The 84,821-nt window shown below is 69.6% G+C and carries 77 protein-coding genes; 45 read left to right on the forward strand and 32 right to left on the reverse strand.

Annotation, left to right across the window (positions count from 1 at the left end; translation table 11 throughout):
- From WBA97_RS03745 to WBA97_RS03790, 10 genes are all read left to right on the forward strand, one after another.
- Positions 1–1,249, forward strand: a 1,249-nt coding sequence (locus WBA97_RS03745; RefSeq protein WP_424229245.1) for a glutamine synthetase, incomplete at its 5' end; no start/stop codon positions are given.
- 48 nt (positions 1,250–1,297) lie between these two features.
- Positions 1,298–2,095, forward strand: a complete 798-nt coding sequence (locus WBA97_RS03750; RefSeq protein ID WP_424229246.1) for a TIGR03084 family metal-binding protein — start codon at positions 1,298–1,300, stop codon at positions 2,093–2,095.
- Positions 2,096–2,270: 175 nt separating this feature from the next.
- Positions 2,271–3,926, forward strand: coding sequence for an acyclic terpene utilization AtuA family protein (locus WBA97_RS03755; protein ID WP_424229247.1), 1,656 nt, complete (start codon positions 2,271–2,273; stop codon positions 3,924–3,926).
- A 127-nt stretch (positions 3,927–4,053) separates the two neighbouring features.
- Complete coding sequence (locus WBA97_RS03760) at positions 4,054–5,214, forward strand: acyl-CoA dehydrogenase family protein (RefSeq protein ID WP_424229248.1); 1,161 nt, start codon at positions 4,054–4,056, stop codon at positions 5,212–5,214.
- Complete coding sequence (locus WBA97_RS03765; RefSeq protein WP_424229249.1) at positions 5,211–6,809, forward strand: acyl-CoA carboxylase subunit beta; 1,599 nt, start codon at positions 5,211–5,213, stop codon at positions 6,807–6,809. Before WBA97_RS03760 ends, WBA97_RS03765 begins: the two co-directional genes overlap by 4 nt.
- Positions 6,810–6,814: 5 nt before the next feature.
- Entirely contained in the window at positions 6,815–8,779 is a 1,965-nt protein-coding gene (locus WBA97_RS03770) for an acetyl/propionyl/methylcrotonyl-CoA carboxylase subunit alpha (protein WP_424229250.1), read from the forward strand.
- The gene (locus WBA97_RS03775) at positions 8,776–9,936 is read left to right on the forward strand and encodes an acyl-CoA dehydrogenase family protein (protein WP_424229251.1); all 1,161 of its coding nucleotides are present in this window, start codon (positions 8,776–8,778) and stop codon (positions 9,934–9,936) included. Before WBA97_RS03770 ends, WBA97_RS03775 begins: the two co-directional genes overlap by 4 nt.
- Positions 9,937–10,105: 169 nt before the next feature.
- The gene (locus tag WBA97_RS03780) at positions 10,106–10,714 is read left to right on the forward strand and encodes a TetR/AcrR family transcriptional regulator (RefSeq protein WP_424229252.1); all 609 of its coding nucleotides are present in this window, start codon (positions 10,106–10,108) and stop codon (positions 10,712–10,714) included.
- Between the two features lie 136 nt (positions 10,715–10,850).
- Positions 10,851–13,007 carry a helicase gene (locus WBA97_RS03785; RefSeq protein ID WP_424229253.1) on the forward strand — a complete coding sequence of 719 codons (2,157 nt, stop codon included), beginning with the start codon at positions 10,851–10,853 and terminating at the stop codon, positions 13,005–13,007.
- Positions 13,004–13,567, forward strand: coding sequence for an SRPBCC family protein (locus WBA97_RS03790; RefSeq protein WP_424229254.1), 564 nt, complete (start codon positions 13,004–13,006; stop codon positions 13,565–13,567). Before WBA97_RS03785 ends, WBA97_RS03790 begins: the two co-directional genes overlap by 4 nt.
- Positions 13,568–13,659: 92 nt before the next feature.
- On the opposite strand, the gene WBA97_RS03795 is transcribed toward WBA97_RS03790, so the two are convergent.
- Together WBA97_RS03795 and WBA97_RS03800 are read right to left on the reverse strand one after the other, a co-directional pair.
- Entirely contained in the window at positions 13,660–15,069 is a 1,410-nt protein-coding gene (locus WBA97_RS03795; protein ID WP_424229255.1) for a cytochrome P450, read from the reverse strand.
- Between the two features lie 2 nt (positions 15,070–15,071).
- Entirely contained in the window at positions 15,072–16,256 is a 1,185-nt protein-coding gene (locus WBA97_RS03800) for a TetR/AcrR family transcriptional regulator (protein WP_424229256.1), read from the reverse strand.
- A gap of 221 nt (positions 16,257–16,477) precedes the next feature.
- Here WBA97_RS03800 and WBA97_RS03805 point away from each other — a divergent pair, with 221 nt between their 5' ends.
- The 3 genes from WBA97_RS03805 (at position 16,478) to WBA97_RS03815 (ending at position 21,278) form a co-directional block, all read left to right on the forward strand.
- Positions 16,478–17,692: an acetyl-CoA C-acetyltransferase gene (locus tag WBA97_RS03805; RefSeq protein WP_424229257.1), complete on the forward strand. Its 1,215-nt coding sequence runs from the start codon at positions 16,478–16,480 to the stop codon at positions 17,690–17,692.
- 15 nt (positions 17,693–17,707) lie between these two features.
- Positions 17,708–19,867 (forward strand): 3-hydroxyacyl-CoA dehydrogenase NAD-binding domain-containing protein, encoded by a 2,160-nt coding sequence (locus WBA97_RS03810; protein ID WP_424229258.1) that lies wholly within the window; start codon positions 17,708–17,710, stop codon positions 19,865–19,867.
- A 184-nt stretch (positions 19,868–20,051) separates the two neighbouring features.
- Positions 20,052–21,278: an alpha-lytic protease prodomain-containing protein gene (locus WBA97_RS03815; RefSeq protein ID WP_424229259.1), complete on the forward strand. Its 1,227-nt coding sequence runs from the start codon at positions 20,052–20,054 to the stop codon at positions 21,276–21,278.
- Position 21,279: 1 nt separating this feature from the next.
- On the opposite strand, the gene WBA97_RS03820 is transcribed toward WBA97_RS03815, so the two are convergent.
- The 7 genes from WBA97_RS03820 to WBA97_RS03850 form a co-directional block, all read right to left on the reverse strand.
- A complete protein-coding gene (locus WBA97_RS03820; RefSeq protein WP_424229260.1) occupies positions 21,280–21,519 on the reverse strand; it encodes a hypothetical protein in 240 nt (79 codons plus the stop codon).
- A 270-nt stretch (positions 21,520–21,789) separates the two neighbouring features.
- A complete protein-coding gene (locus tag WBA97_RS03825) occupies positions 21,790–22,122 on the reverse strand; it encodes a type II toxin-antitoxin system PemK/MazF family toxin (protein WP_424229261.1) in 333 nt (110 codons plus the stop codon).
- The gene (locus WBA97_RS03830; RefSeq protein ID WP_424229262.1) at positions 22,119–22,430 is read right to left on the reverse strand and encodes a hypothetical protein; all 312 of its coding nucleotides are present in this window, start codon (positions 22,428–22,430) and stop codon (positions 22,119–22,121) included. Before WBA97_RS03830 ends, WBA97_RS03825 begins: the two co-directional genes overlap by 4 nt.
- Positions 22,431–23,243: 813 nt before the next feature.
- A complete protein-coding gene (locus WBA97_RS03835) occupies positions 23,244–23,411 on the reverse strand; it encodes a DUF397 domain-containing protein (RefSeq protein WP_424229318.1) in 168 nt (55 codons plus the stop codon).
- Between the two features lie 78 nt (positions 23,412–23,489).
- The gene (locus WBA97_RS03840; protein WP_424229263.1) at positions 23,490–23,696 is read right to left on the reverse strand and encodes a DUF397 domain-containing protein; all 207 of its coding nucleotides are present in this window, start codon (positions 23,694–23,696) and stop codon (positions 23,490–23,492) included.
- A gap of 165 nt (positions 23,697–23,861) precedes the next feature.
- On the reverse strand, positions 23,862–24,527 hold the full coding sequence (locus WBA97_RS03845) for a YdcF family protein (protein WP_424229264.1): 666 nt from the start codon (positions 24,525–24,527) through the stop codon (positions 23,862–23,864).
- Between the two features lie 10 nt (positions 24,528–24,537).
- On the reverse strand, positions 24,538–25,302 hold the full coding sequence (locus WBA97_RS03850; RefSeq protein ID WP_424229265.1) for a GntR family transcriptional regulator: 765 nt from the start codon (positions 25,300–25,302) through the stop codon (positions 24,538–24,540).
- A gap of 158 nt (positions 25,303–25,460) precedes the next feature.
- On the opposite strand from WBA97_RS03850, the gene WBA97_RS03855 reads away from it, so the two are divergent.
- The 3 genes from WBA97_RS03855 to WBA97_RS03865 all read left to right on the forward strand — a co-directional run bounded on the left by WBA97_RS03855 (position 25,461) and on the right by WBA97_RS03865 (position 27,089).
- Positions 25,461–25,583, forward strand: coding sequence for a hypothetical protein (locus WBA97_RS03855; protein ID WP_424229266.1), 123 nt, complete (start codon positions 25,461–25,463; stop codon positions 25,581–25,583).
- A gap of 214 nt (positions 25,584–25,797) precedes the next feature.
- Positions 25,798–26,475: a tetratricopeptide repeat protein gene (locus WBA97_RS03860; protein WP_424229267.1), complete on the forward strand. Its 678-nt coding sequence runs from the start codon at positions 25,798–25,800 to the stop codon at positions 26,473–26,475.
- Positions 26,472–27,089, forward strand: coding sequence for an HAD family hydrolase (locus tag WBA97_RS03865; protein WP_424229268.1), 618 nt, complete (start codon positions 26,472–26,474; stop codon positions 27,087–27,089). Before WBA97_RS03860 ends, WBA97_RS03865 begins: the two co-directional genes overlap by 4 nt.
- A 228-nt stretch (positions 27,090–27,317) precedes the next feature.
- Here the strand turns inward: WBA97_RS03865 and WBA97_RS03870 are convergent, their stop codons facing one another.
- From WBA97_RS03870 to WBA97_RS03920, 11 genes are all read right to left on the reverse strand, one after another.
- Positions 27,318–27,662 carry a hypothetical protein gene (locus tag WBA97_RS03870; RefSeq protein WP_424229269.1) on the reverse strand — a complete coding sequence of 115 codons (345 nt, stop codon included), beginning with the start codon at positions 27,660–27,662 and terminating at the stop codon, positions 27,318–27,320.
- A gap of 215 nt (positions 27,663–27,877) precedes the next feature.
- Positions 27,878–29,260: a beta-N-acetylhexosaminidase gene (locus tag WBA97_RS03875; RefSeq protein ID WP_424229270.1), complete on the reverse strand. Its 1,383-nt coding sequence runs from the start codon at positions 29,258–29,260 to the stop codon at positions 27,878–27,880.
- Positions 29,257–30,096 (reverse strand): carbohydrate ABC transporter permease, encoded by an 840-nt coding sequence (locus tag WBA97_RS03880; protein WP_424229271.1) that lies wholly within the window; start codon positions 30,094–30,096, stop codon positions 29,257–29,259. Before WBA97_RS03880 ends, WBA97_RS03875 begins: the two co-directional genes overlap by 4 nt.
- Positions 30,093–30,992, reverse strand: a complete 900-nt coding sequence (locus tag WBA97_RS03885) for a carbohydrate ABC transporter permease (RefSeq protein ID WP_424229272.1) — start codon at positions 30,990–30,992, stop codon at positions 30,093–30,095. The genes WBA97_RS03880 and WBA97_RS03885 overlap by 4 nt, the downstream gene beginning before the upstream one ends.
- Positions 30,992–32,281 (reverse strand): extracellular solute-binding protein, encoded by a 1,290-nt coding sequence (locus WBA97_RS03890; RefSeq protein WP_424229273.1) that lies wholly within the window; start codon positions 32,279–32,281, stop codon positions 30,992–30,994. The genes WBA97_RS03885 and WBA97_RS03890 overlap by 1 nt, the downstream gene beginning before the upstream one ends.
- Positions 32,282–32,375: 94 nt before the next feature.
- Positions 32,376–32,774 carry a DUF1707 SHOCT-like domain-containing protein gene (locus WBA97_RS03895; protein WP_424229274.1) on the reverse strand — a complete coding sequence of 133 codons (399 nt, stop codon included), beginning with the start codon at positions 32,772–32,774 and terminating at the stop codon, positions 32,376–32,378.
- On the reverse strand, positions 32,771–33,811 hold the full coding sequence (locus WBA97_RS03900; protein ID WP_424229275.1) for a lactonase family protein: 1,041 nt from the start codon (positions 33,809–33,811) through the stop codon (positions 32,771–32,773). The genes WBA97_RS03895 and WBA97_RS03900 overlap by 4 nt, the downstream gene beginning before the upstream one ends.
- Positions 33,811–35,196 carry a GntP family permease gene (locus tag WBA97_RS03905; protein WP_424229319.1) on the reverse strand — a complete coding sequence of 462 codons (1,386 nt, stop codon included), beginning with the start codon at positions 35,194–35,196 and terminating at the stop codon, positions 33,811–33,813. The genes WBA97_RS03900 and WBA97_RS03905 overlap by 1 nt, the downstream gene beginning before the upstream one ends.
- Before the next feature lie 17 nt (positions 35,197–35,213).
- Positions 35,214–35,834: a bifunctional 4-hydroxy-2-oxoglutarate aldolase/2-dehydro-3-deoxy-phosphogluconate aldolase gene (locus WBA97_RS03910; protein WP_424229276.1), complete on the reverse strand. Its 621-nt coding sequence runs from the start codon at positions 35,832–35,834 to the stop codon at positions 35,214–35,216.
- Between the two features lies 1 nt (position 35,835).
- Complete coding sequence (locus tag WBA97_RS03915) at positions 35,836–37,413, reverse strand: N-acyl-D-amino-acid deacylase family protein (RefSeq protein ID WP_424229277.1); 1,578 nt, start codon at positions 37,411–37,413, stop codon at positions 35,836–35,838.
- Entirely contained in the window at positions 37,413–38,726 is a 1,314-nt protein-coding gene (locus WBA97_RS03920; RefSeq protein ID WP_424229278.1) for an amino acid deaminase, read from the reverse strand. Before WBA97_RS03920 ends, WBA97_RS03915 begins: the two co-directional genes overlap by 1 nt.
- Before the next feature lie 110 nt (positions 38,727–38,836).
- Between WBA97_RS03920 and WBA97_RS03925 the strand changes: the two genes are divergently transcribed.
- The 14 genes from WBA97_RS03925 (at position 38,837) to WBA97_RS03990 (ending at position 52,482) form a co-directional block, all read left to right on the forward strand.
- On the forward strand, positions 38,837–39,793 hold the full coding sequence (locus tag WBA97_RS03925; protein ID WP_424229279.1) for a sugar kinase: 957 nt from the start codon (positions 38,837–38,839) through the stop codon (positions 39,791–39,793).
- A complete protein-coding gene (locus WBA97_RS03930) occupies positions 39,790–40,548 on the forward strand; it encodes an IclR family transcriptional regulator (protein WP_424229280.1) in 759 nt (252 codons plus the stop codon). Before WBA97_RS03925 ends, WBA97_RS03930 begins: the two co-directional genes overlap by 4 nt.
- Positions 40,548–40,928, forward strand: a complete 381-nt coding sequence (locus WBA97_RS03935; protein WP_424229281.1) for a RidA family protein — start codon at positions 40,548–40,550, stop codon at positions 40,926–40,928. The genes WBA97_RS03930 and WBA97_RS03935 overlap by 1 nt, the downstream gene beginning before the upstream one ends.
- 185 nt (positions 40,929–41,113) lie before the next feature.
- On the forward strand, positions 41,114–41,596 hold the full coding sequence (locus tag WBA97_RS03940; protein WP_424229282.1) for a DUF2975 domain-containing protein: 483 nt from the start codon (positions 41,114–41,116) through the stop codon (positions 41,594–41,596).
- Positions 41,596–41,802, forward strand: coding sequence for a helix-turn-helix domain-containing protein (locus WBA97_RS03945; RefSeq protein WP_101365704.1), 207 nt, complete (start codon positions 41,596–41,598; stop codon positions 41,800–41,802). The genes WBA97_RS03940 and WBA97_RS03945 overlap by 1 nt, the downstream gene beginning before the upstream one ends.
- Positions 41,803–41,837: 35 nt before the next feature.
- Entirely contained in the window at positions 41,838–42,332 is a 495-nt protein-coding gene (gene uraD / locus WBA97_RS03950) for a 2-oxo-4-hydroxy-4-carboxy-5-ureidoimidazoline decarboxylase (RefSeq protein WP_424229283.1), read from the forward strand.
- Entirely contained in the window at positions 42,329–42,625 is a 297-nt protein-coding gene (uraH, locus tag WBA97_RS03955) for a hydroxyisourate hydrolase (protein ID WP_424229284.1), read from the forward strand. Before uraD ends, uraH begins: the two co-directional genes overlap by 4 nt.
- 6 nt (positions 42,626–42,631) lie before the next feature.
- Positions 42,632–43,501, forward strand: coding sequence for a factor-independent urate hydroxylase (pucL, locus tag WBA97_RS03960; RefSeq protein WP_424229285.1), 870 nt, complete (start codon positions 42,632–42,634; stop codon positions 43,499–43,501).
- Between the two features lie 2 nt (positions 43,502–43,503).
- On the forward strand, positions 43,504–44,364 hold the full coding sequence (locus WBA97_RS03965; protein WP_424229286.1) for an FAD binding domain-containing protein: 861 nt from the start codon (positions 43,504–43,506) through the stop codon (positions 44,362–44,364).
- A gap of 2 nt (positions 44,365–44,366) precedes the next feature.
- Positions 44,367–44,840, forward strand: coding sequence for a (2Fe-2S)-binding protein (locus tag WBA97_RS03970; protein ID WP_424229287.1), 474 nt, complete (start codon positions 44,367–44,369; stop codon positions 44,838–44,840).
- Positions 44,837–46,201 carry an 8-oxoguanine deaminase gene (locus WBA97_RS03975; protein ID WP_424229288.1) on the forward strand — a complete coding sequence of 455 codons (1,365 nt, stop codon included), beginning with the start codon at positions 44,837–44,839 and terminating at the stop codon, positions 46,199–46,201. The genes WBA97_RS03970 and WBA97_RS03975 overlap by 4 nt, the downstream gene beginning before the upstream one ends.
- Positions 46,198–48,489, forward strand: coding sequence for a xanthine dehydrogenase subunit D (pucD, locus tag WBA97_RS03980; RefSeq protein WP_424229289.1), 2,292 nt, complete (start codon positions 46,198–46,200; stop codon positions 48,487–48,489). The genes WBA97_RS03975 and pucD overlap by 4 nt, the downstream gene beginning before the upstream one ends.
- A gap of 287 nt (positions 48,490–48,776) precedes the next feature.
- Complete coding sequence (locus WBA97_RS03985) at positions 48,777–50,837, forward strand: putative bifunctional diguanylate cyclase/phosphodiesterase (protein WP_424229290.1); 2,061 nt, start codon at positions 48,777–48,779, stop codon at positions 50,835–50,837.
- 424 nt (positions 50,838–51,261) lie between these two features.
- Positions 51,262–52,482, forward strand: coding sequence for an IS110 family transposase (locus WBA97_RS03990; RefSeq protein WP_424229320.1), 1,221 nt, complete (start codon positions 51,262–51,264; stop codon positions 52,480–52,482).
- Between the two features lie 486 nt (positions 52,483–52,968).
- On the opposite strand, the gene WBA97_RS03995 is transcribed toward WBA97_RS03990, so the two are convergent.
- From WBA97_RS03995 to WBA97_RS04005, 3 genes are all read right to left on the reverse strand, one after another.
- Positions 52,969–53,190, reverse strand: coding sequence for a hypothetical protein (locus tag WBA97_RS03995; RefSeq protein ID WP_424229291.1), 222 nt, complete (start codon positions 53,188–53,190; stop codon positions 52,969–52,971).
- A gap of 312 nt (positions 53,191–53,502) precedes the next feature.
- Positions 53,503–54,360: an IclR family transcriptional regulator gene (locus WBA97_RS04000; protein ID WP_424229292.1), complete on the reverse strand. Its 858-nt coding sequence runs from the start codon at positions 54,358–54,360 to the stop codon at positions 53,503–53,505.
- Positions 54,361–54,410: 50 nt separating this feature from the next.
- Positions 54,411–55,268, reverse strand: coding sequence for a fumarylacetoacetate hydrolase family protein (locus tag WBA97_RS04005; protein ID WP_424229293.1), 858 nt, complete (start codon positions 55,266–55,268; stop codon positions 54,411–54,413).
- Between the two features lie 110 nt (positions 55,269–55,378).
- Here WBA97_RS04005 and WBA97_RS04010 point away from each other — a divergent pair, with 110 nt between their 5' ends.
- Positions 55,379–57,070, forward strand: coding sequence for a dihydroxy-acid dehydratase (locus WBA97_RS04010; RefSeq protein ID WP_424229294.1), 1,692 nt, complete (start codon positions 55,379–55,381; stop codon positions 57,068–57,070).
- Positions 57,071–57,104: 34 nt separating this feature from the next.
- Entirely contained in the window at positions 57,105–58,085 is a 981-nt protein-coding gene (locus WBA97_RS04015) for a hypothetical protein (protein ID WP_424229295.1), read from the forward strand.
- A gap of 5 nt (positions 58,086–58,090) precedes the next feature.
- Here the strand turns inward: WBA97_RS04015 and WBA97_RS04020 are convergent, their stop codons facing one another.
- Entirely contained in the window at positions 58,091–60,445 is a 2,355-nt protein-coding gene (locus tag WBA97_RS04020) for a beta-galactosidase (protein WP_424229296.1), read from the reverse strand.
- 230 nt (positions 60,446–60,675) lie between these two features.
- On the opposite strand from WBA97_RS04020, the gene WBA97_RS04025 reads away from it, so the two are divergent.
- From WBA97_RS04025 to WBA97_RS04040, 4 genes are read left to right on the forward strand one after another with little or no spacing between them, the layout of a single operon-like run.
- A complete protein-coding gene (locus tag WBA97_RS04025) occupies positions 60,676–62,295 on the forward strand; it encodes an ABC transporter substrate-binding protein (RefSeq protein ID WP_424229297.1) in 1,620 nt (539 codons plus the stop codon).
- A complete protein-coding gene (locus tag WBA97_RS04030) occupies positions 62,292–63,281 on the forward strand; it encodes an ABC transporter permease (protein WP_424229298.1) in 990 nt (329 codons plus the stop codon). The genes WBA97_RS04025 and WBA97_RS04030 overlap by 4 nt, the downstream gene beginning before the upstream one ends.
- On the forward strand, positions 63,278–64,174 hold the full coding sequence (locus tag WBA97_RS04035; RefSeq protein ID WP_424229299.1) for an ABC transporter permease: 897 nt from the start codon (positions 63,278–63,280) through the stop codon (positions 64,172–64,174). The genes WBA97_RS04030 and WBA97_RS04035 overlap by 4 nt, the downstream gene beginning before the upstream one ends.
- A gap of 2 nt (positions 64,175–64,176) precedes the next feature.
- Entirely contained in the window at positions 64,177–65,979 is a 1,803-nt protein-coding gene (locus WBA97_RS04040; protein ID WP_424229300.1) for an ABC transporter ATP-binding protein, read from the forward strand.
- A gap of 39 nt (positions 65,980–66,018) precedes the next feature.
- Here WBA97_RS04040 and WBA97_RS04045 read toward each other — a convergent pair whose 3' ends face one another.
- The 5 genes from WBA97_RS04045 to WBA97_RS04065 all read right to left on the reverse strand — a co-directional run bounded on the left by WBA97_RS04045 (position 66,019) and on the right by WBA97_RS04065 (position 74,095).
- Positions 66,019–67,554, reverse strand: a complete 1,536-nt coding sequence (locus tag WBA97_RS04045) for an alpha-amylase family glycosyl hydrolase (RefSeq protein WP_424229301.1) — start codon at positions 67,552–67,554, stop codon at positions 66,019–66,021.
- Between the two features lie 14 nt (positions 67,555–67,568).
- Positions 67,569–69,407: a GH39 family glycosyl hydrolase gene (locus WBA97_RS04050; RefSeq protein ID WP_424229302.1), complete on the reverse strand. Its 1,839-nt coding sequence runs from the start codon at positions 69,405–69,407 to the stop codon at positions 67,569–67,571.
- A gap of 85 nt (positions 69,408–69,492) precedes the next feature.
- The gene (locus tag WBA97_RS04055) at positions 69,493–70,536 is read right to left on the reverse strand and encodes a LacI family DNA-binding transcriptional regulator (protein WP_424229303.1); all 1,044 of its coding nucleotides are present in this window, start codon (positions 70,534–70,536) and stop codon (positions 69,493–69,495) included.
- 39 nt (positions 70,537–70,575) lie between these two features.
- Positions 70,576–72,324: an ABC transporter ATP-binding protein gene (locus WBA97_RS04060; protein WP_424229304.1), complete on the reverse strand. Its 1,749-nt coding sequence runs from the start codon at positions 72,322–72,324 to the stop codon at positions 70,576–70,578.
- A 97-nt stretch (positions 72,325–72,421) separates the two neighbouring features.
- Positions 72,422–74,095 (reverse strand): ABC transporter transmembrane domain-containing protein, encoded by a 1,674-nt coding sequence (locus WBA97_RS04065; RefSeq protein ID WP_424229305.1) that lies wholly within the window; start codon positions 74,093–74,095, stop codon positions 72,422–72,424.
- Between the two features lie 249 nt (positions 74,096–74,344).
- On the opposite strand from WBA97_RS04065, the gene WBA97_RS04070 reads away from it, so the two are divergent.
- A complete protein-coding gene (locus WBA97_RS04070) occupies positions 74,345–75,097 on the forward strand; it encodes an NUDIX hydrolase (RefSeq protein ID WP_424229306.1) in 753 nt (250 codons plus the stop codon).
- 150 nt (positions 75,098–75,247) lie between these two features.
- Complete coding sequence (locus tag WBA97_RS04075; protein WP_424229307.1) at positions 75,248–75,409, forward strand: hypothetical protein; 162 nt, start codon at positions 75,248–75,250, stop codon at positions 75,407–75,409.
- Positions 75,410–75,443: 34 nt separating this feature from the next.
- On the opposite strand, the gene WBA97_RS04080 is transcribed toward WBA97_RS04075, so the two are convergent.
- Entirely contained in the window at positions 75,444–76,280 is an 837-nt protein-coding gene (locus WBA97_RS04080) for a class II aldolase/adducin family protein (RefSeq protein ID WP_424229308.1), read from the reverse strand.
- A 144-nt stretch (positions 76,281–76,424) separates the two neighbouring features.
- Positions 76,425–77,510, reverse strand: a complete 1,086-nt coding sequence (locus WBA97_RS04085; RefSeq protein ID WP_424229309.1) for a glycosyltransferase family 4 protein — start codon at positions 77,508–77,510, stop codon at positions 76,425–76,427.
- Positions 77,511–77,708: 198 nt separating this feature from the next.
- Here WBA97_RS04085 and WBA97_RS04090 point away from each other — a divergent pair, with 198 nt between their 5' ends.
- From WBA97_RS04090 to WBA97_RS04100, 3 genes are all read left to right on the forward strand, one after another.
- Positions 77,709–78,935, forward strand: a complete 1,227-nt coding sequence (locus WBA97_RS04090) for a helix-turn-helix domain-containing protein (protein WP_424229310.1) — start codon at positions 77,709–77,711, stop codon at positions 78,933–78,935.
- Between the two features lie 406 nt (positions 78,936–79,341).
- On the forward strand, positions 79,342–80,424 hold the full coding sequence (locus WBA97_RS04095; RefSeq protein WP_424229311.1) for an LLM class flavin-dependent oxidoreductase: 1,083 nt from the start codon (positions 79,342–79,344) through the stop codon (positions 80,422–80,424).
- Between the two features lie 26 nt (positions 80,425–80,450).
- On the forward strand, positions 80,451–81,158 hold the full coding sequence (locus WBA97_RS04100; protein WP_424229312.1) for a Clp protease N-terminal domain-containing protein: 708 nt from the start codon (positions 80,451–80,453) through the stop codon (positions 81,156–81,158).
- Here WBA97_RS04100 and WBA97_RS04105 read toward each other — a convergent pair.
- A complete protein-coding gene (locus WBA97_RS04105) occupies positions 81,155–81,586 on the reverse strand; it encodes a hypothetical protein (RefSeq protein WP_424229313.1) in 432 nt (143 codons plus the stop codon). The genes WBA97_RS04100 and WBA97_RS04105 overlap by 4 nt on opposite strands.
- Before the next feature lie 91 nt (positions 81,587–81,677).
- Here WBA97_RS04105 and WBA97_RS04110 point away from each other — a divergent pair, with 91 nt between their 5' ends.
- The 4 genes from WBA97_RS04110 to WBA97_RS04125 all read left to right on the forward strand — a co-directional run bounded on the left by WBA97_RS04110 (position 81,678) and on the right by WBA97_RS04125 (position 84,795).
- On the forward strand, positions 81,678–82,361 hold the full coding sequence (locus tag WBA97_RS04110; protein ID WP_424229314.1) for a response regulator transcription factor: 684 nt from the start codon (positions 81,678–81,680) through the stop codon (positions 82,359–82,361).
- Position 82,362: 1 nt separating this feature from the next.
- The gene (locus tag WBA97_RS04115; RefSeq protein ID WP_424229315.1) at positions 82,363–83,628 is read left to right on the forward strand and encodes a HAMP domain-containing sensor histidine kinase; all 1,266 of its coding nucleotides are present in this window, start codon (positions 82,363–82,365) and stop codon (positions 83,626–83,628) included.
- A gap of 73 nt (positions 83,629–83,701) precedes the next feature.
- Positions 83,702–84,208: a PepSY domain-containing protein gene (locus tag WBA97_RS04120; protein ID WP_424229316.1), complete on the forward strand. Its 507-nt coding sequence runs from the start codon at positions 83,702–83,704 to the stop codon at positions 84,206–84,208.
- A gap of 20 nt (positions 84,209–84,228) precedes the next feature.
- Positions 84,229–84,795, forward strand: a complete 567-nt coding sequence (locus WBA97_RS04125; RefSeq protein ID WP_424229317.1) for a GNAT family N-acetyltransferase — start codon at positions 84,229–84,231, stop codon at positions 84,793–84,795.
- The last annotated feature ends 26 nt before the right edge of the window (positions 84,796–84,821 follow it).

The raw sequence follows: 84,821 nt of genomic DNA on the forward strand, positions 1-84,821 counted from the left end.
CCGCACCCTCGCGGCCCGCGCGGAGACCGCGGCGTCGGTCGCGGCGGCACTGCGGGAGCGGATCGACGGCGGCGCGGTGCGGCACGTGACGCTGCTGGTGCCCGACCCGCACGCCCGGTTCGCGGCCGTCGAGCTGGGCGCCCGGTTCTTCGCCGACACCGTGCTGGCCGACGGCTACGGGCTCTGCACGTACGCGTTCGCGTGGAACCCGGAACGGGCGGCGGTGGCGGCGCCGGTCTTCGAGCCGTACACGTCGACCTACGGTGACCTGCGGATACGGCCCGACCTGTGCTCGGTGCTGCCGGACGGCGCCGACGGGGTGCTGGTCGTGTGCGACGCGGAGGATGTCGAGTTCGCGCCCCGCACGGTGCTGCGGCGGCAGCTGGGGCTGGCCGAGTCGGCCGGGTTCGTGCCGTCGGCGGGCATCGAGCACGAGGTCACCTTCACCACCCCGGCTGGCGAGCCGCTCGTGCCTGGCGGTCTCGACTACGCGGCCGGTGGGCTGAACCCGTTGCGCCGCCTGCTGTCCGCGATCCGGTCGGCCGTCGACGACCTGGGGGTGGAGTCGCTGCGGGGCGAGTGCCACCCCGGGCAGTACGAGGTCGTGCTCGGTCACCGTGACGCGCTCGCCGCCTGCGACGACGCGATGCTGCAGCAGTTGCTGGTCCGCAGGGTGGCGGAGGAGCACGGTGTGCGGGCGGGTTACCTCGCGGCGGAGCGACCGGGTGCCGGCAGCTCGTGCCATGTGCACATCTCACTGTCCTCACCGGACGGCTTCCCCCTGGAGCACTTCGTCGCCGGGGTGCTGCGTGCCGCGCCGGACCTGACGCCGTTCTGGGCGCCGACGTGGAACTCCTACGTCCGGCTGCGGACCGCGGACTTCTCGCCTCGCGTGGTGCGGTGGGGGGTCGACGACCGGACGGCGTCGGTCCGCGTGGCCGGGTCGGGGTCCTCGACGCGGGCCGAGGTCCGGTTCGCGGGCGCCGACGCGCAGCCGCACCTGGTCGTGGCCGCGATCCTGGCGGCGGGGCTGTGGGGGATCCGCGAGGAGCTGACCCCGCCGGAGCAAGGTGAGCTGCCCGCGACACCGTGGCAGGCGCGTGCGGCGCTGGCGTCGTCGGAGCTGGCCAGGCGGCTGCTCGGCGAGCCGGTCGTCGACGCGCAGCTCGCGCACCTCGACGAGGAGATCGAGGCGGGGCTCACGGCCGTCACCGACTGGCAACGCCACCGGGGTGACCTGCGGCGGTAAAAACAAGCATGCTTGCTTGATTGCGGTGTGCGTGCCATCGTGGACCGCGTGGTGGACCTAAACTCCCTCGTGGCCGACCTGCGTGCCGAGGGTGACGAGATCGACGCGCTGGTGCGGGACCTGCCCTCGGCCGGGTGGGCACGCCCGACACCCGCCGAGGGGTGGACGGTCGCGCACCAGATCGCGCACCTGGCGTGGACCGACGAGCGGGCGCTCCTCGCCGCGACCGATCCGGCGGGGTTCCAGGCGGAGTTCGCCGAGTACGCGGCGCGGGCCGGTGCCGGGCTGGACCGGGTCGTCGACGCGGAGGCGGCGGAGGCGGCGGCGCGCCCGGACCTGCTGGAGTGGTGGCGCGCGGGCCGGGAGCGGCTCGCGAACACGCTGCTCAGCGCGCCCGCCGGGACGAAGCTGCCGTGGTACGGGCCACCGATGTCGGCGGCGTCGATGGCCACCGCCCGGCTGATGGAGACGTGGGCACACGGCCAGGACGTGGCCGACGGGCTCGGCGTGCGGCGCGAGCCGACCGCGCGGCTGCGGCACGTCGCGCACATCGGCGTGCGGACCAGGGACTTCGCGTACCTGGTGCGCGACCTGCCGGTGCCGGGGGAGCAGTTCCGGATCGAGCTGATGGGGCCGGGGAACGAGCTGTGGACGTGGGGGCCAGAGGACGCCGCGCAGCGGGTGACCGGTCCGGCGGTGGAGTTCTGCCTGCTGGTGACGCAGCGTGTGCACCGCGCGGACACGGCGCTGGTGGCCGTGGGGGACGACGCGGGCGGGTGGCTGGACATCGCGCAGGCGTTCGCGGGGCCGCCCGGCAAGGGTCGCGAGATCGGGAGCAGGGGATGAACGCGGGCGTGGCCTCCGGCCCCCGATTCCACGCTACCGGGCGCCACCGACAGTTCCGGCTGGGTGGCGGCGGGTTGTCCACCGGGCCGGAGTTGTCCACCGGCGTGGATCGCGCGGGAGCGGGTTTGTCGGTGCCGTGCCGTAACGTCGAACCGGGGGCCGGAGGCCAGCCCTCATGACCGCGGTGCGTATCGGCAACGCGTCCGGGTTCTACGGGGACCGGTTCGCCGCGATGCGGGAGATGCTCACCGGCGGCCCGCTCGACTACCTCACCGGCGACTACCTCGCCGAGCTGACCATGCTCATCCTCGGCCGGGACCGGATGAAGGACCCCGCCCTCGGGTACGCGCGGACCTTCCTCCGCCAGCTCGAGGACACCATCGACCTCGCGCTGGAGCGGGGCGTCAAGATCGTCACCAACGCGGGCGGGCTCAACCCCGAGGGGCTCGCCGCCGCCATCCGGGAGCTGAACCCGCGGGTCAGCGTCGCGCACGTCGAAGGGGACGACCTCCTGCACCGCGGGTTCGACGGTGCGCTCACCGCCAACGCCTACCTCGGCTGCTGGGGCATCGTCGAGTGTCTGAACGCCGGTGCCGACGTCGTGGTCACCGGGCGGGTCACCGACGCCTCGCTCGTCGTCGCGCCCGCCGCGCACCACTTCGGGTGGGGGCGCGACGACCTCGACCGGCTCGCCGGGGCCACCGTCGCCGGGCACGTCATCGAGTGCGGCACCCAGGCGACCGGCGGGAACTTCGCGTTCTTCACCGAAGTCGCCGACCTCACCCATCCCGGGTTCCCGATCGCCGAGATCGCCGAGGACGGGTCGGCGGTCATCACCAAGCACGACGGGACCGGCGGCACCGTCACCGTCGACACCGTCAAGGCGCAGCTCCTCTACGAGATCGGCGGCCCGCGTTACCTCGGCCCGGACGTCACGAGCCGCTTCGACACCGTCGCCCTCACCCAGGACGGGCCCGACCGGGTCGTGATCACCGGGGTCACCGGCGAAGCGCCGCCCGACACGCTCAAGGTGTGCGTCAACACCCTCGACGGGTTCCGCAACGGCATGACGTTCGTCCTTTGTGGACTCGACATCGACGCCAAGGCCGCGCTCGCCCGTGAACAGCTCGTGGACACGATCGGCGCGGACGGTCTCGAATGGACGCTCGCGCGCACCGACCACGCCGACGCCGACACCGAGGAGGCCGCGTCCGCGCTCCTCCACGTGACGATCCGCACGCCGGATCCCAAGCGTGCCAAGGCGTTCTCGCGAGCCGCGGTCGAGCTGGCGCTCGCGTCCTACCCGGGCTTCACCCTCACCTCACCGCCTGGCGACGGTTCGCCGGTCGGCGTGTACCGGCCGGAGTACGTGCCGCAGGACGCGGTCGAGCACGTAGCTGTGCTGCCGGACGGGACGCGTGCCGTGATCGCACCACCGAACGTGACGGCCGTGGCGCCAGGGGTCGTCCCGGTCGAGATCAACCCGGTCACCAGCGGTCCGACAAAACGGGTGCCGCTCGGCACGATCGTCGGCGCCCGGTCAGGGGACAAGGGCGGCGACGCCAACCTCGGTGTGTGGGTCCGCGACCCGGCCGCCTACCCGTGGTTCGCAGAGGAGCTGACCGTCGCCCGCCTCCGTGAGCTGCTGCCCGAGGCCAGGGACCTCGACATCGACCGGCACCCGCTGCCGAACCTCGACGCGATCAACTTCGTGCTGCACGGGCTGCTCGGCAAGGGCGTCGCGGCATCCTCCCGGTTCGACCCGCAGGCCAAGTCGCTCGGTGAGTGGCTGCGGTCCCGACACGTCGACATCCCGGAGGCGTTGCTGTGAGCGAGAGCGACGGAGCGGGCGCCGTCTGGACTGACGAGCAGCGCAGGGAGCTCGGCCACGAGCGACTGAGCAGCGCAGGAGGGAAGACGGCGTGTTAGCGGAGGAGCGAAGCGAACCTTTCAACACTGTGAACCTGTTCGACACACCGGAGCGGTTCGCGCTCCGGGAGACGACTCGGCGCTTTGTCGAGAAAGAGGTGCGGCCACATCTCGACCAGTGGGAGCGCGACGGCGAGCTGCCGCGTGACCTCCACCGCAAGGCCGGTGCGCTGGGCCTGCTCGGCGTCGCCTTCCCCGAGAGCGTCGGCGGCGGGGGCGGCGACGTCATCGACGCCACCGTCGTCACCGAGGAGGTGCACTACGCTGGCGGCTCAGGCGGGCTCGTCGCCTCCCTGTTCACCTCCGGCATCGCGCTGCCGCACATCGTCACCGCGGGCGACCCGGACCACGTCGAGCGCTGGGTGCGGCCGACGCTGGCCGGGACCATGATCGGCTCACTCGCGGTCACCGAACCCGACGGCGGCTCGGACGTCGCCAACGTGCGCACCACGGCGCTGCGTACATCTTCCGGGGGAGACGGCGACCACTACATCGTCAACGGTGCCAAGACTTTCATCACCTCCGGCGTCCGCGCCGACTTCGTCACCACCGTCGTCCGCACCGGCGACGCGGGCGCGCACGGGCTGTCGCTGCTGGTCGTGGAGAAGGACACCCCCGGCTTCACCGTCACCCGCAGGCTCGACAAGATGGGCTGGCACTGCTCCGACACGGCCGAACTGTCCTATGTGGACGTCCGGGTGCCGGCACGCAACCTGGTCGGGGCGGAGGGACAGGGCTTCGCGCAGGTCGCGACCCACTTTGTCACCGAGCGGCTCGCGCTCGCCGTGCAGGGCTACGCCACCGCGCAGCGGGCGCTCGACCTCACCGTCGAGTGGTGCCGCATGCGGGAGACCTTCGGGCGGCCGCTCATCTCGCGCCAGGTCGTGCAGCACAAGCTGGCCGAGATGGCACGCCGGATCGACGTCGCCCGCACCTACACCCGCACCGTCGCGCTCCGGCACACGGCGGGCGAGCAGGTGATCGCCGAGGCGTGCTTCGCGAAGAACACCGCCGTCGAGACCGGGGAGTGGGTCGTCAACGAGGCCGTGCAGCTGCACGGCGGGCTCGGCTACCTGCGTGAGTCCGAAGTGGAACGTCACTACCGCGACGTCCGCATCCTCGGCATCGGCGGCGGCACCAACGAGATCCTGACCGGACTGGCCGCGAAAGTGCTGGGTTACACCTCATGAGCAGGCTCAATTCCGTTGTGGACACCACCTCCACCGAACACAAGGCCAATCGCGATGCGATGCTGGAGAAGCTCGCCGAGATCGAGGCCGAGCACGCGAAGGCGGTCGCCGGTGGTGGCGACAAGTACGTCGAGCGGCACCGCAAGCGTGGCAAGCTGCTCGTCCGTGAGCGCCTCGAGCTGCTGCTCGACCCCGACTCGCCGTTCCTTGAGCTGTCGCCGCTCGCCGCGTGGGGTACCGACTACAAGGTCGGCGGCAGCGTGGTCACCGGCATCGGTGTCGTCGAGGGCGTCGAGTGCCTGATCAGCGGCAGCGACCCGACGGTCAAGGGCGGCGCGAGCAACCCGTGGACCACCAAGAAGTCGTTCCGCGCAGCGGACATCGCCGCGCAGAACCGGCTCCCCACGATCAACCTCGTCGAGTCCGGCGGCGCGGATCTCCCGACACAGAAGGAGATCTTCATCCCGGGTGGCCGGATCTTCCGCGACATCACCCGCGCGAGTGCCGCCGGCTGCCCGACTGTCGCGCTGGTGTTCGGCAACTCCACCGCGGGCGGTGCGTACCTGCCGGGCATGTCCGACTACGTGGTGATGGTCAGGGAACGCGCCAAGGTGTTCCTCGGCGGGCCACCGCTGGTCAAGATGGCGACCGGTGAGGAGTCCGACGACGAGTCGCTCGGCGGCGCGGAGATGCACGCCCGCACGTCCGGTCTCGCCGACTACCTCGCCGCCGACGAGGAGGACGCGATCCGGATCGGTCGCCGGATCATCGCGCGGCTCAACTGGCGCAAGCAGGGCCCGGAGCCCGCGAGTGTCTACAGTGAACCGGTCTGCGACGCCGAGGACCTGCTCGGCATCGTGCCGACCGACCTCAAGGTGCCGTTCGACCCGCGTGACGTGATCGCCCGCGTGGTCGACGGTTCGGACTTCGACGAGTTCAAACCGTTGTACGGCACCAGCCTCGTCACCGGATGGGCGCGGGTGCACGGCTACCCGGTCGGCGTTCTCGCCAACGCGCAGGGCGTGCTGTTCAGCGAGGAGTCGCAGAAGGCCGCGCAGTTCATCCAGCTGGCCAACCAGATCGACACGCCGCTGCTGTTCCTGCACAACACGACCGGCTACATGGTCGGCAAGGAGTACGAGCAGGGCGGCATCATCAAGCACGGCGCCATGATGATCAACGCGGTGTCGAACTCGAAGGTGCCGCACATCTCGATCCTCATGGGTGCCTCCTACGGCGCCGGGCACTACGGCATGTGCGGCCGCGCCTACGACCCGAGGTTCCTGTTCGCGTGGCCAAGCGCCAAGTCCGCGGTCATGGGGCCACAGCAGCTCGCCGGTGTGCTGTCCATTGTGGCAAGGCAGGCGGCGGCGGGCCGTGGTCAGGAGTACAACGAGGAGCACGACGCCGCGATGCGGACCATGGTGGAGAACCAGATCGAGGCGGAGTCACTGCCGATGTTCCTGTCCGGCATGCTCTACGACGACGGCATCATCGACCCGCGCGACACCCGCACGGTGCTCGGCATGAGCCTGTCGGCGATCCACAACGGCCCCGTCAGCGGCGCTGACGGCTTCGGCGTCTTCCGGATGTGAGCGGCATGATCACCACACTGCTCGTCGCGAACCGGGGTGAGATCGCCCGCCGGGTGTTCCGCACCTGCCGCGCACTGGGGATTGCCACCGTCGCGGTGTTCTCCGACGCCGACGCGGACGCACCGCACGTCCGAGAGGCCGACGCGGCGGTCCGGCTGCCAGGGGTGTCGCCCGCCGACACCTACCTGCGTGCCGACCTGATCATCGACGCCGCCCGCGAGTCCGGCGCGGACGCCGTGCACCCCGGATACGGCTTCCTGTCGGAGAACGCGGCGTTCGCCCGCGCCGTCATCGACGCCGGGCTCACGTGGGCCGGGCCGACGCCGGAGGCCATCGAGCAGATGGGCTCCAAGATCGAGTCCAAGCGGCTCATGGCCGACGCCGGGGTGCCGGTGCTGCCGGAACTGGATCCCGGCGAGATCACCGACGCCGACCTGCCCGTGCTGGTCAAGGCGTCCTCGGGTGGTGGCGGGCGCGGCATGCGCGTCGTGCGGTCCCTTGACGAGCTGACCGACCAGGTGGCGGGCGCGCGGTCCGAGGCGGCGTCGGCGTTCGGTGACGACACCGTGTTCGTCGAGCCGTACCTCGCGACCGGCAGGCACATCGAGGTACAGGTGATGTGCGACCGGCACGGCACGGTGTGGGCGGTGGGCGAGCGCGAGTGCTCGATCCAGCGCCGCCACCAGAAGATCGTGGAGGAGTCGCCATCACCGCTGGTCGAGCGCGTCGCCGGGATGCGCGACGAGCTGTTCGCCGCCGCCCGCGACGCCGCCAGGGCCATCGGGTACGTCGGCGCGGGCACGGTCGAGTTCCTCGCCGACGAGACCGGCCGGTTCTACTTCCTGGAGATGAACACGCGGCTGCAGGTCGAGCACCCGGTCACCGAGTGCGTGACGGGCCTCGACCTGGTCGGGCTCCAGCTCGGCGTCGCGGAGGGGCGGCCGCTGCCTGCCGGGCCGCCGGCGCCGCAGGGACACGCCATCGAGGTCCGGCTCTACGCCGAGGACCCCGCCGCCGACTGGCGCCCGCACAGCGGCACGCTGCACCGGTTCGAGGTGCCCGGGGTCGCCACGACCTTCACCGTGCCGCTCGGTGCTGGCATCCGGCTCGACTCCGGTGTTGAGGCCGGCACTGTCGTCAGCCCGCACTACGACCCGATGCTCGCCAAGGTGATCTCGGTGGCGCCGACCAGGGACGTAGCGGCACGCGCACTGGCCGCGGCGCTCACGAGGTCGAAGGTGCACGGGTTCACCACGAACCGGGACCTGCTCGTCAACGTCCTCACCCACCCGGCGTTCCTGGCCGGGGAGACCGACACCGCGTTCTTCGAACGCCACGGCCTCGACGCGTTGTCGACCCCGCTCGCCACCGAACCGGCCATCCGGCTCTCGGCGCTCGCGGCCGCGCTCGCCGACGCCGCCGCGAACCGCGCGGGCGCGAAGGTGCTCGGCGGGCTGCCCAGCGGGTGGCGCAATGTGGTCTCCGTGCCGCAGCGCAAACGTTTCACCAGCGGGGACACCGAGCACGAGATCACCTACCGGCTCGGCCGCGACGGCCTGGTCGGGCAGGACGGCGTCCGGCTCGTCGAGGCCACCCCGACCTCGGTGGTCCTCGACGTCCAGGGCCTGCGGCGCCGGTTCGCGGTCTCCGCCTACCCCGGACTGTCCTGTGTGGACTCTTCGCTCGGGCCGGTCGCGCTGGTGCCGGTCGAGCGGTTCACCGACCCGGCCGCACAGGTGGCGGCCGGATCCCTGCTCGCACCGATGCCCGGCACGGTCGTGCGGGTCGCGGTCGAGCAGGGCGAGAAGGTCACCGAGGGCCAGCCGCTGCTGTGGCTGGAGGCAATGAAGATGCAGCACCGGATCAACGCTCCCGCCGACGGGGTGGTCACCGAACTCGGTGTCATGGCAGGGGATCAAGTGGAAGTCGGCCGCGTACTGGCCGTCGTCAGCGCTGAGGAGGAAGCATGACAGGGTTTACCGAGTCCGAGGAGCGGCAGGCGTTGCGGGCGGCGGTGTCCGACCTCGGCGGGCGCTACGGCGGCGAGTGGTTCCTGAAGAAGGCCCGCGCAGGCGAGAAGTCGGCCGAGCTGTGGGACGAGGCGGGCAAGCTCGGCTACCTCGGCGTGAACGTGCCGGAGGAGTACGGCGGCGGTGGTGGCAACATCGGCGACCTGGCCGCGGTGGCAGAGGAACTGGCCGCGCAGGGCTGTGGCCTGCTGCTGATGGTGGTGTCCCCGGCCATCTGCGCGACGATCATCACCCGCTTCGGCACCGAGGAGCAGAAGCAGGCGTGGCTGCCGCGGTTCGCCGACGGCTCGCTGCGCATGGCGTTCGCGATCACAGAACCGGACGCGGGCTCCAACTCGCACAAGATCACCACCACCGCCCGCCGCGACGGTGACGACTGGATCCTGTCCGGACGCAAGGTGTTCATCTCCGGCGTGGACGAGGCCGAGGCGGTCATGGTCGTCGGCCGCACGGAGGACGCGAAGACCGGCAAGCTCAAGCCCGCGCTGTTCATCGTCCCGACCGACGCGCCAGGCTTCGAGTTCCACCCGATCGAGATGGACATCGTGTCCCCGGACAAGCAGTACTCGCTGTTCCTCGACGACGTGCGCCTGCCGGCGGACGCGCTGGTCGGCTCGCAGGACGCGGCGCTGCTGCAGCTGTTCGCCGGCCTGAACCCGGAACGGATCATGGCCGCGTCGTTCGCGATCGGCATGGGCCGCTACGCGCTGGACAAGGGCGTCGACTACGTGAAGACGCGGCAGGTGTGGAGCACCCCGATCGGCGCGCACCAGGGGGTGGCGCATCCCCTCGCCGAGGCGAAGATCCAGCTGGAGCTGGCGAAGGTCATGACCCAGAAGGCGGCGGCCCTCTACGACTCCGGCGACGACATGGGCGCGGGCGAGGCCGCGAACATGGCGAAGTACGCGGCCGCGGAGGCGTCGATCAAGGCGGTCGACACGGCGGTCCAGGTGCACGGCGGCAACGGCCTGACCGCGGAGTACGGCCTCGGTGCCCTGGTCACGGCCGCCAGGGTGAACCGGATCGCCCCGGTGAGCCGCGAGATGATCCTCAACTTCGTCGCTCAGAACACCCTGGGCCTCCCAAAGTCCTATTAGGGAACGGCGAGAAGTCTGCGGAGCGCGTGTCCTTTGGATCTTTGTGCAAAGTCTTGGCCTGGTCAGCAGTTACCTCAGGGGAACGTGACGGTGCTCAGCCACCAACCGCCTGCGGTCCGCAAGTGTTGCCGGGTCGGGACCGACACTTTGAAGCGCGGGGAGGCGGAAGGTGGCGGAGGTTCTGCGAGAGCCGCGTCAGGATCGCAGCCGGGTCACCCGGCAGCGGCTCCTGGAGGCGGCCATCGAATGCCTGGCCGAGGTCGGCTGGTCGGGCAGCACGGTGTCGGTGGTGGCGGAACGGGCTGGCGTCTCGCGGGGCGCCGCCCAGCACCACTTCCCGACGAGGGAGGACCTGTTCACCTCGGCGGTCGAGTACGTGGCGTCGGAGCGGCTGGCGGTGCTCCGGTCCAGGTCACTTGACCTGCCAGCGGGCCCGGACCGCACCCGTGCCGTGGTCGGGATGGTCGAGCTGATCTACACGGGCCCGCTGTTCCGCGCGGCCATCCACCTGTGGGTGGCCGCGTCGTCGGACGAGCGGCTCAGGGAACGCGTGGTCCTGCTGGAAGCGCAGGTCGGACGGGAGACGCACCGGACCGCGCTCGACCTGCTCGGCGTCGACGAGTCGCGGACCGGCGTGCGGGAGGCGGTGCAGTCGACGCTCGACATGGCGCGGGGCCTTGGCCTTGCCAACCTGCTCACGGACGACAGCTTGCGACGGCAGCGCGTGCTGGACCAGTGGTCGACGATGCTGGCGGACGCGTTGCACAAGGAGCCCTGACCGGCTGATTTGGCATTACCCTGTATTTGAGCCATAATCAATAGCTGGCTTTCCCGGTGAATACACAGGAATGTCCGAGTGGCTTGATTATAGCGGATGAGGGGTGCATTTGTCAAAGGGCGATTACGACGCGGAATTGTCTGCCGAGCGGGAACACATCGCGATTCTGTACGCGCGGCTGGACGCCGAGCGGTCGACCGCGGCAGGCAAACTCGACGGCGTGCTGCTCGACAGCACCGCCGAGACCACGGAGGCCCTGTGGGAGCGGGACGTGGCCGCGACCACGCTGTCCAGGCGAATCGGCCTGATGAGGGTCGCCGACAACGGGCTCTGCTTCGGCAGGCTCGACCACCGGGACGGCGAGACGACCTACATCGGCCGAATCGGGCTTTTCGACGAGGAAGACGACTACGAACCGCTGCTCATCGACTGGCGGGCGCCGATCGCGCGGCCATTTTACGTGGCCACCGCCGCGAATTCGGAAGGCGTCGTCAGAAGGCGTCATTTCCGCACCCGGGGGCGCCGGGTCCTCGCATTTCACGACGACGTTCTGGAACACGGTGTCGCCGACAGTGACGAGGTGCTGCTCGCCGCACTGAACGCGCCCCGGTCGGACACGATGGGTGACATCGTCGCGACGATCCAGGCCGAGCAGGACGAGATCATCCGCCTCGGCCGCACCGGCGTGGTCGTCATCGACGGCGGGCCGGGCACCGGCAAGACGGTCGTCGCGCTGCACCGGGTCGCCTACCTGCTGTACACGCACCGTGAACGGATGTCCCGCCGCGGTGTGCTGTTCATCGGCCCGAACATGGGTTTCCTCCGCTACATCGGCGGCGTGCTGCCCTCGCTCGGCGAGACGGACGTGGTGTTCGCGACGCCCGGCGAGCTGCTGCCGGACGTGAAGACCCGCGTCGTGGACCCGGACCGCGAGGTCAAGGGCGGTCTCGCGATGGTCGAGCTGGTGCGCAAGGCCGTCGCGGACCGCCAGGAGCTGCCGGAGACCCCGATCGAGCTCGAGCTGGACGACGTCACCGTGGAGATCGACGCCGACCTGGCCGGCCGGGCCCGCGCACGCGCCCGGTCGACCGGGCGCCTCCACAACCGGGCACAGGAGATCTTCCGCGACGCGCTGATCCTCGAGCTGGCCGAGCAGGCCGTCGACCGCATCGGCGCGGGCTGGCTGAACGCGCGCGAGACCCCGGATCTGGCCGGTGACCTGGCCGCGGACGTCCGCCGCGAGCTGATCTCCAGCACTGCGCTCGACAAGGCGGTCGAGCGGCTGTGGCCCCGGCTGTCGCCGCAGCGGCTGCTGGCCGAGCTGTACACGTCGCCGGCGCGGCTGGCGGTGATCGGCGCGCCGGAGTCGTTTCACCGCCACCGCGGCGACGCGTGGACCGTGTCGGACGTGCCGTTGCTGGACGAGGCGTCCGAGCTGCTCGGTGCGTTCGAGTCCGAGGACGAGGCCGAGCGGGCCCAGCACGAGCGGGAGGCGTACGCGCGGGGCGTGCTCGACATCCTCGACACCGAGGAGGACCCGGACGGCGAGCTGCTGCGCGCGGTCGACCTGATCGACCCGACGCGGCTGGCCGAGCGGCAGGAGGAGCGCGACCACCGGTCGCTGGCCGAGCGGGCGGCGGAGGACCGCGAGTGGACCTACGGGCACGTGGTGGTCGACGAGGCGCAGGAGCTGTCCGAGATGGACTGGCGGGTGCTGATGCGACGGTGCCCGAGCCGGTCGATGACCATCGTCGGTGACCTCGCACAGCGCGAGTCGCCCGCGGGCGCGCGGTCGTGGGCGGACATGCTCGACGAGTACGTGCCGAAGCGGTGGACCTACCGGCAGCTGACCATCAACTACCGCATGTCCGCCGAGATCATGGACGTGGCGGCGTCGCTGCTGTCCACGATGGACACCTCGGCGCAGCCGCCGAAGTCCGTGCGGTCGACCGGGGTGCCGCCGTGGTCGCGCCGGGCCACCAGGGACACGCTGGCCTCGGTGGTGACGGAGATGGTGGCGCGCATGGAGGAGGAGATCGGCGAGGGCACGGTCGCGGTGATCGCACCCGACGGCTCGACGCTCAACGTGGACGCGCTGGTGCTGCCGCCCAGGGCGATCAAGGGCCTCGAGTTCGACGGCGTGATCGTGGTCGACCCGACGGCGATCATGTCCGGCCCCGCTGGCGCCGCGGAGCTGTACGTGGCGCTGACCAGGCCGACGCGGCGGCTGGGCGTCGTGCACACGGCGCCGTTGCCGGAGTGCCTGACGTTGCTCGAAGATGTCACCCCGTGAGGATCATCGCTCGTACGATCGCACCGGCGGCCGACGCCCGTGCCCAGCTGCCGTGGACCACGGTCACCGACGACGGCCTGATCTCGGCCGAGGTGCGGGACCGCGAGTTCACGCAGCGCTGCCTGGAGATCGCGAACGCCGTCGACGCGCTGGAAGGCCGCCCGGTGCTGGCGTTCGACGAGAGCAGCACCACCGTGGACATCGCAGCGCCGAACGACGAGGTGTTCGAGTCGCTCACCGACCGTGAGCAGTTCCGGCGCTGGTTCGGTCTGCCGCTGGCGATCGAGCTGTTCCCGGGCGGCCGTTGGGAGATCGAGGGCGGCGGTCCGGTCGGGACGGTCGTCGAGCTGGTCGCGGACCACCGCCTCGTGCTGTCCGAGGACACGGGTGTCAGTACCTGGGAGCTGTCCGAAGTGGCCACGGGGACGCGACTGTCGGTCACCATGCGGCTGGGGGACGGCCCGCCGCCGCCCAGGAGCTGGTGCGGGTGGCTCAGCGGGATCAACCAGCTGCGCAGGCTGCACGAGGTGCCCGACCGCTGCCCGATCTGGGTAACCTGACCGGGTGATGCTGATCATCGACCTGTCGGAGGGTGACGCATGCGCGTGTTGTGGTTGTACGCACATCCTGACCCGCGGTCGCTGAACGGGGCTCAGCGGCGCCTGATCGAGATGGGCAGGCCGTCCTTCGGCAGTGGGAGGGCGGTCGGGTCCCAGCGCACGTCGTAGTCGGCGGGGACCGTCCACTCGAAACGGCGGACCATCTCGTGCGCGATCGTCTTCACCTCCTGGGTGCCGAAGTGCATGCCGATGCACTTGTGCACCCCGCCACCGAACGGCATGTACGCGAACCGGTGCGACTTGTCCTCGCGGCGCTCCTCGGAGAAGCGCAGGGGATCGAAGCGGTGGGGATCGGTCCAGTACTCCGGCAGCATGTGGTTGATCCACGCGAGCGTCGTCACGAACGTGCCCGCCGGCAGGTGGTGGCCGAGCAGGTCGGTGTCCTTCACGGTCTTGCGCACCATCCACGGCACCGGCGGGACGAGTCGCATCGACTCCTTCAGCGCCAGGTCCAGCGCGGGCAGACGGTCCAGTGTGGACACCGTCAGCGGCTCGTCACCCAGTGCGAGGGACTCCTCGCGCACGAGGGACTGCCACTCCGGGTTCTTGCCAAGGTAGTACACCAGCGACGACGTGGCGATGGTCGACGTGTCGTGTGCCGCCATCATCAGGAAGATCATGTGGTTGACGACGTCGTCGTCGGAGAAGGTCTCGCCCTCGTCGGTGCGGGCGTGGCACAGCGCGGCGAACAGGTCGTCCGAGTCCGATGCGCGTTTCGCGGGCAGGCCGCGGCGGAAGTAGTCCTCCAGCACCTTGCGACCCGACAGCCCTGCCTGCCACCGGCCACCCGGCACCGGCAGCCGGAGCAGCGCGGTTCCCGCGCGGACGGTGTCCACGAAGGCCTTCGTCATGCGGGACGAGTCGCCGCCGAGCGACGACGCCATGAAGATCTTCGTCGCCACGTCGAGGGTGAGCTGCTTGAGCGCCGGGTACACCTGGAACCCGTCCCGTGGCGACCACGCCGACACGCTGTCGGCCACCACGTCGCCGACCTGCACCATGTACGCCGACAGCCGGTCCGAGGTGAACGCCAGCTGCATGAGGCGCCGGTGGTAGAGGTGCTCGTCGAAGTCCAGCAGCATCAGGCCGCGGTTGAAGAACGGGCCGATGAAGTACTCCCAGCCCTGCTGCGAGTACGCCTTGTCCTTGTTGGCCAGCACGACCTGCGTCCCCTCTGGCCCGGACGCCGACACCACGTTCACGCCGAACGCACGCACCCACGACACCGGTCCGTACCGCTCGTAGCGCTTCATCGCGTAGTCGAGGCCCAGTCGCAGCATCTCCAGGCTGTGTCCCAGCACGGGCAGGCCGGGGTCGCCGGGGACGGACTTGAGTCCGGCGGGTGGGGTGGCGAGGTCCTTCGTTGGCCAGTCGCGGTCCATCAGCCATCGGTCGAACGCGTTCTTGTCGACCTCGTAGGGTGCACGCGGCGCAGTGGACATGGCTACCTCCCAGCGTCGAGAACCGTCACCGCCAGCTCGGTCAGTTCGGCCGCGATCCTCGGCCGCCGCAGCAGCCGGGGGGTGCGGGCCAGGTCGTTCACGATGGTGAGCGCGGTGTGCACCACGACCTTCGCGTCGGGCTCCGCCAGCTCGGGCGCGACCGTGCGCAGCAGCCGGTACCAGTGGCCGACGTAGTGCCGCTGCAGCCGCACCAGGTCCTTGCGGTCGCGCTCCGGCAGGTTGCGCAGCTCGTTCGCGAACGTGGCCATGATGTTGTCCGACCGCAGCACGGTGTCCACATACGACGTCGCGAGGTGGCGCAGCGCCTCGCCGGCGGGCAGCGTCATCGCGTGCGCGGCCGTGCTTGCCAGCTGGTCGGCCATCCGGTAGCCGCCCGCCACCAGGATCGCCGCCTTGCCGGGGAAGTACCGGTAGATGCTCGGCCCCGCCATGCCCGCGCGGGCGCCGATGTCCTCCATGCTGACCGCCGCGTACCCGCGCTCGCGGAACAGCGAGATGGCGGCCGTCAGCAGCTCCTCGCGGCGCGACCCCGGCGTGCCGGGCACCGGCCGCGGCGCCGGTACCGGCTCGCCCGTCGGCACCTCGAAGGACGTGACCGCGCTCGCCAGCGTGACCAGCAGGTCCTCGAACCGGCGGCGCGGCGGGCTCACGTGGTGGTCGGAGAGGCTCCCGTACACCGACAGGGCGGCCCAGCAGAGCAGCTCGGCGTCGGCCTTGGCCAGCTCGGGCCGCACGTCACGCAGCGCGATGGCCCACTGCGCGATCAGCTCGGCGCCCCGGTGCCGGATCTTGGTGCGGTCGGCCTCGGCGAGGTGGCGTCCCTCCCAGCGCCACAGCGCGGTGATCTCCCGCCGGTCCACGGCGAGCTCGGCCACCGCGCGCAGCAGGGCCGACAGCTGGTCGGCGGCGGTGCCGGGGGTGGCGAGAGCACCCTCGGCGGCCAGGCCGAACGTGTCCATGCCGGACAGGAGGACGTGGGCCAGAATGTCCTGTTTGCCCCGGAAGTGCCGGTAGACGGCCGGGCCGGTGACGCCGGCGGCCTGGGCGATGTCGTTGACGCTGACCTGGTGGTATCCGTGCTTGCGGAACAGTTCGGCCGCCGCGTCGGCGAGCTGCGCCTTGCGGTTGCGTGGCCGCCTGACCGGCGGCCGGGAAGTCTCCGCCACGGTTCCTCCACGGTCCTACCTGGCGACGCTAACTGACGGGTGAGTTGTTGGCAATCCGCCAACGAGCTACGAAGTGAATCCAGATTAGCTCGATGACGAGGATCTCGCCGCCAGCGGCCACCAGAGTGTGGCCCACACCCCAAATCGGGCGGCGACCGTTGACAACCACAGATCCGATGCCAACATGTTAATCAGTATTAGCCCTCGAGAGGACCCCTAGCGTGGCTACCGAAGCATTCGTCTACGACGCGATCCGCACCCCGCGCGGCCGGGGCAAGAAGAACGGGTCGCTCCACGGAACCAAGCCGATCTCCCTCGTCGTCGGCCTGATCGACGAGCTGCGCAAGCGCAACCCCACCCTCGACGTCGACCGGGTCTCCGACCTGCTGCTCGGCGTCGTCACCCCCGTCGGTGACCAGGGCAGCGACATCGCGAAGACCGCCGCCATCGCGGCCGGGCTGCCGGACACCGTCGGTGGCGTGCAGCTCAACCGCTTCTGCGCGTCCGGTCTCGAGGCCGTCAACATCGCCGCCCAGAAGGTCGCGTCGGGCTGGGACGAGGTCGTCATCGGCGGCGGCGTCGAGTCGATGTCGCGGGTCTCGATGGGCTCCGACGGCGGCGCGTGGGCCATGGACCCCGCCACCGCCTATGACACCTACTTCGTGCCGCAGGGCGTCGGCGCCGACCTGATCGCGACGATCGAGGGCTTCTCGCGCGAGGACGTCGACGCCTACGCCGTGCGCAGCCAGCAGCTCGCGGCCAAGGCGGCGAGCAACGGCTACTTCGCGAACTCGATCATCCCGGTCGTCGACCAGAACGGCATCACCGTCCTGGACCACGACGAGCACATGCGCCCCGAGACCACCGTGGACGGGCTGGGCAAGCTGCCGCCGTCGTTCGCGGCGATCGGTGACATGGGTGGTTTCGACGCGGTGGCGCTACAGAAGTACCACTACGTCGAGAAGATCGACCACGTGCACCACGCGGGCAACTCCTCGGGCATCGTCGACGGCGCGGGCCTGGTGCTCGTCGGCTCCGAGCAGGCGGGCAAGGACATGGGCCTGACCCCGCGTGCCCGCATCGTCGCCACCGCCACCTCCGGGGCCGACTCGACGATCATGCTGACCGGCCCGATCCCGGCGACCGAGAAGCTGCTCGCCAAGACCGGCCTGACCGTGGACGACATCGACCTGTTCGAGCTGAACGAGGCGTTCGCGTCGGTGGTGCTGAACTACCAGCGCAAGCTCGCGATCCCGGACGAGAAGCTCAACGTCAACGGCGGTGCCATCGCCATGGGCCACCCGCTCGGCGCGACCGGCGCGATGATCCTCGGCACCATGGTCGACGAGCTGGAGCGCCGCCAGGCGCGCCGTGCCGTGATCACCCTCTGCATCGGCGGCGGCATGGGCGTCGCGACCCTCATCGAGCGCGTGTAAGGACGACGAGACTCAATGACTGAGACCATTCGCTGGGAGAAGGACGCCGACGGGGTCGTCGTCCTCACGTTGGACGACCCGAACCAGTCGGCCAACACGATGAACCGCGACTACGCGGCGTCGATGCACGCCACGGTGGAGCGCCTGCACGCCGAGAAGGACGACATCACCGGCGTCGTGATCACCTCGGCGAAGAAGACGTTCTTCGCGGGCGGCGACCTGAAGGACATGATCGAGGCCAAGGCCGACCAGGCCAAGGAGGGCTTCGAGTTCATCCAGGGCATCAAGGCGGACCTGCGCCGCCTTGAGACGCTCGGCAAGCCGGTCGTCGCGGCCGTCAACGGCGCGGCGCTGGGCGGTGGCCTGGAGATCGCGCTGGCCACCCACCACCGGATCGCCGCGGACGTCAAGGGTTCGAAGATCGGCCTGCCGGAGGTCACGCTCGGCCTCCTGCCTGGTGGCGGCGGCGTCACCCGCACCGTGCGGCTGCTGGGCATCCAGAACGCGCTGCTGCAGGTGCTGTTGCAGGGCACGCAGTACAACCCGGCCAAGGCCAAGGACGTCGGCCTGGTGAACGAGGTCGTCGGCACCATCGACGAGCTGCTGCCCAAGGCCAAGGAGTGGATCAAGGCCAACCCAGGGGCCGCGCAGCCGTGGGACGTCAAGGGCTACAAGATCCCCGGTGGCACCCCGTCGCACCCGGCGTTCGCGGCGAACCTGCCCGCGTTCCCGGCCAACCTGCGCAAGCAGCTCAAGGGCGCCAACATGCCCGCGCCCAAGGCGATCCTGTCCGCCGCGATCGAGGGCGCGCAGGTCGACATCGACACCGCGCTCACCATCGAGTCCCGGTACCTGCTTTCGCTGCTGTCCGGCCAGGTCGCGAAGAACATGATCAAGGCGTTCTTCTTCGACCTGCAGCACATCAACTCCGGCGGCTCGCGGCCGGACGGCTACGAGAAGTTCACCGCCAGCAAGGTCGCCGTGCTCGGCGCGGGCATGATGGGTGCCGGCATCGCGTACGTGTGCGCCCGAGGCGGCATGGAGGTCGTCCTCAAGGACGTCACGCAGGAGGCGGCCGACAAGGGGCGGGACTACTCGGTCAAGCTGTTCGAGAAGGCCGTGTCCCGTGGCAAGGTCACGCAGGACAAGGCCGACGAGACCCTCGCGAGGATCAAGGCGACCGCCGACGCCGAGGACCTGGCTGGCGCGGACCTGGTGATCGAGGCGGTCTTCGAGAGCACCGAGCTGAAGCACAAGGTGTTCGCGGAGATCGAGAACATCGTGGCGCCGGACGCCGTGCTCGGCTCCAACACCTCCACGCTGCCGATCACCGGCCTCGCCGATGGCGTGAAGCGGCAGGAGGACTTCGTCGGCCTGCACTTCTTCTCTCCGGTCGACAAGATGCCGCTGCTGGAGATCATCGTCGGCGACAAGACCAGTGACGCCACGCTGGCCAAGGCGTTCGACGTGGCGCAGCAGATCAAGAAGACGCCGATCGTCGTCAACGACTCGCGCGGCTTCTTCACCTCGCGGGTGATCGGCACGTTCATCAACGAGGCCGTCGCGATGGTCGCCGAGGGCGTCAACCCCGCGTCGGTGGAGCAGGCGGGTTCGCAGGCCGGTTACCCGGCACCGCCGCTGCAACTGCTGGACGAGCTGACGCTGACGCTGCCGCTGAAGATCCGCCGCGAGACCCAGGCCGCGATCGAGGCGGCCGGTGGCAAGTGGGACTCGCACGCGTCCGAGCCGATCATGGACCGGATGGTCGAGGAGTTCGACCGCAAGGGCCGCTCGTCCGGCGCGGGCTTCTACGAGTACGCGGACGGCAAGCGCACCGGGTTGTGGAAGGGCCTCTACGAGAACTTCACGAAGGAGGGGCACGAGATCCCGTTCGAGGACATGAAGGAGCGGATGCTCTTCGCGGAGGCCCTCGAGACGGTCAAGTGCTTCGACGAGGGTGTGCTGCGGTCGGTGCCGGACGCCAACATCGGCTCCATCATGGGCATCGGCTTCCCGCCGTGGACCGGTGGTGTCATCCAGTACATCAACGGATACGAAGGCGGCGTCGCCGGGTTCGTCGCGCGGGCACGTGAGCTGGCGCAGCGCTACGGCGACCACTTCCTGCCGCCCGAGTCGCTGGTGGCGAAGGCCGAGAAGGGCGAGAAGTTCGAGTAAGCAGTAGGTCGTTTGGTATCTCCGCTGCCGTCGCACCCTCGTGGTGCGGCGGCAGCGGTGTTTTGTGACCCTTTTCAATCCCAGGTGTGCCCTTTGGGGCGTATCTCCCAGTTGTGCTAACGACCCCGGTGGGGTGCGACGAACCATCCGTCGTTCGTCCAATTCACACCAAGGGGTTTCTAGGATGAAGAAGTTCATTCGCGTCCTCGTCACCGCGGCGGCGGTCGGCACAGTCGCCGTGGCGGCTCAGGTGACGGCTTCGGCCGCACCGGCTCGGCCCGCCGCGGCCGAGGACGTTCTCACTGCCATGCAAAGGGATCTGGGCCTCACGGCCGCGCAGGCGACCACGCTGCGGTCGCAACAGGACCGGGCCGTCGACCTCGACGCTTCGCTGCGGACGGCACTCGGTGCCGACTTCGGCGGGTCGTGGTTCGACGCGGCCACCGGGAAGCTGACCGTCGCGGTCACCGAGTCGTCGCGGGTCGCGGAGGTGACCAAGCAGGGGGCGGATGCGAGGGTCGTGCGACACAGCGCGGCGGAGCTGGACGCCATCCGTGCCGAGCTGGACACGTTGTCCGGCAAGGCTTCCGGTGAGGGGCGGGCCAAGCAGGGGCCGTCGAAACTGCGTGGGCTCGCGAGCTGGCGGGTCGACGAGAAGACCAACAGCGTCGTCGTGACCACCATTGCCGGGCAGAAGTCGACGCTGTCCTCGCTCGCGAAGTACGGCGACGCCGTGCGGGTCGAGCAGACCGACCGCGCGCCGGTGCAGACCGCCAACTACCTCGACGGCGGCGACGCGTACAACTACGGCAGCTGCTCGGCGGGCTTCAACCTGCGCAACCCGAGCACCGGCCAGGGTTTCCTGCTGACCGCGGGCCACTGCGTCAGCACCGGGTCCACCGTCACCGGTCAGGACGGCACCACGCTGGGCACGACCGTGGCCAGCTTCTTCCCGACCTACGACGACGCGCTGATCCGCAACGACAACCCGGGATACTGGATCCAGGGCCGGTGGGTCGACACGAACCCGTCCAACGGCGGGATCATCACGGTCAGCGGCTACAGCGACTCGCCGGTCGGTACGTACATGTGCAAGTCGGGTATCACGACGAAGTGGACCTGCGGCTACATCACCGGCAAGAACGAGACGGTGAACTACAGCCAGGGCGCGGTGTACGGCATGACCCGCCACTCGGCGTGCGTCGAACCGGGCGACTCGGGTGGCGCGAACGTGGCGGCACTGTCCTACTGGTCGCCGGAGGGCGTCACCAGTGGCGCGCAGCTGTACTGGGACGGCAGCCGTTACCGCTGCGCGGCGGCGGTCGGTGCGGGGCAGAACGTCTCGTGGTACTTCCCGATCGCCGACAGCCTGGCCTACTACGGCCCGGTGTACGGCGTGACCATGTGGTGACTCAGTAACAGGCCACGGTCCCGGCAGCATGGCTGACCGGGACCGTGTGCGTTGCCACGTCGAGGTGGAGCAGGAACGACGTCGGCTCTGGAACGTAGTCCGGGATGGTTTCCTTGAGGGCGAGTCCACTTTGGAGGTAGGTGCTCGGTGCGGTGGTCAGGATCGTGCCCGCGAACGCGGCGGTGACGTGACGGTGCACGTGTCCCGCGAGGACACGCGTGACGTCGTGCCGTGCGATCACAGGACCAGCGGACCTATCGCGACCGTCGGGCCGACAGGATTTGAACCTGCGGCCCCTTGACCTTGTTCGGCCACGCGGCTGCCTGCGGCGCAATCCGCAAAGCGCCTCTGACCTGGGCCGGAGCTTGCCGCAGGTTCTCGACGTTTGCCGGTGCGTGCCGGGGTCATATTGCACGAATGTTGCACGCGACCACTCCCCGGCCTGGCCGCGTTCGATGCATGGCGACATCTATGGTCGTTTGCGGCAGGGGTAAACGGCGGTCTGTGCTACTTACGTCCCGATCCCGAGCGCCTGCTTCAGGGCGTCGTTCAGACTCAGCACAGTCCCCGGGGCGAGTGCTCCCAGGTACTGTGCCGCTTCCAGCTCGTCCTTGAAGAGTTCGACGATCTCGTCAGCTAGCGCATACCCCACCAAGGGGTCGTCGTGACCCAACGGTACTGCGGTCGGGACGCGCGATTTGTCGGATGACGTGATCCTCGCCGCGAGTACGGAGTCAAGCAAGCGATTCCGTTGATTGTTGCTCACCACGACATACGGCTTAGGGCCGATGTTGCCGATGTCAACGCGGAAGACTTGCCCCCGAAGGGGTGTGGCTGCACTCATTCAGCGAACCTAGCGCGCGCCTTCTTGACAGCGCGGTCGCGCAGGGCGCGGCGCTCTTGCTGCTCTTCGAGGCTTTGCTCGGCCAGCTTCGCGTAGCCGTCCTCCAGGGCCTTCTCTCGCAGAGCTGCAGCCCCGGCCCGAACCAGTGTCCGCAAGATGGCAGCGTCCGAAGCGTCTCGGACGTTCAGCCCGTGCTGGGCTGCCCACGCTTCAAGTGTCGCGTGCTCAGGGCGTGACGGGTCCGCAAAGACCTCAAGCGCCTGCTGGTCCGGGGCGTCAAGTGTCACAGAGATCCGTCGACTGGCCATGCACCCACTATGCATCACTAAGCGCATCACTTCAAGCGTCATTTAGTGATGCACTGCCCTCGCATGCGTTATGCGCACCAGGTACAGGGCGTTGACCTGGGAAAACGGTTCTCGCGACGGCGAAAGAAGGTATCTAGGAGCTGCATCACAGCTCGACGGCATCGACCCGGCGTTCCTGTGGAAGCTCAACGCCGAAGCTGACCGCCCCGACTGCACCCAGCCCGCCCACCACGCCGCCGCGCGCATCGTGGACCGGCAGACGACATTCTTCGCTCCCGCGAAGGAGGCCCGCTACGGTGAACTACAGCCAGGGCGCGGTGTACGGCATGACCCGCCACTCGGCGTGCGTCGAACCGGGCGACTCGGGTGGCGCGAACGTGGCGGCACTGTCCTACTGGTCGCTGGTAGTGGTGCGCAGTTGTGCTGGGACGGCAGCCGTTACCGCTGCGCGGCGGCGGTCGGTGCGTTGGCCTTGTCACGTCGGGCCTTCTCGGCCTTGGCGTCCTTCCACGAACGGGTCATTGCTCAGCCCTCCTTCTCGTTACCTTCGAGTCGCCCCAGGTGCTCGCCTTTAACGCTAACGCCCTGACCTGCGAAAGGCCGACGACACGTCGTCGAAGAGCCCCCGAGCTGATCGGGCTTGATCTCGACTGGTGCCGGACCTACTACGGCCTTGGGGCCATGGTCCAACCGGGCGGCTCTGTGTGACTCGACGAGCAAGGCGAGTACCGGTACGAGCGACTGTCCGTCCACCCCGGACTCGACGACGTATACAGGCGTGTGGACATGGAAGAAGCCGGGGGCCTCGGAGTGTCAGCGATCGAACTGACCAGCCTTCACAGTCCGCAGGAGGTCACGGAACGCCGGGGTCGGTAGTTCGGGCCCGTCAGCCTGCTTGCTGTCTCGCAAAGCCGTCAGGTCTTGCCGAACCTCGACACAGTCCCCGCTGTCCCCGCTGAAGCTGGACCTACGCCAGTTCATGATCACGCCTCCCCGCTATGAGTAGACCAGCGGTGATCACTACCCCGGATGGTGACGGCTGCGCGACCATCACCCGGCTTACGCCTCGACCTGGTTGGACTTCACTACGCCGATGAACGCCCGGAACGAGCTGTTCGCGAACACGAGCTGGCCGCCGTCCGGCTGCTTGCTGTCGCGGACAGCTCCCCACGTCTCGCCGTCCGTGGCCAGTTCGACACACGAGCCGTTGGCTTGGGTGATGGTGCTCTTTCGCCAGTTGGCTTGGGAGAGGCGGTCACTGATCATTAGGTAACCCCTCCTCGGGATCATCACGTCATGAGCTTGGCTTGAGCCTGGCGCATCATCGCGACGGACGTTTCCGCGTCCGCGGTCATGCCCCACACCCGATCATAGATGCGCTGGAAGCGGGCTACTTCGTCGCTGCGCTCATCTGGTGTCGGACGTGGCTGTTCAGGCAGCCTCGGGGATGAGGTGAGCGGTGTAGCCCGCGGCCACAAGGCGTTCGTACGCGGCCTGCACCTCGTCCGGCATGTCCTGCGGGATGGCGTAGCCGCGTTCTGCGTGGAGCCGGATTCGCTGCGTGTCGCCCACCATCACGTTGATCATGCGCGGAATGTCGCCGATACCGGCCGCGTAGGTGTCCAGGTCTACCTGTTGGGACGTGCACACGACCTCGACCTCGGGCCAGAGCTTGCGGCAGGTCGCGTACGCGCGGCGCTCCTGATACGGGCGCGAGATGAGCATGACCGACTTCGGCGTGATGCCCTCGGCGCGCAACAGGTCGCGTGTCAGCGTCATGTTCTCGCCGGTGTTCCTGGCCTTGGACTCCACCCGGATCGCCTCGTCGGGCACGCCTTTCGCCAGCGCACGTTCCCGGTAGTGCACAGCCTCGCCACGTGGGAAGCGGTCGATGGTCGTCGGCGCATTGGCACCGGTGAACACCATTAGCGAGAAGAGGCTCCGCTTGTACAGCTCGGCGGTCCGCACGGCGACACCGATGTCGTGGCTACCGAGACCGACGCCGACATCCGTGTGCCGCAACTCGTGGCCCAGCCGGAGGTAGACCCACAAGATCTCCACGTCGTCGTGCACTGACGCAGGGATGACACCGGACACGGGTTCCTCCTCAGTCGGGAAGCTTGAAGCTGTACGACCATGAGAAGCGGCTCGCGGCATGGACACCCCGCGCGAACTCGGCCGGCACACCGTCGGCGGTGTAGGTCGTACGGTGCAGCTCCATGACTGGTTCCCCTGCGGGCAGCTCCAGTATTTTCAGCTCGTCCGGTGTGGGCATGCGGGCGGAAACCGTCTCGGTGATGTCCTCGGGCTCCAGGCCCTGCATGGTCAGGACGGCGAATCCGCCACCTGGCGTCGCCGTTCCCGGCTTTGGGTCGACGAGCGGCGTGCCCTCCACATGTTCGGGGCGGTAGTAGCTCGTTAGCGTGTGCGTCGGCACGCCTGCGTCTTTGATCAGACGGGCACGTTTGAAGACCGGAGAACCTTCCTCGACACCAAGCGCTTCGGCCACCTTGGCATCCGCCTCGACGCGGCTGACCTCGTTGGTCTGATCGCCACGCTTCCACGCTCGCCCGGATGCCTCGCGGTCAGCAGCGAACGCGACCAGCCCGAACTTCCACTTGCTCTTGGCGTAGCGCTCGATCCCGAGTCGCTTCATCGGCGGTCGTGCACGGACGACGGTGCCCTTACGCCGAACGGGTGTTACCAACCCCTCCGCCTCAAGGACACCAACCGCCTTGCGCACGGTGTTGACGTTGACACCGTGCTCGTCAGCGATCTCCTCCTGCTTGGGCAGCGTGCTACCGGTCGGAAAGGTCCCCGCCTGGATGGCGGTGCGGAGCGCCGAGGCCAGCTCGCGGTAGCCGATGCCCATGTGGCCTCTCCCTTCCCTAGTCAACATCGGATAACTCTATCTCTACTCGCCAAGGTGGCCATTGAACGTCGATAGAGATAGTTCTATTGACATGTGCTGAACGGAGGTGTCCTATAGGGATAGTTCTATCAGCCCCGCCTGGAAGCCACTCCGCCGCGATGGCTGTGGTCGCTGGTGGAAACCTGGCGTACGTCACGACGCGCAGCACCGCCATCGAGGATGACGTGGAGTTCGGTGTCCACGCGTTCGGCCCGGACGCGGAGCAGCTCGCCAGGAAGTAGCAGAACAGCTTCGGATTTGGCAGCGAGAGCACCGCGGTGGACCCGGCCCGCAGTTCCGTGTCTACCCGATCGACACAGCGGATGACCAGATTCCCGACGGACGTGTCGTCGACAAGAAGCACAGCCGGATCACGATCTCCTGGCCCAATGCGGCAAACGCCTCGGCCGGTCAGGTGTTCCTGCACCAACACACCAAGTAAGGAGAGTGATCCACATGTTGGAGGTCCTGCCTTCCGGCGGCGCCACAGCGTTGGCCGAGCGACCTGCCTCCTCGGGTGAGGATGAGTTCGCGCTCGACGTCCGGGTGGTCGTGGCCTACGCTTACAACCCGAAAACTGATGCTGATAGCGGGCGCGATTACGCTGATGCCGCGTTGGCGATTGCCAAACGTGGTATACCGCCGGTTACTCACGGTTGGCTGTCCGCTGTCGCCTCCGAGATGTACGCCACAGGAAGAGACGAGCTGACGTGCCGACGACTGTTGGATAGTGCCGCCAGGCATCTGGAAGCGGCGGACGCAAGCGAGCCATGGGCTGGCATCGGGGTTTTTAACGCCGAGAAACTGTCGGCCTATGTCGGCGGAGACTTGATGCGACTCGGCCGCTACTCGGAGGCTCAACAGCATCTGCACAACGCTTTGGACATGCTCGATGAGTCGTTGTTGAAGCATCGATGCACAGCATATGTCGACCTCGCGGAGGCATATGCGGCCAGCAACCAAGTGGACGAAGCGACAAGGCATGCCAAGAGTGCCCTGGAGATAGTTGGCGGTACGCGCCACGCCACGAGCCTCCAGCGAATCGAGAAGCTATACAGAAGTGTGCGCGCAATCGACCAAAATGCAGGCAGGCAACTCGGCGAGATGCTGATTGAAATAGGGGCTACTTGGTGAATTACAAAGCGCTCATTGTTGACTTTGGCGGTGTGGTAACTACCCGATTCCGGTCTGCTCTCAGTTCGTTCTGTGAGCGTGAAGGTCTCGACCCTCATCGCTTGCATTACGTTCTGCGCGAAGACCCGGCCGGTAAGGCTGCACTCTTCGAAGCCGAGGCGGGACGGATCACGCAACGGGAGTTCGAACGCCAACTAGGAAAACTGCTGGCGGTTTCCGACGTCGACTTGACTCAGCGTATCTGTGCAGACCTGCGCCCATGTGAATCCATGCTTGCCCTGGTTGCGCAGGCCAAGAATGCCGGAGTAAATACAGCGATGCTGTCGAATTCCTGGGGCACCGGTGGATACGACATCTACACCGGATATGCCCTGCCCGAGTATTTCGATGTTGTCGTCGTGTCTGACAAGGTCGGTTACGCAAAGCCAGATCTGGAGATCTACAAGTTCGCCTTGGCTCAGTTGGGACTATCAGCAAATGAGTGCATCTTCGCTGATGACGTGCCGCGCAACTTGGCACCCGCCGCGACTCTCGGCATGACTACGGTGCTAGTGGACGAACCGGCCGACGCGGTGCGAGAAATCGCGCAGATGCTGGGCCTTGCCACGGTCTAGTCGTACCAACCAGGATGTACGCGATTCTTGATATCTATCGCCAGCCGTCACATCCAAAAGGTTCTATGGAATCGCCGACGCCCTCACGCACTCTCGCCTTGTGCCGCTCTGAACGTTCCAGCAATTCTTCGGCGGTGAGGCCGGCGACAGTGCACGGAACCTGATCTACGCGCGGCGACGCAGTTATTTCGCGGACAATATCCGTCCCGCTGGTGTCGGATCGATCGCTCATGGTCGGATTCCGCTCGACCATCGATCGACCGGCGCATCATTCTGGCTGGTCAGCATGCTCAGTACGTAAAAGCAAGGAAGACAGGGAGGTTGTCCGTCGGCCTCGAAAGTTCGTTCCGTCGAGATCTGATGTCCGCACAGTGCCAACGCTGAATCGGAAATCAACTGGAACACATGCCGCAGGCCACCCTCGGTCGAAACCTTGACAAATCCCATGACGATGCCGCCGTCACATCCACATGGCTGCACACTGTTGCTGCCGTCAACGGACTTCTCTTTGCCGGTTCCCATGCAATCCGGGCACCGGAATGCGATGACCTCCGTCGAGTTCGGCTCAGTCATCGGGGGAATTACCTCGGTTCGATCCAGGGGCTGGTACCGGTCGGGTCTTGCTCCTCAACCGTGGGGCCAGCCGAGTCGCCGGGTCTATGGCGATTTCTGCATGGCCCATGTGATTTCTGCATAACGCCTGGTCACGGCGTGCGTCGACGTGCAGAAGTTGATCACTTTGGGTGGTCCGCGGCACGTCAGGCCCGATCGATGAGTCGCTGACCTGGCTACCAGGGGCCGGAGGTCAGCTCCCTCGGACGGCCCGGCACGCCGGGACGGGTCTGCCACGGGTGCGGTCCCGCCAGGGGGCGGTACTCGACGCCCAGTGCGTCCAGCCTTGGCAGGTGGTAGCTCACCAGCCGTCGCTCGAACTCCTCGTACGAGCGTTCCCCGGCGCTCCACACCACCTCCGCGAACGCGGCCAACCTCGGGAACGCCGCGTAGTCCACTCGCCGGGGTGAGTCCAGGTGTTCGGTCCACACCTGCGCCTGCGCGCCCAGCGCCGAGGGCGGCGGCTCGTACGCGTACACGTCCGCCAGCGTGCGTAGGTACCCCACCGGGATCGGCTCGTCGGGGTGGTCGGACTGGCGGTGGTCCAGGTACAGGTGCTCCTCAGGGCACGCCACCACGTCGTGGTCGCCGGTGTCGACGTGCGGGTGCCAGGCGGCGACGATGGTCCGGTCGGGCAGAGCGGGGGACAGGGCCTCGTCCCACACGTAACCTCTGCGGCCCAGTGACTCCAGGTGTTCGACGAGACCGCTGATGAACCAGTCGTGCGACGCATCCGTGGTCGGGACCTCGTCGCCGCCCACGCAGATCACCTCCGACGGGAAGATCTCCGTCACGTGGGTCAGGACACGGCGGTAGAAGTCCAGCACCTCGTCGGTCATCGCGAGGGCGTTGTCGTTGATGCCCCAGCTCGTCATGACCGCCAGTTGCCGGCCGGTCGCGCCCAGCCACGGGTACGCCGCGATCGCCGCCTGGCTGTGGCCCGGCACGTCGACCTCCGGCATCACCGTGATGTGCCGCGCCGCCGCGTACGCCACGATCTCCCGCAGGTCGTCGACCGGGTAGTAGCCGCCGTGCGGTCGGCCGTCGTGGTCTGGGGTGCCATCCGGCTGGCGACCGGTCCACGAGCCGTGCCGCCACGCGCCCACCGTCGTCAGCCGGGGGAACTCCGGGACCTCGATGCGCCAGCCCTGGTCGTCGGTGAGGTGGAGGTGCAGGACGTTCAAGCGGTGTGCGGCCATCAGGTCCAGGAACCGCAGCACCGCGTACTTCGGCATGAAGTGCCGTGCCACGTCGAGCAGACAGCCGCGCCAGCCGAACCTCGGCCAGTCCTCGACCACGCCGCAGGGAAGGGGATCGCCGGGCAGCTCCACCGCGCGGAACGCCGACGGGCCACGTAACTGGCGCAGTGCCTGGTGACCGTAGAACTCGCCCGCCGCGTCCGCCGCCTCGATGCGCACCCCGGACCCGTCGATCGTCAGCCGGAAGCCCGACGGGGGCAACGACACGTCCCTGGCGCACACGGACGAACCGCCGGCCGACGTGCCGCCCGCCGGGGTGACCCGTACCGGGCGCGGCAGCAGCCCATCGAACCCGGTCATCCCTTCACCGCCCCGGCCATGCCGGACACCAGATGTCGTTGCACGATCAGGAAGAACGCCAGCACCGGCAACGTCATCAGCGTCGAGCCCGCCATGATCGCGCCCCAGTCCTGCTCCTCCGGCTTGAAGAACACCAGCAGCCCCAACGGCAGCGTCCGGTTGCCGGTGCCGGAGATGAGGAACGTCTTGGCGAAGAGAAAGTCGTTCCAGGCGTGGATGAACGACACCACGCTCGCCGCCACCAGCCCCGGCGCGACCAGCGGGAACAACACCTGCCACGTGAACCGGAACCGGGACGCGCCGTCGAGTGCGGCCGCCTCCGCCAGCTCCTCCGGCACCGTCGCCACGAAGCCACGCAGCAGCCAGATCGCGAACGGCAGGCTGAACGCCAGGTGCACCACCACGAGCGCGCCGAGCCGGTTCAACCCGATCGCGGGCACCACGTCACCGAACGACCGCATCAGGAAGAACAACGGGATGGTCAGCGCCTCCACCGGCACCATCTGCGCCACCAGCAACATCACCAGCAACACGGTGCGGCCGCGGAACCGGAACCTGGTCAGCGCCACCGCCGACAGGAACGACACGGCCAGCGACAGCGCCACCACCAGCACCGCGACCACGAGGCTGTTCACGAAGTACAGCCCGAAGTTCTCCACGTCGAGCACGCGCCGGAAGCTGTCCAGAGTCGGCGCGCCGGTCCACGGCCGGGGGTTCGCCGACTGCACCTCGCCCGCCGGTTTGAGTGCCGACAGCACCATCCAGTACAGCGGAAACGCCACCACCGCCGCGATCACCACGCACGCGACGTCGGCGACGAGCTGCCCGCGCCTCATCGCACACCCCGCTGCGCCCGCACGTACAAGCCGGTGATCAACAGCAACAGGACGGTCATGACGACGCCGATCGCCGCGCCAAGCCCGTACTCCTCACCGGCGAACGCCTTCTGGTACGCGAACACGTTCAGCACCAGGTTCTGCCCGGCCACGCCGCCACCGTTCGTCATCACGTAGATCTGCGTGAACACCTTGAAGTCCCAGATGATCGACTGGATCGTCGCGATCAGCAGCAGTGGCCGCAGGATCGGCAGGATCACCGTGGTGGCCGTGCGGCGGGCCGACGCGCCGTCCAGCGCCGCGGCCTCCAGTACCTCGCCGGGGATCGCCTTGATGCCCGCGTACATGGTGACCAGCACGAACGGGAACGAGCACCAGATGATCTCGGCGGCGACCAGGCCGAACGCGGAGTACCGCTCGAAGGTCCAGGAGTGGCCGCGCATCCCGTCGAGGCCGAGGCCCGCGAGCACCTCGTTGACGAGCCCGAAGTCCTGGTCGAACAGGAACAGCCACACGTACGAACCCGCCATCGTCGGCGTCGCCCACGCGCCGAGAGCGGCGAGGAACAGCAGCGTTCTCGGCACCGCGCGGGCGCGGTTCGCGAGCACGGCCAGCGCGGTGCCGACGAGCAGCGTGCCGAGCACACAGACCGAGGCGAACACGATCGTCGTGAGCAGCACGTCCCAGAACCGGGGGTCGGACAGGAGCGTGACGTAGTTGTCCAGCCCGATGAACACGAGCGGTGCCGCGCCGCTGGCCTGCGGCTGGCCGTAGTCGTACAGCGAGATGACGACCAGCTGGTAGATCGGGTACGCCATCAGCGCCAGCAGCACGACCGCGGCGGGCAGCAGGTACCGGAGGGCGGCGGGCCCGTCCCGCCGGTGCGCGAACGCCATCAGCTGCCGAAGGCTTCGTTCATCTCGGCCGCCGCCGCGCTGGTGGCCGCGGCCACGTCCAGCTGTCCGGTCGCGACCTGCTGGACCGTCGTCGGCAGCACGCCTGCCGCGTCGATCTTCGTCCAGGCCGGGGTGGACGGCACGAACCTGGTGCCGCTCTGGACGGTCTCGATGAACGGCCCGAGGAACTCGTCGTCGGCGGCGATGCGATCCTGCACGTCGGCGAACGTCGGCATGTTGCCCATCGCCCCGAACATCTTCTCCTGGTAGGCCTTGCCACCCAGCAGTTTCACGAAGTCCAGCGCGAGCGTGCGCTTCTTGCTTGAGGTGAACACGCCGAGCAGGTTGCCACCAGCGAACGCGGGGGCGATGGAGCCGGACTCCTTGCCGGGCAACGGAACCACGGCATACCTGCCCGTGACCGCACCCGCGTCGACCGCGGCCCGGTTGAAGTCGCCGCCGATCGTCATTGCGGCCTTGCCACCGGCGAACGCGGCGACCGACTGGCTGCCGGTGAGCTGCGCGCACGCGGCGGGCGGGCAGATGTCGTCGCTGATCAGCTCCGCGTACTGGCCGAGCCCGGCGCGCGCCTGTTCCGAGTCGATCGTGGCCCGCCAGGCGTCGCCGTCCTGTTCGGCCACGTCGCCGCCGTTGGCCCAGATGTAGGGCAGGAGCGCGAACTGGTACTTGCCGCCGACCGCGATCCCGTACAGCTCGGGCTTGGCGGCCCGGATCCGCCGCGCGGTCGCGGTCAGCTCGTCGAGTGTCGTCGGCGGCTTCAGGCCGAGCTCGGTGAAGACGTCTGTCCGGTAGTAGAGCGCGCGGGTGCCGGTGAACCAGGGGATGCCGTAGGTCCTGCCGTCCACTGTGGCCGTGTCGAGGACCTCGGGCACCAGGTCCTTGCTGTCGGGCCATTTCTCCAGGTCGGCGGTGAGGTCGGCGAACCCGTTGGACGCCGTGTAGCCCGCAAGGTCGGTGTTGCCGAACTCGGCGAGATCGGGTGCGCTGGCCTTGTCGTTGAAGGCACCGTTGAAGCGGGTGGCGCGGCCGTCGACGGGCAGGTACTCGACGTTGACGGTGACGCCGTCGTGTGCCATCTCGAACTCGGCCTTCGCCTCGTCGACCACGGCTTCCTTGGCGGCGTTGGACGCCTCCTGGAACAGCCAGACCCGCAGCTCGCCGGTGGTCTCCTCGCCCTGCCGCGCGGTGTCGTTCGATGCCTGCGGTGGCGCGCAACCGATCGCGAGCGCGCCGAGAGCGGCAACCGCGAGTGTCCGTCGGAACCTCATGCTGGGCCTCCGTTGCACTATGCGCAATGGACGTTTTGCACTCCGCAACGGATGCTAGAGAGGTGCCACCACCGGACACAAGGGTCTGGACCAATCAGCGCGCGGCGACGAGCACGGTCACGACCACGACGACACAGGCGAGGATGATCGCGGGCACCCACCACCCGGCCATGAGCGCGCCGAGCACGATGAGCCCGCCGCTGCCGAGGACGATCCCGGTGCCGTTGCTGGCGCCCGTCGGCGTCTCCGCTCTCACACGGCTGCCAGGAGTCGCTGTCCAGGCGTCGCGTTCCTCGCCGATCAGCGGGTGCGGAGAGGGCAGGTCGGCGAAGAGGGCACGGAGGTCGGCACGCGTCTGCGCGGCACGCACGAGGTCCTGACGCCGGTCGTACTCGGTCGTCGTCAGGTGTTCCTCGTCCCGGTGCTCGGACAGCGCCCGAAGCGCCACCTTCCGGTCGGCGCTGTCCACCCAGAGTTCGTCGTCGTCACTCATGCCCAGGCGACGATACCGACCGACGGCACCGTTGCCGACCCCTCCATCGGACCGAGCGTGCCCGTGGCCGGGTCGCGGGGGAGCCACGTGACCGTGCCGGAGTTCTGGTTCGACACGTAGATCCGCTGTTCGTCCTGGCTGAGCGTGAAGTGGCGTGGCCAGTCGCCGCCGGTCGGCGTGGCGCCAAGCGCGGTGAGCTGGTCGCCGGTCACGGCGAACGCGGCGATCGTGTTGTCACCGCGGTTCGACGCGTACACGAACCGGCCATCGGAGCTGACCGCGATCTCCGCGGGGAAGTTGCCGCCCTGCGCGGTCGGGATGACCTGGCCCGGGGTGAGCGTGCCGTCGGCCCACGTCGCGACGGTGATCTCCGGGCGCAGCTCCCCGAGCACGTAGACGAGCGGCTCGGACGGGTGGAAGGCCAGGTGGCGTGGGCCCGCACCGGTGGGGAGCCGCAGTTGCTGGTGCTGGGTGAGCACGCCGTCGGTGAGCCCGTACACGTACACCGAGTCGGCGCCGAGGTCGACCGCCAGCACCCATCGACCCGTCGGATCGGGGAGAACCTGGTGCGCGTGCGGATCGCGGTCGGTGCCAACGTGCTGGACGAGGTCGGTCCGCTCGCCGATCGTGCCGTCGTCGTCGCGCCGGTGCACGGCGACCGAGCCGGAGCTGTAGTTCGCGGTCAGCAGGTAGCCGTCCGGATGCACAGAAAGGTGGGTCGGGCCCGCGCCGCCGCTCGACGCCGTGTTCAGCACCGTGTTCGTGGTGCGGTCGAGCGCGGTGACGCGGCCCTGTCCTTCGTTGGTGGTGTAAAGGAACCGGTCGTGGAAGGCGAGGAACGACGCGTCCGGCACACCGGCGACCGTGCCGGTGACCGTCAGTGTCCCGTCGTCGCCCACCTCGCCGGTCCGCAGGTCGCCGCCGAAGGTGCCGAGGTACACGGTGGACGGTGCGGCGAGCTCGCCGCCGGTGCGGGCCATCGCGAACGCGGCCGTCGCGAAACCCGCGTACCCGAGGAACTCTCGTCGGTCCAGCATCAGATCACCGCCATGAGGATTGCCGCGACGGCGAAGCCGACCACGGAAAGGATGGTCTCCAGCACGGTCCACGTCTTCAACGTGTCCTTCACCGAGATGCCGAAGTACCGCGACACGATCCAGAATCCACCGTCGTTGACGTGCGACGCGATGATCGAACCGGCACAGATCGCCGCCGCGATCAGCGCCAGCTGGGGTTGTGAGTAGCCGACGTCCTTGATCGTCGGGCCGATGATGGCGGCCGACGCGGCGATGGCGGCGGTGGCCGAGCCCTGGGCGATGCGCAGGCCGCAGCTGATCACGTACGCCGCGAAGATCACCGGCAGGCCCGCGTCGTGCAGGCTGTCGGCGATCACGTCGCCGATGCCGGTCGCCTTCAGCACCGCGCCGTAGAACGCGCCCGCGCCGACGACCAGCAGGATCATGCCGACCGGGCGCAGCGACGCCGCGCTCAGTTCCGCGGCCTGCGACTTCGTCATGCCGCGCCGGTAACCCAGGAGCCAGAACGCCAGCAGCACCGCGATGGTCAGCGCGACCGCCGGGGTGCCGATGAAGTTCGCGACGCCGACGGCCGTCGAGCCCTCGGGTAACAGGATGCTGCCGAACGTGCCGGCCAGGATCAGCACCAGCGGGATCGCGATGATGCCCACGACCAGGCCCAGCCCAGGCTCGTCGCCGTCGCGCTCGGTCTTCGCCGCCGCCAGCATGTCCTCCGGGACCGGGATGTCGATCCGCTTGCCGATCCACGACGAGAACAGCACGCCGCCGAGGTACCAGGCGGGGATGGCGCACACCGCGCCCATCAGGATCACCCAGCCGAGGTCCACCCCGAGAAGTCCCGCTGCCGCAACGGGTCCCGGGTGTGGTGGCAGGAAAGCGTGCGTCACCGACAGGCCGGCGAGCAGCGGGAGGCAGTACAGCAGGATCGACTTGCCGCCCTGCTTGGCCGCCACGTACACGAGCGGCGCGAGCACGAAGATGCCGACGTCGAAGAACACCGGCACGCCGAAGATCAGCCCGGCGAGCCCCATGGCGAGCGGTGCGCGGTTCTCACCCAGCGCCCGCAGCAGCGACCTGGTCAGCACCTGCGCGCCGCCCGACGCCTCCAGGATCGCGCCGAGCATCGTGCCCAGCCCGATGATCGCCGCGATGTGGCCGAGGATGCCGCCGAAACCCGTCTCCAGCAACGACTCGCCAGGTTTCTGCGCCGAGCCGACCAGCGACTGCACCGGCAGCCCGGCCGCGAGCGCGGTCAGCAGGCCGATCACCAGCAACGCGATGAACGGCTCGACCTTCCACTTGATGATCATCAACAGCAGGGCCGCGATACCGATCGCGGCGAGCAGCAGTAACCCCGGTGTGGAGTGCTGCAGCCAATCAACCAACCCCGACATTGGTCTCCTTATTGAGCGATAGCTGAGAGGAATTCCTTCGCGCGCTGCCCGATCTCCTCGAATCTCGACTCGGCGGCCAGTTTCGGTCCCACCACACCACTTCCGGCGGTGACGGCGATCGCGCCGTTCGCCAGGTACGACGCCGCGTTCTCCGCGTTCAGGCCACCCGTGGCCACCAGGTGCACGTCCGGGTACGGCCCGAGCAGGTCGCTGAAGTACACCGGGCCGAGCCGTGCCGCTGGGAACACCTTCACCGCCGCCGCGCCGAGGTCGACCGCGGTCGCGACCTCGGTCGGTGTCATCGCGCCCAGCACGACCGGGATGTCATGGCGCACCGCCTCTTCCGCGACCGCGGCACGCAGACCCGGGGTGAGCAGGAACGTCGCGCCCGCGTTGATCGCGTCGCGGGCGTCCTGTTCGGACATCACGGTGCCCGCACCCAGGATCAGACCGTCCACCCGCGACGCCTGCTCGATGAGCCGGGGCGCGTCCGGCGTGGTCAGCGCGAACTCGACGATCGGCATGCCGGCCTCGACGAGGGTCCGCGCGAGCCCAACGGGGTCGGGGATGATCGGCGCGCGGATGATGCACAGCGCACGCCGGGCCTCCAGCTCCGCGAGCAGGTGCATGTCACGCTCCCTTGTTGCGGATCGAGTGGCCGGGGAGCGCGCCGGTGTGCCTGCCGTCCTCGATGACGGGCACGCCGTTCACCAGCACGTACGGGATACCGGCCGCGGCCTGGCGCGGTTGTTCGAACGTCGCCGTGTCGGCCACCGTGGCCGGGTCGAACAGGACCAGGTCCGCGGCGTACCCCTCGCGGACGAGCCCTCGGTCGGTCAGCCGGAGCCGCCGCGCGGCGCGGCCCGTCAGGTGCGCGACGCATTCCTCCAGGCTCAGCACCCCCAATTCGCGAACGTACCGCGCGAGGTAGCGGGGGAACGTGCCCCACGCCCTCGGGTGGGGCCGCTCGCCGACCAGCAACCCGTCGCTGCCGCCGGTGTGCGCGGCGTGCCGCATGATCGCGCGGACGTTGTCCTCGTGCCCGACGTGCATGAGGCACGACGTGCCGAGCCGCTCGGCGATCAGCGTGTCGAAGTACAGCTCGGCGGGCGGCCTGCCCGCCTCGCGTGCCGACGCCGCGACCGACTTGCCCACCAGGTGGGCGTTGTCGTCGCGGCGAACGCCGTTCACCTCGATCGAGTCCCAGTCGACGGGCACGCCGTGGCAGCCGTCCGAGCCGTGTTCCTCGATGTCGGCGCGGATCCGCTCCCGGGCGTCCACATTGGACAGACGGGCGAGCGTCGCGGCAAGGCCGCCTTCTGCTGCCCAGCTCGGCAGCAGCGCCGACAGGTAGGTCGCGCCGGGCAGGTACGGGTAGGTGTCCAGGCTGATGTCGCAGCCGTCGGCGATCGCGTCGTCCAGCAACGACAACAGCTCACCAGCACGGCCCTCGTTGACCGGGAAGTTCATCGTGGCGTGCGCGAGGTGCAGCGGGCAGCCGGACCGCCGCGACACGTCGACCATCTCCGCGTACGCCTCGAGCGCGCCGGCGCCGTAGCTGCGGTGGTGTGGGCTGTAGTAACCGCCGCCCTTGCCGACGACCTCGCACAGCGCGACCAGTTCCCCGGTGCCGGCGTACATGCCCGGCGTGTACGTGAGGCCGGACGACATGCCCATCGCGCCCTCGGCGAGCCCGGTCGCCACCAGCGCCCGCATCCGGTCCAGCTCGGACTCCGTGGCATGCCGCGCGTCCCAGCCCGCCACCAGTGCCCGCACGGTGCCCTGCGGCACGAGGTAGGCCGCGTTCACCGCGATGCCGCGGTCGAGCCGGTCCAGGTACTCGCCGACGCCGCGCCAGTCCCAGTCGAAGCCGGGCGGGTCGTCGTTCCACCCGGCCAGCTGCGCGCGCAGGTCCGCGAGCGTGTCGTCGTCGACCGGCGCGTAGGACAGCCCGTCCTGGCCGAGCACCTCGAGCGTGACACCCTGCGACACCTTCGCCATGTGGTCGGGATGCGCGAGTATCTGCAGGTCGGAGTGTGCGTGCATGTCGATGAACCCGGGCGCGAGCACGAGCCCGTCCGCGTCCACCACGCGTCCGCCGCCACCGGTGCCGATCGCCGCGATCCGTCCACCGCCGACGGTCACGTCCGCCCGGTACGACGGCCCGCCGGTGCCGTCGACCACGGTCGCGCCGAGGAAGGTGAGCATCAGAAGAACGTCCGGATCAGGTCGACCACGGTCTCGCCGTCCGCGCCGACCATCGGCATCAGCGGGACCTTGTCGAACGTCGTGCACGGGTGCGAGAGCCCGAGGCCGACCCAGTCGCCGACCTCCAGCGCCGCGTCCCTGTCGAGCCGGACGAAACCGTGCTGGTCGTTGACCTTGGTGACCGTGCAGCCGGTCAGCGCGGAGGTGACGCCGCCCGCGCGCCGCAGCTCGGGCACCGGCAGGTCGATGTCGTAGGGCACGTCCCGCTTGCCCGCGGTGATGAACGCGAGCCGAGGCTCGGGCCGCGAGTTGACCTGCGCCCAGGCCCGCACCGCGGGCCGCAGCCGGGGGCCGTCGAGCCGGGGGCTCGCGCCGAGCGGGGAGCTGCGTGCGTAGTACCCCTCGTCGTGCGTGAGGTACGCGCCGCTGCGCAGCACCGGCAGCACGGGCAGCCCGTCGGGCCACGGTCCGCCGAGCACCTCGACGACCTGGTCGAAGAACGAGCTGCCGCCCGCGGTCACGACCACCTGGTCCACACCGTCGAAGTGGCCGCGTTCCGCGAGGTCCAAGGCCAGCGCCCGCAGTTCGGTCAGGTGCGTGTGCACGGTCGCGAGCCCGTCGGCCGACGTGTCGCCCGCCACCGCGCCCTCGTAGCTCGCGACGCCGGTCAGCCGCAGCACCGGGCTCGCGGCGACGGCCTCGGCGACCTTCAGCGCGGCGGTCCGGTCACGGCACCCGGTGCGGCCGCCCGGTACGCCCAGCTCGATCAGCACGTCCACCGGACGGGACGGGGCCGCCTCGCGCAGCGCGGCGGTCATCAGCTCGACGCCTCGTTCGGTGTCGGCCCAGCACCAGAACTCGAAGCCCCGGTCGCGGTCCAGCTCACCCGCGATGAACCGCAGTGCGGCCGCGTCGACCAGTTCGTTCGCGAGGATCACCCGGCTCACCCCGAACGCGCGGTAGATCCGCAGCTGGCTCGCGTTCGCCGCGGTCTGGCCCCACACGCCGTGCTCGAACTGCCGCGCGTACAGCTGCGGCGCCATCGTCGTCTTGCCGTGCGGCGCGTGCGCGAAACCGTGGCGTGCGCACAGGTCTGCCATCGTGGTGAGGTTGTGGGTGAGGGCGGACTCGTCGAGGACCGTGACGGGTGGGAGGAACCCGTCGCCGAACAGGTTCGGGCGCCGGTCCCTGGCGTCTCGAATGGACAATCCGGACAGCGAGTTCGGCAGTCCCTTGAAGCGCCAGTCGATCCGCTCGTCGAGGAGCGCCTCGAGCGCGGCGGGGTCCATCCGGCCCGGGGTGATCTGCGGCATCCGCTCACCTCATATTGCGTATTTTGCAACGGCTATTGCGCTATGTGCCACCGAATTGTGTAGCATTTCCCCGGCCGACCAGTCAACGGCGTGAGGGGTGGCCGGTGGGGATGCCAGACGTGCTCTGTCTCGGTGAGACCATGGCCATGTTCGTGCCCGCCGAGCCCGGTCCGCCCGCCGAGGTGACCACGTGGCACCGGACCGTCGGTGGCGCGGAGTCCAATGTGGCCTGTCACGTCGCGGCACTCGGTCTGCGGCCCGCGTGGGTGAGCGCGGTCGGCGACGACGCGTTCGGCACGGCCGTCGTGTCCACGATCGCCTCCTTCGGCGTCGACGTGTCCGGCGTGACCGTCGACCCGGAGCGGCCGACCGGCCTGTACGTCAAGGAACGTGACGCCTCCGGCAGCCCGGTCCGCTACTACCGCCGCGGTTCCGCCGCCTCGGGCATGGCGCCCGCACTGCTCGACGGACTGGTCCTCGACGGCGTGCGGGTCGTGCACACCAGCGGGATCACACCCGCGCTGTCGGACAGCTGTCTCGCGCTGATGCGGCGGCTCATGGGCGCGCCGAGAACCTTCACGCTGTCGTTCGACCTCAACTGGCGGGCTCCGCTGTGGACCGGCCGCGACCCGTCGGTGCTGCGGGAGCTGGCGTCGGCCGCGGACATCGTGTTCGTCGGCGCCGACGAGGCCAAGCTCGTGTGGGACGTTGAGGAACCGGCGCGGATCCGCGCGCTGCTGCCGGCACCGGCGACGCTCGTGGTCAAGCAGGGTGCGGCGGGCGCGACCCTGGTCGAGGGGGACACCGAGCTGTTCCAGCCCGCGCTGACGGTCGACGTGGTCGAACCGGTCGGCGCCGGTGACGCGTTCGCCGCCGGGTTCCTGTGGGCGACGCTCGCCGGGTGGTCGCCCCGGCGGCGGCTGCGGGCCGGGCACCTGCGGGCCGCGACCGCGCTGCGCACCCACCACGACGTCGGCCCCTCGCTGCCGGACGCGTACGTCTACGCCATGCTCGACGCGTCCGAGGCCGAGTGGGCCGCCGCGTACGTGACCGGAGAGTCGTCGTGAGTCAGAGCCTGGACCGAGCGCTGGTGCTGCTCGACGAGCTGGCGAACGGCCGGCGCACGCTGGACCAGCTGGCCGAGCGGCTGGCCGTGCACAAGACGACGGTGCTTCGGTTGCTGCGCACGCTCGAGTCGCACCGGTTCGTGCAGCGCGACGGGGTCCGCTACTACCGGCTCGGCACGTCGCTGTTCGAGCTGGCGTTCCGCGCGCTCGACGAGCGGGACGTGCGGCGCAGCGTCGAGCCCGCGCTGCGTGCGCTGAACGCCGAGACCGGGCACACCGTGCACCTCGCGTCCTACGAGGACGGTGAGGTGATCTACATCGACAAGTGCGAGAGCAGGCACAACGTGCGGATGTACTCCCGCATCGGCCGCCGCGCGCCGCTGCACTGCACGGCGGTGGCGAAGGTGCTGGTCGCCGCGTTGCCGGCGGACCAGCGCGCGGCGGTGGCCGCGTCGCTCACGTACGAGAAGATGGCGGCGAACACGATCACGACCCCGCGCGCCTACCTGGCGGAGCTCGCTCACGTGGCGGAGCGCGGCTACGCGATCGACAACGAGGAGCACGAGGAGCACATTCACTGCGTGGCGGCGCCGGTGCGCGGCGCGCGGGGTGAGGTGCTCGCGGCGATGTCGCTGTCGGTGCCGCAGGTCGTGCTCGACCTGGACGGCCTGCTGGAGCTGGTGCCGGCACTGCTGGCCGCGGCCTCGGCGGCGTCCGCCGAGTGTGGTTACCCGGAAACGAGGAGGAACAGCTGATGGCGAAGGTCGCGATCCACCCGGAGGGCGCCAAGATCCCGACGGTGCCGCTCACCCATGGCATCCGCAAGGGCAACATCCTGCAGGTGGCCGGTCAGGTGGCCTTCGACCCCGCGACGAACGAGATCGTCGGGACCACGGTCACCGAGCAGACCCGCCGGGTCATGCAGAACGTGCGGGCGATCCTCGAGGCGGGCGGCGCCACCCTCGACGACGTGGTCATGTGCCGCGTCTACCTCACCGACGTGGCCCACTTCGGTGAGCTGAACGACGCGTACCGCGAGTTCTTCGAGGAGTCCTTCCCGGCCCGCACGACCGTGTACGTCGGCCTCCCGGAAGGCCTGCTGGTGGAGATCGACGCCATGGCCGTCCTGGAGTAACCGGTCCCATGTCCCATGGATCTTTGCGCGAGGGTCTGGGCCTGACCAGCTGTGACCTCAGGGGAACGTGACGGCACTCAACCACCAACCACCCGCGGTCCGAGGATGCGCTGGGTCGATACCCACACTGAGAAATTCCGGGAGGCGGACTAGCCTTTCGATAGGTTTATGTCGATAATCGATGCATGATCGGTGTGCATCGGGCCGTTGTGGTTCCGCTCCGCGTGTTCCTCGTGGTGTTGTTCGGGGTTCTCGTCGTGTTCCAGACGCTGTCGTTGCCAGGGCAGTTCGCCCATATGGCCAGGGAAAACCCGAACGACGCACCGCTGCGGTGGCCTGCGACAGTGATCGCGATCTTCCTCGTGCTGTGTGTGCAGGTGGTGATCGTGGCGACGTGGCAGCTGCTCAGCATGGTCCAGAAGGACCGCATCTTCACCGAGGACGCGATGAGGTGGGTGAACGCGATCGTGCTGGCCATCGCCGCGGGGTGGGCGGTGCTCGTCGGGGTGTTCGTGTTCGTGGGGGTCAACGCGGACGACCCCGGGATGCCGATGGTGTTGCTCCTGATGACGACGGGGGTCACCGTGCTGGGACTGCTGATGGTGGTGATGCGCGAGCTGCTGCGGTCCGCCACCACACTGCGCACCGACATGGACTCGGTGATCTGATGCCGATCGTCGTGCGCATCGACGTCGAGCTGGCCAAGCGCAAGATGAGCGTCGGCGAGTTCGCCGAGCGGGTCGGGCTCACCCCGGCGAACGTGGCGGTGCTGAAGAACGGCCGTGCCAAGGCGGTGCGCTTCTCCACCCTGGAGGCGATGTGCCGGGTGCTGGGCTGTCAGCCCGGCGACCTGCTCGAGTGGGTCGACGAGTGACACCACCCGTTTGACCCGCCGGTACAGTCCCGAGGATGTCCGACGACTCACCGCTCGACCGGCTGAACGCCGAGGAGCCCGCGGCCGCCGAGCACGATCTGCTCGCGTGCTGCGCGTCCCGCCGCTGGGCCGACGAGGTCCTCGCCCGGCGCCCCTACCACGACCTCGCCCAGCTGCGGAGTGTCTCCGAGCAGGTCCTCCGCGCGCTCGACTGGGCCGATGTGGACCAGGCCCTCGCCGCCCACCCGCGCATCGGGGAACGCGCCACCGGGACGGGCACGGAGGCCGCGTGGTCACGCGAGGAGCAGGCGGGTGCGACCCCGGACGAGGACCTCGTGGCAGGCAACGTCGTCTACGAGGAACGGTTCGGGCACGTCTTCCTCATCTGTGCCACCGGCCTGACCGGCGAGGAGATGCTGACCGCGCTCCGCACGCGCCTCGCCAACGATCCGGCGACCGAACGCGACGTGGTCCGCGACGAGCTGCGCAAGATCGTCGACCTGCGCCTCGGGAAGGCGTTCGGCTCATGAGTCTCTCCACCCACGTTCTGAACACGAGCGAAGGGCGTCCCGCCGAGGGCGTTCCCGTGCGCCTCGAACTGCACGACGCGGGCTGGCGCACCATCGCCGACGGGCACACCGACGCCGACGGGCGCATCTCCGGCTGGGACACCGAGGAGCCGGGGACCTACCGGCTCGTCTTCGAGATCCGCGGCGAGTTCTACCCCGAGGTCACCGTCGCCTTCCGGGTCACCGACGACAGTCACTACCACGTGCCGCTGCTCTTCAGCCCGTACGGCTACTCGACATATCGGGGGAGTTGATCAGTGATGACCGATCAGGACATCCGTCTTGGTGACAACCAGTACGGCAAGGCCGAGACCCGTCTCGTCCGGGTCGACCGTGGCGGTGACCGCCACGTGGTCACCGACCTCAACGTCAGCACCGCCCTGGCTGGCGACCTCTCCGCAACGCACCTGACCGGCGACAACGCCGGCGTGCTGCCCACCGACACGCAGAAGAACACGGTCTACGCGTTCGCCCGCGACGGAGTCGGCGAGATCGAGGCGTTCGCGCTGCGGCTCGCGCGGCACTTCGTCGACAGCACCCCCACCATCCACCGCGCCAGGGTGAAGATCGAGCAGTACAGGTGGGAGCGGATCGGGGACCGGGACCACTCGTTCGTGCGCGGCGCGGGCACCCGCACCGCCACCGTCACCTACGACGGCACGGCCGCGACCGTCGTGTCCGGCGTGGACGACCTGGTGCTCATGAACACGACGGGGTCGGAGTTCCACGGGTTCCACAACGACGAGTACACGACGCTGCCCGAGACCCACGACCGCATCCTCGCGACCGCCGTGTCGGCGCGGTGGCGGCACGGCGCTGCGGAGAACGCCGACTGGACCGGCTCGCACCACACCGCGTGCAGGCACCTGCTTGACGCGTTCGCCGACACGCATTCCCTGTCGCTGCAGCAAACCCTGTACGCGATGGGCGAGCAGGTGCTGCGGCACCGCGACGAGCTGGTCGAGGTGCGGCTGTCGCTGCCGAACAAGCACCACTTCCTCGTCGACCTGTCGCCGTTCGAGCTGGACAACCCCGGCGAGGTGTTCTTCGCCGCCGACCGGCCCTACGGGCTCATCGAGGGCTCGGTCGTGCGGGACGGCGCTCCCGACGCGGGGCTGGCGTGGTGGTGACCATGGACTTTCTCCGTCCGTCCACACTGGACGAAGCACTGGCCGTGAAGGCAGAGCACCCGGACGCCGTACCCATCGCGGGTGGCACGGACGTCATGGTGGAGCTGAACTTCGACGTCCGCCGCCCGGCCGCGCTGCTCGACCTCGGCGGGGTCGCCGAGCTGTCGCGGTGGTCGCTGGAGGACGGGCACGTCCGGCTCGGCGCTACCGTGCCGTACGCGCGGGTAGTGACCGAGCTGGGCGAGCACCTGCCAGGTCTTGCGATGGCGTCCCGCACGGTCGGGTCGCCGCAGATCCGCAACCGGGGCACGGTCGGCGGCAACCTCGGTTCCGCCTCGCCCGCCGGGGACGCGCACCCGCCGCTCGTGGCCGCCGCGGCCGGCATCGAGGTGGCGTCCACGCGCGGCAGCAGGACCGTCCCGGCACGGGAGTTCTTCCACGGCCCCAAGAAGTCCGCGCTCGAACCCGACGAGCTGATCGTCGCGGTCCTGGTGCCGACGGCCGCCGGGCCGCAGCAGTTCGCCAAGGTCGGCACCCGCAACGCGATGGTCATCGCCGTCTGCTCGTTCGCGGTCGCGCTCGACGTGGCCGGCAAGGGCGTCGGCACCGGCATCGGGTCGGCGGGACCGACCCCGTTGCGGGCGCTGGAGGCCGAGGAGTTCGCGGCCACCGAGCTGCCATGGGACGACATCGGTGGCGGGAAACCGTTGCCGGACAACATCGCGCGGGCGTTCGGCGAACTGGTCGGCGCCGCCGCGCGCCCGATAGACGACGTGCGCGGGAGCGCGGCCTACCGCCGCCACGCGCTGTCCGTGCTCGCCCGCCGCACACTCGGCTGGGCCTGGCAGGAGGTTGGGAAGTAGAGATGCGGGTCAACGTGGAGGTCAACGGCGAGCAGCGCACCGCCGACGACGTGTGGCCGGGCGAGAGCCTGCTGTACGTCCTGCGGGAGCGACTCGGCCTGCCCGGCGCCAAGAACGCCTGTGAGCAGGGCGAATGCGGCTCCTGCACGGTCTACCTTGACGACACGCCCGTGTGCGCGTGCCTCGTCGCCGCCGGTCAGGTCGAGGGCCGGTCGGTGCGTACCGTCGAGGGGCTCGGCACCGAGGACGAGCTGGATCCCGTGCAGGACGCGTTCGTTCGCACCGGCGCGGTCCAGTGTGGCTTCTGCACCCCGGGGCTCATCGTCGCGACGCACGAGCTGGTGCACCGCAAGCCCGACGCGAGCGACGCGGAGATCCGCGAGGCACTCGCCGGGAACCTGTGCCGCTGCACCGGGTACGAGAAGATCCTGGACGCCGTCCGCCTCGCGGCGCAGACCGTGCGGGAGCAGGCGTGAGGACCATCATCGAGAACGCGGCGATCGCGACCGTCGACGGATCCGAGGGCGCGGGCACCGAGTACCGGAACGGGCATGTCGTCGTCGACCGCGGCGTGATCGAGGCCGTCGGTGACGGCCCGGCGCCGCCCGGCCTGGACGCCCAGCGCTACGTCGACGGCACCGGCTGCCTCGTCACGCCCGGCTTCGTCAACACCCACCACCACCTCTACCAGTGGGCCACCCGCGGCTACGCCCAGGACTCGACGCTGTTCGAGTGGCTCACCGAGCTGTACCCGGTGTGGGCAGGCATCGACGAGAAGATCGTGCACACCGCGGCCGTGGCGGGCCTCACCCGGCTCGCCAGCACCGGCTGCACCACCGCCGCCGACCACCACTACGTCATCCCGCGCGACGGCGGTGACGTGTTCGGCGCGACCGTCGAGGCCGCCCGCCAGGTCGGCATCCGGCTGCACGGGGTGCGCGGGTCCATGGACCGCGGCGAGTCGGCGGGCGGGCTGCCGCCGGACTCGATCGTCGAGACCCTGGACGGCGCGCTGTCCGGCACCGCGGAGGCCATCGACCGGTTCCACGATCCGTCACCGGGTTCGTTCGTGCGGGTCGCGGTCGGGCCGTGCTCGCCGTTCTCGGTGAGCGAGGACCTCATGCGCAAGGCCACGGAACTGGCGCGGGACAAGGGCGTCCGCCTCCACACCCACCTCGCGGAGACCCTCGACGAGGAGCGCCAGTGCCTCGAAGAGTACGGCTGCACCCCGGCAGAGCTGGCCGACCGGCTGGGCTGGCTCGGTGAGGACGTGTGGTTCGCGCACGGCATCCACTTCTCCGACGACGCGGTCGCCCGGCTCGGCGCGACCGGCACCGGGGTGGCGCACTGCCCGACCTCCAACTCCCGCCTGGGTGCCGGCATCGCCCGCGTCCAGGATCTCGTGCACGCCGGTGTGCCGGTGGGGCTCGGCGTCGACGGCGCCGCGTCCAACGAGGACGGCGGGCTGGGCATCGAGCTGCGCCAGGCGGTGTACCTGGCCAGGCAGAAGAATGGGCCGCACTCGGCCACCGCCCGCGACGGGCTGTGGCTCGCCACCCGGGGTGGCGCCCGCGTCCTCGGCCGCGAGGCCGAGATCGGCTCCCTCGAGGTTGGCAAGCAGGCCGACCTGGCCGTGTGGCGGCTGACCGGCATGAACCACACCGGCATCGCCGACCCCGTCGCAGCGCTGGTGTTCGGCGCGCTGCCGCCACTCGCGCTGCTGCTCGCGGGCGGCAGGGTGATCGTCGAGGACGACGAGGTACGCACCGTGTCCGAATCCGACGCGGCGACCGCACTGGCCGTCGCGTCGCGAGTGCTGGCGGAGAAGCGATCATGACCACCACACAGCAACCTCTCGTCACGAACGTCACCGGCGGGGTGGGCGACAGCCCGCTGCGGCCCGACGGCGCGCAGAAGACCCGAGGCGAGTTCGCGTACTCGTCCGACCTGTGGGCCGAGGACATGCTGTGGGGTGCCACGCTGCGCAGCCCGCACCCGTACGCCCGCATCAAGGGCGTGGACATCACCGAGGCACTGAAGCTGCCCGGCGTGTACGCGGTGCTCACCCACGAGGACGTGCCCGGCGACAACATCTACGGCCTCGAGCACCCCGACCAGCCGGTGCTCGCCGTGGACATCGTGCGCTACCAGGGGGAACCGGTCGCGATCGTCGCCGCCGACCACCCCGAGACCGCACGCCGCGCCGCCGACCGCATCGTCGTCGACTACGAGGTGCTCACCCCGGTCACCGACGCCGAGGCCGCGATGCGCCCGGAGTCGCCGGTCCTGCACCCGTCGCACGAGGGCGGCAACATCGTGCGCCACGCTCCCATCCGGTACGGCGAGGAGTCACCGACCGCGGACGTCGTGGTCTCCGGCGAGTACACGGTCGGCATGCAGGACCAGGCCTTCCTCGGCCCGGAGTCCGGGCTCGCGGTGCCCGCCGAGGACGGCGGCGTCGACCTCTACATCGCCACCCAGTGGCTGCACGCCGACCAGCGGCAGGTGACGAAGGCACTGGCGTTGCCGGAGGACAAGGTGCGGCTGCACCTCGCGGGCGTCGGTGGCGCGTTCGGCGCGCGCGAGGACCTGTCGATGCAGATCCACGCGTGCCTGCTCGCGCTGCACACCGGCAAGCCGGTCAAGATCTCCTACGGCCGCGAGGAGTCGTTCTTCGGGCACGTGCACCGCCATCCCGCGCTGATGCGTTACGAGCACGGCGCCACCCGCGACGGCGACCTCGTCTACGTCAGGGCGGAGATCATCCTCGACGGCGGCGCGTACGCGTCGACGACGGCGGCGGTCACCGGCAACGCGGCCACGCTCGGGGCAGGGCCCTACCGGGTGCCGAACGTGCGCGTCGACGGCTACGGCGTCTACACGAACAACCCGCCGTGCGGTGCCATGCGCGGGTTCGGCGCGGTGCAGGCGTGCTTCGCCTACGAGTCGCAGATGGACAAGCTCGCCGCCGCGCTCGGCATGGACCCGGTCGACCTGCGGATCCGCAACGCAGCCGAGCGCGGTACCACCATGCCGACCGGGCAGGTGATCGACGCGCCCGCGCCGGTCGCGGAGCTGCTCGAACTGGTGCGCGCCAAGCCGATGCCCGCGACCCCGACCGGCCCCCGGGACCTGCGCGAACTGCCGGGCGGGGTCTCCAACACCACGCACGGCGAGGGGGTCGTGCGCGGGGTCGGGTACGGCGTCGGCATCAAGAACGTCGGCTTCTCCGAGGGTTTCGACGACTACTCCACCGCCCGCGTGCGGCTGGAGGTGATCGCGGGCGAGCCGGTGGTGTCCGTGCACACGGCCGCCGCGGAGGTCGGTCAGGGCCTGGTCACGCTGAAGGCGCAGATCGCGCGGACCGAGCTGGGGGTGCAGCGGGTGCAGATCCAGCCGTCGAACACGTTCGTCGGCAGCGCGGGGTCCTCGTCAGCGTCGCGGCAGAGTTACGTCACAGGCGGCGCGGTCAAGGCGGCGTGCGAGGAGGTCCGCGACCGTGTGCTGGAGCTGGCCGCCGTATGCGGGTTCGATGCGACGGGGCTCGCGGGCGGGAAGGTCGTGTCGGCAACGCACGAGGTGCTCGCGGACCTCGTCGACGTGCTCGGTGACGAGGTCGTCGAGCGGACCGTCGAGTGGCGGCACCGGCCGACCCAGCCCCTGGACCCGGTGACGGGGCAGGGTTTCGCGCACGTGCAGTACGCGTTCGCGGCGCACCGCGCGGTCGTCGACGTCGACGTGGAGCTGGGGCTCGTGCGGGTGGTGGAGCTGGCGTGCGCGCAGGACGTCGGCCGTGCCATGAACCCGGACGGGGTGCTCGGGCAGATCCAGGGCGGATCCGCGCAGGGCCTCGGGCTCGCGGTGATGGAGGAGATCCAGGTCTCCGACGGCGTGGTGCGCAACCCGTCGTTCACCGACTACCTCATCCCCACGGTGCTGGACATGCCGCCGATGTTGATCGACGTGCTCGAACGGGCGGATCCCCATGCGCCGTACGGGTTGCGGGGCGTGGGGGAGCCGCCGACCCTGTCGTCGACGCCCGCGATCGCGGCCGCCATCCGCGCGGCGACCGGCTTGGCGCTGACCCGGGTTCCGGTGCGGCCAGAACACATCGTCGGAGCGTGACGAAATCACCCGCGGGGAGGGGTTTTCGTGACCTGGACACTAGTAGTGTGGTGATTACGGACCGCCATTGGCAGTGGTAATGGCGTTCCGTGCTGGCTCGAGCGTGCGCCGATGATCGCTACCAACAGTAGTTCACCTGAATGGCCTAGCTGCCAACACATAGGGTGTTCGCGTTGGCGGTGATCGGTCCCCTTTTGGACGCAGAGGGGGTTGCGCATTCACTGGTAACGTCACGACCCCTGATCGGAGAAGGACAACCTCGATGACTTGGCCGCTGGCAGGCTCCAGTGGATCGATCTGAGCTTGCGCGTGCGTTGGCGGGGGCGCTGGCACAGGTCATCTACGTTGCGCGGTCGCGCGAAGATGTCGAGGGTGAGCTGGCAACCGCTCTCGACGTGCTCGCCGACGCCGCGGCGGCGGAGCCGTACGCCGAGCAGCCGGTGCTGAACGTCGCGAACCGGTTGGTGGCGCTGGGTTTCGTCGGCTCCGAATGCATTGACGTGATCATCAAGGTACTGGGTGAGCGGATGCCGAAGCTGTCCGGGGTGTCGGACCTCGTCGGCCTGCCGGGGCGCCTCGCGAACGTGTTCGGCTCGCTCGCCAAGGGTGTCGCGGACGGCATGCGGCACCGGCTGTTCGAGGAGCAGGAAGGGCTGACGCTCGCGCTGATCCGCGCCCGCGAGAACGCGGAGATCGCGTTACGGGACAGCGAAGCGCGGTTCGAGGAGATCTTCTCCACATCCAGCGTCGGCATGGCCATCACCGATCTCGAGTTCGGCATCCTCCGCACCAACCGCGCACTCGCCGACATCCTCGAGCACCGGGGCGGAAAGCTCGCCGTGCGACGACTCGACGAGATCTTCCACCCGAACGACGTCGACTACCTGCGGCTGCGGTACCAGGTGCTGCTCGAAGCGGACTCGCTGCCGTTCCGCGAGCGGCGAAGACTCGTCAAGAGCGACGACGAGGAGGCACTGGTCTTCCTGTCGGCGTCGGTGCTGCGGGCGCCGACCGGCGAGCCGAAGTTCTACGTCACGGCTGTCGAGGACGTGTCGGACCGCCACTTCCTGGAGAACCAGCTCCAGTTCCAGGCCACCCACGACTCGCTGACCGGGCTCGCGAACCGGCCCCGGTTCGTCGGCAGGTTCGAGGAGGCGCTGTCGGGCGAGGCCGCGGCCGACGAGATCACCATGCTGCACCTTGACCTCGACGGCTTCCACGCGGTGAACGACGGCCTCGGCCGCGACGTCGGCGACCGCGTGCTGCAGACCGTCGCCATGCGCCTGACCGACGTGTTCGGAGGCGAGAACGCGACGGTCGCGAGGTTCGACGGCGACGAGTTCGCCGTGCTGGTGGAACACAAGGCGACCACCCCGTCGTGCGAGACGATGGCGTCCCGCATCAACGAGAAACTGGCCGAACTCGTGTTCGTCGGCGACCACGGCGTCGCGACCACCGCCACGATTGCCGTGCTGCACCAACCATCACCCGGCGCGACGCCCGCGGAACTGTTGCGTGCCACCGACATCACGCTGCGCAGGCTGAAGAAGACCGGCCGGCGCCAGTGGGGCATGGTCGACGAACAGCAGAACATGGCCGATCGCGAGCGGTTCAACCTCGCCAGCTCCATGCCCGGCGCCTGGGACAACGGCGAGATCGAGCTGGAGTACCAGCCGGTCGTGTCGTACGCGACGGGCAAGGTCGTTGCCGTGCAGGCGTTGATGCGGTGGGACCACGTGGACGGGCCACTGGGCCACGACCGGTGCCTGCAGGTGCTGGCCGAGACCGGTTTCGAGCTGCCGATCGGGCGGTGGATGCTCGGGCGCGCGTGTGCCGACCTGAAGGAGATGCCGGGGCGGCCGGTGCTCTACGTGGAGCTGACCCGTGAGTTCGCCGGGGATCCGGACCTGGTGTCCACCGTGCAGGCGGTCCTGGCTGACGCGGGCCTGGCACCCGGCCAGTTGCGGATCGGGATGCCCGTACAGGCGCTGTGCATGCTGGACGGGCTGGCCGAGGACAACCTGCGCGTGCTCGCCGACATCGGGATTTCGCTGGTGCTGCACGAGTTCGGGACCACCAGCGGGGACCTGGCCTGCCTCGAGGACCTGCCCGTCATGGCGGTGAAGCTGGCCTCCAGGGTGGCGGCCCGGATCGCCGACGAGGGGTCATTGTTCACCCGGATGGTCCGGGAGCTGGTGCCGCTGGTCAAGAGCCGCGGCGCGGGGATCATCGTGGGCGACGTGGACGGGGACGACCAGTTCGAGTGGTGGCGTGCCGTCGGCGCCGACCAGGTGCAGGGGCCGAGGGTCGGGCTGCCCGGGCCGCCCGAGGATCTCCCGTTGAACTGATCTCTTCCTTGTTCGCAGTGTGGACCCGAACGACGCTTTCCTTGCTGGGTTTGCCTCCGGCGGCTCCTCGCCGGAGGGGCAGGTCGACGGGATGGCAGGGAGCCCCTTGGTGGCGGACTGGCGCGATGTCCCGAAAGGCGCTTTCAGGGCGTTGGACGTCCCAAAGGCGCCTAATCAGTTCTGGGAGTCGGCCGTCGGGCAGACTCTTGGGTTGGTGGCCGACTGGCGGGTGAGCACTCTGAGCGCCTGGGCGTTGAGTCCTGACGAAAGATCGTGCCCTTGCTGGTAGGTCGGGAGAGCTGAATCGCTGCTGGGATGTCGTGCCCGTTGCTGGTCGGCGTGAGCACTGCTTGATTAGGTCGCTGATGGTTCTCCCGCTGGCTGCTGTGGTGATCGGTGTCGAGAATCGGGAGGATCGTTGCGGCTGTTCGTAGGGGATGACTGGGCTGAGGACCACCACGATGTGGAGGTGATGGACGGGTTCGGTCGCCGGTTGAGCAGGGCTCGGCTGCCTGAGGGTGTGGCGGGGATGGCCCGGTTGCACGCGATGGTGGGTGAGTTGGTCGGTGACGAGGTGGATGAGGATGTGGAGGTGCTGGTCGGGATCGAGACCGATCGGGGCCCGTGGGTGGCGGCGTTGGTGGCGGCCGGCTACACGGTGCTGGCGGTTAATCCGTTGCAGGCGGCCAGGTTCCGTGACCGGTTGGGCGTGTCGGGGGCCAAGAGCGACGCCGGTGACGCCCATGTCCTGGCCGACATGGTCCGCACCCACTCCCACGAGCTGCGGCCGGTCGCTGGGGACAGCGCGGAGGCAGTGGCGGTCAAGGTCGTGGCCCGCACCCACAAGACCCTGATCTGGGAACGGACCCGTCACACCCAGCGGTTGCGGCACGCGCTGCGGGACTACTTCCCCGCCGCGCTGCTCGCGTTCGAGGACCTCGACGCCGCCGACACCCTGGAACTGCTGACCAAGGCACCCACCCCGGCCAAGGCCGCCCGGCTGACCACCACACAGATCAGCGCCGCGCTCACACGTGCCCGCCGCCGCAACGTCGCGGAGAAGACCGAGCTGGTCCAGGCCGCGCTGCGCGCCGACCACCTCGGTCAACCCGAGGTCGTGACCAGCGCCTACGCCGCCTCGGTGCAAGCGCTCATCGCGGTCCTGACCGTGCTCAACACCCAGGTCAAGGCCATGCAGGGGCAGCTCGAGGCCCATTTTGGCCGGCACCCGGCCGCTGAGATCGTGCTGTCCCAGCCCGGTCTGGGACCGATCCTCGGCGCCCGGGTGCTCGCGGAGTTCGGCGACGACCCCACCCGCTACGCCACCGCCAAAGCCCGCAAGAACTACGCGGGAACCTCACCGATCACCCGCGCGTCGGGCAGGAAGAAGGTCACCCTGGCCCGGTTCGTCCACAACGACCGGCTCATCGACGCGCTGCTAGCCCAGGCGTTCTCCGCGCTCAACCACTCGCCCGGAGCACGCGCCTACTACGACAAACAACGCGCCCGCGGCAGCAGCCACAACGCCGCCCTGCGCCAACTCGCCAACCGACTCGTCGGCATCCTCCACGGCTGTCTCCGCAGCCGCACCCACTACAACGAGACAACCGCCTGGACTCATCACACCGAGCCAGCCGCTGCTTGACATCTACGCTCCTGGGATGTCTTTCGTGGCACCAACTCCGGGTGTCACCCTGTGGACGTCGGGCTCGGGTTCGCCATCCGTGCGGGCAACCGCACGGTCGGCGCGGGCACCGTCCAGGAACTGCTCGACTAGCGGGCGGTGACGGCGTGGTCCGGTAGGTCGGCATGAGCGACCTGCCGGACCACCTCACGCACGAGAGGTGTTGCTCGATAGCGGCCTGTGCGGCGCCGGGCACTGGGGCGACGGAGGCAGCCAGGGTTACGGTGAGTTCCTAACGCAACGCTTTAAGTGAGCGTTAGCGGTTCACAACCGGACGCGCCAGGGTGAAGCGGATGATTCGGGTGGAAAGTCGGCGGATTCCACAACGTGAGATTGTCGCGGCGAGTTACTTAGTGTAGCTAAGGATATTCGCTCCGCGTGGCCGATCGATTACCGCGAGAATTTTTGCCGTTTTCCCGGTTGAACTGGCAATCGGCCTAGTCAATTTCAGGCAGCGGCAGGTGCCGGGGCGAGCGCGGCGATCCCAGCGTCGGTCAGCGCCGCGGGCACCAGTTCCCCCCGGGTGCCCTGCTGCGCGGGCGCGATGAAGCCATCGTGTGCGAGCGTGTGAGCCAGGTACTGGTCACAGCAGGGCACACCATCGATGAACAGGTCAGGCTCGGCTGAGCAGCTGATGTGCGCACGACCTGCGACAACCGCTCTCAGCATGGATAGGGCTCTGTGGTTCAGACCTTCTGGTAGTGCGGACATCGTGTTCCCCTGAGTTGACGTTCCCTGCGGAGTTATGTCTATCACTCGGCACCGACAATTCGTGGGACGCGTGATGGACCTATTTGGTTTCATCGAACTTCCTCACGGATTGTTACCAACAAAGAGTACCCCGCGTCCACCCAGATACGCTGTATGCCCGAAAGGGCTACCCCTCGAGACCCAGCGTGCGAAGAGGTTCCCGACGTCGTTGGCCATGGCCCGGTCGAAGTCGGCCGGGGGCCACATCCACCCATTCGTGCTGATGATCGATCATGGTTCGCTCATCGACGCGTGCATCCCGAGGAGCACCGCCACCACGTCGTGGTCGTCCGCGAGCCTGCCCGCGGTCGCGTGCAGCAGCTCCAGATACTCCTTCTGCCTCTTCGGCGTGAACTCGCCGGCCGGGCCGGACACCGACAGCGCGGCGAGCGGCTGTTCCTTCACGGTCACCGGCACGGCGAGGCACCTCAGTCCCGCGCTGTTCTCGGTGTCGTCGACCGCGTAGCCGCGCCGCCCGGTCCGCCTGACCTCCTTCGACATCTCGTCGAGCGAGGTGATCGTGCGGTCGGTGCGTGCGGGGAACGGCTCGGCGGGCAGATGCGCGGGCAGCCGCCCCGCCGCGACCCCGGCGAGCAGCATCTTGCCGAGGCCGGTGGAGTGCGTGCTGTCCCGCGCGCCGGGGCTGGTCTCGAACCGCAGCGGCCGGTCGGGCTGCCGCACGCACACGTGCACGACCTCACGCCCGTCCAGCAGACCCAGGTTGGCCGTCTGCTGCGTCTCGCGGGCCAGCTCGTCCAGGTAGGACCCGGCCGCGGCCGAGAAGTCCACACTGGACACGTACGCGTCCGCGAGTGCCATCACCTTGTGACCCAGCCGGTAGGCGGGCCGTTCGTCCACCCGGACCACGAACCGCATCTCGGTCAGCGCGGCCAGCAGGCGCACCAGCGTGCTCTTGGGCAGTCCGGTGTGCTCGTGCATGCCGGTCAGCGTCATCGGCGACGGCGCGGACGCCAGCAGGTCCAGCAGCACGAGCCCACGGGTCAGCGCGTGGGTGTGGTAGTTCGCGCTCTTGGGCCCGAGCTGGTCGCCGGTCCTTGCCGGGCGCGCCCCACGGGTCTTGGTCGCCATCGTTCACCTCTCGAGCAGGTCGTACCGCGTGCCGGTGAGTAGGAGGTCACTCACCTGACCACCATGCGGTTGGTCAACGTGCCAAGCCCGCCGATGGTCACCGACATCTCGTCGCCGGCCTCGAGGTACTCGCCGGTGGCCGCGCCGACGCCGGCCGGGGTGCCGGTCATGATCACGTCACCGGGTTCGAGCGTCATCAGCGTGGACGCGAACGACACCAGCTCGGCGACCGAGAAGATCATGTCCTTCGTGGACCCGTCCTGGCGCCGTTTTCCGTTCACGTCGAGCCGGATGTCCAGCGCCTGCGGGTCGGGCACCTCCTCCGGGGTCACCAGCCACGGGCCCATGGGCGCGAACCCGTCGAGCCACTTGCCCGCCAGCCAGTCGAAGAACCTCACGTGCTTGTCGCCGGTGTCGCGTTCGTAGCCGAAGTCCATCGACCGCGCGGACACGTCGTTGGAGGTGACGTAGCCGCCGACGATGTCGAGCGCCCGCCCGACCGGCACGTCCCGCGCGGTCGCGCCGATCACCACGGCCAGTTCGGCCTCCCAGTCGACCTCCTTGCCGACCGACGGCACCGGGATGTCCGCGCCGGGGCCGACGATGCTGGTCGGTGGTTTGAGGAACAGGCGTGGCGACCGGCGGGACTTGTCGAGCGGGTCACCGCCCGCCTCGGTCATGTGGTCCTGGTAGTTCGCGGCGGCCGCGAGGAGCTTGCCGGGTCGCAGCAGCGGCGCCAGCAGCTCGACGTCCGCGAGCGGGAACGCGGGTCCGGCCGCGGTCGGCTCGTTCCGCCCGGACAGGAGCGCGGTCAGGTCGCCGTTGCCGAGTGGCTGCACGACCGTGCCGTTCTCGACGAGCCTGCCGTGGCGGATCTCCTCGTCGTGCCGGAACGTCACGAGTTTCATCGGATTCCTCCTGAGGGTGGCTCCGCGAAATGGCGTTCCACGCGGGGATGCTAAGCCAGTCGTTGGTACCGTGCAAAGCTGATGGGCTTCCTCGTCTGGAAGGGCATTTCATGTCTCGTTCGCAAGCCTGGTACGCCGGAGACGACCGCAACGCCTACATCCACCGGGCGTGGATGCGGAGAGGATTGCCGAGGGACGCCTTCGACGGGCAGCCGCACATCGCGATCGCCAACACCGCGTCGGACCTCACGCCGTGCAACGCGCACCTGACCGAGGTGGCGAAGTCCGTGGCGGACGGCGTCTGGGCGGCGGGCGGGGTGCCGTTGCACCTGCCGACCGTGTCGCTCGGGGAGACGCTGATGCGGCCGACCGCCATGCTGTTCCGCAACCTCGCGGCGATGGCGACCGAGGAGGTGCTGCGCGCCAACCCGATCGACGGCGTCGTGCTGCTCGGCGGGTGCGACAAGACGATCCCGGCGCTGCTGATGGCGGCGTGCTCGGTCGATCTGCCCGCGCTGGTGGTGCCGGGCGGGCCGATGCTGACCGGCCACTTCCGAGGCACGCCGCTCGGCTGCGGCACGGACGTGTGGCGACTGTCCGAAGAGGTCCGCGCGGGCACACTGTCGCGAGAGGACTTCATGCGCTCGGAGTCGTCGATGATCCGCAGCCGGGGCCACTGCAACACCATGGGCACCGCGTCGACGATGGCGTGTGTGACCGAGGCGCTCGGCATGACGATCCCGGGGCTGGCCGGCACGCCGGCACCGGACAGCGGGTTGCTGGAGCTGGCGCACCAGTCGGGCAGGCTGTCGGTGTCGATGGTCGCCGAGGAGCGCAGGCCCAGCACAGTGCTCACGCGTGAGTCATTCCTGAACGCGATCGTGGCGCTGGCCGCGATCGGCGGGTCGACGAACGCGGTCGTGCACCTGCTGGCGATCGCAGGACGGCTCGGCGTGCCGCTCGAACTGGAGGACTTCGACAACGTGGGCGCCGGGGTACCGCTGCTGGTGGACCTGCAGCCCGCGGGCAAGCACCTGATGGACGACCTGCACCGCGCGGGCGGCCTGCTCGCCGTGCTGCGTGAGGTGGCGGACCTGTTGTCCCCGTCAGCGATGACGGTCACGGGCACGCCGCTGGTGTCCTACCTGCCCTCCGCCGCGATCCACGACGAGTCGGTGATCCGCCCCAGGTCGGCGCCGTTGCAGGAGTCGGCGGGCATCGCCGTGCTGCGCGGCAACCTGGCCCCGTCCGGCGCGGTGATCAAACCGGCGGCGGCCACGCCAGGGTTGCTGACCCACCGGGGCACGGCGGTGGTGTTCGACTCGATCGAGGACCTCAACGCCCGCATCGACACGGTCGAGGACGAGAACGCGATCCTGGTGCTGCGCGGGTGCGGCCCGAAGGGCTATCCGGGGATGCCGGAGGTGGGTAACTTCCCGCTGCCCGCGCCGCTGCTTGCCAAGGGCGTGCGGGACATGGTCCGGATCAGCGACGCGCGGATGAGTGGCACGGCGTACGGCACGGTGGTGCTGCACGTGGCGCCGGAGGCGGCGGCGGGCGGGCCGCTCGGCCGGGTGCGGACCGGTGACGTGGTGGTGCTGGATGTGCCGAACCGGCGGCTCGAGGTGGAGGCCGACCTGTCGGCGCGCCCACTGTCGCCCGAGGCGCAGGCCGCGTTCGCCGCGCCGGAGCGGGGCTGGCAGCGGCTGTACGTCGACCACGTGCTGCAGGCCGACCGCGGCGTGGACCTCGACTTCCTGGCAGGAAGCGGCCAAGCGACCCCTACGCGGGAGTCGCACTGAGTTATCGTGTCCGCCCTACCTGGGGGTGAGACTGATGCGCCGATCGTTGTCCCGCGCCGCTGTCCTTTCCGTACTCGGTGCCGTGCTCGGTATCGGCGCGGCGCCCGCCGCCGCCGCGGTGTGCACGCCGACCGCGCTGCCGAACCTGCCGGGCGTGTCGCTGTACGAGGTCACGGGAACCGACCACGCTGGCACCTACGTCGCGCGCGGCGCCGACGCGGACGGGCCGGCCGGCGTGGTGTGGCAGGACGGGCAGGTCTCCCGGCTGCCGAACGGCTTCGTGCCGTTCGACATGAACCGTGCCGGCCTGATGTCGGGGAACGTGTCGGTGGCGGGCTTCCCGACGTCCTACCAGCGGTCCGCGCTCATGCGGCTCGACGGCACGACCACGTACCTCACGACGGCGTACTCGACCGCGGCGGCGGGCATGAACGAGCGGGGCGACGCGGTCGGCTGGGTCTACCCGGACCACCCGGTGATCCACTTCGCGGCGCTGTGGCCATCGGGCGCGACGGAGTACGACGTTCTCGACCCGTCCTGGTACGTCCCGGTCGACATCGACGACGACGGCGTGAGCATCGGCAAGCCGCAGGACGAGACGCAGCCGCAACGGATCTGGCGCTTCGACGGGACGGTCGTGCGGAACTACGGCCCGTACCCGGCTGGTCACTCCTCGATCGACCTCGCCGACATCGACGACGGCTCGGTCGCGGCGACGCGCACCCGTCCGGACGGCCGGTTCGAGGTCGTGGTGATCGACGTCGCCACCGGCGCGGTGACCGCGTTGCCGGGTTCGGCGTCGGGCACGCCGCTGGAGATCGAGAACGGCGTGGTCGTCGGCAGGGGGCCCCATGGCGCGACGATGTGGCGCCCGTCCGGCGCGACGGTCCTGCCCGCGCCATCGGGACTGACGACCCGCGAGGCGACGGCGCTCAACGACGACGGCACCGAGGCGGCCGGGATCAGCACCACGGCGAGCGGCGAGGCCGTGGCCACCGTGTGGCGCTGCGGGTAGCGGAGTCAGGCTCGTCGTACCGTGAACTCCACGGTGCCGCGGCTGCGGAGCACGGTGACCCCGTTGCGGGCGATCGTCTCCGCGCCGGAGCACGTCACCGAGCCGTCGATGGCCACCACCGCCTCGCCGGAGGGCGCGCGGAACGTCACCGCACCGTCCACAGCGGCCACGACCTCGGCCGTCGCGTACGCGATGCGCATGCCGCCCGTCGTCACCCCGAGCGGCAGCATCAGCCCCCGGCGGCCGGGCAGTTGCAGCGGCTCGCCGCCGAACAGCGGCATCCCGCCCTCGGTCACCGTGAACCGCTGGTCGTAGCCGGACACGTTGAGCGCGTGCAGGATCCGCGCACCCTCGCCGTCGGTGGTGGTCATCAGCACGACACCGGGGACCGCCGCGTTGTGCCGCAGGCCGGGTTCCGTGCCGAGCGCGATGAACGCCGTGCGCCACAGCCTGAGGTCGCACTCGTAGTCGGTGGCCAGTACGACGGCGCGCCCTGCGCCCATCGGCACGTCGAACCCGCAGCCGTGGCCGGTCGACAGCTCTCGCAGGACCGTCTCCCCGGCGCTGGGCTCGTACAGCTCCGCCCAGCCGACCCGGGTCTCCGGTCGCGGCGACGCCCAGCCGTGCGCGGTGACCGACGAGAAGAACTCCGGCGTGCCGCGCACCGTCCCGAGTGGACGCAGGCCGAGTGCGTCACGCAACACCGTGCATGGCACCCCTGCCATGTCGCGTGACGGCACCCGGCCCGCGAGCAGCAGCCTGCCGCCCGAGGTGAGGTAGTCGGCCAGCGTCTGCTGGACCTCGGCGGGCAGGTGGGTGGTGCCCGCCATCGCGAGCACGGGGGTGGTGGCCGGATCGAGCCCCTTCTGGACGTTCACCGCGCCGAACCGGAACCCGCCGAGCAGCATGGCCCGCGCGAGAACGCCGCGTGGCCCAGCACCCCGGGTGCCGACCACGTCGTCCAGTACCGACTGGACGGCCGCGCTGCCCGGGTAGTGGTACTCGGTCAGGTAATGGTCGGGCACGAAGCCGATCACGACCTCGTCGTGCTCCTCCCACATGCCCGCGAGCACCGGCGCGACCGCCCGTGCCGCGCGCAGGACCCGCTTCGTCGGTCCGTACACCGGGTTGAGCTGTCCCTCCGGCCCCACCGGCGCGGCGAACCCGTGCCGCTGACCGGTGAACGCGATCCGGTCGTTGCCGTCGCCGACTGGCTCGTCGAGCGGCGGGTTCACCCCGCCAGTGAACAGGTAGTAGTTGAGCAGCTTGTTGCCCTGCGCCAGGCACATCCGCGTCTTGAGGTCGACCGCCGACGGGTCGTACTGGCGGGACAGGTCGCTGCCGTAGTCGCCGGTGCCCGCCTCGAACTCCATCGACGTGAGCGGCTGGTCGCCGTCGTGCACGGCGTCGCAGAAGGCGTTCACCAGGTACAGGTCGGCCGCGTTGGCGACGGTCAGCTCGCCGAGGTAGATGTCCGTGCCGGACAACGTGTTCGGCACGCCGGAGTAGCTGTCCATCAGCTGGCTGATGCCGATCGGGAACGTCTCGGCCTTGCCGCCGTCGGTGCCGTGGATGTTCACCACGAACGGCACGCCGGTGATGCCGGACTCCTCGGCGTAGGTGCGCAGTTCGTGGAAGTAGCGGGCGAACCGGTCACGCATGAACTCGCCGAGGTCGCGCATCAGCGCGGGTGCGTGCTCCTCGTCAGGGGACCGGAAGTCCATGATGAACGGGTAGTCGCGGTCGTGCTTGGTGAGCCACTCGCGGAAGTCGTCGAGCAGGTGGTCGGTGAGGTCGGGCGAGTTGCTGACCCACGCGAGCATGCCGACCTCGTTGTCCAGCTGCACCGCGATCACCGGACCGCCCTTGCCGTGCAGCCGGTCCGCGATCACCGGCATGACCGCCCGGTACCACTCGCGTGCCGCGGCGAGGAAGGCAGGCGCGAGGTAGTCGACCGTCCTCGTCGGCGCGGGCTTGCCGTCCCAGCCGGTTGGCGCGATCTCCGGGTGGTCGCGGTAGAGGCGGTAGGGCAGGCCCTCGTTCTTCATCTCCGCCATCACGAACGGGCCTGGCCGGGCGATCACGTGGAAACCGTTCTCGTGGCACAGGTCGAGGAACGCGCCGAGGTCACGTTCTGGCCGCGTCCTGCCGGTGACGTCGACCGTGCCGTCCGGCAGCTCGTGCCACAGCCACGGGATGTAGGTGGCGATCGTGTTCAGGCCCGCGGCCTTCGCCTTGTCGAGCCGGTCCTGCCAGTCGTCTCTCGCGAGCCGGAAGTAGTGGACCTCGCCGGACAGCAGCAGCACGTCCTCGGCGTCCACGAGGATTCGCTTGCCTTGGTAGTGCACGGTGTCGACCATGCTCTCCGCTCCCGATCGCTCGGCCCGCCTATTGCGGTAGGCGCTGGTAGAGGGTTAACCTCCGGTAAATGGAAGCGCATACAGGATGCGCTTACATCGGCAACCGTAGTGGTCGGGGCCGCAACGGACAAGGCACGTGCTGGCACGGGTCGGGGGTGCCGGCACGGTCGCCGGTCAATGGTGTGCGGAGGTGCAAGGTGGCAGCACGCTGGCGTCTTCTCGTAGCGGCGATGGCCGCTGCGGTGGGCATGGGATCGGTCGCGTGTTCGGCCGGTTCGACCGAAGCGGAGGGGCTGACCGCGGACGGCCTGGTCCCCTTCATCAACATGGGCGACTACGCGCCGGGCGCGTCCCCGCAGCGCAACTTCAACCCGTTCTCGCCCAACAAGGCGGTCGTCGGGTTCACGTTCGAGACGCTGTACCAGGTGGACGGTTTCAACTGCGCGGAGACGCCGTGGCTCGCCACCGCGTACCAGTGGGAGGGCACGCGGAAGCTGACCTTCACGCTGCGCGACGGTGTGAAGTGGCACGACGGCAAGCCGTTCACCGCCGACGACGTCGTGTTCACCTACGAGATGATCAAGGCGAACCCCGCGCTCGACCTCATGGGGGTCGGCCCGGTCCTCGAGTCGGTCACCGGTCATGGCTCGACCGTCACCATGGAGTTCACCTCACCCGCGGTGCTGCTGTTCGCCAAGATCGCCAAGGTCGAGATCGTGCCGAAGCACATCTGGGAGAAGGCGGGCGACCCGGTCCGGTTCACCAACGACGACGCGATCGGCACCGGCCCGTACCGCGTGAAGACGTTCAACGCCAGGCAGATGGTGCTCGATCGCGACCCTGGTTACTGGCAGGCCGACAAGGTCAAGGTCAAGGAACTGCGGTTCACGCACTCGCCGGAGGGGCAGGTCGACCAGCTGCGGCTGGAGCGTGGCGAGTACGACATGAACTCCATGTTCGTGCCGGACATCGAGAAGGTCTACGTCGCGAAGGACCCGGAGCACAACAAGTACTGGTTCTCGCCGGGTGGCGTGATCAGCCTGTACATGAACCTCACCAAGGCCCCGTTCGACGACGTGGCGTTCCGCAGGGCGCTGACCTCCGCGTTCGACCGGCAGGGCATCGCCGACAAGGCGCAGTTCGGGTACGTGGAGACCGCGAGCCAGGCCGGGCTCATCCTGCCCAACCAGGAGGAGTGGCTGGACGGCGACATCCAGGACGGCGGGAAGATCGCCTACGACGTCGGCAAGGCGAAGAAGGCGCTCGACGACGCCGGGTACGAGCTGGACGGGGACAACCGCAGGCTGGGCAGGGACGGCAAGCCACTGGAGTTCGAGTTCACGGTCCCGACCGGCTGGAACGACTGGATCCAGGCCGCGCAGATCGTCAAGGGCGACTTCCGCGAGCTCGGCATCCAGGTCGACGTGGCCACCCCGCAGCAGGCCGCGTACGAGGCCGATCGCGCGGTCGGCAACTACGATCTGCTGTTCGGCGTGTACGGCGGGGACTGCAACATCCACAAGGACTTCGCCGACCCGCTCGCGTCCGCGCAGTCGGCCGAGATCGGCAAGCCGGCGGTGTCGAACTTCTCGCGCTGGCGCGACGACACCACCGACGGCCTGCTGAACACGCTCGCGTCGGCCGATGACGAGCAGTCGCAGAAGGAAGCCGTGCACGGGCTACAGCGGGTGATGATGGACGAGGTGCCGAACATCCCGCTGTGGTACGGCGCGAAGTGGTTCCAGTACCGCACGAAGCGCGTGACCGGGTGGCCGAGCGCCGAGGACCCGTACGGGGTCTCGACCGATGTCCTGCTGATCATCACCCGGCTCCGGCCGCCGGGGTCATGAGGTACTTCCTCCGCCGCACCGCGTTCTTCGTCATCACCCTGTGGGCGGCGGTGACGGTCAACTTCCTGATCCCCCGGCTCCAGCCGGGGGACCCGGCGGAGGCGATCGTCGGGCAGCTCACCGGGCAGGGACCGGTCGACCCGGACCAGATCCGCGCGGTGCGGCTGATGCTCGGCGTGCCGGACACGTCGCTGCTGTCGCAGTACTGGGACTATCTCGGCAGCCTGCTGCGCGGTGACTTCGGCATCAGCTACACGTACTTCCCGTACCCGGTGACGCACATGATCTCCGAGGCACTGCCGTGGACGCTGGTGCTGGTCGGTGTCACGCAGATCATCGGGTTCGCCGTCGGCACGGTGCTCGGGGCGTTCGCGGCGTGGCGGCGCAACTCGCGGTTCGACTCGTTCGTGACGCTCGGCTCGCAGTTCGTCGGGTCGCTGCCGTTCTTCTGGATCGCGCTGCTGTTGCTGTACCTGTTCGCGTTCACCACGAACTGGTTCCCGACCGCGGGCGGCCACTCGGTGGACGTCACGCCAACGTGGTCGTGGGCGTTCGTCGGGGACGCCATCTACCACGGCATCCTGCCCGCACTGTCCATTCTGGTCACCGCGCCCGCCGGGTGGATCATCGGGATGCGCAACAACATGGTGGCCTCGGTCGGCGAGGACTACACCCGCCTCGCGCGGGCGAAGGGCCTGAAGACGCGGCGGATCGCGCTCGCGTACGGCGCGCGGGTCGCGGTCCTGCCGAACGTCACCGGGTTCGCGCTCGCGCTGGGCGGCATCCTCGGCGGCACCGTCCTCGTCGAGACGATCTTCGACTACCCGGGGCTCGGCAGGCTGCTGATGGAGGCGGTCGGCGCAAGGGACTATCCGCTGATGCAGGCGCTGTTCCTGTTCATCACGGTGGGAGTGCTGCTCGCGAACCTGCTGGCCGACTTCCTGCTCGGCGTGCTGGACCCGCGCGTGCGGAAGGAGGCGACGTGAGCGGGGCGAACCATTGGGTACGGGTGAGCGGAGCGCTGACCAAGCCTTCCCGGGTGCCGCAGTGGCTGCGCATCCTGTGGGCCAACAGGAAGTCCCGTGTGGGCGTGGTGTTGCTGTCGGTGTTCGTGCTGGCCGCGATCTTCGCGCCACTGCTCGCGCCACACGACCCGGAGTCGACGGAGTTCGCGGCCTCGCTCCCCGTGAGCGGGGACCACTGGCTCGGCACCACGCAGCAGGGCCAGGACGTGTTCTCGCAGCTGATCCACGGCGCGCGGACCTCGCTTCTGGTCGGCCTCGTGGCCGGCGTGTTCTCGACGATCGTCGCGCTGCTGATCGGCATGACCGCCGGTTACCTGCGTGGCTGGGTCGACGAGTTCCTGTCCGGCCTGACGAACCTCGCGCTGGTGATCCCGGTGCTGCCGCTGATGATCACGCTTGCCGCGTACGCGCCGGTCCGCGGCGTGTGGCTGATCATCTTCGTGATCAGCGTGACCGGCTGGGCGTACGGCGCGAAGATCAAACGCGCGCAGATCATCACGTTGCGCACCAGGGACTACGTGACTGCCGCGAAGCTCGCGGGCGACGGGCCGCTGCGGATCGTGTTCCGCGAGATCATGCCGAACATGACCTCGCTCGTGGTGGTCGGCTTCATGGGCGCGGCCACCGCGGCCATCGGCGCGGAGGCGGGCCTTGAGTTCCTCGGCCTCGGCGATCCGACCACGATCAGCTGGGGCACGATGCTGTACTGGGCCGACAACGGTGGCGCGCTGCTCACCGGCCAGTGGCCGTGGCTGATCGCGCCGGGACTCGCGCTGACGATGCTCGTGACCGCGATGACCCTCGTCAACTTCGGCGTGGACGCGCTGAGCAACCCGGCGTTGCGGGAGGAGTGACCGTGTCCCTGCTGGAGGTCTCGGACCTGTCCGTCACGTACGCGACGAAGAAGTCCCCGCCGACGCACGCCGTGCGCGGGGTGAGTTTCTCGATGGCGGAAGGGGAGTGCGTCGGCCTCCTCGGCGAGTCCGGCTGCGGGAAGTCCACATTGGGCAGTGCGCTGCTGCGGCTGCTCGACCGCCCCGCGGCCATCACGGGCGGCACGATCCGGTTCGACGGCACCGACATCACGACGCTCGACCAGAACGCGCTGCGGCCGTTGCGGTGGCGGCAGCTGTCGACCGTGTTCCAGTCGTCGATGAACTCGCTCAACCCGGTGCTGACGGTCGAGGCGCAGTTCAGCGACATGTTCCGCACACACACCTCGCTGACGGACCAGGAGATCCGGGCGCGCACGGCCGAGTTGCTCGAGATGGTGCTGATGGAACCGTCGTACATGCGGTTCCACCCGCACGAGCTGTCCGGCGGCATGCGGCAGCGGGTGGCGCTGGCCCTCGCGCTGGCGCTGTCGCCGAAGCTGGTGGTGCTGGACGAGCCGACGACCGGTCTTGACGTGGTGGTGCAGAAGTCCATCATGGACAGTGTGCGGACGCTGCAGCGGGAGCACGGGTTCGCGGTGTTGCTGATCAGCCACGACCTCGGCACGGTCATGGAGGTCGCGGACCGGGTGATGGTGATGTACGCGGGGTCCGTCGTGGAGTCGCGTTCCGTCGGCGAGATGCTGCACCCGTACTCACGTGGCCTGCTCGGCAGCCACGCGGACCCGCGCGCGGAGACGGTCGACGTCACCTACATCCCGGGCCGCCCACCGGATCTGTCGAAGCCCGGCGACGGCTGCCTGTTCGTCGACCGGTGCCCGGTGGCGCTGCCGGAGTGCGCCACGGAGGCACCGCCGCTGGTCCCGGCAGGCGACGGCCTGGTGGCGTGCCACGCGGCGCCGGAGGCGAAGGCGGACTTCACGGACTCGACGTTCGTGCGTTCCACCCGCACGCTGACCGAGGCGCCGCCGGTGCTCACGGTGACGGGCGCGCACAGGACCTACACCCGGCGCCGCACGTCGGTGACCGCTGTCGACGACGTGTCGTTCACGTTGCGGCGCGGGCGGGTCACTGCGCTGGTGGGGCAGAGCGGCAGCGGCAAGTCGACGATCGCGAAGCTGATCACGGGCATCGAACGCCCGGACAGCGGGACCGTGATGTTCGGCGACGTGGCGGTGCACCGGCTGCGGGGGCGGGCGCTGCGGCGGTACCGCAAGGACGTGCAGCTGGTGTTCCAGGACCCGTTCTCGGCGCTGAACCCGGTCCGCACGGTGCGACAGACACTCGTCCGCCCACTGCGCAACCACCTCGGACTGTCCGAAAAGGAGGCACGGTCGCGGATGGCGCCGTTGATGGACGCCGTGGGACTGTCCCCGGTGTTCCTGGACCGGTACCCGCACCAGCTGTCCGGCGGGCAGCGCCAGCGCGTGGTGGTGGCGCGGGCACTGGCGCCGGAACCGTCGATCCTGATCGCGGACGAACCGATCTCGATGCTGGACGTGTCCATCCGCGCGGAGATCATCGAGCTGCTGGACCGCCTCGTGCACGAACGAGACCTGGCAATGCTGTACATCACCCACGACCTGCTGTCGGCGAGGCTGCTCGCGGACGAGGTGCTGGTGCTGAACAAGGGCACGGTGGTCGAGGACGGCCCGGCGATCGAGGTGATCCGCAACGCGAAGGCCCCGTACACCAAGCTCCTGCTGGACGCGCTGCCGGACCCGGCGCGCTCCGGACGCGCAGCGCCCGGCCCGGCGGCGCCCTGAAAGACGCAGGTCAGCCCCCGCCGCGTGCCGCAAGAGCTGTCAGTCGGCGTACACCGCGTAGCTGAAGCCCTCCATCCGCAGCCTGCCGTCGTCCAGATGGGTGCCTCGGCCGAGCACCAGCGTGCCCGGCACCGGGATGTCCGTCGTGACCGCTTCGAACGCGGGGTTGACCGCGACCGTGAACCTGTCGCCGCGGCGGTAGACGAACGGGTAGCCGGGGTTGATGATCTCCACGGCACCCGAGGCACCCAGCGCCGGGTTGGCCTTCCGTAACGCGATCAGCTCCCGCACCAGGTTCAGCAGCGAGTCAGGGTCCTGCCGCTCGTCGGCCACGTTCGGCCGGGTCGGCGACGGGTGCGGCGGCAGGTAGGTCACCTCGGGATCCGCCTTGTCCCACTGCATCGGGGTGCGGGATCCCGCGCGGTTGTAACCCGCGCGGGGGCCGCCGAGGACGCTGCCCTCGAGGTCCGGCAGCCCCGGCTGGAACTGCATGCCGATCTCGTCGCCGTAGTAGATCGCGGGCAGCGTGGGCCACGTCAGGATGAACACCATCGCCGCGCGGGCGTGGTCCGCGGTGCGCGAGCCCGACACCAGCCGGGGGAAGTCGTGGTTCGCCGACGGCAGCACGACGTGCCCGTCGTCGCCGATCACGCTCGTCGCGGTCGCCCACTCCGCGAGGAAGTCGTACACGCTGCCCTCGCCGGACGCGTCGAAGAAGCACGGCCGCGTCCGGTACGAGTGGTCGTACACGGCGCCGTTGTGGAACAGCGACCGGTACGCCTGGCTGGTGCCGAAGTGCAGGAAGAAGTCCGCGTGGAACCCGGAGGGCACCGACACCTGCGGCTGCGCCCACTCGCTGAACAGCGCGGCCTCGGGGTGCGCGTGGTCGAGCCAGTCACGCAGCTCCCGCCACAGCGCGGCCGTCTCCTTCTTGCCTGGATCGTCCTTCACCAGCGACGACGCCATGTCCACCCGGAAACCGGCGACCCCGGCCCGCAGCCAGTAGTCCATGATGTCGCGTAATGCCTGGCGGTTCTCCCTCGGCCCCGGCGCGTCGACCGGCAGGCGCCACGGCTCCGCCGCGTCCTTCCGCCCGTACCCGAAGTTCAGCGCGGGCTGCACCGGGAAGAAGTTCGGCAGGTAGAAACCCTCCCGGCTGCCCGGTGAGGGCTGGAAACCCGCCGCCTGCCGGTCCGCCCAGATGTAGCGGTCGTCGGACGGGTCGTCGGCCGACCGGACGAACCACTCGTGCTGGTCGGACGTGTGCCCGGCCACCAGGTCGAGCAGCACCCGGATTCCCTTGCGGGACGCCGAGTCCACGAGCTTCGCCAGGTCGTCGCGGCTGCCGTAGCGCGGGTCGATCGCGTAGTAGTCGGCGACGTCGTAGCCCGCGTCGCGCATCGGGGAGGCGAAGCAGGGGTTGAGCCAGACCGTGTTCACGCCCAGCCACGCCAGATAGTCCAGTTTGGACTCGAGGCCGTTCAGATCGCCGATGCCGTCGCCGTTGCTGTCGGCGTAGCTCTGCGGGTAGATCTGGTACATCACGGCATCGGGCAGCCAGGCGGGCACGGCCATGAACACTCCTCGCTTTACTGCCGGGTCAGTCGCAGCGACCGGATCCCGGGCATGGGTAGCTCGACGGCGACCGAAGCGACACCATCGTCGCCGACCGCCACCTTCGCAAGGTACTCGATCGGGAGCTCGTCGGAGGAGCGCAACGTGGCCCACTCCTCAGCGGTCGGCCAGTCGCCGCCGTCCATTTCCCGCCACACGCGGCCGATGTTCGCGTGCTCCTCGTCGACGCGCGCCGACTCGACGGCGTACGTGCCTGGCGCGAGACCGGACACCGTCACCGTCACGGCCCTGGCCAGCTCCGCCGCACCGTCTATCTTGGACTGATCGAGGGTTCCGTTCCACACCAGCACATCCACGCTGTCATCGGCGCGCGTCGCCAGTGCCTCGACGAGCGACTCGCCGCCGTCGCCTGCGCACGTGGCGGGAATCCGGCCGCCTGCCAGCCGCGACAGCAGGTACAGCGCCCAGAACCGCGGCTTGCGCAGGTTGCCGACGGTCAGCAGGCCGAACCCGCCGTGCAGCAGCCGGGGCGGCCAGCCCAGTTCCTCGAACTGGTCGGAGCACACCCAGTACGCGAGGCAGTCGGTGGAGGCGAGCGCGCTCTTCATGCCGTGCAGCACGAACGGCGCGGAGAACACCGAGTCGCTGACGCGGTGGAAGTGCGTCGGCGTGACGCCCCACTCGGTCCACAGGATCTCCGGCTCCGGCTTGCCGGTCGCCGCCGCGAACGAGCTGGTCAGCGGCCGCATGTCCAGTGGCGCGTTGCCGTAGGTGTGGGTCGAGACGAAGTCGACCGGCACGTCGTGTTCGCGGCAGTGCTCCAGCAGCGCGCCGACCCAGCCTGCCGCGGCCGAGGACGGGCCGCCGACGCGGATGCGCTCGTCGACGGCCTTGATCTCGCGGACGGCGATCTCGTACAGGCGGTGGTAGTCGTCCTGGGTGCCGTTCCAGAACACCTCGAGGTTGGCCTCGTTCCAGACCTCGAACTCCCAGGTCGCGACCTCGTCGGCGCCGTAGCGCTCGCGCAGGTGGACGGTCAGGGCGCGCACCAGCTCGCCCCAGCGCTCCCACTCGCGCGGCACGGACACCTGCGCCCGGTACTCGAAGACGGTGTAGTCCGGGTCCTTGGTGAGTTCCCTCGGGATGAAGGACAGCTCGACGACCGGCTTGAGGCCGGTCGCGAGGAAACGGTCGTAGACCTCGTCGAGTCCGGCGAAGTCGAAGCCGCCGTCCGCGTCGACGGTCACGGTCTCCGGCAGGAACGTGCCGTGCGCGCGGACGGTGCGCACCCCAAGCTCGTCCTTCATGATCCGCAGCGCCTCGGCGTACTCGGCGGCCACGTCCGACCCGCCCGCGCCGGGCTTGTCCCAGATCAGGAGCGAGAAGTGCTCGGCGCCGATCATGCGGCGCCACACGTCGGGCAGCGGGGTGGGGGTCGCGGCGGCGTCGACGGCGACGGTGACCGCGCCGGTGCCACCATCCGGTGCCGCGGTCACGGCGTCGGACAGCGCACCCGCCCCGCTGTCGCTCCAGGTGGCGACCTTGTAGTGGTAGGTGGCACCCGGCTCGACCATCGTGTCGGCGTAGGGCGGGCAGGGGACCGCGAGCACGTCGCCGCCGAGGTGGTCGAGCGGCGTGAACGGGCCGTCGGCGCTGGTGGCACGGTGCACGAGGTAGCCGAGCGCGCCGTCGACCGGCTGCCATTCGAGGTGCACGAGCGCGGTGCCGGGCGTCGCCGTGAGCCCGGACGGCGGCGGCAGCTCGCTGATGCCGGTCAGCGGCCTGCCGGTGGGTTCGGTGCTGGGCAGACCGATGCGCCGTTCCCAGTCCTGACGTGCGGTCGTGTCGGTCACAAGCGGCCCCCTTGGCGATGTAAGCGCTCCCTGTAAGCGCATACACTAGGTGGGTCGCGGAACCGTCGCAAGGGAGCCGAGGGGATCAGCGCGGCGCCGGGTCGGGGCAGCCGCAGCTCGCCCGCCGGGTCTGCGTGACCGGGAGCATCACCGAGCGTGGCTCGCGCTCCGGGTCGGCCAGGCGCTCGACCAGCAGGTCCACCGCGGTCTCGCCGAGGCGGCGCATCGGCTGGGTCACCGTCGTGAGGCTTGGCCGGACGACCCGGCCGAGCGGGATGCCGTCGAAGCCGGCGACCACCACGTCCTTTGGCACCCGCACACCCTTGCGCTCCAGCACGTCCAGCGCGCCGACCGCCATCTGGTCGTTCGCGAACACCATCGCCTGCGGCCGGGTGCCCCGCTCCAGCAGCCGGCGCGCGGCCTCGCGGCCACCGGCCTGGGTGAAGTCACCCCGCGCGTCCGGCTCGGGCGGGACCGGCAGGTCCGCCGCCCGCAACGCCTGCTGGAACCCGGCGAAGCGAGCCTGTGCGTCGGGGGAGTCGTCGCCGCCGCCGACGAACGCGAGCCTGCGCAGGCCGTGGTCGGCGATCAGATGCGTGGTCAGCGCGAACTCGCCGTCGAGGTTCGCGACCTCGAGGTGATCGAGGTGGTCGATCTCGCGCGGCCCGGCGATCATCACCACCGGCAGCCGCCGCGACATCAGCTCCAGGTCCTCGATGGCGACGGTGCGGGCCAGCACCGCGAACCCGTCGACCCGCCCGGCCACCGACGCGACCAGGCTCTCCGGGCCACCGGCCAGCGACGCGGCGATCAGCAGCGCGTACCCGTGCCGCCGAGCCGCCCGCTCCATGCCGCGGGTGATCTCGTCGGCGTACAGGGTCTGCTCGGCGTCGTCGTCATCGAGGTCGGGGTCCGCGTAGTCCGGGAAGCACAGGCCCAGCACGCCGGTGCTGCGGGAGGCGAGGCCGCGGGCGTTGCCGCTCGGCACGTAACCCAGCTCGCGCGCCGCCGCCAGCACCCGGTCGCGCGTCTGCTGGCGGACCGTGTCCGGGTTGCGATACACCCGGGACACGGTCGCGATCGAGACGTTCGCCCGCTCGGCGACGTCGTACACCGTCGGTGCCCCCACCAGCGACCTCCTGCATGTAAGCGCATTCAAAGGATCAAGCTACCGCTGGACCCCCAGGTCGGCAACATGCCATGAGCGCCACAGCTCCGCGTACCGGCCCCCGGCGGCGACCAGTTCGTCGTGCGTGCCGTTCTCGACCACCCTCCCGTGGTCCAGCACCAGTATCCGGTCCGCCATCACCGCCTGTGTCAGCCGGTGCGCCACGATCACCGTCGTGCGGCCCTCGGTGGCGGCGAGCGCGGCCCGTTCCAGGTCGCGCGCACCGGCGCTGCCCGCCTCCGCGGTGGCCTCGTCGAGGATCGCGACCGTCGGGTCGGCCAGCACCAGCCGCGCCAGCGCCACCTGCTGCGCCTGCGCGGCCGTGAGTGCGTGCGCGCTCTCGCCGACCACGGTGTCCACCCCGGACTCCAGCGCCCGCGCCCAGCCGTCCGCGCCTACCACTGCGAGGGCCGCCCAGACCTCCTCCTCGGTCGCGTCGGGTTTCGCGAGCCGCAGGTCCTCGACCAGCGGCCCGGAGAACACGTGCACCTCCTGGCTCAGCATCGCGAGGTGCCGGGCCCGGTCCAATTCGCCGACCGGCACACCGCCGAGCGTGACCGTGCCGCGCTCCGGGGCCAGCAACCCCGCCGCGATGCCAGCGAGGGTCGTCTTGCCCGCGCCGGTCGTCCCCACGACCGCGAGCCGCGTCCCGGCGGGTACGGTCACCGACACGTCGTCCAGTACGAGCGGTTCCTCGTAGCGATGGGCGATCCCGGCCAGCGCGAGCGTCCCGTCGGACGGCTCGCGCACCCGCGTCGGTCGCTTCGGCGGGTCGAGGTCCGCGACCCCCACGAGCCGCGCGAGGCTCGCCCCCGCCGCCTGCACCTCGTCGAACTCCATGATCAGCGCGCCGACCGGGTTGAACAGCCGGTGGAAGTACAGTGCCGCCGCGGTCGTCGCACCCACGGTCACCAGATCCGCGCGCACCAGCAGGAACCCGGTCGCGAGGATCGCGGACAGACCGACGAACTCGGACCGGTTCATCCGCGCGACCAGCCGCGTGAACAGCCGGAACACCCCGATCGACAGGTCCATCGCGGCGCGGGAACGGTCGTTGATCGCGGCCGTGTGCTCGTCCTCGAGCCGGTAGGCACGCACCGTCGGCGCCGCCTGCAGCGCGGAGACCATGGCCTGCGCGCGGTCGCCGATCGCGACCCTTTCCTTGGCGTAGAACGGACCCGAGCGCGGCAGGTACCAGCGGACCGCGAGCACGTAGAACGGCGCGGCCGCGAGCCCGGCGAGGCCGAGGCGCCAGTCGAGCGCGAACATGCCGCCCGCGGTGAGCACGACGGTCAGCAGCGCGGCCACGAGCGTCGGACCGGTCTGGCTGATCGCGGACGTCACCACCGACACGTCGTCGCCGACCCGCGACAGCAGGTCGCCGGAGGAGACCTTGTCGAGGGTCGGTGCGGGCAGGTGCAGCGTGCGGTCGAGGACGCGTTCGCGCAGCCGCGCGAGGACCGTCTCGCCGAGCCGCGCGATCAGGACCGCGGCCAGGCCGGCCAGCACGCCGGTCAGCAGCGCGGCGACGCCGATGATCGTGGCCGAGGTGAGGATGTCGCCGCGGTCCGCGCCTGCCGCGATGTCGTCGACGAGGTCGCCGAGCACCCAGGGCGCGACGAGCCCGGCCGCGCTCGCGGCGACGGCCGTGAGCCCGGTCAGAACGCCCAGCGCGGGCAGCGCACGGACCTCGGTCCACAGGGCGGCCGCGGTGCGCCGCGCGGAGGCAACGGGAAGCAGCTCGCTCACGACCGCTCCTCGCAGGCTCCGAGCGGCCCGCCCAGCATTGTCTGTTTCGCTACGCAAGCTCCGCTCTGCATTGTCTGTTTCGCTCCGCAAGCTCCGCTCACCGGAGCACCGCCTCCTGGTAGCGAGCGTCCACTTCGGACAACTCGGTGTGGGTGCCGGTCGCGACCACCTTGCCGTCGGCGATGACCACCACGCGGTCGGCGACCGCCAGCAACGCGGGACTCGACGTGATCAGCACGGTGCTCGCGTCGCCGCGCAACTCCGCGATGCCGTGGGCGATCCGCTCCTCGGTCATGGCGTCCACCGCCGTGGTCGGGTCGCGCAGCACCAGTACCGGCGGTGCCGCGGCGAGCGCGCGGGCGAGCCCGATGCGCTGGCGCTGCCCGCCCGACAACGTGATGCCGCGGTCGGCGACGGGATGGTCGAGGCCGTCGGGATGCGCGGCCACGATGTCCTCCGCGGCGGCGGCGCGGAGGGCGCCGGACGGCTCGTCGGACATGAGGTTCGTGCGCAGTGTGCCCTCGAACAACGCCACGTCATGGTGCTCGACCAGCACCTCACGCCTGCCGGTGGCGAGTTCGAGCTCCGTCGCGGGTACCCCGCCGATCGTGATCGTGCCCTCGTACTCGTCCGGCGGCACCGTGCCCGACAGCAGGTCGACGAGCGCGTCGCAGTCGCGTTGCTCGTAGCCGACCACACCGAGCGTCTCGCCCGGTCCGACCGCGAGGTCGAGCCCGGTCAGCGTGCGGTAGGTGACGCCGTCGATGGTGACCCCCCGGTCGGGGAGCGGGCCGGTGCGGGTGCCCGGCGTCAGCACTGTCGGCGCGGACAGCAGCGCGGCCACCCTGCTCGCCGACGCGCGGGCGTTCGCGAGCAGCTGGCCCGCGATGGCGAGCAGGCGCACCGGCTCCGCGATGAACTGGGCGAGCCCGACGACCGTGATCAGCTCGCCGATCGTGATCGTGCCCTCGACCGCCAGCCAGCCCGCGAAACCCGCCACCGCCGCGAGGAACAGCCCGCTGACCGCGGCCGACGTGCCCTGGTAGACGCCGTTGGTGGTGGCCGCACGCAGGCTCGCCGCCAGCGTGGTGCGGCTGGAGCGGCGGTAGGCGGTGGCGGCGCTGTCCTGCGCGCCGATGCCGCGCAGCGCGCGGACCCCGCGCACGAGGTCGGTCGCCAGCGCGGTGGTGTGGCCAGCGGCCTCCTGCGCGGCGGCGGCACGGCGGGTGAGCAGTGGCCCGAGCATTTGCAGTATCGCGACCAGCACCGGCACCCCGACGAGCACGGCCAACCCGAGCGGGACGTTGATCGTGAGCAGCGAGACGGCGGCGACGGTGAGTGCGGTGGCCGCCGCGGGCACGAGCGCGGTCGCGTGCATCGCGGACATGGCGCGTTCGGCGTCGGACGTCGCGATCTGCATGATCTCGCCTGCCCGCTGCCCGGTGCGGTGGCCGCGCGGGTCGAGCACTCGCGACACCACCTCGATGCGCAGTTGGTGGGTCTCCCGTTGCTGCGCCACCACACCGAGCCGCGCGCCGAAGCGCCAGCAGATCGTGAGGCTGGTGAAAAGCGCGGCCAGCACGGCGAGCCACAGCAGGATTCGCGTGGTGTCGCCGGTGCTCACGGCCTGGTCGATGGTCACGCCGATCAGGACGGGGACCAGGGTTTCCGCCGCCTGGTGCCCGCAGAGCAGCGCGGTCGCCGCGCTCAGGCGGCCGCGGTGCCGCCGGAACGAGCGGAGGAGCAGTCCTCCGCCGGTCAGTGCTGTCATGGTCCCCCTCCAGGTGTTAGGTAACCCTAAACTGGAGGGGTCGCAGGCAGGAAAGTGCGGTGGCGCTCCAGCTGTCTGGGACGAAGGCTCAACCCGACAACGACACCGGGATCCATCGGACCCGGTGTCGTTGTGTCTGGTCAGATGCTGGACGCTGTGCTGATCGTTGACGATCGTGTAGCGCGATGCCGTGGTGCCAACTGCGATGGTCGTGACGTGACGTGACGCGAAGGGAGGTCGGCGACCGGCATGCTGTGGTCGTCCAAACCTGTTGAGGTGTTCGAACCCGGCCGGCTCCGGCTGGTGCGGACCCGGCCGCCGGTGCTGTCAGCGGACGAGCGGAGGGCTATGGATCGCGCGTGGGATGAGGCGATCCGGGCCAACCCGGCTTTGTACGACGGTCCTGCTGTGGTGTGCGTGGAGTTTGAACACCAGCCGGCGACATCAGTGCTGACCTTGGTGTGGGCGCCCGTGAGCTACCGGTACTTCTCGTTGCGCCGAGTTCCTGGCGTGCAGACGGCCCCTTGTGTGTTTGCGGCCGTTGTCCAGCCGACTGTGGAGGGTGGCTTGTTGGTCGGGCGGACGTCGTCGGCTACGGCGGTGGCGGGTCGGGTGCAGCTTCCCGGTGGTGTGGCCGAGCCATCTGCCGATCCGGCCGGCGATGGGGACGACACCTGGTTGGCACGTGAGGCAGCACGCGAACTGGCGGAGGAGACGGGCATCACCGCGTCCTCGGCGAGGCTCAAGCTCTGCATGGTCACGCGCACATCCGGGGGCAATGTCGGAGTCATTTTCCGTGCACCCGCGCTTCCGGAAAATGAGGTCCGTGATCGGTTCGCCGCACTCAAGGCTCGTGAAGTTGCCGCCGGTCGCACACCGGAATTCGACGATGTGATGACCGTGGCATCGATTCATGAGCTGGCGGAGCTGGGCGGCCCGTACGCGGATTCGTCGATTCAGGTTGTCCGCCACTACCTGGACTCGATTTCGCAGTCCAGTTGACACTGTGGGGGTTGGTTGTCGACGATGTCGGGTTGCCTGCCTTAAAGCCTTCCCGCCCGGGACCGGCGTGGAGACCGCATGACTGGCCCCATCATGAATGGCCTGCCCGGCCCCCTACAGGGGCGGGCAACCCGTGCATGGTCAGGCTGGTTGAGTGCTGAGGTGTGCGCCGACCGCAGCGAGTTTGGCTACGGGCTGTTCGTAGCCGCGTTCGAGGTAGCGGGTGCCGGTGATGGTGCTGGTGCCCTCGGCGACGAGCGCGGCGAGGACGTAACCGAATCCGGCGCGCAGGTCCGGGATGACGAGTGCTGATCCGCTGCCAGTATCCGCTTCGTCATCGGTTGAGTCATCGCTGGCTGGGGCCCGCCACGGACGCAGCCTCGGCGGTCTCCGACGCGCTTACTTCCGTGCTCGCGGTCACAGAATGTGCTGGCGGTGGCGCGGCTTCGCCGACAGAGACCGTCTCCGTGCTGTAGAGGCGGTTGGGGTAGACGATGCCGCCGGTCAACTGGGCTTGAAGCAGCGCCGTGCGAGCAGATTCCTCCAGGCGCAGCATCAGATCGACGGTCTCCTCCATCTCCCGGCCAACGGTGAACGCGCCATGGCGGTAAAGGGTGAACGCGAGACCGTGCCGTTCCATCTCGGCGGCGCGCGGGGCGATCATGTCCTCGAGTTGGGGTCGGTATTCGAGCAGGCTGATGGCAGCGACGTCCCCGCGTTGCTCCATGCCCTCCGGCAGGTCCAGCGGCGTCGGGTTGGCCAGGTAGCGGGCTTTGACCGTGGTGTCGTCGGCGTGCAGGCAGGGGACGTTGCCGAACATGTCGGCGCGGTTGATGACGCTTGGCACTGGAATTCCCAGTGACGCGAATGCCAGCGTGTACGGGGCGTGGGCGTGCACGATCGCGCCTGCTTTGGGCAGCAGTCGGTACAGGTCCAGGTGCATCGGGGTGCCGGACGCACCAAGCCCACCCGTTTGCTCGACGATCCGGCCGTTCGGGTCGAGGACGATGAAGTCACGCACGGTGGGCTTCCATCGGTCGAACGCGATCCGGGTGCGGGACATCAGGATGTTCCCGTCCGGCAGTCGCACTGACACGGCACCGCCGGCCGGGTTGAGGGCCTCCCAGGCAATCAGGTCCTCGACGACCCGGGTCAGGTGCTGACGGTGCGATTGGTAGCGCATGACAACGCTCCTTCCGTAGTGATGTGGTACGTGCTGGTGGTGTTGGGTGGACGTACGGTGCTGCCAGCGGGAATCCACGCGGTCGGATCGGTGTGCGGGCGTCGCTGAGCTGGAGCACGTCACCCAGTAGCGGTCACGCCGGGTTCATGCCGCCGCCAACGGCGTGGCCTGCCGGTCCAACAGCAGCTCCAGGTACTGGGCGGCGCACCGGCCGGGCGTGTACCAGGCGTCGGCCAGCGCCCGCGCGGATCTGCCCATGCGGACCAACGGCGCCCGATCTAGCGCGGCTTCGAGCAACGCTTCGACGAGCGCGGCAGGCTTATCCGGGTCATACACCCGGCCGGTGAGCCCGTCGATGACCAGTTCCGGACTGGCGCCGGCCGTCGGAACCAGCGCGGGAACGCCCACGCCGGCCGCGTCGATCACCCCGCGCCCGAACCCTTCCTGCACGGCGGCGGTGACCAGCAGGTCATACCCCGCCAGCTGGTGCGGTAGGTCATCCACGTGACCAAGAAACCGGACCGGCGCGTCCAGTTCAGCCACCAAGCGCTCCAGATCGGGCTGGTGGGAACCCGGCTCGCCGAACACGTCCAGCTGGGTCGCGATGCGCAGCCGGGGGTCGGCGACTGCATGCACCAGGGTGTCCAGTCGCTTCCACGGCACCGTCCGCGCCACCGTCGCCAGCAGCAGCAGCCGTCCCGTCTTGGGTCGGGCGCGGGCTGGCACCACGGCCGGAATGCGGACACCGTTCGGGATGGCGACGACGTGCCGAGCGCGCGGAGCATGGTGCCGCAACGCCGTCGCTGAGGCATGTGAAATCCCCACCCAGACCGGTACCGTGACCAGTAGCTCCCATGGCAGGTTGGCGATTGTGCGCTCGACCAAGTCACCGCTCGCCGGATCGATCACCCGTAACGTCTGCTCGGCGTCGACCACATGGCGAACAACGGGGATGACCCGCGCGTGTGGTACAAGCGTTACGTCGGCGGCAACCGTGCGATGGCTCGAAATCACAACCATCTGCCGGTCGCGCTCTACAGAGCACGCCCGGGTGAGCGTGTGCTGATACTCGCTCCAGGATGCCACCTCGTGGACTTGAGCATTCCCAGCATCAGAAGCAGGCGGGCCATCTCTGCGCCACCAAATCACCTCAACCGCTGGCACCAGCCGCGCCAGATTTGTCGCCAACTCGATCACAGAATCCTCCGCGCCACCCCGCGCGGTGGTCACCCACGTCAAGATCACGTGCGGAATCATCCGACGCCTCCGAATTCACTCCGGTTACTTGTGCACTGACAGTGAAACGTCAATTACGGTGTTTCGGGACGTCCCGCCCGCTCCGCGCGAACGACGTGCGAGTTACGGGAACCGTCTTGCCAACAACCCGGTTGTGCGCTAAAGCCAGGCCGGTTTGCCGGAGAGGTGGCCATGCAAGCAGTAGGGAAAGCTCTGCGAGACGCGCGGCTACGACGCGGCCTGACACAAACCGAGGCAGGCGCTCGCACGGGATACTCCGGGTCAGCGATCTCGCGGATCGAGAACGGCGGTCCAATCGAACTCAACACGCTGCTCGACCTCGCCAAGTGCTACGACGTCGATCTCTGGCAACTAGGAATCGGTAACGTTCCTCCGCGTCCCGACCCGGACAGCGGAGGGAGCGATATGCATCGACGACAGTTCCTCGCCATGGCAGGACTGTCGGTGCCAGTCTGGGCACTGGCGCGACTCGACGAGTCTCTCACCCTGATGCCCGACCCCCCTGGCCCGGTTTCCGCGACGGCCGCGGCCGACCACCTAGACCGTTGCCGTGCCCTCTACGACAAAGGCCGACACACCGACCTCGTGACGAACCTGCCCGACCTACTGGCCGCCGGTCACCAGCACGCAGAGTCGACCGGCACCCCACACTCCTGGGCTACGCTCGCTTCCAGTTACGAGCTGGCCACCCACATCCTGTCGAAACTGGGCAGCCACGACTCAAGCCGCTTGACCGCCGACCGAGCCGTCATCTACGCACGACACGCCGAATCACCGGTTACGATTGCAACAGCTACCCGCGCACTGAGCATCGTACTGCGCCATCAACAACTCGCCGACCTCGCGCAACGAGTCAATCTCGACGCGATCACCGAGATCGAGAAGTCCGGACTGAACACCCCAGACGAACGGACAATGTTCGTCCAGATGCTCTGCTCCACTGCTTACGCCGCCGCCCGATCCGGCGATCACGACCGCGCAAGCGAACTGACCCGCGACGCCGACCAAGCCCTGCGACTGCTTCCGCCGCAACCCCGCTGCGCGGCGACGCCGGTCAACGCCACCGCGCTCACTCCCAAGCAGGTCCAGCTCTACAAGGTCAGCATGCACAACGCACTCGGGGACTCAGCAGCGGCACTCGAAGCCGCCCGCACGCTGCACCCCACCATGTTCCCCACCGCCGAACGACGCGCACGCCTCTTCGCCGACCTCGCCAACGCCTGGTGGCTACACGGCCGTCCCGATCAATCCGCTAAAGCACTGACCGCAGCCTACCGCCAAATACCAGGCGAAGTCGTCAACCGGCCCGCAATCCGAACGCTGGCAACCAACCTAATCACCAGTCACCCGCAAACCCCCGACGTCCACAGACTACGATCGATCCTAACCCCCGACTAGCGCGACGTATTTCAGCCTGGACGCAACCTATGCGTTGGGGCCTGGGCGCTTCCGTCAACAATTGGTACGGACCGAGAAGCAGGCTCGCAGGACCGACGACTTCCACTTAACCAGTTCTGCCGCCAACCCGGACACGTCGCCCGCGTGGTTTCCACGTTGTGGACGCTTTTCCCACACCGTTGACCACGGGTCCGCGGGGTGTTGCGATGCAAGACATGACCCCAGCTCTGACCAAGCGACGTCACGTCGACTTCGTCCGGGTCTGCGCCCAGGCGTGTCCCCGCTGGACGGGGCCTTAGCCCTTCCTTCGTCCACTCCCTTGCGCGGCAACAGCTTTGCCGCGCCATCCCGGTATGTCGAGGAGTGACTGTGTGTCCACGTTGGAACTTCTGGAACGGATGAGGCCATGACCATTCGCCTGCACTGGTTCCTGCCCACCACCGGCGACGGCCGCACGATCGTCGAGCGCTTCCACGCCAACCGTTCCCTCGGTCCGGCCGCAGCACGCAAGCCGGGCATCGACTACCTGGCACAGGTCGCGCGGGCGGCGGAACAGCTCGGGTTCGAGGGCGTGCTGACCCCGACCGGCACGTGGTGCGAGGACGCGTGGCTCACCACGGCCGCGCTGATCCGCGAGACGACGACGCTGAAGTACCTGGTCGCCTTCCGGCCGGGCGTCATCTCGCCGACGCTGGCCGCGCAGATGGCGGGCACCTACCAGCGGATCTCGGATGGCAGGCTGCTGCTCAACATCGTGACCGGCGGCGACTCGGTGGAACAGCGCCGTTTCGGCGACTTCCACGACCACGACGCGCGTTACGCCCGCACCGACGAGTTCCTGTCGATCGTGCGTGGTGTGTGGAGCGGCGAGCCGTTCGACTTCGCGGGCGAGCACCTGTCGGTCGAGGGCGCCACGGCGATCGCGCCGCCCGATCCGTTGCCGGACATCTACTTCGGCGGTTCGTCGCCTGCCGCGCTGCCGGTCGCGGCCAGGCACGCGAACGTGTACCTGACGTGGGGCGAGCCGCCCGCGCAGGTGGCGGAGAAGATCGCGAAGGTACGCGCGCTGGCGGGCGACCGGGAGATCCGGTTCGGCATCCGCCTGCACACGATCTCCCGTGACACGTCGGAGGAAGCGTGGCGGGAGGCGCAGAAGCTGCTGGACGCGCTGGACCCGGCGCAGGTCCGCAAGGCGCAGGAACAGCTGGCGGCGAGCGAGTCGGAGGGGCAGCGGCGGATGGTGGCGCTGCACGGCGGCGCCCACGGCGGTGACGCGCACTCGCTGGAGATCTATCCGAACCTGTGGGCCGGCGTGGGACTCGTGCGTGGCGGGGCGGGCACGGCGCTGGTCGGCAGCCACAAGGAGGTGGCCGAGCGGATCGCGGAGTACCACGCGATCGGGATCGAGGAGTTCATCTTCTCCGGCTACCCGCACCTGGAGGAGGCGTACTGGTTCGGCGAAGGGGTGCGCCCGCTGCTTGTCGTATAACCCGTTAAAGGGGTATACATGGGGTCATGCCCAAGATTAACGTGTACCTCCCGGACGACCTCGCCGAGAGCGTGAAGGACACCGGCCTGCCGGTCTCCGCGATCTGCCAGCGTGCCCTGGAGCAGTCGGTGAAGCGGGTGACCGCGATCCGCGCCGTCGGCGACCTGACCGGCACCGACCCGACGGCGGCGCTCACGTCGTTCACCCAGCGTGCCAAGGACGTGCTGAACCTGGCGATCACGGCGGCTCGCGCCAGAGGCGCGGCGGAGGTGGGGACGCGTGACCTGCTGCGCGGCATGATCGAGGAAGGCAGCAACCTGGCACTGCGCGTACTGCGCGCGATCGACATCGACCCGGCGAAGGTCCTTGGCGAGCTGCCGCCGCCATCTCCGTCGTCCTCGGAAGGGGCCGCGGCGCGGTTCGGCGTGACCGCGGCGAACGCGCTGGAGCTGACCGTGCTGGAGGCACTGACGCTGGGCCACAACTACGTCGGCTGCGAGCACCTGCTGCTCGGCCTGGTCGCGGAACCGGACGGGACCGCGGGTCAGGTGCTGCGCGGACTGGGCGCGGAGGCCCGCCAGGTACGGCAGGTGGTGTCGGCGGCACTCGCGGGTTACGTGCACCTGCAGGCAAACCAGGGCGGCGCGGCCGCGCTCACCACGGCCGTGGGCAAGGCACTGGAGCCGGTGCTGCGCCGCCTGGACCGCCTGGAGGAGCAAGCGGGGCTGACCTAGTCATCGTCGCGGATCGTGGCGGTCGGCGTGTCGCCAACGCACCGCAGCCGCACCTCGATCTCCCGCTCGCCGGAGAAGAACTTCACCGACGGGTGATCGTCGAGCTCGTCGTCGTCGGAGTCCACGCCATAATTCTGCGCGGGACTCGCCGACATGATGCGCACGAGACCGGCCTCGCACCGGGAGATCACCGTGCCGCCAACGGTCGCCGTCGTCGTGTCCTGCGGTGGAGGGGGTGCCGACGACGACGGCGGAGCAGGCGAGGTCCGCGACTGGCTCGTCAGCAGCTCGTCCACTTCGGACTGGCTCAGCGGGTCCTGCCCGGCGCCGAAGATGTCGGTCCCGATGGCGGCCACGGCGGCCAGGCCGACCGCGGTCGCGGCCGCGGCGGCCACCAACCACAGCACGAACCCGGTCGTCAGACGCACCACGCCAGTATGCCCATCCGATGGTTAAGACCCTCCTAACGTGCCCCTATCGCGCACGACTCGGCACCGGACACCGGCTACGGTCGCACTCATGGCCCAGGTACTCGTCGTCGAGGACGACGCGACGATCCGGTCGTCGATCATCCGAGGGCTCACCGACCGGGGGCACGCGGTGGTGTCGGCGCCGACCGCCATGGCCGGGCTCGAGCAGGCGGTGAGCACCCGCCCGGACGTCGTCGTGCTCGACCTCGGGCTGCCCGACCTCGACGGCACGGCCATGCTGGCGATGCTGCGCGGCGTCTCCGACGTCCCCGTCGTCGTCGCGACCGCCCGCGACGACGAGGCCGAGATCGTCGCCGTCCTCGACGCGGGCGCCGACGACTACGTGGTGAAGCCGTTCGGGATCGCGCAGCTCGACGCCCGCATCCGCGCGGTCCTGCGTCGCGGCGTCGAGGAACAGGCCGACCTGACAGTCATCGTCGGTGGTCTCACCGTCGACCCCCGCTCCCGCCGCGCGGTGCTCGACCAGCAGGTCCTCGAGCTGACGCCGCGCGAGTTCGACCTGCTCCACCACCTTGCCGTGCGCGCGGGCGAGGTGGTGTCGAAACGCGAGCTGCTCACCGAGGTGTGGCAGTTGCCATACGGCGGCGCCGACAAGACCGTCGACGTCCACCTGTCCTGGCTGCGCCGCAAGCTCGGCGAGACCGCGCAGCAACCCCGCTACCTGCACGCGGTCCGCGGCGTCGGCGTCCGGCTCGCGGCGCCGGAGGCATGACGTGCGGCGGCGCGTACTGCTGCTCGTCGCGGCCACCACCACGCTCGTGCTGGTGGCGTTCCTCGTGCCGCTCGCGTTGCTGGTGAAGAACGTCGCCGCCGACCGAGCCGTCCAGCGCGCCACCGTCGAGGCCCAGGCGCTGACCTCGTTCGTCGCCACCACCGACCGGCCCTCGCTCGCCGCGAGCGTCCGGGAGGTCGACGCGAGCTCCGTCTACGACGTGACCGTGTTCCTGGACGGGGACGTGCTCGGTGCGCCCGCCACCCGGTCGCCGCTGGTCACGCTCGCGGAGCGCGGGGTCAGCCAGTCCGGTGAGGTGCCCGGCGGCAGGGAGATCGTGTTCGCCGTCGACCGAGGTACCGAGCCGACCGCGGTGATCCGCACGTTCGTGTCCGACGCCGAGCTGGCGGCCGGGGTGCCGCGTGCGTGGCTGCTGCTCGGCGGGCTCGGCGTCACGCTGCTGCTCGTGAGCCTGCTCGTGGCGGACCGGCTCGCCCGCACCTTCGTCCGGTCCACAGTGGACCTCGCGGCGGTGTCGCACCGGCTGGGCAGAGGTGAGCTGGACGCGCGGGCGGACACGTCCGCGCCGGGTGAGCTGGGGGTGGTCGCGACCGCCCTCAACGGGCTCGCGGGCCGCATCGACGGTCTGCTCGGTGAGGAACGCGAGACCATCGCCGACCTGTCCCACCGCGTCCGCACGCCGCTGACCTCGCTGAAGATGGAGGCGGACGCGTTGAGCGATCCCGAGGCGGCGGAACGCATCGGCGCCCGCGTCGACGCCGTCAACCGGGTGGTCACCGACGTGATCCACCAGGCCCGCAGGCGCGGCGACCCACCGGCCGTCGCCGACGCGGCCGAGGTCGTCACCGACCGCGTCGCGTTCTGGGCGGTGCTCGCCGAGGACACCGAACGCGACCTGACCGTCGACGTGACGCCCGGCCCGCTGCCGGTGGCGTTACCGCGCGCCGACCTCGAGGCGTGCGTGGATGCCTTGCTGGGCAACGTGTTCGCGCACACCCCGCATGGCACGGCGTTCCGCGTGACACTCGCCGCGCGGCCGGATGGCGCGGTGCTCACCGTCGACGACGCTGGCCCAGGACTGCCAGGTGGGCGCGCGTTGCTGCGTGGCGTCAGCGGGTCCGGCTCCAGCGGCCTCGGGCTCGACATCGTGCGGCGGGCGGCGGAGCGCACGGGTGGCACGGTGCGGTTCGAGAGTGCCGACGCGGGTGGTCTGCGGGTCGTCGTCGAGCTCTTAGGCCCGCGTTAACCGTCGGGAAGCGCGCCGATAGGCCGCCCGGCGGCACCGTTGCTGTCATCAACCAGCAACGGAAGGAACCGACATGACCAGGAAACTGCTCGTCGGCGCCATCGTCGCGGGGGCGCTGGCCGTCACCGCGGGCACCGCGTTCGCTCTCTCGTCCGGTGACCAGCCGTCGCCGGACGCGACCTCGGCCCCGCCCCCGACCTCGTCGTCTTCTTCGACGCCGACTTCTTCGTCGACCTCGGAAACCACCCCGACCTCGTCGAGCGCCGCGCCCGCGCCCGGCGGCATGTCCGCGAACGACGCGGCCCGGGTCGTGCAGGAGCGCATGGGCGGCACGGTCCACGAGGTCGAGCGTGAGGTGGAGCACGGCAGGCTCGAGTGGAAGGTCGAGATCACCGCACGCGACGGGATCACCTACGACGTCCGCGTCGATGCCGCGACCGGCGACGTCACCCGCGTCGAGCAGGACGACAACCGGGACGACGACGGCGACGATGACAGCGACGATGACAGCGACAGCGGCCGCCACGGCGGCGACGACCACGGCGGCGACCGCCACGGAGGCGATCGCGACGACGACTGAGTCCGCGTTAACCTGCGGACGTGAGCCATGACATCGCCGTCCGCTCCGTGAACGCGTTCGAGTTGGCCGCGTACAGCCATCAGCTCGAACGCCTCTACCGGAAGTGCTTCACCTCGCCGCCGTGGCACGAGCCGGAGGAACGGCTCGCGGCCTTTCAGGGCCGGCTCGGACAACACATGGCCAACAGCGGGTCGGGCGGGGTCGTGGTGGCCGATGGAGACGAGCTCGTCGGCGTGGTCTACGGCTGGCCTGCCGGCCAGGAGCTGGCGTCCGGCTCACCGTTCGACGACGCGCTGGCCACCGCCGCCACCCCGGCCATCGCCCGGCGGCTCGTCGCGCCCGCGGTGGTCGTGGCGGAGCTGATGGTCGACCCCGGTCACCAGCGGCGCGGCATCGGCCGCGCGTTGCTCACCCGCTACGTCGAGGACTGGCCCGCCGCGTGGCTCGCCACCCACCCCGAGGCGCCCGCCGCCACCCTGTACCGGCAGGAAGGGTGGCAGCAGGAGTGCGAGTTCTCGGTGGGGGAGAACGATCCGATGGTGGTATTCACGTGGCAGGCCGCCAGGAAGTCGTATTCGATGCCATGAAAGGCGCTTTCGGGACGCTAACGTCC

The sequence above is a fragment of the Actinophytocola sp. genome, from assembly GCF_049647105.1.
Lineage (GTDB): Bacteria > Actinomycetota > Actinomycetes > Mycobacteriales > Pseudonocardiaceae > Actinophytocola.

Coding starts and splice junctions, on each gene's coding strand:
- WBA97_RS03755 (WP_424229247.1), top strand. CDS start 2,271: ATGACCGCGGTGCGTATCGGCAACGCGTCCGGGTTCTACGGGGACCGG.
- WBA97_RS03765 (WP_424229249.1), top strand. CDS start 5,211: ATGAGCAGGCTCAATTCCGTTGTGGACACCACCTCCACCGAACACAAG.
- WBA97_RS03770 (WP_424229250.1), top strand. CDS start 6,815: ATGATCACCACACTGCTCGTCGCGAACCGGGGTGAGATCGCCCGCCGG.
- WBA97_RS03775 (WP_424229251.1), top strand. CDS start 8,776: ATGACAGGGTTTACCGAGTCCGAGGAGCGGCAGGCGTTGCGGGCGGCG.
- WBA97_RS03795 (WP_424229255.1), bottom strand. CDS start 15,069: ATGTCCACTGCGCCGCGTGCACCCTACGAGGTCGACAAGAACGCGTTC.
- WBA97_RS03810 (WP_424229258.1), top strand. CDS start 17,708: ATGACTGAGACCATTCGCTGGGAGAAGGACGCCGACGGGGTCGTCGTC.
- WBA97_RS03815 (WP_424229259.1), top strand. CDS start 20,052: ATGAAGAAGTTCATTCGCGTCCTCGTCACCGCGGCGGCGGTCGGCACA.
- WBA97_RS03825 (WP_424229261.1), bottom strand. CDS start 22,122: ATGAGTGCAGCCACACCCCTTCGGGGGCAAGTCTTCCGCGTTGACATC.
- WBA97_RS03830 (WP_424229262.1), bottom strand. CDS start 22,430: ATGGCCAGTCGACGGATCTCTGTGACACTTGACGCCCCGGACCAGCAG.
- WBA97_RS03835 (WP_424229318.1), bottom strand. CDS start 23,411: ATGAACTGGCGTAGGTCCAGCTTCAGCGGGGACAGCGGGGACTGTGTC.
- WBA97_RS03840 (WP_424229263.1), bottom strand. CDS start 23,696: ATGATCAGTGACCGCCTCTCCCAAGCCAACTGGCGAAAGAGCACCATC.
- WBA97_RS03850 (WP_424229265.1), bottom strand. CDS start 25,302: ATGGGCATCGGCTACCGCGAGCTGGCCTCGGCGCTCCGCACCGCCATC.
- WBA97_RS03855 (WP_424229266.1), top strand. CDS start 25,461: ATGGCTGTGGTCGCTGGTGGAAACCTGGCGTACGTCACGACGCGCAGC.
- WBA97_RS03860 (WP_424229267.1), top strand. CDS start 25,798: ATGTTGGAGGTCCTGCCTTCCGGCGGCGCCACAGCGTTGGCCGAGCGA.
- WBA97_RS03870 (WP_424229269.1), bottom strand. CDS start 27,662: ATGACTGAGCCGAACTCGACGGAGGTCATCGCATTCCGGTGCCCGGAT.
- WBA97_RS03875 (WP_424229270.1), bottom strand. CDS start 29,260: ATGACCGGGTTCGATGGGCTGCTGCCGCGCCCGGTACGGGTCACCCCG.
- WBA97_RS03880 (WP_424229271.1), bottom strand. CDS start 30,096: ATGAGGCGCGGGCAGCTCGTCGCCGACGTCGCGTGCGTGGTGATCGCG.
- WBA97_RS03885 (WP_424229272.1), bottom strand. CDS start 30,992: ATGGCGTTCGCGCACCGGCGGGACGGGCCCGCCGCCCTCCGGTACCTG.
- WBA97_RS03890 (WP_424229273.1), bottom strand. CDS start 32,281: ATGAGGTTCCGACGGACACTCGCGGTTGCCGCTCTCGGCGCGCTCGCG.
- WBA97_RS03895 (WP_424229274.1), bottom strand. CDS start 32,774: ATGAGTGACGACGACGAACTCTGGGTGGACAGCGCCGACCGGAAGGTG.
- WBA97_RS03900 (WP_424229275.1), bottom strand. CDS start 33,811: ATGCTGGACCGACGAGAGTTCCTCGGGTACGCGGGTTTCGCGACGGCC.
- WBA97_RS03910 (WP_424229276.1), bottom strand. CDS start 35,834: ATGCACCTGCTCGCGGAGCTGGAGGCCCGGCGTGCGCTGTGCATCATC.
- WBA97_RS03915 (WP_424229277.1), bottom strand. CDS start 37,413: ATGCTCACCTTCCTCGGCGCGACCGTGGTCGACGGCACCGGCGGGCCG.
- WBA97_RS03920 (WP_424229278.1), bottom strand. CDS start 38,726: ATGCCGCAGATCACCCCGGGCCGGATGGACCCCGCCGCGCTCGAGGCG.
- WBA97_RS03925 (WP_424229279.1), top strand. CDS start 38,837: ATGCCAGACGTGCTCTGTCTCGGTGAGACCATGGCCATGTTCGTGCCC.
- WBA97_RS03935 (WP_424229281.1), top strand. CDS start 40,548: ATGGCGAAGGTCGCGATCCACCCGGAGGGCGCCAAGATCCCGACGGTG.
- WBA97_RS03940 (WP_424229282.1), top strand. CDS start 41,114: ATGATCGGTGTGCATCGGGCCGTTGTGGTTCCGCTCCGCGTGTTCCTC.
- WBA97_RS03945 (WP_101365704.1), top strand. CDS start 41,596: ATGCCGATCGTCGTGCGCATCGACGTCGAGCTGGCCAAGCGCAAGATG.
- uraD (WP_424229283.1), top strand. CDS start 41,838: ATGTCCGACGACTCACCGCTCGACCGGCTGAACGCCGAGGAGCCCGCG.
- uraH (WP_424229284.1), top strand. CDS start 42,329: ATGAGTCTCTCCACCCACGTTCTGAACACGAGCGAAGGGCGTCCCGCC.
- pucL (WP_424229285.1), top strand. CDS start 42,632: ATGACCGATCAGGACATCCGTCTTGGTGACAACCAGTACGGCAAGGCC.
- WBA97_RS03965 (WP_424229286.1), top strand. CDS start 43,504: ATGGACTTTCTCCGTCCGTCCACACTGGACGAAGCACTGGCCGTGAAG.
- WBA97_RS03970 (WP_424229287.1), top strand. CDS start 44,367: ATGCGGGTCAACGTGGAGGTCAACGGCGAGCAGCGCACCGCCGACGAC.
- pucD (WP_424229289.1), top strand. CDS start 46,198: ATGACCACCACACAGCAACCTCTCGTCACGAACGTCACCGGCGGGGTG.
- WBA97_RS03995 (WP_424229291.1), bottom strand. CDS start 53,190: ATGCTGAGAGCGGTTGTCGCAGGTCGTGCGCACATCAGCTGCTCAGCC.
- WBA97_RS04000 (WP_424229292.1), bottom strand. CDS start 54,360: ATGGCGACCAAGACCCGTGGGGCGCGCCCGGCAAGGACCGGCGACCAG.
- WBA97_RS04005 (WP_424229293.1), bottom strand. CDS start 55,268: ATGAAACTCGTGACGTTCCGGCACGACGAGGAGATCCGCCACGGCAGG.
- WBA97_RS04010 (WP_424229294.1), top strand. CDS start 55,379: ATGTCTCGTTCGCAAGCCTGGTACGCCGGAGACGACCGCAACGCCTAC.
- WBA97_RS04015 (WP_424229295.1), top strand. CDS start 57,105: ATGCGCCGATCGTTGTCCCGCGCCGCTGTCCTTTCCGTACTCGGTGCC.
- WBA97_RS04020 (WP_424229296.1), bottom strand. CDS start 60,445: ATGGTCGACACCGTGCACTACCAAGGCAAGCGAATCCTCGTGGACGCC.
- WBA97_RS04025 (WP_424229297.1), top strand. CDS start 60,676: ATGGCCGCTGCGGTGGGCATGGGATCGGTCGCGTGTTCGGCCGGTTCG.
- WBA97_RS04030 (WP_424229298.1), top strand. CDS start 62,292: ATGAGGTACTTCCTCCGCCGCACCGCGTTCTTCGTCATCACCCTGTGG.
- WBA97_RS04045 (WP_424229301.1), bottom strand. CDS start 67,554: ATGGCCGTGCCCGCCTGGCTGCCCGATGCCGTGATGTACCAGATCTAC.
- WBA97_RS04065 (WP_424229305.1), bottom strand. CDS start 74,095: ATGACAGCACTGACCGGCGGAGGACTGCTCCTCCGCTCGTTCCGGCGG.
- WBA97_RS04070 (WP_424229306.1), top strand. CDS start 74,345: ATGCTGTGGTCGTCCAAACCTGTTGAGGTGTTCGAACCCGGCCGGCTC.
- WBA97_RS04080 (WP_424229308.1), bottom strand. CDS start 76,280: ATGCGCTACCAATCGCACCGTCAGCACCTGACCCGGGTCGTCGAGGAC.
- WBA97_RS04090 (WP_424229310.1), top strand. CDS start 77,709: ATGCAAGCAGTAGGGAAAGCTCTGCGAGACGCGCGGCTACGACGCGGC.
- WBA97_RS04095 (WP_424229311.1), top strand. CDS start 79,342: ATGACCATTCGCCTGCACTGGTTCCTGCCCACCACCGGCGACGGCCGC.
- WBA97_RS04100 (WP_424229312.1), top strand. CDS start 80,451: ATGCCCAAGATTAACGTGTACCTCCCGGACGACCTCGCCGAGAGCGTG.
- WBA97_RS04110 (WP_424229314.1), top strand. CDS start 81,678: ATGGCCCAGGTACTCGTCGTCGAGGACGACGCGACGATCCGGTCGTCG.
- WBA97_RS04120 (WP_424229316.1), top strand. CDS start 83,702: ATGACCAGGAAACTGCTCGTCGGCGCCATCGTCGCGGGGGCGCTGGCC.